Here is a 115,343-nt window from a genome sequence, read left to right on the forward strand (position 1 = left end):
GATTAACTACCTCGAAAACAGAAATATTAACAACCTAAAAATCAAAATTGCCTAAATGCACCACGGGTAGTAATGTCTCGCTCAATCCGTTTTTATGATAATTTAATTCCGGCTATTTTAAGTGGTGATAAAACCATCACCATTCGCAGTGCATCCGGGTACCGATATAAGCCCGGGTCGCGGCTGGATGTGTTACGTGATTCGAATGGTGAGCGTGTTGCTGAGATTGAAATTACTGCTGTTGAGGCCATTTGTTTCCAGGATTTGAATGAGTCCCATGCCGAGCGAGAGGCGATGTCGTTGACTGCCCTGAAAAAATTGATTGCGGAAATTTATCCCGGGATTGACCATTTAACGGTGATTTCCTTTAAACTAATCCAATGATTATTCCCACAGGTCAAACAATATGGGTTGGTTAAGTATTTTACCGCCGTTGGTGGCGATTATTTATGCCATTTGGCGTCGTGAAGTCACGATTGCATTGCTTCTGGCGATTATTACCGCGTCGCTCATTTTAGTTGGTGGCAATCCGGTGTTTGCCTTTACCGATACCGTGGAACGAATTGTCGATGTCTTTGGCAGCGCCTATAACACCCGTATTCTTTTATTCAGTTTATTGATTGGCGGCTTGATCCAGCTGATCAAAATTTCAGGTGGTGTAACGGCTTTTGTGGATTGGCTGACCCGTAAGCGTTGGGTCAATAATCAACGCAAAGCCGGATTGTTGCCGGCCTTATTAGGCAGCAGTATTTTTATCGACACCAATATGAGCGTATTGACTGCCGGTATTTCTTCTCAGGCCTTATTTGATCGTTATCATATGAGTCGATTGCGTTTGGCCTATATTATCGATGCCACCTGTGCGCCCATCAGTGTCTTGATTCTACTTAATGGCTGGGGTGCGGCGATATTAGGTTATGTTCAGGAGACTCAGGTTGCCGATCCGGTGGCGGTGATGGTCAGCAGCATCGGTTTTAATTTTTATGCCATTATTACTTTGATTCTGGTTTTTTATACCGTCATCAGTGCCCGCGTGCACGGTCCACTAAAAACCATGGAAGCAAACTGTAGGGTGACCACAACCAGTGAGTCTTTACCCGAAGCCACTAAAAAGCGTTATATGCTGTGGCCATTGATTTTAATGGTGTCGAGTATCTTAGTGTTTATGTACCTCACCGGTGACGGTGATTTACGGCAAGGCTCGGGTTCTGAGTCGGTGCTGTGGTCAGTGATACTGGCGACCATGCTGGCTTTTGCCTTGTTGCGGTTTGATGCCAAAAAACCAACCAAAGAACTGATGCATGAAGCGTTTACAGGAATGGGTCATTTACTGCCTTTGGTGGCATTGGTGTTGCTTGCTTTTGCGTTATCCAGTGCCATGGGTGATTTAAAAACAGGTGAATTTGTGGCCGGAGCTATTGGTGATTTTATTCCGGTGTGGGCGATTCCGGCGCTGGTGTTTGTATTATCGGGTTTTATTTCTTTTACCACCGGCACCTCCTGGGGGACATTCGGTATTCTGATTCCGATTGCCATTCCATTGGCGGTGACTTTGGGGATTTCACCGGGTTTGGTGCTGGGTGCGGTGTTGGGTGGTTCGGTGTTTGGCGATCATGCCTCGCCGATTTCCGACACCACGGTGATTGCCTCCTTAGCGGCCGGCTGTGATTTGTTGGATCATGTCAGAACGCAATTACCTTATGCGTTGGTGGGTGGTGGCTTGAGTGTTATTTTGTATGTGCTTTTTGGGTTGTTTTATTCGTCTTGATTAAAAAAAGCGCGGTGCTGAAGACCGCGCTTGAAAAATCTAAGCTAACAACAAATCAGCATGGTAGTCGATGTGATCTTCCATAAAAGTACTGATAAAGTAATAGCTGTGGTCGTAGCCATTATGTTTGCGCAAAGTGAGCGGGTGGTTTTGTTCCTGGCACACCGCTTCTAAACGCTCGGGCTGCAAGTAATCGGTAAGAAACTCATCTTTCATGCCCTGATCCACAAACAAAGGAATGTTGCTGTTGGTTTCTTTGACCAGTTCGCAGGTGTCGTATTGCTTCCAGGTTTCTTTGTTATCACCTAAATAACCACTGAAAGCTTTTGTTCCCCAGTCGTTATGCATGGGCGCCACAATCGGTGAAAAGGCACTGACTGAGCGATATTTACCTGGATTTCGCAAGGCAATTACCAGCGCGCCGTGACCACCCATAGAATGACCAAAGATGCTGACACGGTCTTTATCAATCCGAAAATGTTCAAAAATCAGGGCCGGAAGTTCATCCACCACATAATCGTACATTTGATAGTATCTCGCCCAGGGTTGTTCGGTGGCGTTGACATAAAAACCGGCACCTGCGCCAAAATCATAACTGTCTTCTTCGCCCGGCAAGCCCAAATCACGGGGGCTGGTGTCCATACTGACCAGGGCAATGCCGTGTTTAGCGGCATATTGCTGGGCGCCGGCTTTGGCCATAAAGTTCTCTTCGGTACAGGTGAGACCGGATAAATAAAACAACACCGGCACCCGTTTCTTTTTTGCCTGTGGCGGCATATAAACCGCAAAAGTCATCGGTGCATTATTGACTTCAGAGTCGTGTTTGTAAAAACCTAATTGACCGTCGAAACAACGGTGCTTTTTGAGTGTTTCCATGTGTATACCTTAATCAAACGTAATGACAGAACGAATGCCGTCGCCTTTGTGCATGAAATCAAAGGCTTTATTAATGTCTTCAAGCGGCATGGTGTGAGAGACAAATTCATCGACTTTAATATCGCCTGCTAAGTATTGATCAACCATACCGGGCAGCTGACTGCGGCCTTTCACACCGCCAAAAGCAGAACCGCGCCAGACCCGACCTGTGACCAGCTGAAACGGTCGGGTTGAAATTTCCTGACCGGCACCGGCGACACCGATAATGACTGATTCGCCCCAGCCCTTATGGCAACATTCCAGGGCCGATCGCATTAAGTTCACATTGCCGACACATTCGAAGGAATAATCGACTCCGCCATCGGTGGCATCAATGATGACTTCTTGAATCGGGACATCATGTTCTTTCGGGTTAATAAAATCGGTGGCGCCCATTTGTCGGGCGAATTCAAATTTATCCGGATTAATATCCACACCAATAATGCGTTTGGCACCGGATAAAACGGCGCCCTGAATCACACCCAGACCGATACCGCCTAAACCAAAGACAGCGACGGTTGAACCGGGTTCCACCTTAGCGGTATTGGTTACGGCACCAATACCTGTTGTGATGCCACAGCCAAGTAGGCAGACTTTATCCAAAGGCGCTTGTTTATTAATTTTAGCCAGGGCAATTTCCGGCACCACAGCATATTCGGCAAAGGTCGATGTGCCCATATAATGATGAATCATCTCGCCATTCTTTGACAGGCGGCTGGTGCCGTCAGGCATCAGACCTTTGCCTTGGGTTTCGCGGATGGCCTGGCACAGGTTGGTTTTGCCGGATGTACAGAAATTACATTTGCCACATTCAGGCGTGTAGAGGGGAATGACATGATCGTCTTTCTGCACAGAGGTCACACCGGCACCGGTTTCAACCACAATGGCACCGCCTTCATGGCCGAGTACCACCGGAAACAGACCTTCAGGATCGTCACCGGATAAGGTGTAAGCATCGGTATGACAAACCCCGGTAGCAACCATTTTAATCAGGACTTCGCCGTTTTTGGGGCCGGCTAAATCAATCTCTTCAATTTGCAAAGGTTGGTCCGCTTCCCAGGCCACAGCGGCTTTTATTTTCATGGTATGTGGTCTCTAAATCAAAACAAACCATTGTAACATGCAAGCTGTTAAGAGTTAAGATAAGTAGCCGGTTAAAGCCTATCAACAGCTGTCATCAGGACAATCAAGATGTTCGATCTGAATGGTGGTGTGGAAAATTGGGAAATTGTGTTGAATGAGCTCTTTGGTTTCCCACAGCACATCATAGTCATCCACATGTTCATTCACTTTGATGTGTAGTGACATCAGGTGCTTGTCATTGGTTAATGACCAGGTGTGGACATGGTGGACATCGGTGACGGTTTTAATGTCTGCGATAATCTTGTTTTTGACTGCTTCAATATCGATGACATCCGGCGAGCCTTCTAACAGAATATGGGTGGCTTTCTTCACCACAAACCAGCCTGAACGCATAATCAGCAGCGCCACTAACAATGACAATAAAGGATCGGCCCAATTCCAGGCAAACAGATAAATCAAAACCGCTGCCAAAATAGCCGCCACAGAACCAAGCAAATCACCCATCACATGAATCATCGCGCTTTTCAGGTTCAGGTTGTCATGGTCACCGCCTTGCAGGATTTTAAAAACAATCACATTCACCAGTAAACCCAAAACGGCAATAATAAACATGGGTTTGGCCATGACTTCGACCGGCTGATAGAAGCGCCAGCCGGCTTCCCAGATAATCCAGACCGCAATCGCCAATAAAGTCAGTCCATTAACGAATGCCGCCAGGGTCTGAAACCGATGCCAGCCAAAGGTGCGTTTAAAATCAGCCTGCTTATCGCTGTAAATAAACGCCACCCAGGATAGTAATAACGACACACCATCACTCAACATATGTCCGGCATCGGCTAATAAGGCCAAGGAACCGGAAATAATTCCGCCAATAACTTCCGCTAGCATAAAGCCAAAGGTCATGAGCATGGCAATAAAAACACGTTTCTTATTGTCTTGGTTGACGCTTATATTGTGATCGTGATGGTGGCTGTCTGACACGCGTTAACTTCCTTTAAATAAGATTCTATTGTAACCAATATAGATATCGGTAACAGTATTCACTTATTGATTTCTATGTTCTGTTGGGTTGTGTCCGTAAAAACGACGAAAGCTTCGGGTAAAGGTTGACACTTGTTTAAATCCGGTCATCTGTGACACTTTAGCGACACTTAGCGTGGTGTCTTGTAGTAATTGTCCGGCCCGTTCCATCCGACAACGACTTATGTATTCAGCCGGTGAAAAATTAACTTCTTGTTTAAATTTGCGGTACAAAGCGCTGCGACTCATGGCCAGTTCAGAGGCCAGTTCTTCAACACCAAAATTAGCATCACTGAGGGCGTCTAAAATGATTGTTTCAGAGCGATTAAGCAAGCTTTTGGGTTGGTCTTTCGATGATTTTGAATGTTCTAAGTTGGTCTTGGTTGTTAAGAAACGTTTAACATAGGCTAGCAATTGCTCAGCTGTAAACGGTTTTGTCATAAAAGCATCTCCACCTGTTTCAATGGCTTTAACATGGTCATTTGGGTGTGCTCGGGCAGTGGCAAATATGACCGGTATGTTCTTTGATTCTATGTTTTGTCTTACGGCGGCCACCAATTCGAAGCCGTTCATATCCGGCATGCCAATATCAACAATCAGTATATCAGGACGAGTTCGAGGTATTGTGTTTAAACATTCCTTGGCTGATTGTATGGTAATGACTTGATATTTGTCTGATAGGATGGATTTAATGTAGTGCAATATATCTGCATTATCATCCACCACCATAACTGTCTGTTTAGATGATTTGTTATGGGTTTGTTCAGTTTGTTTTGTTTTAGTCAGCGGCAAAGTAACTTGGAATTGAGCACCGCCTAGCGCGCTTTTATTAACCGTTATACTGCCATGATGACGCGTGACAATTCGTTTGACAATAGACAGTCCCAGACCGCTTCCGGAAATATCCTCTTGATTCAAACGCACAAAACGGTTAAATATTTGATTACGTTTTGCGGTTGGAATACCGGGTCCGCTGTCTTCAATCGTTAATGTGCATAATTTGGCATCCTGAGACGTTGTGCTGAGACGAATGAGACCGCCTGGTGGGGTGAATTTAACGGCGTTTGATATTAGATTGATAATTAAGGTGTCAATTTCTTCCGTGTTACCTTGAATAAAAAGTTCATTATCTGAATTATCTAATTCAAAACGAAGTTTTTGTTTGGTCATTTTATGTTTAAATTGATCAGCCCCCAATTGACAACGTGTTGTTAATGACACGGTTGTGAGATTGGTTTTACTGTCAAACAAGTCGAGTTGTTCCAGTTTTAGCATTTGATTGATCAGGTGAAGTAAACGTTTACTGTTGTTGACCATCATTTTTCGGGTGTCTGGTTTGATGGGGGATTCACCTTGAAGAGGCCCCATAACGAGGGTTAACGGTGTTCTTAATTCATGACTTAAATCCAGAAAATGCTGTTGTTTTCGATCCGCTTCCTTTTTTATTTTGTTGTTTTGTTTTGATATGGTCTCTAGCGCTTTGCTTAATTGCGTTGTTCTTTTATGGACTTCGATTTCAAGGGTGTCTTTTCTTTTGCGAAGAGTGTGTATCCACCAAAATAACAGTAATGCAATAAATATAATAATGCTAATTCGAAACCAGAAGGTTTCATAAAGTGTTGGTTTGACTTGGATGGCAAGTTGCGTTGTCGGGCCAATCCAGTGGCCATATCGTGCTGCTTGAAATGATAGGTTATGTTGGCCCACCGGTAAGGCATCAAAACTGACTTCTTGTGAACGTTCTATTTCATTCCATGGGTGGTTTGATTTCAGTCGATAGCGAAATCGTATACCATCAGACAAGCCCAGGGCAATGGTTGAGACGGACACAGTTAGATGCCTATGCTCCGGGTCTTTTATAATAATTGGCTGATCCGGCGATTGTTTTATACCACCCACAATAACCTCTTTAAAATAAGGTGTTAGCGGTGTTTCAGTGAATTCCAGGTCGTTGGCTGGTATCCGGACAATCCCTTTTTGTGTGGGAAACCACAAATCACCTTCATGGCCTATGGTTCCAGAAGTTTGGACACCGCCATTGGCCTCAGAATCTGCCATACCGTCACTTTTACCAAATCTGTGGCTGGGTAAAAAATTGCTTTTAAAGTTAAAATAATCTAATATGTCATTTCGTTCAAGGGCATATATGCCTTTATTTGAACTTATCCACAGACGATTCTTTCTGTCCGATAAAATACGGTGAATGCCATAATGTGGTAAACCTTCTGCCTCATTTGCACAACGAACAAGTTCACCTTTAAATTGCCATAAACACAGGCCTTTATCTTCGGTACCCACCAGGATTCCGTCAGTAAAGATATCAGGGTTAAAATAGAAGGTTCTGATTTTATTGGTCGGTAAACCATCATGTATATCGATCTGATCAATTTTTTGTTTGTTTTTAAACAGGCTGATACCTTGTTGTCGACTGGCCAAAAAGACACCGATATTAGGAACCTCAGTGGCAAACACATACTGGTTATTGTGATCTTCTAATTGTTGCCAGTTATTGTTATGCTGAACAAACAGTCCTTCTTCACTGCCAACCCATATTTTGCCTTCAGAATCTTCAAATAATAATTGGACATCGCTATAGGCTGAAACAGGGTAGGGTTGTTTAATACATTGATCTTGGCGATTTAATCGGCATAAACCGTTGTTAGCAACCCAAATATTGCCTTTTGAATTGTTCAAAAAAATCCTTGCCATGGAAAAGGACTCGTATTTATGCCAGTTGGGTTTTTGAGGATTGAATCGATATAAACCAGTGGTATCGATGGCTAAATAATTTCCATCAGAGGTTTTGTCAACAGATGTGACAAAGCCTGATTGTAATTGGTTTTTATCCAACCCAAACGTTTGCATCACCGGCTTACGGAGATAAATTAATCCGTCCCCTTTTGTGGCCACCCAGAGTCCCCCTTGTTTATCGACCACATGTTTAAAAATGGATGAATTGGCGTTATATGCAATGTCGTTGTTTACCCACAGCGTTGAAAAACCGTTAATCCACATATCTCCGTTATCATCGAGGCGTGCCGGTGAATCGAGGTATACGATAGATTCATTAGGTTGGCTTAAACCAACAACTGTTCCATCAGTATCAATTATGTGCAGTGACCCACTCAGCGTGTACAGCTGATTGTTTATCCAAGAAAGCTTAAGGATTTGCTGTTCAGGTAAATATTGTTTTACTTTTTTTCCCAGGATAAACACACCATTATTGGTGCCAATTGCCCATTCATTGTTGTTTGAGATTTTCATCTCGTTAACCTTTTCACATGTTAGTTTTGCTTTAGCTGTACTTTTATTTGTTTGAAAAGAATAAAAGTACAACTGGCATTGTGTATCGGCGAAATAGACACCCATATCATTTAAGGTCAGTGAAGAGACCTGAATGCCATTTTCAATTTCTCGGGTTTGGTGGTTGCTTAAATCACGCACATAGAGACCGTGTTTGGTACCAAACCATAACTGGTTTTGAGTGAGCGCAAAACTGTCAAGTGTAACTTCACCGACCGGCAAAAATGTATCATCAAAAAATAAATACAGCTGACTCACCCCAAATAACACCAAGAGACCACCAGAATCGAGCGGCTTAATCATTCTCACTTGATTGCTCGGCATGTCAGTGTGACTGTTGGTGTTGAGCAATTTAAAACCCAATCCGTCAAACCTCAGCAATCCGTCATGAGTGGCAACCCACAAAAACCCCTCGCGATCGATGGCTAAATCAGTGACTGCATTAACGGGCAGTCCGTTGTCTTTGGTGTATTGTTTAACGACATTATAAAGACTGTATTTATCGTCGAATGCGATGAGTTGAGTCGTGAATAAAAGACACATGAAAAAAACTGCGAACCGGAAGGGTGTTGTGAATTTGTAAACCATTTTAAATGATCTGTTTTTGGTGGCTAGACGGTGAATTTTTGGACTAAACATGTCTGGTTTTCATTATCTTTAAATATGATGCCAATTTTTAATGCGACTAAAGACAAACATTATGCCATTATTCCATTTGACGAAATGTCTCATTGTGTTTGCAATCTTTCTCAAACATTTAGAATTCGCAAAATTTTGCATTTTTAAATATATAATCGCGACATTGCTAATATTGTCATAAGTTTTGATGCCTTTGCCATGAATAGCTTTTCGAATATGTGATGTTTATCACATTAAAGTGGCACAAATTTTTGTCAGTTTTGGGTAAAACAGCAAGTTTTTAATAAAAAAATGATTTAAGTAGCATCTGTTTGATGAAATATTAGTTGTATTCATTTCTATTCATGTAGAATGCAATACGTTTTTATAGGCGTTATTTTTTTTACGCTATTTTAGTATTGGTTGGCAATTTTTGTTGGCTGAAATAATATTTAAGTAAGCAAATTGTTGTTTATAGAGGAGTCCCCCAACTTATGAATAAGTTAAGTTTTATTTTTATTGGTCTGCTGATAAGTGGCCTGTCTCTTGCTCAAGTGCCCAGCACCATACCCGCTGCAGATGGCCAGGATTTTCCGGGTACACAAATTTGTACTGACGTTGAATTCCAGAATACAGGTTCACCGGGTTATGGACCTTATCTTCAGTTAACAGTTCCGGTGGGGTTGAACTATTCAACGACGGAGCTCTTTGGATTAACGGTTCCAACCACGTTTGTGGGGACTTTTCCGCTTACGCCACCACATGAACTGATTGATCCGGTGACCGGTCAAACCGTTACGGGTAATCCTGGCGATTCTTTTTAAATTATTCAGCCTCAAATTGGTTCTGTGGTTGCCGGAGGCCCGCCTTTAACGTTTAATGTTTGCTTAGACATAGACCCGACTGCGACTGTCAATGTACCGTTACCGGTTTCAGTAACTCCTGCCTATGAATTTGGAGATACGCCGACTGGAAATAACGGGCCGATAGTTGGCACGACGGATGATTTCAATATCACCCCAATACTGGTGACGTTTGAAAAAAGTAATAATGCCCCTGAAGGCGAGCGGCCACCAGGGCCAAGTTGGCCGGTAAGCTATACGTTAAATGTTGATGTTGCCAACAATAACACCATTGATAACATCGTGATTAATGATGTTTTACCGCCACAATTTGTATTGGATACAGGTTCTATTAATATCTCGGGTGGTGTTAACTGTGTTTCAGGATTGCCGAACATTAGTATAACGTGCGATAGCGTTAACGGTACGGCTGCTTCAAATGATGTGGTTGTCAGTTACAGTGGCTATTTTGATGATGTGCTGGATGAAACCACCTGTCAAAAAGATCAGGCGATTAATACAGCCACACTCGATGCTGATTTCAATGCCACAGCCATTCCACAATTATCCGACAGCAACACCATTCAGCTTGAGCACATGAGTGTGCAAAAATCGGCTTCACCGGGCGTGGTTAATCCGGGTGATACGGTGACCTATACATTGAACGCACAACTCAGTGACTACGGTAATGCCAATCGGGTGATTTTGACCGATGTGTTGCCCGATGGAGTTACATTTAATTCAGTGCTGTCAGGCGGCGTGACACCAACGGTGCAAAACAACACACCGGCGGCAGGTCAAACCACTTTGATTTTTGATGTAACCGCAGCCAACGGCACCGTCACTGCCGGCTCGGGTTTCACCCTCAGCTACGATGCCACAGTGAACCAATCTTATAACTCCGGTAATGCGGTGTTAGCCAGTGACCCCTTAAGCAATACGGTTGATTTGGATTATGATTTAGTTGAAGGCGCGTCGGCTTGTGGTGATGACTCTGCGGCGACCATTCTGGTTGCACCGGTTGCCATTAGTAAAGATGTTGTGAGCACCGGACCCTATATGCCTGGTGATACTGTCACATATCGGTTGAGTTTGGCCGTTCCTTCCGGGGACACCAATGGGGTTGTTTTTGAAGACTTTTTTCCATTACCGGTATTTGATGCCACCACCATTGATACGAGTTTACCTTTACCCAACAGCAGCATTAGCCTGGATCTATCAGATACCTTGGGATTAACGCCAACCAGTATAACGACAGATGCGGGCACCAATAGCCTGACGATTAACTGGCCGAATATTACCACCACAACACCGCAAACCTTATCGGTACTGGTGGATGTGGTTGTCACGGATGATCCGTTTGCAGATAATCTGAGTTTAGCTAATTTATTGCGTGTCAGCACCTCGAATACTGAAGCAGAGGTGTCGACAGGTATCACCCCGGTTTTGATCCAAGTTCGCGCACCAGAATTGCACATGACCAAAGGCGTTGTATCTGCTGACCAAGGTAACATCAACCCATCAACGGGTGTGTTACCGGTGGATGGTGATGTTACAAACGTTGATGCCGGAGACAGCATTAGCTATCAATTAACACTTGAAAATGTTGGTGGAGCACCGGCTTATGATGTGGTGATTACTGACCCGGCTGTGGCGGGATTAACGGCTTGTTCAGTCAGTACAGTGACCGATGGCAATGGCGATGTTTTGGCTTATAGCGGAAGTATTGGAACCGGTATAACGCTCACGAACCCTTTGGCAGCTAACGATGGTACGATTGGGGCGCCCTATGGCACAGACACGGTTTTGGTGACAGTTAATTGTACAGTGGCTTCTGCGGTTGAAATTGGTAGCACCTTGACCAATACCGCCACGGCTGATTATGCATCTCAATCCGGCGCGGTTAATTTCCCGACTGTTTCAGATGATGCCACAGCCACAATCGGTCAGCCGACCATGGATAAAACCATTGTTTCGATTGCGCCTAATGTGGATGGTAATAATGGCACCATCACGATTGGTGAAGTGATTCAATATCAGGTTGAAATCACGTTGCCGGAAGGTGTGGCAACCAATGCCGTTGTAACCGATCAACTGGATAATGGTTTAACCTTTTTATCGTTTGATTCCATCGTGCCATCAAGTGGAGATATTACAACAGACGTGGCCGGTGGCTTTGCTGCCGTGCTGGCGGGTGCAAGCGGCAGCATCGGAACCCGAAATGCCAGTTTTGATTTTGGCAACCTGACAAATGGCAACACCAATAACGGTGTTGCTGAAACCATCACCATTACTTACAGTGTTTTGGTTAATGATGTTGGAGCCAATCAAAATGGAAATAACAGAAATAATGCCGCAAGTTTTACCTCTGACAGCAGTTCAGCGAGTGACAGTGCGCCTAATTTGCGCATTCGAGAACCGGCTTTAACCATTAATAAAACTGTGTCACCCAGCAATGCTGATGCCGGTGATACCGTGACTTATACGGTGGTGATGAACAACACAGGCACCAGTCCGGCTTTTGATGTGGTCATCAGTGATGCCTTAACAGATCCGGACTTAAACTTAGTGGTCGGTTCGGTTAACACAACATCAGGTGTCATCACCACAGGTAATACCCCGGGTGATACCACCGTACGTGTGGATGTGGCTTCAGTCGCCGTGAGTGGTTCAGTGACAGTCACCTTTCAGGTACAAATCGATCCAACTGCCGAGTCCGGTGATGTGTTAAATAATATCGCCTCGACCAGTGGCAGTTCTCTGCCGGGAGCAAGTCTGGACGAGCGCACTTATGGGCCGGTAACAGACGATGCGGATGTCAATATTGCGCCGGCCCAAGTGGTCAAATCTGTGCTGCCGGCTACCAGTACCGAACAATCAGAAGGTGTGTCAGGGCAGGGTAATCCCGGTTTGGTGGATTTGACCATCGGTGAAGAAGTGACTTTTAACATTGTCGCGACCTTAGCCGAAGGTGTATCGCCATCGGTGATTATTACCGACACCTTACCGGATAATGCCACCGGTCAAATGCAAGTGACCGGTTCTCAAGTAATTTCAGTGGGTGCTAACTTGACCCCAACCAATACCTGGAATCCGGGTGATCCGGGTATTATCAGCGGTGCCAACGATAATGTGGTCACTTTCGATTTCGGCGCTGTAACCAATACCCCAGACGGGGTTGTCAATGCCGATGATCAGATTGTGGTACAAGTCACCGGTGTGGTGACCAGTGCCGCGGTGAATTCAGGTATAGAAGTGTTAACCAACAATGTCCTGATTCAGTATAACACCGGTCTCAATGTTTCGGGATCGGCGGATGTTGAAGTGGTTGAGCCTATTCTGAATGTCAATAAATCCGGATCGGTGAACAGTGCCGATGCCGGTGACACCATCACCTACACCATCACCATTGATAATACCGTACCACCTTCGTCTGCGCGGGCTTTTGAAGCGACTTTAAGTGACACCATTCCGGCCGATTTAACGTTTGCCGGTAATTTACAAGTGGTCAGTGGCTGGGCGCCTGATGTGGGTAGCTTACAAGAAAGTGGCGGCGTCATAACTGCGACCTGGGCTGAATTCCCGATTGGCCAAACGGTGACCATCAGTTTCGATGTGACTGTTGATACCTCAGTTTCACCGGAACAGGTGATTACCAATACCGCCACCATTAACTGGACGTCTATGCCGGGTGCGGCACCCAATGAGCGGGTCGGCACCGATGCCGAAAGTCATGCGGTAACCATTACCGCTTCAGGCTTAAGCAAAACGGTATTCGATACCTCCGAACCCAGCACCGGGACGGCCCAAAACGGGTCTGAGCCTGATTTAACCATCGGTGAGCTGGTGACTTATCGCATGACGGTGACTTTACCCGAAGGCACCACCAATAATACCGTCATGACGGATCAACTCCCGAATACCACGGCTAAGTTTGATGTGGTGAGTTCGCAGATTGTGTCGATTGGTGGTAATTTAACGGTGCCCGGTGGTTCTGTCGGTGATCCGGGTGTTGCAACAGACACCAATGCGGATACTTATTTAGATCGCATCAGCTGGACTTTAGGCAACATTATCAATGCACCGGATGGCATTAATAACAGTGATGATGAGATAACCTTTGAAGTGGTGGCTGTGGTTGTTGATGACCCGGTTAACCAGACCAATCTGAATGATATTGTTAATACGGCCACTTTCAGTGCCGATGGCAGTTCTGTCACGGATACTGCGCTGGTGGATATTGTGGAGCCGCTTGTAACAGTGACGAAAACAACGCTACCGGCGTCGATCACAGCCGATGCCGGAGATACACTCACCTATCAATTAACCATTGCTCACCAGGCCAATTCCAGTGCCGATGCTTTTAACCTGATTGTAAAGGATAATTTACCGGTGCCCGGTACGGAGTGGATTAATGATGGGACTGCTTCGTCAACCTGTCCCGGTTTTACCGTGGATTCAAACGCAGAACCAGTGATTGAATTTAGTTTCAATTCCTTGGCATTGTTACCTGCTCCCAGCAGCTGTACGATCACTTATGATGTGAGTGTTAATAATTTAGTCAACCCGACTCAGACGTATGCTAATACAGCTAATTTATCGTATACCTCGACGCCGGTGATTGTGGCCGGTCAAACCCGAACATCGACCGATTCCGATCAGACCTCCTTTATCACGCCGGATCCGGCGGTGGTTAAAGTCACAGCCGGTTCATCGTTGGGTGATACCGGCGATAACCAGGGCAATCCTTTGGTACCGGATTTGGCCATTGGTGAAACCATTGATTTCACTTTGACCATCATTGTACCTGAGGGTGTCACCACCAATGCCGTGGTCACCGATCAATTACCGATCGGTCCGGGTTATCTGGAATTGATTTCTGCGACGGTCGACAGCACAGGTACAAGCATCACCAACACCACTTTACCCGGCACGCCGGTTATTTCAGACAGTAATGCTGATACCCTGAATGATCGCGTGGTGTTTGATTTTGGTGACATTACTAATCAGCCGGATGGGGTGGTGGATGCCGGTGATCAAATCACCATGACGGTGACTGCCCGATTGGTCGACAATCCGGGTAATATGGCGATTGATACCTTAACCAATAATGTGACCTTTACTTACGGCACCGGCGGACCGTTGACGGACAGTGCGGATGTGGAAGTGGTTGAGCCCAATTTAGGCCTGGCTAAATCCTTTGGCACGGTCAATGATTATGTGGTGCCGATTACCCTAACCATGAATAACACCGGTGGTTCAGCCAGTGCTTATGATTTGGTGGTTGAAGATGTCTTTGACACCAATATCTGGGATGCCGGTGGTTTTAGTGCGGTGACCATTCCTGTGGGTTTTGTCTTGACCACGGTGGCCGGACCCGGCCCGAATCAAACCACGGTTCGCATCAGTTCCGATGGTAATTTTTCACCGCCTGACAGCTCTTTGGAGCCGAATGAAGTGGTGAGTTTTACATTTAATGCCACTTTACGCAGCGATGTGTCCATTCCGACCAATATACCGAATACGGCGACCATCACCGAAGCCAGCAGTTTACCCGGTACTGATCCAAATGAGCGGGATTACGGTCCGGTCAATGCCAGCGACACGTTGTTGTTACCTGCTTTGGATTCGGATAAGTCGGTGGTTTTAGATGCCGACACCAACGGTTCCGGTGGTGCCAGCCCCGGCGAGACCTTAAATTACACCATTACGGTGGTGAACTCAGGGCAAGCACCGGCCACTTCGGTTGTGGTGACGGATATTCCTGATCCCAATGGTACTTTGGTGGTGGGTTCTGTGACCACCAATGTCGGTTCAGTGACCACCGGTAATACGCCCGGAGATACCACAGTGGCGGTTAATGTCGGTACCTTAAATATCGGTGCAACGGTGACCATTACGTATCAGGTTGTGATTAATAATCCATTACCGGCCGGTGTCGATGAGTTGGTAAATCAGGCTTTGATTGCTTCCCAGGAAGTTCCCGATTTTGATTCCAATGATCCAAGCACGCCGGACCCTGATGACCCCACCATTATTCCAGTGGATGGTGCGCCTGATTTGGTGATTGTTAAAGATGATGGCGGGACCACGACTGTCCCGGGTGGTACGGTAATTTATACCCTGGGTTACTCTAATGTGGGTACACAAGATGCCACCAGTGTTGTCATTACAGAAACGGTCCCGGCTAACAGTACCTTCGATGCCGGCAATTCCAACGGTGGGTGGGTTTGTGTACCTGATGGCAATGCGGGCAGTACATGTACCATAAATATTGGAGCAGTTGCTGTGAGTGATCCTGTGACAACCGTTAACTTTGCTGTAACCGTTGATGACCCATTACCCGCAGGTGTTAATGAATTAAATAACACCGCCTCCATTGCCGATGATGGCGCCAACGGCAACGACTTAACACCCGGTGATAACACCGACAGTGATAATACCCCGATCAATGCAGCACCTGATTTACAGGTCAGCAAAGATGATGGCGGCGTTACGGTGCAACCGGGTGATGTGATTGGATACACCATAAATTATGGCAATGTGGGTAATCAGGATGCCACCGGTGTGGTCATTACTGAAACTGTACCGGTCAACAGCACATTCGTACCCGGAAGCAGCAGTGGCAGTTGGGTTTGCGTGCCGGATAATAATGCCGGAAGCACCTGTACAGTGAGTCTGGCCAGTTTAGCTGCCGGTGATAATGGCAGTCTGATTTTTGCGGTGCAAGTGGATAATCCATTGGCCGCCGGTGTTACGGCCATCAACAATGCCGTCGTTATTAATGATGATGGTAATAATGGGCCAGATCCAACCCCGGGTGACAATAATGATACCGACGATACGCCGGTGAACGCGGTGCCGGATTTAACCTTGGTTAAGGATGATGGTGTGGCGTTAGCCAGTCCGGGGGATACCCTAATCTATACACTGAGCTATGCCAATGTGGGTAATCAGAATGCCACCGGTGTATCCATTACGGATACGGTACCGACACACACCACATTCGATGCCGGTAACAGCAGCGCGGGCTGGAGTTGTGCCAATGGTGCACCGGCCGGTAGCGTCTGTACTTTTGCCATCGGTGCTGTCGCAGGTGGTGGTTCCGGTGCAGTCAGTTTTGCGGTTATTGTCGATAATCCATTGGCGCCTGGTGCCACTTCAGTGGTCAATGCCGCCAGTGTGGCCGATGACGGCACCAATGGTGCCGACCCGACACCGGGTAATAATACCGACAGTGACACCGACAGCTTAACCGGAACGGCGCTTGATTTAGCTGTGAGCAAAGATGATGGTGGTGTTACGGTGACACCGGGTGATGTGGTGACTTATGTCATCAGTTATGAGAACCTGGGTAACATCGGTGCCACCGGTGTGGAACTTAACGAAACCGTGCCGATGCACAGTACGTTCAATGCCGGCAGCAGTACACCGGGCTGGGCTTGTGTGCCCAATGGTAATGCGGGTAGCAGCTGTACTTATTCAGTTGGCACCTTAAATGGCGGTGATTCCGGTTCGGTTAACTTTGCCGTGACGGTGGATAATCCATTACCCGGTGGAGTGACTGAATTAAACAACACGGTGACTATTTCTGACGACGGTAACAACGGTCCTGATATTGATACAAGCAATAACAGCGGCAGTGACAATACGCCGGTTACGGCAGCGCCTGATTTGGTGGTGACTAAAGTTGATCAACAGAGCAGTGTGAATGCCGGTGATGTGTTGGTTTATGACATCAGTTATGAAAATATCGGTGACCAGGATGCCACCGGCGTGGTGATCACGGATACGGTGCCATTACACACCAGTTTTGATGCCGGCAGCAGTACCCCGGGTTGGAGCTGTTCGCCCAATGGCAATGCCGGCAGTGCTTGTACCTTTAATGTCGGTTCTGTGAATGCCGGTGATCCACCGGTCACCATCCAGTTTGCGGTATTGGTCGATGCGGCCTTACCTGATGGTGTAGATACGCTGAATAATACCGTCAGTATCATTGATGATGGCAATAACGGACCTGATTCGGATCCAACCAATAATGACGATACCGAACCCACTGATGTGGTGGCGGCCCCTGATTTGGTCATCACCAAAACAGATGGCGGTCTGAATTCAGGGCCGGGTCAAACCATTGTTTATACCTTAAACTATGAAAATATCGGCTCACAAGATTCAGTGGGTGTTGTGATCACGGAAACGATTCCGGCCAACACCACATTTAATGCCGGTGCCAGTGATCCTGCTTGGAGTTGTAGCGGTACCACGCCGGGTAATTCCTGTACCTACTTTGTGGGTAATCTGAATGTCGGTGACACAGGTATGGTTATATTCGCTGTCGATGTGGATGATCCCTTGCCGCAGAATGTTCAGCAAATAGTCAACAGTGTTAATATTGGCGATGATGGCAGTAATGGTCCGGATGAAGATCTCACGAATAATGATGATGATGAAACCACCGGTTTATTCTTAAATCCGCCGGTGGGCGTTAAAACCGTCGAAGTGGATGCGTCCGATCCGCGTTTGTTGCACTGGACCTTTTATTGGTATAACCCCAATAACAATACGGATTTGCCGGTCTTTATCTTTGACGAAATTCCCGTCGGCACAACCTATACGGGTACCAGCAGTTGTACCCCGGACGGTACCAGTACCTGTACCCAACCGGTCTATAACGCCGGTTTAAACCGCATCGAGCTAACGGCTGTGATCAGTCCGGACTTTGGCGCAGCGCCGAATACACCGGCATCGGCTCTGAACCATGAAGTGTTGATACAATTTGATACCCGCATCAATTCAAATGGTGCTGTGGTGATTGAAAACCAGGCCAATGCTAACTGGGATGAAAACAACAACGGAGATCCCAATGATGATGCTCAAAGCGGTCAGGAGCCGGTGGTGACGGATGATCCAACGACCACTGAAGTCAACGACCCGACTCAGGTCCGCACGGCCTTCCCGATACCGACCTTAAGCACATGGGCGCTGCTGTTATTGGCACTCATGAGTGTTGGAATTGCGGTACCGGCGATACGTCGTCGCAGGTCTATGTGAAGGCATTAAACAAATGCGTTTAAAAAAAAGCCGAAAAGCATTCACTTGCTTTTCGGCTTTTTTATACCCACAATATGATTTTAATTGAGAACAGACAATGTCAGATTTTTATCAATTTGAAGCTGAAACCCTGAATGGTGACAAACGACAATTAAGTGATTATAAGGGCCAGGTGGTGTTGGTGGTGAATACCGCCAGCAAATGTGGTTTTACGCCGCAATACAAAGGCTTACAGGAATTGTACGAAACCTATAAAAACCGTGGTTTTACCATTTTGGGCTTTCCCTGTAATCAATTTGGTGGTCAGGAGCCGGGTGATGCGGAGGCAATTAATTCATTTTGTGAGCTGAATTATGGTGTTGAATTCCCGATGTTTGACAAAATTGATGTGAATGGAGATCATGCCCATCCTTTATTTAATTATCTTAAAGACGAACTGTCCGGTACTTTGGGCAATAAAATTAAGTGGAATTTCACCAAATTCTTAATAGGACGCGATGGTAAACCCTTAAAACGTTATGCACCGACCACAAAGCCGGAAAAACTGACCCGGGATATTGAGCAAGCACTCAACACTTAAAATAGTTCGTACAGCACACCGATAAAAACAGACAGCCGTTGGTCATCATTGACCAACGGGCTGTTGGTGATTTCATCATCAAACCATTGGCTTTGCAGACTGCTGACCCAATACCATTTAGGCGTGATGTTCTTTAAAATGGTCAGAGACAATTCAGATACATCACTTTGCTGACCACGAAAGGCCGGCAACTCGGTTGTGGCAAATTCGGTATCAACACCGTAAAAATAATCCACATATTCAGCACTGTATCGGCGTTGGCTCAATTTAGGATAAAAGCGCCAGTCTTTGAGTTTAAAGTACGCTGTATAAGAGGCCGATAATATATGACCATTATGCTTATTATTGATTTCACGGTCATACCGAACTTCAAACAAACCATAATCTGTCATGGCGCCGAAGGTGGTAAAAGCGTTTAAGGGGTAATGTAACGTCGGCAAGGCATCAAATAACGGTGAATCACCGCGATCAACATCGCCGGATAAATCGACATTGAGTCCGGCATCCCATTGCCAAAAATCACCATCTAAAATTTTGTAACCGACATCACCTGCCTGAAAATAGAATTGTTCATATTCATAATCAAACGCCGGAAATGCCTTATTCTGTCGGTCGCCCTGTCGATAAATACTGTCACTGCTAACGGCAGCCAAGCCAACACGCAGTCTGTGGTTATCCTCATTGTTGTCTTGTGCAGAGACATAAGCTGACGTGAGAAGCAGTGATGCGAAGCAGAGAGTATTTTTAAATGTCATAAGGAAAACCATGTAATTTTCTTTATTTTAACCTTTAAAACTGTGAAATAAAGGTCAAAGGTTTATTCTTTGTTTTGATAAAATTTGGAACTAATGATTAATGGATATGACAATGAAAAGATATTTAATCCCCATATTACTGCTGACCGCCTATAACGTTTATGCCGTTCGGGTTAATCCCCAAGGAATCGGTGAGGTCTTATTGGTGCCTTATTACACGGTGAACAATGGTTTAAACACCACTGCTTCGGTGACCAACACCACGGAAGAAGTGAAAGCCGTCAAAATTAATATCCGGGAGGGCTTAAACGGTTATTCGGTGTTAAGTTATAACGTTTATCTCGGTCCCAATGATACCTGGAGTTTTGTGACAGGTGCTTACACTTCTACGATTGATAATCATGAGGGTGAAGATTCAGGGGCGCATGCTTCTGCAGACAATTCTTGCGCGCCACGGTTAAATAAATCTCTTCAGCAGTTTCTGCCTTCTGATATTGCCGATGGCCCCGAAACGATGAGTCGTGCACGTGAAGGTTTTATTGAAATTATTGAGATGGGAGTGTTAGAGGGTGAATTGGCGACTGCTGCAGTGGATCAATGGACTGGCATGACAGGAGGATGTGCCCTCTTAACAGATACCTGGAATGATGGGGAATGGACAACGGATACAAACTATAGCTTAACACCTATTACAGGTGGTTTAATGGCAGAAGCGGATATTATAGATGTCGCTCAGGGCATTAATTATTCCTTACCGGTGGTGGCACTGGAAGAATTTTTTGCTGAAGGTAGTATCCATCATACAGAACCCGGTGATGACAGTGTTTCACTCGATTTAGCGGCACCCATGGCCACTGTTTATGCCAATAAAAAGAGTTATCAACTGTCATTTGAGCGGGGTATTGATGCCGTGAGTGCTGTATTGATGGCCGATGAAGTGTTGTCGACCTATAATTATGAAGCTGTCGTGAATGGTATAAATGAAACAGTCTATACTCAGCCCACCCGGCGGTATTATCAATCCAGTCCAGGTTATATTTCCCATGCTCCATTTCCGACATCGAGTGTACACGGCTGTTCAAAAGATCAGGACTATGGTGGTGTTGAATTAACGCAAACCATCTTTGACAGAGAAGGACAGTATTATGTTCAACAAGGTGGGATAACACCCCCTCCACCACCGCCCAATAATTCATTTTGTGGCAGTGTTTTTATTCAATCCATTGTCAGTCCCGGTTCAGGTCAGTCGGAATCGCCGCTGACCCAATCAAACAATTTTCAAATAATATCCGGCGTATCAGGCGGCACAGAACATGGCATTACACAGATTGGATTTGTTACCCGGCCGCTCGTGGGAACAGACATGAACACCAACAAAACCGTCCATTTAATGGGCCTGCCAGTCATCGGCGTTACCTTAAATCGGTTTACTAACCATAATGCGGCGCCAGGTGTGATGGCCCAATATGGCTTTTCTCAACCTATTAAAAAGAAAATACGATTGATTGAGATTGATTACTAACAAAGGACTATTTTAATAATGAATATGATGTTACGAATTTTTATCCTTTTACTGCTGTCTTTTCAGGCTTCTGCGGTGTTTGTTAATCCGCAGGGAAGTGGTGAGGTGTTGTTAATTCCGTATTATTCGGTGAATAACAGCCTTAATTTTAACGCTACAGTTACCAACACCACCGAAGATGTTAAAGCCATTAAGATAACAATCCGTGAAGGCTTAAATGGCTATGCGATGTTAAGTTATAACGTGTATTTGGGTCCCAATGATACCTGGAGTTTTGTTATGGGTCCTTGGCCATCTTCTGTTGACGGTTATGTGGGACAGGATTTTGGCGCGCTTGCATCCAAAGATAATTCCTGTGCACCGATGATAAATAAAACCCTTCAAGAGTTTAATCCTAACGTGCTTGTGGATGGTTCTGAAAACATCGAACGGGGGCGAGAAGGTTTTATCGAGATTATTGAAATGGGTGTGGTGGAAGGTTATTTAGCTAATGCAGCCGTGGTAAGTCATGATGGGGAGCCCGAAAATTGTGCATTGTTACAAGAAGCCTGGGAACCGGGTGGTGTCTGGCATGCCAATCCCAATCATTATATGGAACCTGCCTCAGGTGGTTTAACGGCTGAGGCCGATATCACGCACGTTGAAGATGGCATTAATTATTCGATACCGGTGGTGGCTTTGGCGGACTTTTTCGTAGAGGGTGACCATCCTCATGTGTCACCGGGGGACAGTGGTTTGTCATTGGATGCGGCTGCGCCCAAAGCAACCCTGTTAACTGATGAAAAGCCCTATCAATTAAGTTTTGAGCGTGGTATTGATGCGGTCAGTGCCGTGTTAATGGCGGATGAGCTGACCAGTACTTATGCGCTGGACACACCCGTAAACGGATTGTCTGTAACCGTTTATTCCCAACCCACCCGTCGGTTTTACACTGATTATGCAACCCAAACAGCTGAGCCGCCTTATTCATCTGAAATGAATGTCATGATGTGTCCACCTGATCATTATGGTGGCACGGAAATGAATCAAGCGGTGTTTGACCGGGAAAGTGACTATGACTCGGTGCAAGGTACCGTCGGTGGCATGATTCAAATTAAAGACAGCTTATGTGGCAGCGTTTCTGTTCAGAAGATGGTTTTTCCCGATACCCTTCCAAGTGCAGATGACATCACAGGATCTGATAACCTCCAATTTCAGGAAATTGTAACCGGTGGTACGGAAAATGGTTTTGTTCTTTCCAGGTTTCTCAATACCCGACCATTGGTGGCAACAGACATAAATTCAGGTAAAACAGTGCATATTCTGGGCCTGCCTGTGATTGGCGTTAGTCTGGGCCGGTTTACCAATTTTAATGCACAGCCCAATATTCTGGCGCAATACGGTTTTTCGCATGGCATTAAGTCCAAAGTGACGGTGGTGGCGTTATGAACAATTTTAAGCTTAAAACAATTACTTTGAGCGTACTGATACTATTCATGACGCTGTCTTTCCAGGCTGCCGCTGTCTTTGTCAACCCCAAAGGTCAGGGAGAAGTGATACTGGTGCCTTATTACACTGTGAACAACAACTTAAATACATCCGTCAATATCACCAACACCAAACCCACACCCAAAGCCATCAAAATAACCCTGCGCGAAGGTCTTAACGGCTTACCGGTGCTGTCCTATAACGTTTATTTAGGTGGCTATGACACCTGGACTTTTGTTATGGGTGCCATCCCATCCAGTATTCCCGGTTATGAAGGGGAGCCTTCAGGCGGTCTGTTAAGTGGTGATCAATCTTGTGCGCCGTTATTTAATAAAGCCAAAACGGAATTCAACTTTGAAGGCTTAGTCGATGGTCCGCAAACCACGCAACGCACCCGGGAAGGCTTTATTGAAATCATCGAAATGGGTGAGTTACAAGGGGATGCGGCTGAATCGGCTCAAGCTGTTAACGGCATGCCTGGCAATTGCCAATTCTTTGAAACCGCCTGGCAGGAAGGCGGTTTATGGCATGAAGCCTCGGGTGGAAACAGTCAACAGGATCTCGCTCCGGCCAGTGGTGGTCTAATGGCTGAAGTGGACATCATCCAAGTTGGTGAGGGCGCTAACTATTCGATTCCGGTGGTGGCTTTAGCGGACTTTTTTGCGGATGATGCCATCATCCATGCTGCACCGACTGATACCAGTTTATCCCTGGATGCCGCCGCGCCCAAAGCAACCGTGCTCAGTGATACCAAAGCCTATCAGCTAAGCTTTGAACGCGGCATTGATGCGGTGAGTGCGGTGTTGATGGCGGATGAGGTAACAAGCACTTATTCATTTGAATGGACTGTGAATACTATTTCAGAAACGGTCTATACACAACCCACTCGGCGGTTTTATTTGGGTGAAAACAATCAAACTATTGATCCACCTTATGCTGAGTTCACTTATTGCGATAGTAAGGTTGACTACCGTATGTCTCGAGTGAAAGTACTGGGCTTTGATCGAGATGGTGGTGCTAGTTTTTATATAGGAAGTCCTGGCTATACCCCGCCTCGTTGTTATGGTGTGATGGGATATTATGGCAGTGTTTGGGTTCAGTCACATTTGCGAGGATCTTACAGTGGTATGTCGATTGTTTCAGGTTCGCAAAATTCTGGTGGTCTTCAAATAAATGATAATGGTGAATTGAGAAGTGGTTATATTAGAACAAGATTTGATGGCGTACGTCCAATTTCAGCAACAGATACTGAAACAGGTCAGACAGTACATGTCATGGGTTTGCCTGTAATTGGTGTTACTTTAATGCGCTTTACCAATACGAATGCTCAGCCCGGAATACTGGCGCAGTATGGGTTTGCTTATCCCTTAAAAAGTCGCTCACGCATAGAGGTATTGGATTAATTGATTTGAAATGGTTTGGTAGACCACTAATCATCGATGGTGCACAATTAAAACGCGTTAAAATTACTCGGATTTTTTTGCTCTTTTAAATAAACGCTTTATGTAGTTCCAGGCTTGTTGCATTAATACATCGCGCCGATCTTCGGGGTTCATGTCCGGGTGGGTGAGTTGAAAATTGACACCTAAACGCATTTTTTCGCCATTGGCATACTCAGGGCCGGTGATGCCGGGAATCATAAACACATTGGTCAAATCCTGATCATGAAAAACATAGGTGGCTTCACCGGGGAACTGTTTTTTGTCGTGATGTTTTTTCCCGCCATTGATAAACAAGACATTAAAATCCAATTGCATGGGGTCTAAATTGTCATAGTCAAGCAGGTCAACGGGGTAGAATTTGGTTGTAAAGCTGACTTTATAACCGCCTTTTTCTGTGCCGGCATAATTACATTGGCTATATAAATGTGGGATGTGTTCTTTGATGCCGGGTTTTACCGGTTGGCCCACGAGTTCTACCGCCAGTTGTTCGGTTAACAATTCGCATGCATTATCAACGTTATCCTGATGGCCGATGATTTTTGTGTGGCCGGACGTGGCAATGATTGAGACAAGTACACATGTTAATAAGCGAACAAAAGCCATGGTTTATCCATTCTAAAAAGTGACATTATTTTAACAAAAATTCCAGAATAAAAACTGTGACCGAGTGTTGAATTTATCAAATTGGATCGCTCCAAGCAATCTGTGCCGTCTTAAACTTAGTATCGGTTTAATCAATGGTTTTATGTGGGTTCTTCTATTATGATGTTATGCTTTAAACAGTTTTAAATGACATAAATATGCGGCTTATTTTGATATTAATACTGGCATTTATTGTGTCAGCGTGTGACAACGATGGCTCGGTGTCTGATCAATCCAAAGATACTGTGAATCACCAGAATAGTAAACAAACTGAAATTGTCGGTAATCAATCAATGCTGACAAAGCTATACAGACAAAGTGCTCAAAACCTACTAGAAGCCAGGCCCACTTATGCCACGGTTTTGGGGGTGGGTGAAGACCTGGCTGGTGATGAATTTCAATCGAAATTAGGTGATTATAGCCCGGCGGCCGAGCAGCAATTGCGTCAGCGGTTCCTTGCTTTGAATAAAGACATTGAAGGCCAGAAAGCGGACGCAGGGCACGCGGCTGAGAATAAAGCGGTGATGATGCATCTTAATCATTATTATGCCGGTGCGGATGATTTTTCGATTGGTTATATTGATCCCTGGATGGGTTTATCGCCGTTTATTGTGAATCAGATTAACGGGCCGTTGATTGATGTGCCGAATCGGATTGTCACGAATCAGCCTTTGAATTCAGAAGCTGATGTGTTGGCCTATATTGCCCGATTGCAAGCCTTTGACGGTATGGTGCAGTCGGTGGTGGCGAAACTCGATGCAGATGTCAGTCAGGACTGGATACCGCCGAAAGTGATTGTGGAACAGACCATTAAAGGGCTGGAGAGCTTTGTGGCACCAGCGGTCAAGGAACATCCGCTGTATCAGCGATTAAGCAAAGAATTACCGCAAATAAGTGAATTATCGGCTGAACGTCGTGATGATCTCTTGGTGCAGGCCGAGCAGGCCATTGAGCAAAATGTCTATGGTTCCTATGGTCTGATGATTCATTTACAGCAGCAATTAGTCATGAAAGCCCGAGCGGAGGCCGGAATCTGGGCGCAACCCAATGGTGCCGCTTATTATCGGCAAGCGGTGAAAACCCTGGGAGATACGGATTTAACACCGGATGCCATTCACCAATTGGGTTTGGACGAGGTTGACCGTATTAATACCGAATTGGACGCCTTATTGAAATCACAGGGTTATCAGGATGGCACGGTGGCAGAACGTCTTATGGTGGTCAATCAGGATCCTGCTTACCTGTATGAAGACAGTGATGCCGGTCGCTTGAATGTGATTGCTGATTTGAATCGTTATATTGATGAATTTACCCCAAAACTGGCGCAGGTATTTAATTCGACACCACCTTATGGCATTGAAGTTCGGCCGTTCCCCAAAGCCCGTGAAGCCTCTGCGCCCGGTGGTATGTATTCATCGCCCAGTATCGACGGCAGTCAGCCGGGGATTTACTGGATCAATCTGCGGGATATTAAAGCGGTGCCGACCTTTGAGATGAAAACCCTGACCTATCACGAAGCCAATCCGGGTCACCATTGGCAGATTGCCGGAAATCTGGCGCAGGTTGACTTGCCCTTGTTACGGCGTATCGCTTCGTTTAATGCGTTCAGTGAAGGCTGGGCCTTGTATGCAGAATTACTGGCCAAAGAAATGGGTCAATATGAGGACGATCCGATGAGCGATGTGGGGCGTTTAAAAGCCGAGTTATTCCGTGCTGTGCGTCTGGTGGTGGACACCGGCTTGCACCACAAAAAATGGACGCGGCAAGAGGCCATTGATTACATGAAAAATGTCGGTGCGGTGGTTGAATCCGATGCGGTGGCAGAGGTGGAGCGCTATATGGTCTGGCCGGGTCAGGCGCTGGGCTATAAACTTGGAATGATCGAAATTTTACAGCTTCGAGCAAAGGCCCAAAAACAATTAGGTGAACAATTCTCGATCAAAGATTTTCATGATTGGGTGTTAATGGGTGGTGCGGTACCGATGTCTATACTGGCACAACGGGTCAATCAAGCCATCAATAAATAACCGAACAAAAGTTAAATTTTTTAATCCCTGTTGGGGTTATTTTTGAGTTGTTCAGGCACCGGATCGACGCCGCCCTCAGATAAGGGGTGGCAGCGTCCGAGGCGTTTAAAACCCAGCCACATACCCCGAAAAACACCAAATCGGCGCACCGCAATAATCATGTATTCGGAACAACTGGGGTAAAAACGGCAGCGGTTACCCAAAAAAGGGCTGATCAGTAATTGATAGCCTTTTAAAAGTTGGATGAATAGTGATCTTATCATGAAAAACAGTTGTTCTTTGGGGTGGTTTCAGGTATAAAGTTCGGCTTAATTATTTCATGTCCTGAGCCGTGATGTGCCTTGGATATTGAAAATAAAATATAAAACCATATTTTAGCACGCCTGTTACAGACCGTGTCTTTTGAAGGAGAAAATTATGGCTGAAAGAAGTATCAATGATTTGCCTGAAGGTTATACCCCCAAATTAAATCTGCCGGATGGTTATGTGCCCAGCGAAAAAGAAGACTATATGTGTGATAAGCACATTGAATACTTTCGGCGTCGCATTGAGCAGTGGAAAGAAGATTTACTGAAAGAATCCAGCGAAACCATTGCCAATTTACGTTCTGAAGCGAGAGACATCAGTGACGAAGCAGAACGGGCTTCAAGGGAAACTGAAAACACCTTTGAACTGAGAACCCGCGATCGTTACCGTAAATTGTTAAAGAAAGTCAATAAGGCGCTGGATCGTATTCAGTCCGGTGACTATGGTTATTGTGAAGAAACCGATGAAGAGATTGGTTTACCCCGTTTAATTGCCAGACCCATCGCCACATTGTGCATAGATGCCCAGGAGCGTTGGGAACTGAAACAAAAAATAACCCGCGAAGGCTGATTATGGAAACCGCCCCCCAAGAAGCCCAGATTGAAGATTACAAGCAACGTGTTGATGCGTTGAGGAGGTACCTTTGACTATGACGGTAAGCAAGAACGTCTGGAAGAGGTCGATTTAGAACTGGAAAATCCTCATGTCTGGAATGACCAGGAAAAAGCTGAAAGCCTGTCCAAGGAGCGTGCCCGCTTAGATGATGTGGTGTCTACGCTGAATGATTTGGATACCGCACTGATGGATACTGAAGCTTTTTTGGAACTGGTGGATGAGGAAGAAGACACCGACAGTTTCTCCGAAGTGGTTGCCATGCTGGCCGATATTCGTCAAAAAATTGAGCGCATGGAATTTCAGAAAATGTTCTCAGGCGAGATGGATCCGAATAACGCTTTTGTGGACATTCAAGCCGGTTCCGGTGGCACTGAAGCCCAGGATTGGGCCAATATGGTTCTGCGTATGTATTTACGCTGGATCGAGTCCCGTGGCTGGAAAGCTGAACTGATGGAAGTGTCTGCCGGCGATGTGGCGGGTATTAAATCGGCCACCATTCGGGTGGAAGGTGACTATGCCTACGGCTGGTTGCGCAGTGAAACCGGTGTCCATCGGTTGGTAAGAAAATCCCCCTTTGATTCGAATAATAAACGCCACACCAGTTTTGCAGCGGTGTTTGTGTCGCCTGAAATTGATGATAATTTTGAGATTGACATTAATCCTGCGGATTTGCGCATTGATGTGTACCGTTCATCCGGTGCCGGTGGTCAGCATGTGAACAAAACCGAATCGGCGGTACGCATAACCCATTTGCCAACCAACACTGTGGTACAGTGTCAAAACGGGCGATCCCAGCATCAGAATAAGGCCGCGGCCATGCAACAATTAAAATCACGGCTGTATGAGCTGGAAATGCAAAAGCGCAGTGAAGAATCTCAATCGGTGGAAGATGATAAGTCGGATATCGGCTGGGGCAGCCAGATTCGGTCTTATGTTCTGGATCAGTCACGCATCAAAGATTTACGCACCGGGGTGGAAAACACCAACACCCAAGCCGTCCTGGATGGTGATTTAGATAAGTTTATTGAAGCCAGTTTAAAACAAGGTGTATAACGAGACTTAATATGAGTGAAGAAAATAAATTAATTGCAGAACGTCGCCAGAAGTTACAAAAAATTCGTGATAATCAGTCTGTGGCTTTTCCAAACCAATTTCGCCGCAGTCATCACGCGGCCAAGTTACACACTTTGTATGACCAATACGACAAGGACACATTGGCTGAAAAAAATATTCCGGTCAAAGTGATCGGACGTATGATGAGTCAGCGCTTGTTTGGCAAAGGTGGCTTTGCGGTGCTGCGGGATGTGTCCGGTGATATACAGCTGTTTGTGCAAATAAACGGGGTGGGTGAAGAGACTTTCGAAGCCTTTAAAAGTTGGGACATTGGTGACATTATTGCCGGCGAAGGTGTTCTGTTCAAAACCAAGACCGGTGAACTCAGTGTAAACGTCAGTAATCTGCAGTTAATCACCAAATCACTGCGACCCTTACCGGAAAAATTTCACGGCCTGTCCGATCAGGAAACCCGTTACCGCCAACGCTATGTGGATCTCATCGTTAATGCCGATTCGGCGGCGGTGTTCAGAATCCGCTCAAAACTGATTTCTGAAATGCGGCGTTTTATGGAATCGCGGGATTTTTTAGAGGTGGAAACCCCGATGATGCATGTGATTCCCGGCGGTGCGGCTGCCAAGCCATTCACCACTCACCACAATGCCCTGGATTTAAAATTATATTTGCGGGTGGCACCTGAATTGTTTCTTAAGCGTCTGGTGGTCGGCGGTTTTGAAAAAGTATTCGAGATTAACCGTAATTTCAGAAATGAAGGGGTGTCCACCAAGCACAACCCTGAATTCACCATGATGGAGTTTTACTGGGCCTACCGTGATTACAATGATCTCATGGATATCACCGAAGAAATGTTTATACACCTGGCTGAGCAGGTTTTGGGAACGTCAAAAATCAACTACCAGGGACAGGCGATCGATTTTTCGCGGCCCTTTGCCCGTGAAACGATGACGGATCTGGTGGTCAGGTACAGCCCGGATTTATGTGTGGAAAAGTGTAATAATTTGTCACTTTTGCAGGAATACTGTGAACAACAAGGCATCGGATACGATAAAAAGGCCTCAAAAGGCCACCTCATTGCGGAATTGTTCGATATTTATGTGGAAGATAAGCTGATTCAGCCCACATTTGTGACACAATATCCCACAGAGATATCGCCATTATCGCGTCGATCCGATGATAACCCTGAGTTCACCGACCGTTTTGAGCTGTTTATCAGTGGTCATGAAATCGCCAATGGTTTTTCTGAGTTGAATGACCCTGAAGACCAGGCCGAACGGTTCAAACAACAAGTGGCTGAATTAGAAGCCGGAGACGATGAAGCCATGCATTTTGATCAGGATTACGTCAGGGCGCTGGAATATGGTATGCCGCCCACAGCCGGTGAGGGCATTGGCATTGACCGATTGGTGATGTTGTTCACAGATTCGGCTTCCATACGTGATGTATTGTTGTTCCCGTATATGAAGCCAGAGTAGTATTAATGAATAGTCATAACCGATGTCGTTATGGCCAATAAGAGGTACTTATGGACAATCGACAAGATGTGAGATACGCCAGAAAAAAAATGGACGCTTCCTGTCTGTTGCTTTTTAACGGCCATGCCTATGTGACCCGCGTGATTAACATTTCGGCCACCGGGATTCTGGTTCAACTGGTCGAGGATGATGCGGTTAAAAACCTTAATTTGGAATCCATTTGCATTCTTGAAATTGTGGTGAATGAATCACTCAACATTCATGTCTCCTCTAAAGTGACCCGCATAGAAGACAATCAAATCGGCTTGCATTTTATTGCCATCCCCGAAGACAAACAAGCTGAGTTGTGGAAGTTGCTGGGCGAATATGTACATGAAGTTGAACCCATCGACTATTAATCCCCGAATATCGTTTTAACGCTTGTCTTTGTACCTCGGTTTTGCCTTTGCCTCACTGATTCTGGCTTTAACGCCGGGACCGGATATGCTCATGGTGATGGCACTGGCTGCCAGAGAAGGCCTTAAACCTGCTTTACTTTTTATTTGCGGTCTGGTCACCGGCGTCTGGTTTCATACCTTTTTGTTGCTGTTGGGTGTTTCTGCCCTGATTATGGCATTGCCCGGCGCATTAGGTTTTATGGCGACCTTTGGTGCGCTGTATTTGCTCTATTTAGCGTTTGCCACCTTTCGAGAACGCCATCAGTCTTTGCCGCATTCTGATTCAGCGTTAAACACCTCAAAACCCAATCGCTCCAGGTATTGGCGTGGGGTTATTATGAACATCAGCAACCCAAAAGTGCTGCTGTTTTTTCTGGCTTTTTTTCCGCAATTTGCACAACTGGATGAAGCCGGCTATCAAGTTCGTATGTTGATTCTGGCCCTTATTTTTATACTCACAAGTTTTGCGGCTTTTGCACTGGTGGCCTGGCTCACAGCCCGTATAGGACAAAAGCAGTTAACCAAGCCCCGCTATAAATTCTTGATGGATTGGTTTAGCATCGCTGTGTTTGTTTTTCTGGCCATGTGGATATTCATCACTCTGGTGATTTAATCTGTCCTGTCTGAATGGCCCACAGTGATTGATAGCGACCCTTTTTTTCAAGTAATTCAGTGTGACTGCCCGATTCGATGATATGACCTTGATCCATCACATATATACAATCTGCATTCACCACCGTAGACAATCGATGGGCAATCACAATCACGGTGCGATCGCGTCCGATGGTCAGTAACGATTTTTGAATCGCGGCTTCAGTTTCATTGTCCACTGCAGAAGTGGCCTCATCTAAAACGAGGATAGGCGGGTTTTTAAGCAAAGCCCGTGCCAGTGCAATGCGCTGAACTTGTCCGCCGGACAGCTTGGTGCCTTGCTCACCCACCGGGGTGTTATAGCCATCTTTCAGTTGATTGATAAAGCCGTGGGCTTCAGCTTGTTGAGCGGCACGGTAAACGGCTTGTTCATCGGCGTCAGGATTGCCGTAATGAATGTTGGCAAAAATGCTGTCGTTAAATAGAAAAGTGGTTTGAGACACCAGACCGATTTGGCTGCGTAAAGCGTTGAGGTGAATGGTGTTAATTTCATGGCCATCGAGACAAAGATTGCCCTGGTCAGCGCGGTAGTAACGCATCAGCAGTTTAATCAAAGTACTTTTGCCGGAGCCGGTTTGTCCCACCAGGGCAACGGTTTGTCCCGCTTGAATGTGTATATTGATGGCATCCACAGCCGGTTTTGCCTGATTTGGGTAGGTGAATTGAACCTGATTAAATTGAATCTCACCACTTAATTGAATGCGTTTATCATGGTCTGATGATCGAATGGTAATCGGCTGATTGAGCAAATTAAGGATACGCCGAGCCGAAGCCATTCCCCTTTCGTATAGATCCATGGTTACCGCCAGGTTTTTAAACGGCCACAATAAGCGCTGGGTTAAAAAGACCAGAACACCGTACGCGCCCACTGCTAAATTACCGTTCAAAGTATCCAGGCCACCGATAACAAAAGTCGCCAGAAAACCCATTAAGATGGCCATCCTTATCACCGGCGTAAAGGCGGCGCTGACTTTAATCGCGGCCTGGTTGGCCTGCACGTACTGATCGCTGATGGCATGGATGCGTTGCCGTTCGTGTTGTTCTTTGGTGTAGCTTTTAATGGTGGCAATACCGGTTATGTTGGTGTTGATGGCTGCCGCCAGCTTACCGGCCATGGAGCGCACTTTTGTATACAGGGGTTCGGCTTTACGTTGAAAGAAAAATGCACCAAAGATAATCAGCGGAATGGGTGTGAAGGCCAGTAAGGCCAGTTTGGGCGATAAGATAAAAAATACCGAGCCCACCGCCACCACCGAGGTCAGAACCTGTAAAATATCATTGGCGCCAACATCCAAAAAGCGTTCTAACTGGTTCACATCGTCATTCAGGATGGCGGTTAAACGGCCGCTGGACTGGTCTTCAAAAAAAGCCATATCCATGTTTTGTATATGGGAATAACTGTCCACTCGAAACCGATGCTGTATTTTTTGCGCCAACTCACGCCAGTTTTTCAGGTATAAAAACTGAAAAACCGATTCACCGAGCCAAATAAGGAAAGTCAATAAGCCCAGTAAAAATAATTGGTTTTTGGGTTCCACGATTCCCAATTGAGCCACAAAGGAATCCTCTTGCTGTATCACCACGTCAATGGCAATACCTATCAGAATTTCCGGGGCAATATCAAATAATTTATTTACCACCGAGCAGGTTGAGGCCCACATAGCCTGACGTTTAAAACCTTTGGCATAGGCTAAGACTTTAAAAAGTGTCATGATCAGAACCTTTTTAATCGCAGTGTTTCAATATCACTGCCGTGGTTAAACTGAATTTCAATCACCACACCGCCGTGGTGTTTAATATGACCGCTGTGGCGGTTGGCGTCGGTGTCTGAAAATTCAAAATCAAACACCCGATAAACAGCCATGCGCCCCAGACGGGATTTGAGTTTACAGGTTTTTTGTACCACCGAATCATCCAAAAAAGCCCAGCCGCGCTCGCGGGTTAACTGTTTCCCCAGGCGACGCACTTGTTCAATGGCTTTGGTTTGGTTGTACCAATAGGCTGCAATAAAGCCCAATATAATTAACAATGTTAATTCAAACATTCTTTTTGGTGGTCATTGAAATATCTTGAACACAGGATTGTAAGAGGTCTTGGCAACAAATGAAACTGATTGTTTTGTTCTGCCGTGAATCCCGGCGCGATGAACCCATGGATTTTGTTAATCATGGTTTTTGGCAAGATAAAGCGTTATAATGCCCTATGGAACATTCCATATCCCTTTAAAAAGCCGGCCATTCGAGCCGGCTTTTTAGTCAAAAAATCAATTTTTGACCCACTATATAACCGCTGATCTTTTCACCGGTTAGCGACAGTTATTATAAAAACGACAATAAGGAAAACAATTATGAATTATAACGATATCAAAACAATCGATAAATGTACCATTGCCGCCCGCGGTGGTATGACTTTATTATCTCAAGAGGAAATTAACCGCATGATGGAGGTGGGCCAGGGCGGTGTCCATGAACTGTTCCGCAAATGCTGCCTTGCGGTCTTAAACCATGATGCCAGTGATGATGATGCGATGGCGGTACTGAACCGTTATCCGGACTTTAATGTGAAGCTGATTCCACGTGAGCGCGGTATTCATTTGCAGTTCACCAATGCGCCGGCACAAGCTTTTGTGGACGGTAAAATGATTTCAGGTATCCGCGATTCGATCTTTGCGGTGTTGCGCGATATTGTGTTCCAAAGTGCCCAAAAAGAAGTCAGCAGTTTTGATTTAGAACAGCCTTTTGATATCACCAATTACGTGTTTGAAATTCTGCGCCGTGCCGAGGTGCATCAATATGGACTGGAACCCAATCTGGTGGTGTGTTGGGGAGGGCATGCCATTAACCGTGTGGAATACCAATACACCAAAGATGTGGGTTATCAGATTGGCTTACGTGGTGGTCATATCTGTACCGGTTGCGGTACCGGTGCCATGAAAGGGCCGATGAAAGGTGCCAGTGTCGGTCATGCCAAACAACGGATAGACAATGGCCGTTATGTGGGTTTAACCGAACCCAGTATCATTGCTGCCGAAGCCCCCAACCCGATTGTGAATAATCTGGTTATTATGCCGGACATTGAAAAACGCCTTGAAGCTTTCGTGCGTTTGGGTCACGGTATTATTGTATTTCCGGGTGGTGTGGGTACCGCCGAGGAGATTTTATATTTAATCGGTATTTTGTCGGATAAACGCAATCAGGGCATTCCGTTTCCTTTTATCATGACCGGGCCTAAAGAATCGGCAGAATATTTTTATCAGATTGATGAATTTATCCGTTTTGCATTGGGCGATGAAGTGGCGGATTTATATGAAATCATTATTGATGACGCCGAACAGGTGGCGGTGAAAATGATGGCCGGTCTGTCGGCAGTGAAGTTACACCGCAGTCGTCACAAAATCAGTTACTATTTTAACTGGGCGCTGCATATCGATGAAAAACTGCAATTTCCCTTCATCCCCACCCATGAAAACATGGCATCATTAAAACTTTACCGTGACCGGCCTCTGGGTGAACTGGCGGCATCCTTGCGCGCGGCTTTTTCCGGGATTGTGGCCGGGAATGTGAAAGAATTTGGGCGTCAGCAGGTTCTCAAACATGGGGTCTATCAGATTCACGGTGAAAAGGATCTGATGGATAAATTAGATAATTTATTAAAAGCTTTTATCGAACAAAAGCGCATGAAATTACCGGGCAGTGAATACGTACCGGTGTTTGAAGTGGTTAAAGAGGCTTAATTTCGCAGCCCCGATTTAAAACATCGCCAATCACCACGCGCCACAGGTTTTCAGTGACCGGCGGTGCGTGGTTAATATCTTGTATTATCGGATTATTTAAATCTGGCGTCGTGAGAAACACATCAAGGGTTTCACTGTGCATGTTATTTAACGTCAGGATTTTTTCATCAAATTGAAGACCGATTGATTGCAGGCTTGTTTGGGTTGTTTCAATCCGTTGATCCGCACTGAATGCGCTCACCCGGGGCAATGACCATTTACCTTGGGTGTAAAATCCTTCATTGTAAAGACAAAACCGGCTGTCCACTGTTAAGCGGCCGTGTTCAAACTGCCAGGTATCAAGCGCTTTTAACCAGGGGTTTAAACGTTCCAGTGCCAATTCATCGGCTTGGATGGTACCCTGTAATAGCACAGGGTTGATTGGGCCATGGAGGTTCATTTTTACGGCATGATTAAACGGTTCTGTGACTTCAAATGCGGCGTTGATATTTTGTTGTTGATTTTCAGTCTCGAGGATAAAATGTTCCACATGACTTTTTATGGTTGGATGTTTGTCCTGAAGTGTTATTTGCCAGTCAAGCAAAGCCAGGGCATTCAACCGTAACTGCCAAAGATTGTCTGAAGCTTGAGGCGGGTTAATCAGATTACTGAAATCCAGCGGGTCAGCCTGCACGGTTAATTCTCCGCCGTTCGCACTGATGTTTTCGATATCCAGTTGTTGCGTGTTGATATCTATTTGTATGTTATTTGCCTTGATGTTCGCTTGTTGGACACCAAAAGGCGGTCGTCTTAATTGCACGATATTCAAAGTGCTGTCCTCAACCTTAATCACCGGCAACTGACCGGATGACCATGTGAGCGAACCGGATGCCGTGAATTTGCCATTAAGTTCAATACCAACATTAAACCAAGGTGCAAGCTGTGCCAGCGGCCAGTTATATATTTGCCAGTGAAAACCCTTGTTTTGGGCATTTTGCTCAAGTAAAAACTCACCGCCGGGGTCGGTTTCAAAGCGCAGTAAGGGCTGATTGGATGTTTGGGTTGAGTCCAATAAATTCGCCATATTGAGTTTAAGATTGATGTGGTGAATCTGCAGCGTCTGTTGGTCACGCTGCAGATAAAGTGAACTGTCGATGACTTCAATACGGCCCGGAGAAAATTGCCATTGACTGTCGCCCGATGGTGGGTTTAAAGCAGGTCGGATCAATTGATTGTCGGCGTTCAAGTGCAGGTTTAATGTGGCTTCTTTTAACAACAGATGATTGATGTTGATGTGACGGTTAAGCAATGGCCATAATTGCCAGTCAATAGTCATCTTTTGGGCATCAAGAATGCTGTGGCCGGACAGATCTTCAAGCGTGGTCTCTCGCAGGTGGATATCGAGGGTTAGTGGATTGATCCATAGGTGTTGGTAATTGATTTTTAAGTGGTTTTGTTTAAGCTGGGCATTGATGGGGGATTTTAACAAACCAGGCAGCAACCACAGCAAAGCCACGCAATAAAGAATCAAACCTACGACAAAAGCCGAGAGCACAATTTTACGGCGTTTTGTTGAGCGACGTGTCATGGCGGGCTGTCATACTGTTGTAGATTGAGTTGCAATGCCTGTTTGATTTCCAGGCGTAATTGTTCAGGTGCAATGATTTCTGCAGCCGGCCCCAGCTGCAGCACATCAGAAATCAGTTCAGCGCTGTGGTGGTAGGGAATTTCTATTTCCACGAACTGTTGATTGCGGCGGATGGTTTTTTGTTGTGAATGCCAAATCTGATTTTCTACCCAGGGTGCCCGCGTTAAATCAATGCGAATTGTGGCATGGTTTTTGGCATCACCGGCAAATAATCCGTAACTGTTGGCATAATGTTCACGCAATTGTTGTTTGTCAAGCACATAGGCCTTTTCAGGGTCAACAGCGGCGTGTTCGATTAATTCCATGGCAAACAGGCGCAGGGCATCCACGCGATGACACCAGGCATCCAGATACCAGTTGTTTTTGTAATAGCTTAAATGTTGCGCAGAGACCAGACGTTCAGAGTGTTGACCTTGACGGCTGCGGTAACTGAGTTGTAATTTTTTATTTTTTTGTAAAGCGGTCAAAACGGTCAGAAAAACGGCCGGTTGGGGTTTTCTTACCAATGTCGGGATAAACTGAACCAGTTTTTGATTGGTGATGCCTTGTTCTGCCAAGAGTCTGCTGATTGAATCGATGATGCGGGCAATGGGTGCAGAGAGCTTATCGCCCTGTAATTTATTGAGGATATCAGCCGCCATCAGTAAACCCTGGGCTTCTTCTGCGGTAAAACGAATACCGGGCAGGGCGAAGTTGGCTTGTTTGTCATAATAGTAACGGTTTTCATCATCCTGTAGAACCGGTGCCTGGTAATGGTTTTTAAGCTCATTGATGCGCCGATAAACCGTGGCTTTGGAACAGTTCATTTGTTCCATCAGTTGCTCAACGCTGACCGGTGAGCGTCTGTCTCTCAGGATTTGATCCAGACGTTCCAGGCGTTTCATGTTCAGCTTTGTAACTCAGGGAGGTTTTTGTACAAATCCAAGGCTTCGGGATTGGCCAGGGCATCGGTATTGGCCACCTGTCTGCCGTGCACCACATCGCGCACCGCCAGTTCCACCATTTTTCCACTGATGGTTTTGGGGATGTCACTGACGGCAATGATTTTCGCCGGTACATGGCGCGGTGTGGTATTTTGACGGATTGTGGTTTTAATTTGTTTAATCAAATCATCATCCAGCTGGTAACCGTCCTGCATCACCACAAATAAAATCACCCGGGTGTCGTCACCCCATGTTTGGCCAATGACAATACTTTCTAAGACTTCGGGGTGTTTATCTACCTGGCGATAAATTTCCGCGGTGCCAATACGCACACCGCCGGGGTTTAAAGTGGTGTCCGAACGGCCATAAATAATCATGCCACCTTGTGGGGTGATTTCTGCGCGGTCTGAATGGCACCAGATATCCGGGTATTTGTCGAAATAGGCGGATTTATAGCGGCTGTTATCCGGATCGTTCCAGAAATAAACCGGCATCGCAGGGAAGGCTTGATCACAGGCCAGCTCCCCGGGATCGCCAATCAGGCTGTTTTTGTTTTCATCCAGCACTTTGACCGATAAGCCCAAGCCAAGACATTGTAATTGGCCGCGATAGACCGGTAAGTCACTGCAACCTAAAGCAAAACAGGAACAAATATCGGTGCCACCGGAAATAGAGGACAGGCAAACATCCTGTTTTATATCACGATAAACAAAATCAAAATTTTCAGGCAACAAAGGTGAACCGGTGGAGAAGATGGTTTCTAAAGACCCTAAGTCATGGCTCTCACGGGGTTTTAAACCGGCTTTTTCCACTGCCGAAATCCATTTGGCGGAGGTGCCGAAATGGGTGATTTTTTCTTGATCAATTAAATCAAATAAGCGATTGCCATCAGGATAAAATGGTGAGCCGTCATACAACACCACAGTGGCACCGGTGGCCAGGCCGGAAACCAGCCAGTTCCACATCATCCAGCCGCAGGTGGTGAAATAAAATAAAGATTTGCCGCTGGTGATGTTGCTGTGGATTTGCAGTTCTTTGAGGTGCTGTAACAAAACACCACCGGTACGGTGAACTATGCATTTGGGTTTGCCGGTGGTGCCCGATGAATAAAGAATATACAGCGGATGATCAAAAGGCACCGGTGTAAATTCGACCGCGACTGAATCATCAGTATCTGCTAACCAATCGCTTAAATACACACCATTATCCGGTAGTGTCTCATCGCTTTGCTCGGCAAAATCAACCACCACGATGTGCTCAATACTGTCGATTTGTTGACTGATGTGTTTGACTTTCTCCAGACAGTCATGGGTTTTGCCATTGTAGTAATAGGCATTGGCACAAAACATCACTTTGGGTTCTATTTGGCCAAAGCGATCGACCACACCGTTGATACCGAAATCCGGTGATGTTGAAGACCACACGGCACCCAGCGAAGTGGCGGCCAGCATAGCAATCACGGTTTGAGGTATATTGGGCATAAAACCCACCACCCGATCACCTTTTTGTACGCCGCATTGTTTGAGTTTTTGTTGGAAGCGACTGACCTGACAGTGTAGTTGGCGGTATTTGTATTGGTTGTTTTGATTGTTTTCGTCGGTAAAACTGATGGCGATATCGTCATTCTTTTTACGCAATAGGTTTTCGGCAAAGTTTAAAGTCATGCCGGTAAACCACTGAGCCTCAATCATATGTCCCTTATCCATCAGATCCTGACTGGCGTCCTGATGATAAATGACCTCACAAAATTCAAGCACATCACGCCAGAACGAAGCGCGGTTTTCTGTCGAATAGTGATGCAGTTGCTGGTAAGTTTGCAGAGAAAGCCCCCGATGTTTATTGATGTAATGAGTGAATTGGCTTAACTGGCTGTTTTTACATTGTTGTGGATCGGGATACCACAGAACTTGTTCGGTCATTGTTTAATCGATTTGAATGAGAAAAACTAATTTTAACAAGAATTGAAATGGAATTAAGTATTATATGCCCATAAAAAACGGCGAAACAGAAACTGCTTCGCCGTTGTGGACATCCCCCTGATGGTTTACTGTAAATTAAAGAGTTGCTCTAACTGTTGTCCGGTGCTGCCGATGGTACCCGGTGCCGCACATTCAAAACCATTTTTGAACAGGAACTGGTATAGCAGATCATGATCTTCGGCCGAGTTGTTCAGCGGGTTAACATCCACGGTGCCGCTCGGCATGTCAATCTGACTTGTGGCATCCAGAAAATCATGTAAATTGCCATTCACATCGGCCACAAAGGTAAACAACATGGTTTCCTGGCTGTCGAGGTCAATCAGTTCATCCAGATCGCCCTGGCCGGTGGCACGGCCACAGGCCTGACCATTTTGGTCAACGCAATCCCAATCGGCCAGCGACATATTGGCGGGTAGCACAGTGGTGAGGCGCGCCCCTTGAATGTCGGTGTTGCCTTCATTGCTCACCGTCAGATAATAACTGATGGGCTGTTGAGGCAAACTGCCGTCAATACAGTTGGTGAGAAAGACCGAGAGATCCGGTTGAGCATCATCATCTTCATTCACCACATCAACGGGAGCCACCTCTACACCGTTGTAGTTGTTGTCGGCAGAACTTAAGTCGCTGAAATTGATGGTGTAGTTCTGATCCTGGTCATAAATCTGATCATCCACACCGGTGACGGTTACCGTCACTGCCTGGTTCCAGTTGGTGGGGGTAAAGGTGATAGAAGCAGGTGAAACGGTGCCTTCGGTGGTGTCACTGCTGCTCAAATTAACGGTCACATCAGACGATGGCGTCAGTGGTAAGACCACCGTAAAGCTGTCGCTGCCACCGGCTTCAGTGGTGGTTAAATTATGTGCACCATTTATACTTAATGTATAGCCGACGCCGCTGTTAACAGTGAAGCTGGCGGTGCCAGGTTGTGATTCGTTACCCGCGGCATCTTTGGCCACAGCTTCTATATTATGCAGACCATCTGATAACGCTGAACCGGGTACACATGACCATTCGCCGTAGTCATTGGCTTGCGCCACACACAACACGCCATTCTGGTTAGAAACGGTTACGGTGCTATTGGCTTCAGCCGTACCGCCAATGTTCGGCGAGGCATTGTTGATGGTGCTGCCATTAATCGGTGTATCAATGGTTGGCATAGCCGGCGCTTCGGTATCCAGTCCACCTGAAACGGTGGTTGGTGCAGACTCATTACCCGCTTCATCGGTCTGGGTGGCGGTGATGTCATCACCGTTGACCAGATTCCCGGTGAGGGTACAAGACCACGAGCCATCACCCTGAACAATGGCAGTACAAGAAGCACCGCCCGGGGTGGTGACATGAACAGTTGCGCCGGGTTCACCGTTAGTACCGGTGACATCCTGGCCATTGGTTGGGGTGTTTATCAGTGGTGCATCCGGTGCTGTGGTATCGACATCAATGCTCACCGATTCAGGATTGGATGAATTGCCTGCGGCATCGGAGGCAGTGACATCAATTTGCACGGTGCCGTCGTTGACTGCCGGGCTGACCTCGCAAGACCAGTTACCCGAGCCATCAGCAATAGTTGAACAGACCTCAACACCACCGATAGTAACGCTGATTTCGGCACCGGCTTCAGAGGTGCCTGAAACAGTCGGTGTATTATCATTGGTTAAGTCGCCGTTAGCCGGAGCTGTAATGGTAACACCCGGGGCTTCGGTATCCAGTCCACCTGAAACGGTGGTTGGTGCAGACTCATTACCCGCTTCATCGGTCTGGGTGGCGGTGATGTCATCACCGTTGACCAGATTCCCGGTGAGGGTACAAGACCACGAGCCATCACCCTGAACAATGGCAGTACAAGAAGCACCGCCCGGGGTGGTGACATGAACAGTTGCGCCGGGTTCACCGTTAGTACCGGTGACATCCTGGCCATTGGTTGGGGTGTTTATCAGTGGTGCATCCGGTGCTGTGGTATCGACATCAATGCTCACCGATTCAGGATTGGATGAATTGCCTGCGGCATCGGAGGCAGTGACATCAATTTGCACGGTGCCGTCGTTGACTGCCGGGCTGACATCACAAGACCAGTCACCGTTGTTATCGGCCACAGCCGTACAAACTTCCACACCACCAATGGTGACGCTGATTTCGGCACCGGCTTCAGAGGTGCCAGAAACGGTGGGTGTATTGTCATTAATTAAACTACCATCAACTGGTGCTGTGATGCTGATCACAGGTGCCTGGGTGTCGATCCCATTGGAAACCACCGTGGGTGGTGATACATTACCGGCATCGTCTTCTTGCGTAACAGTGATATCATCACCATCAGCGAAAGGTCCAGTCAAAGTACAAGACCATGTTCCATTGGGCTGCACCACAGCGGTACAGCCGCCACCACTTTCAGTGATCACGGTAACTGTGGCACCGGGCTCGCCGGTTCCAGTAATGGGTTGACCATTGGTTGGTGCATCAACACCCGGCGCGCCCGGTGCTGTGGCATCTAAATTAACATTAACAGAATCAGTCGCAGATTGGTTACTGCCACCATCACTGGCAAAGGCTGAAATAATAATAGTACCATCCGTCAGCGCAGGTGAAATATCACAGGTCCAATGACCGGATCCATCAACGATTGCCTGACAACCACTGCCTTGATCAGTTAATACAACAATCTGAGCGCCGACCGGGCCGGTGCCACTTATAGTTGGGGTGCTGTTATTAATTAAATCGCCTTCTGAGGGTGCTGTAATTACAGGCTCAGCTAAAGTCAAAACTGTTTGGGTGCTGTCAGAATCCTGATGGTTTCCGGCAGCGGCATCAACGGCAGTTAATTGAACTGTATTATCTATAGTGCCACCATTGGATATATCAACTTGAGTGACGGTGTAGGCGTAACTGTCACAGTTCATAGAACTAAAAGGTGCCAGATCATTGTATGGGCAGGTGACTGCACCAAGAGGTGCCATGGCATCCGTAAGATTGATGTTGTTCATGGCTAAGTTGCCGGTATTTTCAACAACAATACTAAAAGTGATTTCATCGCCGGCATCGGCTGTTCCAGGGTTGCCGTTATCAACAGATAATTGGGCGGTTTTGGTGACCGTTATACCTGCTGTGGCAACCACATCAATAACCGCATCATCTTCTGCCATTAAGGTCTCGCCAGGGGTGGTTTGAGCATTAAAGTCAATGGTGGCTGAATTGGTGACACTGCCTGAATTTTGGTTATCAACAGTGGCAAGAAACTTGACCACAGCTGATTCAGCGGGCAAAAAATCACCGCCTTGACCATCACCAGCAGTATTACCTACCCAAAAAGTTATGGTGTTATTGTTAGCATCATATTGTGCGGCATCATCCCCGATGGCGTCACTCATAGCGCCAACCGGGCCTGTTGAAGCGTTGACTATCTCCAATGAATTAGGAACATAGCTGATACCTGTTGGTAATGCATCGGTGACCACTGTATTAATGGCAACGTCCTGGCCGGTATTTTCAAAGGATATACGGTATTCGATGACATCACCAGGTTCGACTTGGCCGCCATTGAGGTCAATGGCGATTTTATCCATGCTGGAATCAAAATCCGGTAAAAATAAATCGGTGATAAATGCCAAAGCATGGGGAAAGTAGTAATCACCATCAGTGACAAAATCAATATCGGCCTGGGTTTCGCCGTTGGGTAATAAGCCCGATACATCAGTCATCACTAAATCCATGCCAAGCTGGTTAACATAATCCGGACTTTTTGCCGTGACACGGGTGCCAAAATTTGAAATGCTGCTGTTCCAGAAGTTATTACTTGGGTTACTTGCATCACTTAAGGTATTGCCTTCAAACACAAAAGCGTCGCCATCGAGAGATTGGTCACCTTCCCAGACCAGTGCACCTAAGTACGTATTGAAATTACCTGAATAGGGCGTTACCAGATTATCTGTAGTAATTGAAACGGTGTTGTTTCCAATAACCTTGGCGGCACCATCAAACAGCATTAGACGTCTAAATGGCTCTGAATTATCCTGATAAACAACAGCGATGGCCCAGCCACCATAAAAGCCCAGACTGTCAGCACCGGTTTTGGCTTTTAAATCACCAACAGTGTAACTTCCAGTTCCACCATTAACTACAATTTGTGTTATATCGGCAGAGGCTTGGTAAGGGCGTGAGCCGAATTCACCTTCTGAAGAAAAGGTGTCGATGGTATGGGCAGTGACCTGGGTATAAGAACCACTACCGGGTGCTTTTATTCTGATTTTATCTCGGTTGGGTTGGTTGGTATTATGTCGACCACTCCAGTAGAGTTCTGCATGTAATACTGTGGCGCCATTGGGAATGGATAATGTGGCACTTGATGAGTTGTTGTACCCGGCGGCGGCATCCACATTTACAAACACCATTTCAGTGTTATTTGAGCCTGACCAAGTATTTGACTGGTATAATGAGCACCACCAATCGCTGGTGTCACATGTGAGAAGTGTATTGCCAACCATGGTAATATTACCATTAACGTTAAAGCTGACGCGGTCTTCGAAATTACGCGTTACTTGTGCGTGACTGCTTTGTACATAAAATGCGCTTAAAAGCAGGAAAGCTGAAATGAGTCTTGAGGTCATTTTTTTACCCTTATTTTTAGATTTGTGACTTATATCGCAAAAACAAATTCAAAACAACCTTTAATTTGGCGAAAACCAGAAAATAACTACAATTAAAACGTGATGGCCGTCACAAAAATGAAATTAACCGGCAAAATGACATTTATTGTCATGTTTTATTCAATAACTCAAAAATTAAATGCTTTGAAACAGTCAAGCTAAACTATTTGGGTTAACACGAAGTCTAAGTTTTACGGCATTTTTGCTGATTAACTGGTGGTTCATGTATAAACAATATAAAAAACTCAGAGAAAACAAGTACAACGCCTTATTAATTGATGCCTTTATGATTGTTTTGGTGCTCATGGCTTTTTCATGGTGGCAGAACAAAGGTAGTCTGGAAGCCGCCGGTCAACCGGCACCGGATTTCACATTGACATCTTTGAATGGTGAAACCCACCGCCTTTCAGATTATCGTGGGCGTCAGGTGCTGGTGTATTTTTTTGCACCCTGGTGCCACATCTGCCGGGCTTCTGCACCTAATCTCAATGATCTGCGCGCCGCCCGCAGCGAAGAAGAACTGATGATTTTTATGATTGCCCAATCTTATGAGTCAATTGCAGCGGTGGAAGACTTTGTGGCTGACCTGAATTTAAAGGTGCCGGTTTTAATCGGCCATCGACAACAGATGGATGATTATCAGATTAAAGGCTTTCCTTCTTATTATGTGGTCAATGAAGACGGCGAACTGGCGGCCCGCTCCATTGGTTACAGCACTGAGTTAGGGATGCGATTAAGGACCCGATAGCTGACACCTATGTGAAATCATAAAACGCTATAAATGTGCGCGTAGTCACAAGGAAAGCTGCAATGCAGCTTGACCCGCTGAGACGGTTGGTGAGCGAAGCGAATCAGAGTCGAATAGCGCGAGGTAAAATGATATGTTCGCCGTGTCCGCTTTCACTTTTCACGACTTAAATCACTAATGTTAAAAGTGAATGAAGTACCAAGAACATTCCTTTATAATAAGCCATTTAAAATTGATTTAATCTGTAAACCAGCTCAGTGGGGCTGGTTTTCGTTTTATAAAAACTAATGAAACTCTATAACCCCCAAGACGTTGAACAGCATGCCCAAAAGTTGTGGCAGGACAGGGACACTTTTACTGTCAAACAGGACAGCGACAAAGAAAAATATTACTGCCTGAGCATGTTTCCTTATCCCAGTGGTCAATTGCATATGGGGCATGTCAGAAATTACACCTTAAGTGAGGTGATTGCACGCTTCCAAAAAATGCAGGGCAAAAATGTCTTACACCCCATCGGTTACGACGCTTTTGGTCTACCTGCAGAAAATGCCGCAATCAAACACAAAACCGCACCGGCCAAGTGGACCTATGCCAATATGGCAGATATGAGTGAACAGTTCAAACGATTGGGGTTTGCTTTTGACTGGTCCAGACAACTGGCCACTTGTGATCCGGATTATTACCGCTGGGAGCAGTGGTTATTTGTGCGTTTGTTTAAGCAGGGACTGGTTTACCGAAAAGATGCCACTGTGAATTGGGACCCGGTGGACCAAACAGTGCTGGCCAATGAGCAAGTGATTGACGGCAAGGGCTGGCGCTCGGGCGCTGAAGTGATTCGTAAGACCATTCCGCAATGGTTTTTAAAAATTACCGATTATGCCGATGAATTGCTGGCCGCATTGGATGACATGCCGGGTTGGCCGGATTCGGTGAAAACCATGCAAAAAAACTGGATTGGAAAATCCAAAGGTCTGGAAATCGATTTTGAAGTACCGGAATTCGGTTCAATCAGTATTTTCACCACCCGGCCGGATACTTTATTCGGTGTGTCTTATATGGCGGTGGCCCCGGAGCACCCGTTGGCATTACAGGCGGCCGCAAATAACGCAGACCTGGCCGAGTTTCTCACACAATGCAGCAAAGAACAAAGCAACGAAGCGGCGATGGCGACCATGGAGAAAAAAGGCAAGCCAACCGGCTTGATGGCCATTCATCCTTTAACCGGTGATAAAGTTCCAGTTTGGGTGGCGAATTTTGTGCTGATGTCCTATGGCACCGGGGCGGTGATGGCGGTGCCTGGGCACGATGAACGGGATCATGAATTTGCCCTGAAATATGATTTGCCCATTAAAAGGGTGATTGCCGGTGACGGTGATATTCAGGCAACCGCGGAAACTGATTACGGGATATTGGTGAATTCTGCTGACTATGATGGCCTGAATTTTGAACAGGCTTTTGAACGTATGCAACATTACTTTCAACAGCAGGGTATTGGCCGTCTGCAAATAAACTATCGCTTACGTGACTGGGGTGTGTCAAGACAGCGTTACTGGGGCTGTCCGATACCCATTATTTATTGTGATGCCTGTGGCGCACAACCGGTACCGGAAAGTGATTTGCCGGTGGTGCTGCCTGAAGATGTGGTGTTTGATGACACCGGCGGCTCACCCTTGAAAAAAATGCCGGCATTTTATGAAACCACCTGTCCGCAATGTCATAAATCGGCTAAACGTGAAACCGATACCTTTGACACCTTTATGGAGTCGTCCTGGTACTATGCGCGCTATGCCTGTCCTGATTATGATGAGGGCATGCTCAGTGATGAAGCCAATTATTGGGTGCCGGTGGATCAGTATATTGGTGGCGTGGAACATGCAATTTTACATTTGCTGTACGCCCGTTTTTTTCACAAAGTATTGCGTGATCAGGGTCTGGTGAACAGTGATGAACCGTTCACCCGGTTGCTGACGCAGGGCATGGTGCTGAAAGACGGTGCCAAAATGTCCAAGTCCAAAGGCAACACAGTTGCACCACAAGAATTAATTGACCGTTACGGTGCGGATACGGTGCGCTTGTTTTCGATGTTTGCGGCCCCGCCTGAACAGTCGTTGGAATGGTCTGATGAAGGGGTTGAAGGCGCTTCTCGTTATTTGAATCGTCTGTGGCATCAAGTCCAAGAGTTTATCGCAAAAAAACACGCCGTTAAACCACTTAATACCGAGAATCTCAGTTCTGAGCAACAACAGTTGCGTTATAAAATTCACCAAAGTATCGCCAAAGTAACCAGTGATATTGCCGAAAGGCATCATTTTAATACCGCCATTGCGGCCATGATGGAACTCACCAATGCCTTGAGTAAGTATGATGATAACAGTGACAATGGTGTGGCTTTGATGCATGAGGGCTGGCTCAGCCTGGTTAAAATGCTGAGCCCGTTTGTGCCGCATATTTGTCAGGCACTGTGGGAAGACATGCAACAACCCGGTTTAGTCGCGGAAACCGACTGGCCACAGGTTGATGAGACGGCTTTGGTTCAGGATGAGGTTGAGATGGTGGTGCAGGTGAACGGCAAATTACGCGCCCGGATTAGAGTGTCTGCTGAAGCCAATCAATCAGCCGTCGAAAAAATCGCCCTGGCTGAAGACAATGTGCAACGATTTGTGGATGGGAAAACCATCCGCAAAGTCATTGTGGTGCCGAAAAAACTCGTGAATGTGGTGGTGTCCTGATGATACGCATCGTTGTTTTTGCCGGGTTCATATTGATGGCGGCTTGTGGTTATCAGCTCAAACAACCTTACGAATTGCATCCGGCCCTGGGAAAAACCCATCTGGCGCTGTCCCTGACCTCACCCCTTTACCAACCTTTGGCAACAGCCCTGACCAATCAAGGTATTGTGCTGGTAAAACCTGAAGCAGCCGAAGCGGTGCTGGTGATTGGTCAAAATCATCTGGTTAAAGAAATCCAGTCGATTGGTGTGAACAACCGGGTTCAGGAATACCGTTTGGTTTACCAGCTCGATTTTCGGGTGTTGTTGGGTGATGATGTGGTGATGGATTCAAACACATTACAACTCAGTAAAGATTATGCTTTCGATATCGGCCAGATCACCGGCGCTCAGACCGAAGAGCGGTTACTTCGAGAGCAGCTTTATGAAGACATGGCACAGATGATTATTCGTACCCTGGCCAATCAGAAACTTAAACCCGTTGATCTAAAGTCAATGTAATGCGACTCTACGCCAATCAGTTTGAAGCCCATATCAATAAGACACTGGCCAAATGTTACTTGTTGGTTGGAGATGAACCCTTACAAAAACAAGAAGCCTTCGATGCCATTTTAAAAAAAGCCCGGGAAGAGGGTTTTACTGAGCGTGAGCGGCATCTGGTGGATGCCAAATTCCAGTGGTATGACTTGCAGAACAGTTCGGCCAATCTGTCCTTGTTTGCTGAAAAACGGATAATTGATCTACATATGCCCAGCGGTAAACCAGGACAAAAAGGTTCTCATTTTCTCACTGAATTTGTGAAAAGTTTGCCCGATGATGTGTTGCTTATTATTCGCTGTGATGAGTGGAATATGGCCAATGACAAAACCAAGTGGGTCAAAACCATCATGGATGAAGGCGTGTTTATGCGGGTCTATCAACCCGACAACAACGAACTGCCAAAATGGATGGCCAACCGCTGTCGGCAGATACAATTAAATATTGACACAGAGGCCATGGGCTTACTGGCTTATCGTCTGGAAGGCAATTTGTTGGCTGCGGCGCAGGAACTGGATAAACTCAAAATGCGTTTTGGCCAACAGCGCCTGGATATCCATGCGCTGGCGGGACTGGTGGCAGACAACGCACGTTTTGATGTTTTCAGGCTGAGCGATGCGCTGTTGTCCGGAGACAGTGCCCGTGCCATTCGGATACTGCGTTCATTGCAACAAAACGACACCTCACCGGTGGTGATTCATTGGGCCTTGGAAAATCTGACGAGACAACTGGCTGAACTGGCTTTTGTTCGAAAAAAACAGGGCGGTATTCAAAAATCGGATTTTCAGAAAATGCGTATCTGGCCAAAACAACAGGCGACCTACCAGCGGGTTTTAAACCGCTTAACAATGGCTGATTTTGAACAGTTACTGATGTTATTAACTGACATTGACTTGGCCATCAAAGGACGCCATCCGGGCAATCCCTGGCAGTTGATTGAACGCTGGCTGATGCTGTTTAACCAACCGCATCTGATGGTTTCTTAAGCGCCACTTTTAAAGCGCCGTAACCCATGATAGCAGCCACCATTGAGCCGACGATAATACCCAATCGTTCGTCAAATAAATTATTTATTTGTGATTCTTCAAATGCCAGTGAGCCGATAAATAAACTCATTGTAAAGCCAATGCCGCATAAACAGGCCACCGCATAGATGGACAAGATGTTGGTGTTTTTCGGTATCGCTGCCCAATTTAACTTAATCGCCAGCCAACAGAAACCAAACACCCCAATTTGCTTGCCGGCCACCAGCGCCACGGCAATGCCCAAAGGCACCGGATGGAGCAGCTGATTGATGCCCATGCCATTAAAGGTAATGCCGGCATTGGCAAAAGCAAACACCGGTAAAACCAAATAAGCCACCACATTATGTAAATCCTGTTCTAAGTCTTTGAGCGGAGAATAACCCGGCGTTCTTTTGGACTTTATAGGTATGAAGAACGCCAGAATAATGCCGGTTAATGTGGCATGAACTCCGGATTTAAGCATGGCCACCCACATAATCAAGCCGATGGCCATATAGATACTCAATGCGTCAACTCCACGGCGATTAATCAACCACAATATCGGAATACAGCATCCAACAATTAAAAGTGATAACAAAGACAAGTTGCTGGTATAAAAGAAGGCAATAATTAATATGGCGCCCAAATCATCAAATATCGCCAGCGAAGTTAAAAATATTTTTAACGAAGTCGGCACCCGAGGACCCGCGAGTTTCAATACGGCCAAAGCAAAGGCAATATCGGTGGCGGCCGGAATGGCCCATCCTTGTAAGCCGGAGGGATTGTCTTTATTGAACCAAATATAAATCAATGCCGGTACCAACATGCCACCGAAGGCACCCAAACCGGGTAATACGATGTTACGTTTGTCTTTTAACTCACCCTGTAAAAACTCTCTTTTGAGTTCTAAACCCACTAAAAAGAAAAACACCACCATAAGACCATCGTTAATCCAAAGCAACAATGGTTTGTTGATAACCAAAGCACCGACCTGAATCATGACGGTGGTATCAAGCAACAAATCATAATAAAAATCGAGCGGAGAATTGGCCACCAGCAATGCCGCCATTGCCGTAAAAAACAGTAAAATACCGGCTGCGGCTTCTAATTGAAAAAATTTTTTAATGGTCTGCATTTGAGCTGAACAAATGAAAATGATGCGGTATTTTGACAGTCAAACTGTCAATTTTCCATCAAAACCGTATTTTTCGGCGCAACTTTCCACTTGTATTTCACCTTTGTTTTGATTTAATAAACCTTTAAATTTAAAGAAATAAGCTGTATTTTCTTAAATAAATGTATGCATTTAATTTGGTTTAGAAACGATCTCCGTTTAACAGACAACCCGGCCTTTTCGGCAGCGGTTAATCAAGCTAATCAAGACCACTGTCCTTTATTGGCTCTTTTTGTGCGCTGTCCGCAACAGGACAAAAAACACCACCGAGCGCAGTCTCAGTGTGATTTTTGGGATGCCAACATGGTTGATTTAATTAACAGACTGAATCAACTGAACATATCAGCCATGATTAAAACGGTTCCTTGCTATGAAAACCTGGCACAACTCATGCAAGTGTTACTGGAATCGCACAAAATTGAAAAACTGTTTTTCAACAGAGAATACCTGGTGAATGAACAAAAACGTGATCAGGCTGTGATTAAAGTTTGTGAACATAATAATGTACAGTCCTGTATTTATGAGCCCGCTTACTTATTACCGCCGCAGTCCGTGGAAAAGAAAAACGGTGGCATGTACCATGTTTTTACACCGTATAAACGCCAGTTTATTGAGCAGCTTAAAGCGGACTATGCAACACCTTTGGGCATGCCGGAAAAAGTGACCAGGCCTTACACCCATGCGCTTGACAGTGAGGATATTAAATCGGATTGGCAGCATGACTGGTGGCCGGTGGGGGAGCCGGCAGCCCGTAAACTTTTATCTGAATTTGTTGAACACGCCCGATATCAACAACAGCGGGATTACCCGGCTGTTGAGGGGACTTCAAAATTATCGCCTTATTTGGCCTTGGGTATTATCAGTGCGCGACAATGTTTAGCTCAGGCTTTAAAAGAACAGGGTGAATCTGCGTTTCAATCCACCTGGGTCAGTGAGCTTATTTGGCGAGAGTTTTATCATGATTTAATCGCCTTTTATCCGCGGTTGGTGAAACATCAAACCTTTAAAGAAGATGCCATGGATCACTGGCAACATGACGAACGTATTGTTGAAGCCTGGAAAAACGGACAAACCGGCTTTCCGATCATCGATGCCGGCATGCGACAATTAAAACAAGAACACTGGATGCATAATCGGGTGCGGATGCTGGTGGCTTCGTTCTTCACTAAACTCTGTCTGCAGGACTGGCGCATTGGTGAACAGCATTTTATGCAGAACCTGATTGATGGTGATTTTGCTTCTAATAATGGTGGTTGGCAGTGGTCATCGGCCACCGGTTGTGATGCCGCACCGTATTTTCGGATTTTTAATCCCACCACGCAGTCAAAGAAGTTCGATGAAAATGGTGACTATATTCGCCGTTATGTCCCGGAATTAAAGGATTTACCGGCCAAAAATATTCATGAACCCAGTGAACAGCAGCGGCGTGACTGTGGCTATCCTCAGCCCATCATTGATTACAAACAAGCCAGAGGGCAAGCCCTGGATTGGTTTAAGTCCGGATAAAACTGTCATCAGCTGAGTCAAATTGGTTACAATAATGACTCCCAATAGTAATGCATCGTATGCCACTTTTTACCCAAGACAATCAGGACGTTCTCGACTTTTTACAGCAAAAACTGGGTAATAACTGGCAAATAGGCACCCCACTGGGCATTGGCAAGCCCAATCCGCTGATGAATGCTTTATATCACCATGTGGTCAAAAAGCCGGACATAGTGATGTCTTTATTCACCGCTTTGTCGCTGGAAGTGCCCAAGGGTGACTCCTTGCTGGAACAACGTTTTTTATCGGCATTTACGTCACGATATTTTAAAGATTATCCTGAATTAGCCTATATTGAAGACATTAAAAAAGACCGTGTTCCAAAGCACATTCATCTGAAAGAATTTTATTTCCAGTCCGGTCAGTTTTTAGGCACGCCATCGGCACAGCAAAACTACATCAGTTGTAATTACACCCATGTGGCGCGCGATATGGTGAATCAGGGAATCAATGTTATTGTGCAAATGATTGCTGTTGACCGACAAGGTGAAAAGCCTCGCTACAGTCTCAGTTGCAACCCGGATTTAACCCTGGATGTGATTCGCATCGCTGCCCAGAAAAAGTGTCCTCGACCCTTGGTTATTGCCATGGTGAATGAATCGTTGCCCTTCTTAGAAGGTGATGCGGTGGTGGCTGAGGATTTCTTTGATGTGATTGTGGATAATCCGGCCGATTATTTTGAGCCCTATGCACCACCGGCCCGGCCGATTTCTGTGGTCGATCACAGTATAGGTTTACATGTCAGCACCTTAATCCAGGATAATGGCACTTTACAAATTGGTATTGGTTCGCTGGCAGATGCGGTGGTTTACAGCAGTATCTTACGGCATCAACAACAAACCGATTACCAGGCGGCATTAAAAGCATTAAATATTAAACAACGGTACGGTCAACTGATTGACCAGCATGGCGGTGACGCGCCATTTCAGGATGGCTTATTCGCCGCCAGTGAGATGTTTGTGGAGGGCTTTATGCATTTATTTAAAGCCGGTGTTATTAAACGCAAAGTCTATGAGGATGCCGAGATTCAACAGTTGTTAAATGAGGAACAAATCACTGAGGACGTGTCTGCTTTAACCTTAACCACTTTGGTTGATCAAGGCATTATCAATCAACAATTAACCGCTCAGGCTGTTCAGCGCTTACAGCATGTGGGCATCTTTAAAGATTGCTTGAGCTTTTCAAATGGCACTTTGTACGATGCTGAAGGTAATAAGCTGGGGCATGATTTAAATAAACCCAAACATTTAAAACGCATTACCTCACATGCGCTTAATCAGCAGCTTGAAAAAGGTGCGGTATTACATGCGGCCTTCTTTTTAGGTTCAAAACGCTTTTACCAATTTCTGCGGGATTTATCTGACAACGAACGCCAACTGTTTTTGATGACCCCGGTGAGTCAGATTAATCAGCTGTATCGCAGCGAAGCCATCGATCGGGCGCAACGCATCAATGCCCGCTTTATTAACACCTGCATGAAAGTTGATTTAACCGGAGCCGCCATTTCAGATACCTTAAAAAACCATCAGGTGGTCAGCGGTGTCGGCGGGCAATATAACTTTGTGGCCATGGCCCATGCCTTATACCACAGTCGTTCCATTCTGATGCTCAAAAGTACTCACGGATCAGGCAAACAACGAGAATCAAATATTGTCTGGCAATACCCCGAATGCACCATCCCACGGCATTTGCGGGATATTGTGGTGACTGAGTATGGGATCGCTGATTTACGCGGTGAAAGCGATGAAACCTGTATTCAGCGACTGATTTGTATTGCCGACAGTGCTTTTCAGGAAGATTTGCGTACAACGGCGATTAAATACGGTAAGTTAAGGTCTGACTGGTTGATTCCGGCTGCGTATCAGAACAACACACCAGAAGCCATTGGGCAAGCGCTAAAACCGCTGCAAAAGAACAATCTCTTTGGCGCCTTTCCTTTTGGCCAGGATTTTACTGAACAAGAGCAGCAAATTATTCAAGCCCTCACCTGGCTTAAAAAGCAACAATCAAGCCGCTGGTTAACGCTAAAACTCATTGCGTCTGCTCTATTCGTTTCGGCTGAAAAGGACATGCAGCCTTTAATCGACATGATGCAGTTTCAGCAAACCCGTGGCTTTCAGGAAAAACTGATGCGCAGGTTATTCATCCGGGCCTTAAAAAAGACCTGCTAAATACCTTCACTAATCGCGGTTATGTGGCAAACTAAAATCCTGATTCGGCCCTAACGGTACAATGCCATTGGGATTGATGGTCGGATGACTGGTGTAATAATGGGCTTTGATGTGATCCATGTTAACCGTATCAGCAATGCCCGGCATTTGATATAACTCGCGCACATAACCGCTGATATTCGGATAATCAATCAGCTGTTTTAAATTGCATTTAAAGTGGCCGTGATAAACGGCATCAAAGCGTATTAAGGTGGTGAACAAACGCCAGTCAGCTTCAGTCAGTCGATCACCGGTTAAATAGCGGTTATCTGCTAACAGTCCTTCAACCCAATCCAGGGCCTCAAACAGTGTAGCCACATGTTTTTCATAAACCGATTGCTTGGTGGCAAAACCGGCCTTATAAACACCGTTATTAATGTCGCTGTAAACCCGCGCATTGATGTTATCAATGTTTGTGCGTAAATCACTCGGGTAGTAATCACCCGATTTGGCACCGATGTCATCAAAGGCTGAATTCAACATGCGAATAATATCCGCCGATTCATTACTGACGATGGTATCATGCTGTTTATCCCATAACACTGGTACAGTGACACGGCCTGAATAGTTATCATCGGCTTTAATATACAACTCATACATATAATCCAGACCGTATAAATCATCACTGACAATGTCATCATGCGCCTGATCAAAAGTCCAACCCGACTCACCCATAAAATAATCCACCACCGACACATCAATCATGTTCTCTAAGCCTTTCAATGCGCGAAAGATTAAGGTTCGATGTGCCCAGGGACAGGCCAGACAAACATATAAATGATAACGACCGGCCTCAGCCTTAAATCCGCCTTTGCCGGTGGGTCCGGCGGAACCGTCAGCAGTAATAAAATTTCGAAATTGCGATTCGCTGCGTTTAAATTCACCACCAGTGCTGTCGGTGTCATACCATTTGTCATGCCATTGGCCATCCACTAATAGTCCCATTATGTACTCCTCGTTAATTTATTGTCTCTAAAATCTTGTAAAGCTTGATTAATCTCGTCCATATTGTTCATTACAAAAGGACCATAACGCGCCACCGTCTCGCTCAAAGGTTGTCCGGAAACAACCAAAAACCGGGCCGCTTTCACACTGTTGACTTGCAAAGTTTCGGCTGCAGTTAAGACCGCTAATTCACCGGTTTTTAACGGCTTGTCGCCAATTTCTATCATACCATCATAAACATAGATGAAGGCATTGTGGTCAATAGGCAAGTGGTCAGTCAAGGTATTACCTGCCGGCATGTTAACGTCCCAATAATTGGGGTGAACATAATCGTTTTTTATGACACCTTGGGTGCCTTGCTTGGTTTGACCGGCAATGACTTTTATTTGTATACCATGATCACGCTGTTCAACGGGAATGTCGGCGGCTTTATACTCCTGGTACTTCGGTTCTGTCATCTTATCTGATTTGGGCAAGTTTACCCATAATTGAAAACCGCTCATCTCGCCTTCGGTTTGCTCCGGCATTTCAGAGTGAATAATACCCGATCCGGCGGTCATCCATTGAATGTCACCATCGCTGATAACACCCACATTACCGGCTGAATCTTTATGCCGCATCTTGCCTTTGAGCATATACGTCACGGTTTCAAAACCACGATGTGGATGCTCGGGAAAGCCGGCGATATAATCGGCCGATTCCTCAGAGCCAAAGTGATCCAGTAATAAAAACGGATCTAAATCCTGCAGAGGCGCACCACCGATTAAGCGGGTCAGTTTAACGCCCGCACCATCTGAAGTGGGGCGGCCGGTTAAGCGTTTTTGAATGCTGTTATAGTTTGTCATCGTTAATCCTCCAAAACATAATGGCCATTGTACTGTTGTGTTCAGCAGTGATAAACCGCCGGAACATCAAAACACTGTTGTTAAATAAAGAACAATGCCGGCTGTGGCGTGCTGTATTCAAACAGTATTCATTGGCATGCTATACTGCTTTATTTTTCGGCTGTAGTATGGACATCAACCAAACCGTTATCATCATTATCATCACCGGTGTTGTCACCTATATGGGCTGGCAGAACCGGGCATTGCAGGAACGCCTGATTTTCTGGCCGCCGGCCATTAAAGACGGCCAATATGAACGTTTTGTCACCCATGGTTTTATCCACGCCGATGGTATGCATTTGCTGTTTAATATGTTCACCTTTTATTTCTTCGGCCGCATCATCGAAGAATTTTATCGCCAGTATCTCGGTGGTGCCGGTTTTGTGCTGTTCTATTTGTCTGCGATTGTGGTGGCCATGTTACCGTCATACGTTCAGAATAAGGACAACCGCCACTATGCCAGTCTCGGCGCATCCGGTGCCGTCACAGCGGTGTTGTTTGCTTATATTTTATTTGCACCGTGGCAGCTATTGTATATTTTCGGGGTTATTCCGATTCCGTCGATAGTTTTTGCGGTGCTGTATATTGTTTTTAGTATTCAAGCCCATAAACGCGCCAGCGATAACATTAACCACAGCGCGCATCTATATGGGGCTTTGTATGGTGTGATTTTAACGATTGTTCTTGAACCAAAGGTTGTTACTTATTTCTGGCACCAATTACTCAATCCCGGTTGGTTTTAGTTAATTGTGCTAATATACTAAACAATAAATCATTACGGATAATCTCAATGAGCATTTATATCAAATTAATCCTACCAAAAATTATTCAGTTATCTTTTACACTTTTGATATTTGTTTTTGGCACTGCCAACGCACAAGTTTGTTTTGTGGATACTTCAACGAACGGCACAGGTAATAGCTGGGTAGAAGCCATGAATTTGAAAGATGCGTTAAGTAACACCAACTGTGATGAAATTTGGGTCAAACAAGGCGTTTATCATCCCACCAATAATGGTGACAGAGCTGAAAAATTTATCATTGACCGTGCTGTATCCATTTACGGTGGGTTTCAAGGTTTTGAAACCAGTCGCCAGGAGCGTGATTATGTACTCTATGAAACCATTCTGTCCGGCGATATAGGTGTTATGAACGATGTGAGTGACAACAGTTATCGCATATTAGAATTTAAATCAGTCAGTAATAACACGATTTTAGATGGTTTTATTATTGAAAATGCATATGCCAATGGAAATAGTGGACAAGGACAGGGTGTGGCTGCTGGCATGTTATGCGTTGGCACAAATGAATATAGTCCATGTAACCCAATCATAGAGAACAGTATTTTTAGAAATAATTTTGCATCGGAAGGAGGTGCTGTTATTAATATTGGTTACCTGGGTGAAAGCAGCCCTGTATTTAAGAATGTACTATTTGAAAATAACAGCGTATCTGGCTCTGGGGGTGCTGTTTATAATATCGGTGAAGATGGCGTAAGTAGCCCGGTATTTGATCAAGTTAGCTTTATCAATAATTCTGCAGATAGAAATGGAGGAGCGGTATACAATGATGGATATCAAGGCGTGAGTAATCCAACATTTACGAATGTTACTTTTTACGGAAACTCATCTGATCAACGAGGTGGTGCAGTTTATAACCTGGGTGTTTTAGGAGAATCCAGTCCAACGTTTAATCAAGTAACTTTTTTCAATAATTCTGCAGTAGATTCTGGCTCAAGCCTATATAATTTTGGAACCGATGGAAACTGTGACCCCAGCATTACAAACAGTGCTTTTTGGAATAACGGTGCTTCAGTGCCCGAAATATTCAATGAAAATGCACAACCTAATATTGCTGACAGTCTGGTTGCGGGTGGATGTCCATTAAATGCGACATGTACAAATATCCTTAATGTTAATCCTTTGTTAAGTGGAATTGGTTCTCATGGTGGCTTTACCCCAACTCTATTACCGGCTATTAACAGTCCTTTGATTGATGCAGGAAATAATTCAACTTGTACCGGTGTTGATCAGCGTGGTGTGACAAGGCCCCAGGGTATTGCTTGTGATATTGGTGCGGTCGAACGGATATCGGATTTAATTTTTTTGAATGGATTTGAATAAAGTCATCAATGAAAATTGATCACTTTACCGTGTTTTAAGGCCGGCAGATGAAAATGTCGGGCCAGGGTTTGTCCCATATCCATAAAACCATTACGAAGACCGATGTTCTGCCCCGGAATGTTGGGGCCAAAAAATACCACTGGTACATGCTCACGGGTGTGATCAGAACCCGGTTGGCTGGGATCACAACCATGATCAGCAGTCATTAATGCGATGTCATCGGCTTTGAGTTCGGCCATAAGTTCAGGTAAGCGGGCATCGAATTCTTCTAAAGCTTTGGCATAACCGGCCACATCACGGCGATGGCCATATAAACTGTCAAAATCCACAAAATTAACAAAAATCAGCGTGTTGTCCTTGGCTGATTTGAGTTCTGCCATCATGGCATCAAACAAGGCCATGTTACCGCTGGCTTTGACCTTTTTGGTGATGCCGCGGTCGGCAAAAATATCGGCAATTTTACCCACCGAAATCACCTCGCCACCATTGTCTTTCATGACATCTAGTAAGGTCGGTTCAATCGGTTCGGTAGTTAGATCCTTGCGGTTACCGGTGCGTTGATAATTATCGGGGCCATCACCGACAAAAGGCCGGGCAATCACCCGGGTGATATTTAACGGTTCGGTCAGTTCTTTGGCCACTTGGCAGACTTTCAGTAAGCGGTCTAAACCAAAATGGTCTTCATGGGCGGCAATCTGAAACACAGAATCTGCTGAGGTATAAACAATGGGCTTGCCTGTTTTAATATGCTCATCACCCAAACGGGCAATAATTTCAGTGCCCGAAGCATGGCATTCGCCCAGAACACCGGGTAAATCACAGCGTTGAATTAAATCATCAATAAGATCTTTCGGAAAGCAGGGCACTTCTTTGGGAAAGGTCGCCCATTTGAACGGTACCGGCACCCCGGCCATTTCCCAGTGGCCACTGGGCGTGTCCTTGTCGCGGCTGATTTCCTCGGCATAGCCATAAGTCCCGGTGGGTGCTTGAATTCGCTCTAAACCCGGCGGTTCTTGTCCCCAGCTCTCGGCCAAAGCCTCCACCAGGCCTAACTGAGTCATGTGTGGGATATGCAGCGGTCCTGAACGGTCTTCATTATCCGCTTCACCGGCCGCACAAGCTTTGGCAATATGCCCTAAAGTACACGTCCCTGCATCGCCATATTGATCGGCATCGGCACTGGCACCCACGCCCAAAGAATCCAACACTAAAATAACCGCACGTGGCATATTTATCCATTTATTGTCAAAAGAGACAATTTACCACAAACTGTGTTATCGACAAAGTTTGCTGTGTTACATCCAGGTTTTGAAAACACTTATAAGCAACAATAATGATAAAATCATATTTTTGTGGCTATTTTATGAGTAAATATTCAGCCTCCGGTATTCAAGGTCAGTTTGAATCTGGGTCCAATGAATTGGTCTTAAAAAATAAATTGGGTATTATATTGCCTGAAGAAATGGGTGATGCGGAAACACTATTGCTCAAAAAACTTTACGATTACGTATTTCAAAGTCAACTTCCTCAAGAATTAACCATTCAACTAATAAAGACATGGCATCGTAAATGGTTAGGTCCTATCTATGAGTGGGCAGGTCAATTTAGAGCAGTTAACTTGAGTAAAGAAAACTTTGTGTTCGCCAACGCCGAACTTATTCCAAAGCTAATGCTAAATATGGAAGTTAATTATTTTTCTCGGTTTTCTGAACTACAAAACTTGGATTCTCAAGCACTGGTTTCCTATATGGCCGAAACTCATGTTGAATTTATCTTGATTCATCCATTTCGAGAAGGTAATGGCAGATTATCGAGATTGATTCTGGATGTTATAGCTGTTAAAGCCGGATATTACCCAATGGATTATTCCTTATGGGATGAAAATAAAGATTATTACTTTAAATCTATTCAGGCGGGACTTAGTGGTAACATTAATCATATGAAAAGACTGGTCAAAGATATTTTGGTTTAATCAGTCAGCTAATTTTAATTGGCTAAATTTTTCGTGTTTGGATTGTATTTTTTTTTCAATCGCATGAACTGGCAAGTCAATCTCAATAGCACTCGAACTGGCCACAGCGCGGTTAATTCTTTTTTGTAAAGTTTTCTTGTTTTTCTGATGTATTTTCATACGTCTATTTTATCATGTTTTTTTTGTTTTTTTCAGCAAAATACAGTCTCATAAATGAATAAGAAACTATCCGAGGATTGAGATTTTTTAAAATGTGGTTTTAATTTATTTTAACGTTTAACAGGCTCATGTACTTACTGAGACCCTCGGATCTACGTCCGAGGGTGACAGGGGGTTGAAATTTTAATCAGTATTGTTGAACAATCCTTTGAGGAGTTTAATCTATACTATTTAATTTTCCGTCCCCTGTCATTTTACGTTCAAAAAAATCAAAAATGGTTTTATAGACATGGTATTGGGCTTGCTCGCCGCTGATGCCGTGTTTGGCGCCGGGATAGACCATGCTTTCAAACAAGATACCGTGGTCCTGGAATTTGCTCATTACGGTGGTGGCGTTGGTGAATAAAACATTATCATCGGCCATGCCGTGAATCAGCAGTAAACGACCGTCTTTTAAGTTTCCAGTATCGCCATAAATCGCTGTTTTTTCATAGCCATCCGGATTTAACTGTGGCGTGGACATATAGCGTTCGGTGTAGTGGGTGTCATACAAGCGGAAATCCGAAACCGGTGCCACGGACACGCCAATGGCAAATTCTTCCGGAGCCTTGGTCAAAGCACGTAAGGCCATATAGCCGCCATAGGACCAACCGAAAATACCTATGCGCTCTGAGTCCACATAATCCAGGGATTTAAGATAATCCACACCGACCAACTGGTCATCGAGCTCCACTGAACCCATTTGTTTATAAAGCGGTGCTTCAAATTTTTTGCCGCGTCGTGCCATGCCGCGGTTATCAAGGACAAACACCAGATAGCCCTGTTGTGCCATATATTGTTCAAACATCCGACGTGGCCAGGCCTTGGTCACCAGTTGTGCGCCGGGACCTCCGTAGGTATAGAAAAACACCGGGTATTGTTTATCTTTTGAGAAACCCGCCGGCTTAATGATGCGGTAATATAAAGTCTGACCATCTTCAGCTTTGAGCGTGCCAAATTCATTGTCGATATGAGCGTCTAAGTAAGGATAATAGGGATGGTTCTTGTCCAACGCATTTTCATTCAACCAGGTAATACGTTTGCCATCAGCCTGATGCAATGACGTTTGTGGCGGATGCTCACGGTCACTCCAGGTGTCGATATACACCGAAGCATTGTCCGCCATGGAAATTTCATGCATACCTTCACGTTGTGTGATTTTCTTTGGTTTTTCCGGTGTGTCGGTGTCAAGAGATTGCACATATAATTGTTTTTCTAAAGGCGAATCATAGGTGCCGGTAAAATAGATCAGGCCTTCTTCTTCGTCCATCCCAACCATTTCATCCACCATCCAGTCACCGACAGTAATGGCTTTTAAGGGCTTTTGACCCGGAATCATATGATAGAGATGTTTATAGCCTTTAATTTCTGAAGCCCAAATAAAACTGCCGTCCTTTAAAAAGCGCCAGTCATGGTGTAAATTAATCCAGGTGTTGCTTTGCTCCGTAAACAGAGAGGTGCTGTTACCGGCTAAATCGACCTTAATCATTTCCATATGTTGTTGATTACGGGATTGTCGAAGATAAGCCACGGCCTGACTGTCGGGAAGCCATTTCACGCGTGGAATATAAATGTCCTTATTGTTACCGGTATCAATCCAATGAACATCACCGGATTTCAATTCAATTCGACCCAGCCGTAGCGTCACATTCGCTTCGCCGGTATAAGGATAACGCTGTTCAATCACCTCAATGTTATCGGCATTAATTTCATAGCGCTTGGTGATGCTCACCGGCGATTCATCCACTTGAAGAAAAGCAATGTGCTGTTCATCCGGTGACCACCAGTAACCGGTGTCGCGGTCCATTTCTTCCTGTGCCACGAATTCCGCCATGCCGTTTTTTATCACACCTTTGCCATCAAAGGTTAAAGGCCGGGCATGACCACCATCACTTGAAACCACAAAAATATCCTGATCACGAATAAATGAGACATAGTTGCCTTTCGGTGAAAACCGAGCATCGGTATCAAAATCATCAGAATCGGTGATTTGCGTTACGGCTTTATCGGCAGCCACCCCAAGGCGATAGACAAATAAATCACCACCCAAAGGAAACAGTAAAGACCGGCCATCCTGCGACCAATCGTATTCAATAATCCCGCTTAAACCCGCTAAACGCTGACGTTCACGCCGGGCTTTTTCTTCATCTGACAGCTCGGTTTGCTCCGGCTGCAACACGTCAGAATCCACCAACAGACGGGTCTTATTATCTGCTATGTGATATTCCCACAAATCATAGCGATCTTTATTGTCCGCTTTACCACGCAAAAACGTCACCCGCTCTCCATCCGGCGAGACTTTGACCACGCGCATCGACGCACCGGCTAAATCCGGACTCGAAAATAACCGCTCCAAAGTCAGTTCTTCAGCCATCACAGCCCCCGAAAACAACACAAGCAAAACAAAACGCCACATGGGATTCCTTAAATTTAAAAGCCATTATGTTAGATAAAACCCGGCGCCGGGTCAATCAATAAAAAAAGGACTGTTATGAAGCGGGTACAACAGAAAAGGGTGGTTCAATGTGTAGCATAGTAGAACTGCTGTCACCATTTTTGTTAATGGTTACCAGGTAAAGAATATTGTAGTTTTTATGGCTCATAGGAGGGTATTTATTGTCGTTGATTAATCGATTAACCATGTCCGGGATGGTGTTGCTGTGGCCAATAATTAAGACGGTTTTACCCTGGATGTTATTAAGGAATTTAAGCACTTCAAAAGACATCGGATAATACAACTCCGGTTTAACTGAACTGTCGTCAGATATAATGGCAGCGGTTTGCCTGTTGCGCTTAAAGTCAGTGGTATAAACATGATCAATTGCCGTGTGCTGAAGTACTTTTTTCCAATATTGAGCACGTTCTCTGCCGGCTTCAGAAAGCCCTGGGTCTTCTGAATCATCTATTTTTTCGGTGTGCCTTAGAATAAAGATTTTTGTTGTTCCGGAAGCTGATTCAGGTTGGATTTTCATGGCTTCAGTGACCGCGATATCCCGGTTGGGGGGATTATGGGCGGATGGCTTTAAATTAAATCCAACGCTGATGGTTAATGCCACCAATAAAAAGCACAATAAAACATACAACCACAGTGGTTTTTTAGCCACAAATTGTGAAATTTCATGTGGTGGGTTTTCTTCAAGCGGTTCAAAGCGATAGCCTTTTTTAGGGACGGTAATAATCAGTTCATCCTTAATGCCCACTTGTTTGAATACTTTGCGTAAACGCGCCACCGCTGCGGTGACAACTTCCGGTGAACTTGGCTTGTCATGCCAAATGGTGTCCATGAACTGGTCGATATGAACTGTTTCAGGGGAGGCCTCTACCAACATATTCATCACCTCAATCGCTTTATGATCAATGCTGATTGGTACATCGTTTGAGGTAATCACGCACGCTTCGAAATCGATGGTAAGGTGTTTTATACGATAAATTGATTGACTGGACATTATTAAATGTTTTTCCCACTTTTATAAATGCTATAAAAATTATAGCATCTTGTGAGCCAATCAAACCAGTTTGATTGTTAACGATTAATTTTATTGTGATGCTTCAAATGCATCAGCAAAAATCACATCATTACCAAAAAGGATATAGGCCGAACCCGCATCAGTATCGGTGTTATCCGTCATATGTGCACCCAGTAATAAATCATCGATACCATCATGGTTAACATCGCCGGCGGTGCTGATGGCTGAACCCAGCCGATCATTCCAGTTGCCACCCAATATTTTAAAACCTTCCGTATCAGATAATTGATCCGTTAATAGTTCAGTGCTTACAAATGTCTGTGAGCCATAAACCACATATACAGCGCCTGAGTAATTACCCACTTCACTGTTATAAGGGTCACCAATGGCCAAATCAGGTATGTTGTCGCCATTTAAATTACCCACAAATCCGGCATCAAAATTATAAGGTGAACTTGAGGGTATTGATGGGGTTTTTATCAGTAAATCGGCGACGACATCAATGCTCTGGCTTGGCGCCATCGTGTTATCCTTACCAAATATAATATAAGCCTGGTAATAGCTCGTACTATCGGGGTTATTAAACCGAGCTGCGATCAAAACATCGTCTTTGCCGTCATTATTTATATCACTTGAACCAGATAGTGCTAATCCCAATAAATTGAATTCCTCTTCACCCGTCAATTTGTAACCATTATTACCATCTAACATATCAAGTGAAATCGCTGCCGGCCATTGTTGTCTTTTGCCGAATACCATATAGACTGCACCGGATTGTGTCGCGTGACTCGATTCTTTTATGGCGGCAATCATTACGTCCCCGGAACCATCGCCTCCGATATCACCGGCGCCGGAAACCTTGTACCCTGCTATATCACCGCCATTTTCACCCCAAAAAGCCACCCCATTGGTGCCATTAATGTCGCCAAGATCTAAAATAGCCGGAAAGCCCTGATCGGTACCAAAAATCACATAAGCCGCACCGGCATTGGTAACGCCCGGATCATGGGCTTGGGTACCGATGATTAAATCATTAAAATTATCAGCATTAAAATTACCGGCTGAACTGACATCCGAGGCCCGGTCACCGGCAAATTTACCATGTATAGTAAAACCGCCATGGGAACCGTCAAATGTCGATAAAGACACAACGGCCGGATAAGACTGTCTGCCGAACATGACATAGGTGATGCCATTATCCACCAAACCCGGTGTCTCAGCCTCATTGGCCATCATCGCCAGTTCATTGACGCCATCACCATTGATATCGCCGACATTACTGATACTATGTCCGAATTGATCCTCTGTGGCCTCACCCATAATCATAAAGCCATTACTGCCATCCAGTGTTGATAAATCAAGGTTCGTGTTGAAACCTTGTTCAGTTCCAAAAATAACATAAACGGCGCCGGCATCTTCGCCACCACCATCATGATTTAAGGCTGAAACAGCGAAATCATCGATGTTATCATCATTGACATCACCGGCATCACTGACAGCAAAACCCAACCAGTCCGTTCGATTCTCGCCATGGGTCATAAAGCCGATTTCACCATCCAGCTCATTAACACTCATACTGGTTGGTTGCTGTGCGAATGCAAAGCTTGAAAATACTATATTTAGTAACAAAAAGAGTCTGGTTTTATAAAACATACCAATTTCCCATCAGGTGTAAGTTGTAATTACTTTAGTTACAAACAGTGTTTTATGCCTGAAAAAAACCTGAAATAAACCTGAAATTGGGTTGATGCTTTATACACGTAAGACAAAAAAGTGGTCAATAACTGTGGGTTGAGGTATTTTTTAAAGGGGGTTAGCAAACGGTATTTGATTACCAGCGTTTTCGATTTTTAAATGGTTTAGCGGGATTGTTCTGGTGGGTCTGGTTCCAGACCTTAATGCGGTTATTTTTGCTGGTGAGGTTACGGATTTGATACCAGGATTCGCGTAACAGTGCCATACCGCGACTGCCGGTCCAGCTTTTGTTAAAGAGTTTCTTCGCCCCGGCCACCGCATCGGGACTGTGTTTAATTAATTCAGCAACCTGGGATTCGGCAGCGGTTATGAGGTTATCGCTAATATGCGTGATTAAACCGAACTTTTGTGCGTCTTCAGCGTTAATGATTTTTGCGGTCATGGTCAGTTCTTTGGCCACATCCGCCCGGCAATGTTCGCGCAAAGCCAGGCTGCCGCCCATATCCGGAATTAAACCCCAACGACCTTCCATAATCGAAAACGTGGCGTCAGTCGTGGCAATGCGAAAATCAGCGCCGAGGACAATTTGTAAACCACCACCCCAGCAGCGACCGTGAATGGCGGCTATCACCGGAACCGGAACCCGTCGCCATCCGGTACACACCCGTTGCGCTAAATTCGACCGCCAGGGTAACCATTTGAATAATAAACGCAAGGGGTTTTTTGGCGAAGCCATCACCGATTTGACGTCCAAACCCGAACAAAAATCCTCACCCCGGCCGGTTATAATCACCGCCCGGATTGAACGGTCTTTACGCAAGCGTTTAATGGTGACATCAATCTCCCGAAACATCGCCATATCCAGCGCATTACGCTTATCCGGCCGCGCCAGACTGACATAAGCCACTTGGTCCTTAATCACACATTCAATCCGTTTTTTATCACTCATGCTTAACCTCAATTTCCACAATTTATCAGCCAATCATTCTATATCATTTACCTCAAAACTGGAAAAGCACCAAAGTGAGCAAATTCCACCGTCAATTTTCATATATTCCCAAAAAGCACCACTGTCATTCTCGGGCTCGACCCGAGAATCTCCAGAATTCAGGTAAGATGGGCTCCGCCCATCATAATTCAACAAAATTTCCATTGGTATTTGATTGGCAGGGCCCATCCTACGGGATTCCAAATAAATTTTGAGTAAATGCTATATTGGTTAACTACCATAAATTCTCATTAGCCACTTATATTTAATGTAGCAAACGGTTAAATACAAACTAAGAAATATAAGTCCCATGAGCCATAAATTTGCGTTTGTGAGTACAAAGACATAAATCGCAGTCACAGCGATAGTAATTTGGAAGGCAGCGCCCAAAAGAAATTCGAGTACACCGGGTAGTCCCAATTCATAATGTTGTTCTTCTTTGCAGCGGCCGCATTTAATTTGTATAAATAAAAAGACAAAGGGTAGCAAGGTGGACAGTAAAAGCCACTTTTTAGCAATAGTGGGTTGCTGGCAGTTGGTACAGTTAATGTTCATTTATTTTATATTCAATTTTGATAATCCAATGCTAATGTCTTGCGTGAAGCTGTGCGCCCACATGTTAAATGGGGCGCACAGTTTAGTTGGTATTACTTTTCAAAATGCGTTTTGATGTAGTTGTTAAGTAAACGTACGCCAAAGGAGGTTGAACCGGGTGAGGCTTTAACCGGGGTGGTTTTATCGCTCCAGGAGACACCGGCAACATCAAGATGAACCCAGGGTGTTGTATCGCGAATAAATGAGCCGATAAAGGCGGCACCGGCGCTGGCGCCGGGGGCATCGGGGCCTGAATTCATGACATCGGCAACATTGTTTTCAATGGCTTTGAAGTGATTTTTATTCAAGGGCAATTGCCAGACTTCATCGCCGGATTGTTGCCCGGCTTCGATAAATGGCGCGACCAAATCATCATGTCGTGTGAATAAAGCGGCGTAATCTTTGCCCAGAGCGCGGCTGGCAGAGCCGGTAAGGGTGGCGATATCGACCAATAGAGCCGGGTCGTAGGTCATGTCACCATAATAAACACCGTCCGCCAGTACCAATCGGCCTTCGGCATCGGTGGAACGGATTTGGATGGTTTTACCGGACATGGAAGTAACCACATCACCGGGGCGTTGAGCGTTACCGCCGGGCATGTTTTCGGCCAGTGCCGCAATGCCGACGACATTGACTTTGGCTTCACGGCCGGCCAGCGCGTAAACCGTACCAATGGTGGCGGCGGCACCGGACATATCAAATTTCATGTTCCACATGTTGCTGGAACCTTTAATGCTGATACCACCGGTATCAAAGGTGATGCCTTTGCCGACCAGAACCACCGGTGCATCGCCTTTCTCGCCACCCATGTATTCAACAATCATCATTCGTGGTGGGTTTTTACTGCCGCGGCCGACACCATAAATGGCCCCCATGCCTTTTTTCAGCATGTCTTTTTCATCGAGGACTTTAATGTTAATGTGATCAATGCCTTTGAAGTGGTTTCGCCATTGTTCGACAAAGCTTTGTGGATAGATGACATTGGCCGGTTCGTTGGCGATGTTTCGGGTGAACCAGATGCCATCGGCCAAGGCATCAAGTTCTTGATTGTAATACTTACTGGCTTGGTCTTTCTGGTCAGTGATAAAAGTTAATCTGTCTTGGTGTTTATGGCGATTTTCATCGGTGTAGTATTTATCAAAATAATAACTGCCCAACTTCGCACCATAAGCCATATGGGCAATGATTTTATGGCTGTTATCCAATGCTGAAACGTCTGCCTGAAAGGCGGGCACAGTTTTAAAAGCTTTGACGGCTTTTTGAACAGCATGGCCACCGATTTCTTGCCACTGTAAGTCGGTTTTGGCATTATCCCGATGACCTAAACCAACCAGTAAAATCTGATCAAAACCGGAACCCATAGGTGCAGTAATCAGGTGGGTGGTTTTGGTTTTAGCTTCAAAGTCAGCGGCTTGAATGGCATGACTCAAGGCGCCGTCACTGGCTTTATCCATGGCCTGGCCTTGGGGGCCAAGCTGACCGTCTTGAAAAACACCCAAAATCAGATTGCCTTCTTTTGGCAGGGTTTGGGTGAAATTGATTTGGGTGGGTTTATTGGATTTTGCGGCCGTGCCTAATTGCCAATTGCCCAGCAACATGAAGCACAGAATCAGAACAGAGTTTAATTTCATATCAGCTTACCTGAGTTAATAACAGCGCCTTAGAATAGCAAAGCATATCTTATATTGCATGTGAAAAAAATCCTGTTGAAAGTTTTGACTGTGTTATCGCTTAAATTATAATACCCCTCATGAATAATCAAACCACTATTCACTGCCATCACTGCGGCATGACCATTCCACACTCGCAATCAAAACAAGATGAACATATATGTCCGCAATGTGGTCGTGACAAAGAGTCTGTTAAGTATCGACCCAAAGCCGGGCGCATGTCGCAACGACAACTTATTTTGATGATGGTGTTATTGCCTTTATTGGTGGTGGCGATGACCGTTGGGTCCTGGTATTTGATTAAAGCCTATCGATTGCCGTCGGCTGAAGTGGACAACAACCCATCTCAAACTGTCTTGACTGACACTGATTAATGACTGTAGCGATAAGCCATACCTTTCTGAGGTTGATTTTCATAAAAAAATAACAGCGTTTCTGGTATGCTGATGTTTTTAATGAGGGGGAAGACATGTCAAATACCAAAGCCTACGCGGCCTTTAATCAAGCAGATCATTTAAAACCACACAGCATTAATCGCCGAGAACCCGGTGCCTGTGATGTGCATATTGATATCGAATATTGTGGCGTTTGTCACAGTGATATCCATATTGCCCACGATGACTGGGGCATGACGGTGTATCCGGTGGTGCCGGGGCATGAAATTATTGGTCGGGTTAAATCAGTGGGTGACAAAGTCAGCAAATTTAAAGCCGGTGATTTAGTCGGCGTCGGCTGTATGGTCGATTCATGTCGAGAATGTGGGCCGTGTCAGAATCATCTTGAGCAACATTGCGAGCAAGGGATGGTCATGACCTACGGCAGTGAAGATCCACATCAGCCCGGTAATATGACCCATGGTGGATATTCCACACAAATTGTTGTCGATCAGGATTTTGTGCTGCGGGTATCAGAAGATTTAGACACTAAATCGGTGGCGCCTTTATTGTGTGCCGGCATTACGACGTACTCACCATTGCGACAATGGAACGTGAAAGCCGGCGATAAGGTCGGCGTCATCGGTCTCGGTGGACTGGGGCATATGGGTGTTAAGCTGGCTGCCGCGATGGGTGCCGAAGTGGTGATGATTACCACGTCACCGGAAAAAGGCGAAGATGCTAAGCGTTTGGGCGCTGCTTCAGTGTTGGTTTCTAAGGATGAAGCCGCCATGGAAGCCCATGCCGGCAGTTTTGATTTTCTGCTGAACACCATACCGGTGGCCCATAATTTAGATGCTTACATTCCGTTGCTTAAATTGGGTAAAACCATGTCCTTATTGGGTGCAACCCAAATAGATTGCCATAGCATTGGTCTGGCTTTTGGGCGTAAGATGATTGCCGCCTCGTTGATTGGTGGCATTAAGGAAACTCAGGAGATGCTGGATTTTTGTGCTGAGCATAATATTGTGGCCGATGTTGAGATGATTGACATGCAAGACATTAATCAGGCATACCAACGGGTGATGGACAGCGATGTGAAGTACCGCTTTGTGATTGATATGCAGTCCCTGAAGACGGCTCAATAGTCAATAGACACCCGGTTTCAAAACGGGTGTCTGTCAAGTTCCTGTCTGCTTATCGCCTGGGTGTTTCGAAACAAGTCGGATAGTCATCCGTTAAGGGCCCAACCCGTTTAAGAGGGCTGACCATACCTCTTAAGTCATGCTTCAGGCTGGTGGATTGTTTTTGTGCTGTTTCGTTAAATTCAAAACTCAACTGGATAAAAGAGTCTTTGTAGCTGAATTGTTTGTCTGATTGTGACGTCATCCACCAGGGCGCGACATCACCCCATGTGGCACCAATGACCAGTCGGCCATCACAGGATTGAGCCACCCACAGTTGGCGATATGGGTCGGCTTTGTCCGGGTCGCCATAAAGTCCTGTAAAACGGTCTAAATCTGTGCGCGGTGTGTGTTTCTGAGGTTTTGTTTGTGGCTTATTTTTGCTCTTTTCAGATTGTTTTTTCTGTTGTTCAGCCATCATTTTCTTCATGATTTCTTCTTGGCCGGCCATGTGTTCCGCCATCATGTCTTGTGTAATCATTGTCATAACATGACTTAATACCTGCAAGGCTTCCATATCACCGGTTTGCGTGTAGTCACGGGTCAGTTGACCCAACGCCTCGTTATCAATCACATAGTCATCTTTTTTCTCCGGGTATATATCATCAAAAAGTTGTCGGGTGGCCTCCGGCCCATCATTGTTTAAACTTTCTTTTAAAACCTGAGATAAGGGTTGTTTTTGATTTGAATCCGCGCTGCAATTGGCTGTCAGAAGCAGACAGCTCATGAGCATTAAGCCCAATAGAGTTCGGTTAAAATAAACTAATGGCATGATTTTTTCTCCGCTTTGAACACCTTAAGTATAGAGCAAATTCAATGGTTAGCGAAAAACAGTCTGTAAAATGCAAACAGGTTCTCATTTTGTGTTGTGCTGTGTTCAGCAACATTGCATTGGCTTGATACGTTGCCTGCTTTGGCCACCGGTATTGAGTGTTCGAATATACCTTCAAACATATCCGCTCTGAAAACGATAATATTGAATATCGTTTAAATATATGATATATTTTTATATCGTGTTAATAATGGATAATGTATCGTGATTACGGTGATCAAAGGCGATATCGTGGCTTCTCGTCGGATTGATAACCCGGACAGATGGCTTAAGCCGCTTAAAGCTTTATTCAGTCGATGGGGTCAAACACCCGGCCAATGGGAACTGGTGTGGGGTGATTCTTTTCAGCTGGAAATTACAGCGCCGGAGACAGCATTGCACAAAGCCCTGGCGATAAAATCATTGCTTAAACAAATCACCCCGGTCGAATCAAAACGAACCATCAGTCCTTTGGATGTGCGTATGGGACTTGGCATTGGTGAAAAAACGTACACCGGGGAACGGGTATCGGAAAGTAATGGACCGGCTTTTATCAATGCGGGTGAGGCGTTTGAGCAACTTAAAAAGGACAAGACGAATTTAGCCGTTAAAAGTCCCTGGCCAAAACTGGACGCAAACCTGAATTTATATTTAAAACTGGCCGGTACTTTTATGGATGACTGGTCGGTGTTATCGGCTGAGTTGGTGGCCTTTGTTCTAAATAACCCAGAGGCTACTCAAGCAGAAATTGGTGCGCAATTAGGTATTAAACAAAATTCAGTCAGCGGTCGCTGGCACCGGGCACATATCAATGAAATGCTGGCCGTTGAATCAGCTTTTCGCGCATCACTCAAAGAGCAAATGTCATGATTATTCTGATTAAATTAATTTTTGCCCATTTACTCGGGGATTTTCTATTGCAACCGCGCACTTGGGTTAGAGAAAAAGAGCACCATAAGCTGTTATCCTGGCGACTGTATATGCATGTATTGGTGCATGGCATATTGGTGCTGTTGGTTATGGGTTCTTTGCAGTACTGGCTGCTGGCATTAGTTATCATGGCTTTGCATTTTTTGATCGATATGCTGAAACTCTATGCCCAAAATGAATCATCAAGAACCCGCTGGTTTATTATTGACCAGAGTCTTCATATTATCGGCATAGTAGTTTTATGGTTTATCTGGTTTAAGCCAACCATTAATTTTGCGGCCTGGTTTAATAGTCAATCTCTTTGGCTCTATGCCACAGCGTTGTTATTTCTGACCTTTGTCGCCGGTGTGGTGGTGCAAATTCTGATGTCTCGCTGGACTGAGGCATTAAACGACCTGCAAGATGGCTCTTTGGCGCATGCCGGTCGATATATTGGTATGCTGGAACGGTTATTTGTATTCGTCTTTATTGTGGTCGGCCAATGGCAAGCCATCGGATTTTTACTCGGGGCTAAATCGGTTTTTCGCTTTGGTGACTTAAGAGAGTCTAAGAATCGGCAATTAACGGAATATGTTTTGATTGGTACTTTATTGAGCTTTGCCATTGCGGTGGCCACCGCAATGCTGGTGGTTTATCTAAGTTGAGAATCTTATGTTGACGATTAAACACAGCGAACGACTGAGTTACCGATTAATGGATGATACTGATGCAGATTTACTGTTCGAACTGGATCAGGATCCGGCGGTGATGGAACATATCAATGAGGGAAAACCCACCAGCCGAGTCGAAATTGATAACATTTTTATTCCTCGGATGATGCAATACCGAAATCCGGACAAAGGCTGGGGCTTGTGGCAGGTGAATACGCTGGCGGATGATGAATTTATCGGCTGGATTCTGGTTCGACCCATGCATTATTTCAGTGATGATCGTGATGATGAAGACATCGAGCTGGGTTGGCGCTTTATGCAAAAAAGCTGGGGCACAGGCTATGCCACCGAAGCCGCCAAAGCCGTGATGATGGCACTGCACCGTCAAGTCGGTTACCAAACCTTCTCAGCAATCGCCGTAGCCGGCAATACCGGCTCGATACGAATCATGGAAAAATTAGGTATGGCGTATCAAAAAACAGATATTTATAAAGATCCGCTGGGTGATACGGAAGCCGTGTTTTATTCGGCGACATTGGCACCAAATTAATGTTATTCACAAGTCGTACGCAATAACGTACAATAAGCTTTTATCAATTCCACATAACATGTCCAATATAACAGTCACAGAAGCCCGAAGTCAGCTTTATCGGTTAATTGATGAACTGGCTGAATCTCATGAACCCATGGTTATTACCGGAAAACGTAATAATGCAGTTTTGTTGTCACAAGATGATTGGACGGCGATACAAGAAACCCTCTATTTATTGTCTATTCCGGGAATGCGTGAATCAATCCGAGCAGGTATGGATACAGACATTGAAGATTGCGAAACGGAACTTGATTGGTGAGTTGGCAAATAGTCTATACAAAACAAGCACAGAAGGATGCTAAAAAATTAGCATCTGCCGGTTTAAAACCAAAAGCCTTTAAATTACTAGAGATACTGGCTGAAAATCCTTATCAAAAACCACCACCTTTTGAAAAATTAGTGGGTGACTTAAAAGGTAGTTATTCAAGGCGTAATAACATCCAACATCGCATTGTCTATCAAGTTTACACAGAACAAAAAGTGGTTAAAGTCATTCGACTTTGGAGTCATTATGAGTGATGCCATTATCACTAATGACGCCAAACCAGTAATTCGTCTTATCCAAGCCAAAGATAATGCCGCAGTTAAACAACTGGTGCACGATGTCTTGATTGAACATGGAATTTCAGGAGAAGGTTTTGCCGGTGTGGATCCGGAAATGGATGATATGTTTTCGGCGTACCAAGGTCCGTTGACCGCTTACTTCGTTATTGAACAAGCCGGTGAAATAGTCGGGAGCGGTGGTTTTGCACCCTTGGCTGGTTGTGAAGGTGAGGGCATCGCTGAATTGCGCAAGATGTATTTACGGCCTGGATTAAGAGGACAAGGTTGGGGACATCGCTTAATGATTAAATGTATCGAAGGTGCCCGACAGGCAGGTTTTAAGCAGATGTATTTAGAAACCACGCCGGCAATGAAAGCCGCCCAAAAGCTCTATTTAAAACATGGCTTTAACTATCGGGAGACACGTTTAGGCGATACCGGTCATGGTGGCTGTGAAGTTTTGATGTTGCGTCATCTCAGAGGACAGAGGACTGATGACTGAGGACAAATGCTGCGGTAGGATGCGTTACATATCCTCATGTCTGATTATTGTTGGTGGTTATCCATTTTTAAACGGATAATACGTTTTCACCAGTGTTTTGCCCGCTACATAGCCGCCATAAGCGGCCAGAAACCATTGCCAGAAGGGTGCTTGACCGGTATTCATCCAATAGGCCGGCCAGGCGATGGCTGTGATAAAGTTCATCAGTGAATCAATAAAAAAACGAACCAGCATACCGATACCAATACCGCTAAAGACATCACCTTCTCCAGGCATATTCAATAAGTCAAAAATTTCCTGGGCTTCGACAATGATGTAGGTCAGGACCGCCACCAGTCCATAAAAGCCGCCACCAAAAGAAAGCCATTTATTGGCCAGAAAATCTTTGTAGTTTGATGATGGGTGAGATTCGAGGTCGTCCATGTCGAGTTCATCGTCATCGTCGTCTTTATATAACTTCTGAAAATCCGGATTGGCATGGTTGCGAATAAAATAAAACATCAGACCGCTACACAGTACCATGGTGATAAAAACCAGACTTAATTCAAATAGATGCATGAGATGTGTCCTTACTTATTGGCCGGTTTATGGCTTTGCTTTGTGAACAAAGCCACACAGATAAAACAATCAGGCTGGCACCAGTAAGCAAGCGCAGCCACTGAATATCACTGTTCCAAAACAAGAAATTCACCAGAATACCCACCGGTATCAGCATGTTGTTCATGGTTGCAACCTGACCGGTATTAACCTGCTTTATAGCCGCGCTCCAGGCTAAATAGCCAAAGGCCGAAGCCCCGACACCCAACCAGATAAGTACCGACCATTGCGTCAGTGTGATGGCTTCAAATTGCCAGTTTCCAAATAATATAACACCGATACCTGAGACCAGTGAGGCGCCCAGAAAAAAACAGGCAAAAACCTGGGACTGTTGCTTCACATCGCCCAAAGGCAAGCGTTTATAGGCGACCTGACCGATGGCAAAGCACAGATTCGCGCCTTGAATCAGCATAAAGCCCGTCAGCGCACCTTGATTAATGCCATCATAACGAATCACTGCTGCGCCAAGAACCGCGATAACTGCAGCCAGCCACCAGCGCAGGGGCAAACGCCGTCGACCGATAATGAATTCATCAATGACTGTAATCCACAAGGGTGTGAAAATGGTAAATAATAAAACCTCGGGAACGGTTAGATAAGCAAATGCATGGTACAAAAACAAGTAAGTGGCGCCCACCTGAATACCGCCAATGGTCACCAGCGTCAGTAATTTTTTAACCGGAACGTTCTGCGGCCGAAAAAACGGCAAAAACAGTAGTAAAGCAATCAACACCCGAATAAAGACCGCCAGATAGCTGTTCACATGACCGCTTAAATATACGCCGATCAATGAGAAACTAAACGCCCAAACAAAAGTCACCAACCAAAGTATCAGCATGGCCGGGATTCTAATGGATGATTGACTCAATAAATCTGACATGAATCTACGGACGATTTAAACTAAAAGAATGTTACATTATCTTTGTGATAAGCTAAAACAACAAGTAAAAAAAAGAGGCATGGTGCTATGTTTAATTTTAAATTTCGACACAAATTAATAACTTTACTGGCTGCACTCACGCTTTTCGGCTGTGCATCAGTGACACCCAAAAACCAATCCGTTGATGATACATTTGCCCCGATTAAAGCCGGACCTTATGAAGTGGTTGAACAGGCGCCGGCCAACGATTGGCGAAATGTATCAGCAGACAATATGCTGGTGATGACCTTGTCCTTAGCGGGTCAAGAACGGACTGTGGTATTTGAATTGCTGCCGGATTTAGCGCCGGGGCATGTAGCCAATACCAAAGCCCTGGTCAAACAAGGCATTTTCGACAACACCCAATTTTACCGTGTCATTGATGGCTTCGTGGCCCAGGGCGGGCCGATGTTTGGTGATGACAGTGAATTACCTGAATTGTCCGAAGGGCAATTAAGCATTCCTGCGGAGTTAACCTCAGCCATTGATTTAGGTAGGCATTATCTGGCTTTTGATGGCAACGACGGCTTTGCCGATGAAACCGGGTTTTATAAAGGTTTTGCGGTGGGCCGTGATTTATCAGAGCAGAGCAGCTGGTTGTTGCATTGTTATGGCGTGCTGGCAGCGGGACGCGCCAATGATCCGGATACCGGTGGTACGGAATTGTATATCGTCAATGGCCCGGCGCAACGATATTTGGACCGCAATACCACCGTATTTGGTCGGGTATTGATAGGTATGGATACCATTCAAGCGCTGAAAAGAACGCAGGATTTATCAGGTGTGGTGGAACTAAAAGCAGATGAGAATGTGATTAAGCAAGTTGTTGTTGGGTCACAACTACCACCGGCTCAAAGACCACAACTTCAAGTCATGCGCAGCGATTCAGTGAGTTTTAAACAATTATTAGCCGCCAGAAAAAACCGCAATGAAGACTGGTTTTTATATCAGCATAATTACATCGATGCCTGCGGTGTGCCCATCCCGGTTCGATTGGCGGAATAATCCGGTTTATGCGGCTAAAGTCGTTTTGTGATGGCGTTCAAAGTGACGCCAGACCTTTTCATGAAAATAAAACACCAAGGTGTTAATTGTGGGCTCAATTAATGCCACGGCACCACCAATGAGAAAGCTTCCGGTGAGGGCATAAACCACTAAAAAGGCCACGCTAAAGTGGAGAATGGCGAAAGTAAATGTTTTAAGCATAATAATATTCTTAAATGAGAATGGTTATCATTATAATTAATACAATCGAAATGTCCAGCATTTTTCATAAAAAAATAACCATAGATAAGGAGCTGATGCGAAACATCACACCGCAATACTCGGTGAAGGCCTGTGACCAGTTTCATTGATGACAAGCATGGTTTCACAGAATAAGGTTTAACCACAGAGATCACAAAGAATTCACAAAGTACACGGAGTGTAAAATAATTAAAAAACTTCGTGTTCTTTGCGAAAACCTTTGCGTGCTTTGTGGTTATCTTTTTTGATTCAACGTCGAACGCTCACAATCTATCTAAGGTAAGATGATTGGTTTTTTCATGGGCTGTTTGGCCTTCAATGGCTGTTCGGGATGCAGGGATGGAAAAAATAAGGTGTGTTCTTGGGACTTACGCTTCCGCTCCCAGCTCACGCAGCACACCTCCATCCATGGAGGCGTCATTCACTTTTGTTCCCGACAAAAGTGAAAGCGGCCTCTGCGAACACTTCGTATAACTTCGCGCTCTTCGCCTCTGATTCGCTACGCTCACGGCTTTAACGGACATTCCGTCACGCTTCTTCGCCTGCGGCGAAACCGCATGACTTCATTTACCTAGCCTAACCGGCTCGGTGGGTCGTGCTGCTCAGCAGCACTCCAAATATTAACCACAGAGTACACAAAGAATACACAAAGTACACGGAGTGTAAAATAATTAAAAAACTTCGTGTTCTTTGCGAAAACCTTTGCGTGCTTTGTGGTTATCTTTTTTGATTCAACGTCGAACACTCACAATCTATCTAAGGTAAGATGATTGGTTTTTTCATGGGCTGTTTGGCCTTCAATGGCTGTTCGGGATGCAGGGATGGAAAAAATAAGGTGTGTTCTTGGGACTTACGCTTCCGCTCCCAGCTCACGCAGCACACCTCCATCCATGGAGGCGTCATTCACTTTTGTTCCCGACAAAAGTGAAAGCGGCCTCTGCGAACACTTCGTATAACTTCGCGCTCTTCGCCTCTGATTCGCTACGCTCACGGCTTTAACGGACATTCCGTCACGCTTCTTCGCCTGCGGCGAAACCGCATGACTTCATTTACCTAGCCTAACCGGCTCGGCGGGTCGCGCTGCTCAGCAGCACTCCGATGGCTGATGAAGCGATGCAAAACATGGAGACCAGTATGCCATTTGATGGGAAGCGACTGATTTATGGTGGCTTTCAGATGGTGGTGGATCAATAAATTTTATTGAGTGAAATCACTGTGCCTTATGGTAGCCGGGATCCGGGTTATTGATTCTGTCGATTATAAATTCTGCAATGGTTTCAGGATCGGCCAGTTCGTCATTTTCATACAGCTTCTGCCAGTGATCGCGTAACGGAAAGTCTTTTTTCTTCTGTGCGCGGATGGTGGTTTGCATGTCGGTGTCCATCACACCCGGATTAAAAATCATGGTCTGGATGGGCTGGCTTTGTTCTTTTTGCTCTTCTCTAAAAGTGTCGATTAACCGTTCACCGTAGGCTTTGGTGGCGGAATACATGCCCATGCCCGGAATGGCTCGGTTGGCGGCGCCGGAAGAGACATAGCTTAAGGTCTTATTCGCCGGATGATCCTGATAAGCGCGGGTAAATAAACGCACTAAATGGGTCACTGATTCGACATTGATGGCGATGTGTTCTTTGATACTTTTAGCGGCGGCGCGCTGAATGGGACCAAAGGGCTCTAAGGTGGCGGTGTTGATTATGAGATTAATATGTCCGGCCTTATCGTACTTTTCATTAAAAGCAGTCTTAAAGACATTAATGGCTTTTTCAGGTTTTGCGAAATCACAATCCAAATGACCCAAATGATCACCGCTGCGGGAAAATTCCACCAAAGTATGACCAGCTTCACGCAGTTGTTGGTAAATGGCCAGCCCCAAACCCTTGGAACCACCGGCGATAAATGTAATGTGTTGTTCTGAGTTATTATTCATGGTTTGATTTTAACAAATACAGTGCGAGTGTGTCTCCGTTGTGAATTGTTTATTAACCACAAAGTTCACAGCGGTTTTCACAGAGGGCGCAGAGTATTTTGATTAATATTTTTTACGCCGTGTAATTTGTGCGTTCTTTGTGCTCTTTGTGGTGAGCTATTTTATTAACCACTGAGGTCGCAAAGGTTTTCACAGAGGGTACATAGTTTTATTTTTTTACTCCGTGTACTCTGTGTGTTCTTTGTGCTCTCTTTAGTTAAGTTTTTTAAACGTAAGAAACTTTTCATTGCACAAAAAACGCCGGCCTTAAAGCCGACGTTTTAGGTAACCGTTTTCGCTTACAACACTTCAAATAAACCCGCAGCGCCCATGCCGGTACCGATGCACATGGTGACTAAGCCATATTTACCGCCGGTTCGGCGTAGGCCGTGGATGGCGGTGGCGGAGCGGATGGCGCCGGTGGCGCCTAAGGGGTGACCCAGTGCAATGGCACCGCCATTGGGGTTCACCACGTCCGGGTTTAAGCCGACTTCGCGAATCACAGCGAGGCTCTGTGCGGCAAAGGCTTCGTTGAGCTCAATCCATTCGATGTCATCGAGTTTAACGCCAGTTTGTTTCAGCACTTTGGGGATGGCTCTGATGGGACCGATGCCCATAATTTCAGGCGGTACACCGGCCACGGAAAAGCCGTGGAACATGGCTATCGGTGTCATGTTGTATTTTTTCAAAGTGTCTTCATCAACCAGTAATAAGGCACCGGCACCATCGGACATTTGAGACGAGTTACCGGCAGTCACGGAGCCATCTGTGCGAAACACGGTGCGTAATTTATTGAGCACTGCTTCACTGGTATCCGCGCGTGGGCCTTCGTCGGTGTCTGCCACATGGGTTTTAACTATGGGCTCTGTGGGATTATCCGGATTAGGGTATTGGTGTGTGATTTCATAATCGATGATTTCATCATCAAACCAGCCGTTTTCGATGGCTTTAATGGCTTTTTGATGACTTTGATAGGCAAATTTATCCTGGTCTTCACGACTGACTTCCCATTGCTCAGCGACTTTTTCAGCGGTAATGCCCATGCCATAGGCAATCCCGACATGATCGTCTTCGAATACTTTCGGGTTCATGGTCACTTTATGGCCCATCATGGGCACCATGCTCATGCTTTCGGTACCCCCTGCGATGGCGGCTTTCATCTGACCGGTGGCAATTTGTTGGGCGGCAATGGCCACCGCTTGTACACCAGAGGAGCAAAATCGGTTAATGGTCATGGCCGGTACACTTTCGGGTAAACCGGCGAGTAGGGTGGCGATGCGGGCCACGTTCATGCCCTGTTCGGCTTCCGGCATGGCGCAACCAATCACCACATCACCAATGTCCTGGGGATCAAAATCAGGATTGCGGCCGATAATTTCATTTAAACAGCGTGCCAGTAAATCATCCGGACGGGTTTTAGAAAACATCCCCCGCGGGGCTTTACCCACCGCAGTTCTGACAGCTTCTACAATATATACAGGTTTCATGTTTGTCTCCTTTAACTCGAATATGTTTCAAATTCGGGTTGTTTTTATTTAGTTACGCAACGGTTTACCGGTTTTCAGGGTATGCTCAATGCGTTGTAATGTTTTGGGCATTTGAATCAGTTCGATAAAGTAATGTCGCTCTAAATCCAACAGGTATTGTTCGCTCACCCGGCTTCCAGCTTCCACATAACCGCCGGCTAAGACGATGGCGATGCGTTTGGCAATGGCGTAATCATGTTCTGAAATCATATGACCTTCGAGCATATTGGCCAGCAGCATTTCCAAGTTGGCAATGGCCGGGGCACCGGCGACTTTGATGGACTGCTCTTCAACCGGCGGGCGGTAACCTTTATCAGCCAGATAGTTGGCTTTGGCTTTGGCCACGTAGAGTATTTCGTGGGGATTAAAGACCACTTCACTGTGGCTGTCCAAAAAGCCGATGTCCTGCGCTTCAGCGGCACTGCCGGCGACTGTCGCCATGGCAACCGCTTTGAAATAATGCTCTAACATTGGGTAGAGATCATTGCCAAAGGTGTCTTTGGCGGTGCGACGGGCGATTTCTTTTAAACCACCGCCGGCCGGTAATAAACCAACACCGGCTTCAACCAGTCCGATATAGCTTTCAAAAGCCGCCACCACGGCATCGGCATGCATTGAGAATTCACATCCTCCGCCCAGCACCATACCGCGGGTAGCAATCACCACCGGTACACCGCAGAATCGCAAGGCTTGTGAGGTTTGCTGGAATTCATTCACCAAAGCTTCTACCTGAGTCACTTGCCCCGAAGCCACGGCTTGGGCCGCCGGTGCCAGATTAGCGCCTAAGGTGAAGGGCTCTTCGGTTTGCCAAATAACCAAACCTTTATAGTCTTGTTCGGCCAGTTGTGTGGCTTTTCGCAGGCCCTTAAGCACCCCGTCTGAAATAATGTGTTTTTTGGTTTTAAAACTGACAATGGCGATGCCGTCACCCTGATGCCACATGCGAATGTCATCGTCTTCAAATATCGTGTCACCGTAGTTTACAGTTTCACCCAATAAGCTGTCGGGGAATAATTGGCGTTGGTAAACCGCTGCTTCAGAACGGGGTTTAAATATACCATCGGCGGCGGAATAAGAGCCGCGCGGTTGATGGGCCCCTTTTATTTCGCTGACCCAATTAGGTAAAGTCACGTTTGCCATGGTATGACCGGACTGAATATCTTGTTCGATTAAAGCCGTGACCTGTTCCCAACCACCGGATTGCCAGGTTTCAAAAGGACCGTGGCTGTAGCCAAAGCCCCAGCGAATGGCCAAATCAATATCACGCGCGGTGTCGGCAATGTCGGCCAACTGGTAGGCACAGTAATGGAATAAATCGCGGAAAATAGACCACAAGAATTGGGCTTGTTTGTTGTTTTTTAAGGCTTGTAATTTATGTAAGCGCTCCTGAGGGTTGGCTTTTTTCATAATGGCCAGAACGTCTTCATCCACCTGTGCGTTTTGTTCACGGTAATCACCGGTCTCAGGATCGAGGACTAAAATATCACGGCCTTTTTTCCAGTAAACGCCCCGGCCGGATTTTTGGCCTAATTGGCCTTTTTCGATTAATGTTGCCATCCAATCAGGTTGTTGATAGTAATTCTGCCAGGGATCGTCAGGCAGACCGTTGTCCATGGTGGTGATGGTGTGCGCCAGGGTATCTAAACCGACCACATCAGCGGTGCGAAAGGTGGCCGATTTTGGCCGACCTATCAGAACCCCAGTAAGGGCATCAATGGTTTCAAAAGGAATGCCGAGGCGCTGGCCATGATACATGGTGGAGATAATAGAAAATACCCCAATGCGGTTGGCAATAAAGTTCGGCGTGTCTTTGGCGACGACCACACCTTTACCTAAGGTGGTGGTCAGAAACGCTTCCAGACGATCCAGTACCGCTTGTTCGGTGTCTTTGGTGGGAATTAATTCCACCAAATGCATATACCGTGGTGGATTGAAAAAATGCACACCGCAGAATTTATGTTGCAAAGAATCCGGTAACACCGTGGCCAGTTCAGTGATACTTAAGCCCGAGGTATTGGTGGTGAACAGGGCATCTTTGGCCACATGATCTTCGACGTTATCATAAACGGCTTTTTTAATGTCCATGCGTTCAGCCACAGCTTCAATCACCAGATCAGCTTCAGATAACCGCTCTAAATGGTGGTCATAATTAACCGGTTCAATTAATTGAATGGCTTGTGGCGAACCCAAAGGAGCGGGTTTTAATTTTTTCAAACCCGCCAAAGCCTTGTTAACAATGGCATTGGGATCACCTTCTTTGGCGGCCAAATCGTAGAGTAACACCGGTATGCCGGCATTGGCGCAATGGGCAGCAATTTGTGCGCCCATCACGCCGGCACCTAAAATGGCGACTTTGTGAATGTTTTTATGGGTCATAATGGTTTCCAAAATGGTTAATGATTTCTAAATCGTGAATGGCATCATAGGCCGCACGCAGCTGTTCGGCCTGCTCCACGCTGATGATGCCGGCGGCGAGAGAACGGTCAATCAGAACCTGATAGTTCTTACTGGTCACCGTTAATCCGGTGGCATTGGTGACCGCTGTTTCAATTTTTTTGGATGCCAGTAACTGGTGACTGGCATCGGCCACCCGGGTGATACTGCGGGTGGCCTGAATGGGGTGCTGTAAACCGCGTTCGGGTAAGGGTTCCAGCGCTTCATCGGTGGCAAAACCGGCCGGATGAAAGGGTTTTCCAAAAGGAAAAATGATAATTTTTAACAGTAAAGAAGCATAATGATCAAAAGCACTGTTAATACTCTGGTTAAGGGCTTTTTGACAGAGGTAATAACTGTCTCGTAAAGATTGTTTAAGCACGAAGCGTCGCCGGTCATGGTTTTTGTGTTGGCGGTATTCGCTGAGTACCGCCATTTGAGTGACCAAATGCTGGTTACATTCAGCCAGAAAAGCGGTGAACTCGGTGTTATTATCTTTTCTCAAAGACCATTTGATTAAAGCCAAATCAGCAATCAAAGCATAACTGCTGCTTAATCGCCGAATGCGGTTTTTGTGTTTTGATTTGCGCCAAAAAAAACGACCGAGCCATGAAGTTCTGACCGCATAAACCCAGACTTTCACAATATTATGTAGGATATATGCCAGGTGTTTAAATAAAAATTTATCCAATTTTTTGGAATCAACCCGGGGTTTGCTGAGTTCTGCAATCTCTAGTTTATACCAGGGGTGTGCTGATAAGGCCACTTTTTTCATCAGTGGTAACTGGTTGATTTCGTGGCTGTGGCCGTCCAACTCCATACTTAAATGTTTGACCCGAAAATATTGATTCAGTTTATGCTCACTTTTAATTTGGTGGGCGTGCGAACCCAAGATGGTTCTGAGCCAGTTAAGCTGTTGTAAACTGGCGTCAAACAGACTGTTTTTAAACAAAATATTGGTGTAACTCATCAACGGTTTATCACCATTAATCAAAGCGGTTTGTTGCACATTAATCAGTCTTTGCCGGTAGCTGAACTGTCGATTGAGTTGTTTTCTCACCAGTCGATAATCCATTAAGGGTCGAGAATTTTGTTTTTTAATGTGGGCAAAATACCAGGAAAAATAACTGGCACTGTCTTGAATATATCGCGATACCGCAGCCGGCCAGACGCCGGCGCCTTGAGCCTGGTTTAGAAAAAGTTGACGAATACCCTGATTAATGGCTGTCTCGCCGCCGATAATTTGACTCATCGGTATAAAAATATCTTTGGCCGAACAGCGGTAATAATTAAAAAGTCCTTTGTAAACTTCATTACCGGGAATCACTTCAATGTTGTCGTGGGCACTGTCCAGCAAACACAAAACTGTGCCCAGCCGGGTGTGGCCACTGAGTAAGTTGGTGAAATCACTGAGATTAACTGCCACATAAAACACCGATGACCGTGCCGTACCCAACATAATGATGTCGGTAAAGCTCAAACGAATGCCCACGGTGTCTTGTTGATCATACAAATCTGTTTCAAGGCGACCTTCAATGGAAGAGCGGCCATTTTCCAATAATTCGTATAAAAAGGTGGTATTTAAAAAAGGTTGTTTTTCGCCTTTGGCAAAGGCCGGTAAATAATCTTCACGTTGTGTCGGGGTGCCGTGACGGTTAATCAGGCTGATTACTGATTCGGTGTTAATGATGCCAATCAGGGCGGCCAACAGGGGATTGTACTGACTGATACCATTGATGATGTGTGCCACATCGCGGCGATTAAAACCATGGCCTGCATGGTTTTTGTCAATGGCCAGAGCCGCAATTCCGTGGTCGCTGAGGAACCGGCGATAACGTTCCGGTCCCAAATCAGATTTACCGCCAATTTCATTTAAAAAGTCCTGGGCTGACTGCGATGGCGGTGAATCGGGAATTTGGACATTGAAATCCGGTTGACCGTTATACAGTGCTTTTTCAAAATCTGTAACCAGCCAGCCGTCATCGATGTTTTTAAAACGCTGCCAGTTAATCCGGTCTTTGCTGTTAAAAATACGCAGTAAAGGTAGCGTGAAAAATAATCGCCTCAGGTGGTTGAAGTTACCAATAATAATGATATTGAGAATTAAAAACAGGGTGATGATACCTTGGGTGTTGGTGATGAGTTTTAATTTATAACAAATAAAAGGGGTCAGAAACCAAAATATCGATAACAACCAAAAAGGCAGGCGATAATACAGATGAACGATTAAAATCAGTAATAAGGCCAGCAGGTACAGAATCATGCCGTTACGCGTTGCTCAGAGCTGCTTTGGCAAATTGAATCAGTTCTGCCACGGATTTTTCAAAGTATTCCGCTTCAGGCATTTGGCGAGCAACACTGGTGGCGCCGAAATGACCCATGGTATAGGTCAGCGCACCGATGATGAAATGAAACCGCCAGAAAATGGTCTCTCTGGGTAATTTCGGACAAGCCAGACCAATGGCTTCGGCAAATTCCTTGATGATCGGGGTATAGCGTTCTTTCATTAATTCGTGCAAGGCCTCGCTTTGCTCGGCATAAGCCCGCGCCAACACCTGCATAAAAATACGCCCGCCTTGATGTTCGTCGTTAATCATAAATAAAGCCGGTGCAATAAAAGCATGTAAAATTTGTTCTAAGTTACAGGCTTTTTCAGGATTGCCCTGATTAAGTTTATCCAGCATATTTTTGCGAATATCGAATAGGTTGTTTAAGCGACGTTCCAGCACTTGATCGATGAGTTGTTGCTTGTTCCCAAAATGGTAATTAATGGCGGCCAAATTGGTGTGTGCTTGCTGACTGATTTTTCGGATAGATAACTCCGCAAAGCCGTGTTTTGCAATCAATTTTTCGGTGCTGTTGAGAATCCGTTCCTTCGTTGATAATGTGCTCATGCCTGATTGAATTAGATGAGGATTAGGCATTTTATAAGATTGGCCGTTAAGACGCAATTCAAACGCTTGTTTAAGTGTCATTTTGTGTTGTCTGGCCAGCAAATTCGTACTTTTATTGCGACCCAAAAATTGCTACAATGCGCAACGTTTTGTTCTCAGATCAGCCGGTGCCGTTTTACGACCCAAGACGGTGTCTTTCGATCAATTTAATAACAAGTCTTTAAATGAAGACGTAAATATCGGAAATTAAATGAAATTGTCTTGATATTTTTCGTCAAATGGAGTAAATAATGTCTTTACAAAGAACTTTATCTATCATTAAGCCGGATGCGGTTAAGAAAAACGTAATCGGCCAAATTTATCAACGTTTTGAAGAAGGTGGCTTAAAAATTGTGGCAGCTAAAATGAAACAGCTGAGCCAAAGTGAAGCCGAGGGTTTTTATGCTGTTCACAAAGACCGGCCTTTTTTTTCTGATTTGGTTAAATTCATGACCTCCGGTCCGGTGATGATTCAAGTGTTGGAGGGCGACAATGCCATTGCCAAAAACCGAGAAATTATGGGCGCCACCAATCCCAAGGAAGCAGAAGCCGGTACCATTCGTGCAGATTTTGCCGAAAGTATTGATGCCAATGCGGTTCATGGATCTGATGCGCCTGAGACTGCGGCTGTTGAGATTGCTTATTTTTTCTCCACAGTTGAATTAACGTAATGTGAATAATTTTGACTAAATCACCGCAAAATCTGCTCGATTTCGATCGATCTCAACTGGAAGCGCTGTTTACGGCTATGGGTGAGCAGCGTTTTCGCGCCACACAGGCCATGAAATGGATGTATGGTGACTATCAGTTAGATTTTCATCAATTCACGAATTTTTCCAAAGCCCTCCGTCAGAAAATGGCGGCACATTTCAGCACAGCGGTTCCAGAGCTTATCAGTGAGCATGTTTCCCAGGACGGAACCATTAAATGGCTGTTAAAAATGGACAGTGATAATGCCATTGAAACAGTCTATATTCCGGAAAAGAACCGGGGCACTTTATGTGTTTCCTCACAGGTGGGTTGTTCACTGAACTGCACTTTTTGTGCCACCGGCGCGCAGGGGTTTAATCGCCATTTAAGTACCGCTGAAATTATTGCTCAGGTGTGGGTGGCGGCCAAACAGTTAAATCACCACAATAAAAACCGGCGTATCACCAATGTGGTGATGATGGGTATGGGTGAACCCCTGGCCAATTATGAGCGGGTTTTACCGGCTTTGAATATTATGCGAGATGATTGTGGTTTTGGGCTTGCCAATAAGCGGGTCACGGTCAGCACTTCCGGACTGGTGCCGCAAATTAATCAGCTCAATCAAGATGCCGATGTGTCTCTTGCGGTGTCTTTACACGCACCGAATGATGGCTTACGGGAACAATTGGTGCCGTTAAATAAAAAATACAACATAGAACAATTGTTAAACGCTTGCCGTGAATTTGTCCGCAACAAAAAGAAAGCCCGCATCACCTTTGAATACACGGTGATTGGCGGGGTGAATGATGCCCCTGAACAGGCGCATGAATTGACCCGTTTACTACACGACATCCCCTGCAAAATTAATTTAATTCCGTTTAACCCTTTTCCGGGTACGGTTTTTCAGTCACCAAGTTCTAAAAAAGTCGATCAGTTCAAGGAAATCTGTATGGCAGCGGGCTACATTTGTACCGTTCGTAAAACCCGGGGTGATGATATCGCCGCGGCATGTGGTCAGTTGGCCGGAGAATTTATGGACCGCACAAGACGATCAGCCGTTTATGGCTCGAGATTAATGAAAAGACCTTTGGAGGTTCGATGAAAGCCGTTGTTACATGCATGATGTTGTCTTTTTTGGTGGCCTGTGCCCAGACCAATCAACGCGCTGAATATGATGAACCCAACAACCGGTCCGATCCCAACAGTCCGGCCATGCTGAATGTCAGAATGGGTGTGGCTTATTTTGAACGCCAGGATTATGATTTGGCCATTGAGAAACTGAAAAGAGCCATTAGCATCGATCCGAAGTTAGCGATTGCTCATTCTGCACTGGCTTTGGTGTACAGTACCATGGGTGCCGGTCATGAGGCGGCCCAACATTATAAAGCATCGGTAAAATACGCCCCCAACGACCCCATTATATTAAATAATTACGGAACCTTTTTGTGCCAGCAGGGTGATTACAAAAAAGCCCTGGAATACTACCGCAGAACATTGGCCAATCCGTTTTACAAAACCCCCGAAACAGTGCATGAAAATGCCGGTGTCTGCTTGATGAAAGACAATCTGTTTGATGAGGCAGAAAAGCATTTCAGAGCCGCATTGGCCATAAATGCTGAAATGAATGTGGCACTCTATAACATGGCCATCATTAGCGCCGGAAAAGACGAACCGCTGAAAGCCCGCGCTTTCATCCAGCGATTATCACGGCTTCAGTCTCTGGATGAACGTCTATTGACCGTGGCCTATCAGGTTGAAACAAAACTGGGTAACCGGGATGAAGCCCATAAATATTTATCGCAATTGAGAAAGTTGCAGTAAACCAAACACGAAAATTATGACAGACAATACGCACAATGATTTGACCCTTGAAGAATTAAGTGCCCGCAGAGAGAAGCTGGGTCTTTCGGTGGCCGATATGGCCAACCGCATTAAGGTCAGTCGCGAAATTATTCATTTCATAGAACAAGGCGAATTTAATCGCATTGGATCAGCCACCTTTATTCGCGGTCATGTGGGTAACTATGCCAGAGAGCTGAAGCTTGATCCGCAAATTATCATCGCTATGGTGCCGGAACAACACTTAAAACCCTACGAACCCAAGTTGTCAACCCATCGGGCCACCAACCCGCTTTCCCGGGTTAAAACGCAGTCCAGTGGTTTTGGTCGCTATGTGCTGGGTACCTTTTTGGTGGCGGCTTTGGGCGTCAGTGTTTATTTTGTCTATGACAAATGGGACAACAACCAGGCCGATGCCGTGAATCAAACCGCACTCAATGATGATTCGATGAATACCGGGACTGAATCAAAACAAAAGAAAGTCATCTATTCTTCTTTATTACCGCAGGCGGAGTTAATACAAGATAATAATTCCGATGTGAATCAATCGGTCATTCCGGACAATCAGGATGAGGGCACGAATTTGGATTTTGAGGACCCGTCTGAGCCGCAACCTCAGGACAATACGGATGAACCGGTTTCTGTTAGTGATGAAAGCGCTGTTCTTGAATCATCAACCGATGAAACGCTGAATCAGCACCTTTACAATATTCGTTTTGATCTTACCGAACAAGCATGGGTTTCGATTAAAACAGAAAGTGGTGAAACAGTTGTCAGTGATTTGATTGGTCCGGGTGAGCGCAGTTACGGTGCGGATGAACCCGTGAACTTTCGCATTGGCAATGCCAACCAACTGCGCCTTACTATTAACGGCCAGGCCGTTGATTTAACAGCCAGCACCCGTAAAAATGTGGCTAACTTCAGTTGGCCCTTGCCTGACAGCTAATGTTTCGTTTATATATGAAAAAATGACCAATCAGCCGATGACGTCAGGTTGAGGGTCATATAAAATGGCAACCATTCTTTCAATATAAGGTAGACACTTGAGCAAAAATGTGAAACGTCTTCGTGGCATGTATGATGTCACGCCTGATCTTGTTTGGGTCTGGCAAAAATTAGAAGCCGCTGTCACCGGCCTGTTACACCAATATGGTTATCAGGAAATTCGTTTTCCGCTTCTTGAAAAAACCGCCTTGTTTCATTCTGCCATCGGAGAAGTCACCGATGTGGTGGAAAAAGAAATGTTTACCTTTTCAGATCGCAAAGGCGTGTCCATCAGTTTACGTCCCGAAGGTACCGCATCCACTGTGCGTGCGGTTTTGGAAAATGGTCTGGTTTATAACGAACCACAAAAATTGTGGTATTCAGGCCCGATGTTCCGTTATGAGAAGCCGCAAAAAGGTCGCAACCGTCAATTTTCACAGATTGGTGTTGAGGTTTTTGGTTACCCAGGTCCCGAGGCCGATGCTGAATTGTTGTTGATGACCCACCGCCTTTGGCAGCAACTTGGTATAGACAATGTACGTCTGGAGCTGAACACCTTAGGAAGTGCTGATTGCCGCGCGGCCTATCGTTCGGTGCTGATTAAATATTTTGAACAACATTTGGATGTGTTGGATGAAGAGGCCAAAAACCGCTTGCACAGTAATCCGTTGCGTTTACTGGACGCCAAAAACCCTGCGATGCAAACCGTGATCAAAGCAGCGCCCAGCATCACCGACTATTTAAGTGACGCGTCTAAAGAGCACTTTGCGCGATTGTGTGCCATTCTGGATGCCTGTGATGTTCCTTATGACATCAATCAGCAGTTGGTGCGGGGGCTCGATTATTACAGTCACAATGTTTTTGAATGGATCACCGATGAACTGGGCGCGCAAGGCACCTTGTGTGCCGGTGGACGGTATGATGCACTGGTGGAAATGCAGGGCGGTAAACCCACAGCGGCCACCGGTTTTGCTATGGGCGTGGATCGACTGGTGGAATTGATTGTTGAAAAAAATATCTGGCAGCCGCCGGCACAGACCGATGTTTATGTGGTTTGGGACAAACAGGTCGGGGTGGATCAGGTCATGGCCATCAGTGAACAACTGCGCAGTGATATACCCGGTGTGTCCGTGATGATGCATTTAACGGCGGCTTCATTTAAATCGCAGTTTAAAAAAGCCGATAAGGCCGGCGCGCGTTTTACACTGATATTAGGTCCGGATGAAATGGCTCAACAACAGATTTCCGTGAAAACCATGCAAGACCGGAATGTTCCGCAACAACAACTGTCTTATTCAGATATGGTATCATTTCTCAAGCAACAATTAAGCGAGTAAATTATGGATCAGGAACTTAAACAACGTTTAATCGGTGCCTCAGTTATCATCGCTCTGGCCATTATTTTTATCCCTATGTTGTTTGATAATGAGGTCAAAAAATCAGATGATAAAAACATCGACATTGTCATTCCTGAATCGGGCAGTCATCCTCTGACTGTCAAAAAGTTTTCTTTAGAAGACGGTCCCGAGCAAACGGATTTAAATTCAGTCACAATCCCCAAATCGGATTTTAGTTTGGCCGATGATCGGGTGGTGGAACAAGAAACCGTGCAAGGCAACGGCTTGATTGAAAAATCCACTGTAACCGACGGGTTAAGCAACCGGGATATGTCTCAACAAATCCGTGAAACCGATCCGGTTAATCATGAAGCGGCGCCGGATAACACGGCAAAAAATAGCGCTGAAGACAATAAACCTGTGGCACAGACAGAAAAAAATCAGACCCAAAATTCTGATAATGCCGACAAAAACCCCTCAGAAATGAAAGTTACTGACGCTCAAAAAAATATCTACCGCGTTAAGCTGGGCAGTTTTTCTAAAGCCGAAAATGCCCAAAAGGTTAAAAATCAATTGGCACAACAGAACATCGGTTCTTTGGTGGAACCGGCAACTGACAGGGCCTTGTATCGGGTCTGGTCTGATGTGCTTTATCGGGATAAAGCCAAAGCAGAAAGTTATGTGGCGGCAGTTAAAAAATTAAAACTCAACATTGGCACGCCAAAAATAATTTCCGTTACGGAAGATGAAATAAAAGCTGTTGCCGACAGCGGTCAATTGGGCTGGGTGGTGCAGCTGGGTAGTTTTGCAGCCAAGAACAATGCCCTTGATTTACGTCAAAAATTAAGACTGGCGGGCTTTACCGCGTTTGTTGATGAGACCAGCAACAGCCAGGGCGAAGCCCGTTACCGTTTACGCGTCGGCCCTGTCAACAGCCGCGATCAGGCAGAGGAGCTGAAACAACAAATATCTGATAAGCTACCATTAAAAGGCCTGGTTAAGACCCATGAACTGGCTCGTCTCGTGGATTAAAATGTGCCATGTTAAGTTGAATAAAGTTGAAGGTCGTCATGAACTGGTTTGATTTCACTATATTGGCGATTTTATTGTTGTCTGTGGTGGTGAGTTTATTTCGCGGCCTCATTCGTGAGGTGATGTCACTGGTTATTTGGGTGGCGGCCTTATGGCTGGCCTGGCATTATGTGGATGTCGGGGCCGAATGGTTGCAAGCCTATATTGAACTGCCTTCAGCACGCCATTTAATTGCCTTTGTGGCGTTATTTTTAGCTGCTTTAATTGTCGGTGGGCTGATTAATTTTTTACTGGGAAAAATAATAGCCGGCACCGGTCTCACCGGTACCGATCGGTTTTTGGGCATGTTTTTTGGCTTGTTGCGCGGAGCGGTTGCGGTAACCTTTATGGTGTTATTTTTACAGGCCACACCCTTATCCAAAGATCCCTGGTGGCAACAATCCACTTTGCAACCGCACTTTTCTAAAATGGCCGACTGGGTCAAACAACGCATGCCAGAAGATATCGGGGATTATTTTTCTTTTATGCAGGATGAGACTTTGAAGCAATCTTTACAACCGGGTTTACCCTCAGCATCATCAAATGAGCAGACAGATGCACCGGAAAATCCAACAACCCAACCTGACAAACAGTAACCGGAGTTTATCGAAGTATGTGTGGAATTGTGGGGATTATGGCCAATCATGAAGTGGCCTCAACCATTTATGAGTGTTTAACCATTTTGCAGCACCGTGGTCAGGATGCCGCCGGTATAGCCACCTGTCACGGACGTAAATTGGAACTGGTTAAAAATAACGGTCTGGTCAGTGATGTGTTTAAAACCGCCAACACCCAAAAACTCAAAGGCAATGCCGGTATCGGCCATGTGCGTTACCCGACGGCAGGTTCAAGTGATTATGAGGAAGCCCAGCCTTTTTACGTGAATTCACCCTTTGGCATTGCTTTTGCGCACAATGGTAACTTGCACAACACCGAACAATTAACCCGTGAATTGTTCGCTGAAGACCGACGTCACATAAACACCCGTTCAGACTCGGAAGTATTGCTGAACATTTTTGCCCATGAGCTGGCCAATGCCTCGGGTTTGCAGATCACCCCTGAAGCCATTTTTCATGCGGTTAAAAGGGTTCATCAGCGCTGTCAGGGTGCTTATGCCGGGGTGTTGATTATTCCGGGTTATGGGATTGTGGCTTTTCGAGACCCCAATGGTATTCGCCCTCTGGTTTATGGGGTTCGCCATTCAGCCGAAGGCGATGAATATATGGTGGCTTCGGAAAGTGTGGCGCTGGATTTGCACCATTTTGAACTGGTTTCGGATGTGGCACCGGGTGAGGCCATTATCATCACCAATGAGCGTCAGGTGCACCGGCAAGTGTGCAGCGACAAAACCCAACTGTCACCCTGTGTTTTTGAATTTGTTTATTTTGCCCGACCGGATTCGATGATTGATGATGTGTCGGTGTATAAAGCCCGTTTGCGGATGGGTGAAAAACTGGCCGAAAGGATTAAACAACGGTGGGCAAACGAAGACATTGAGGTGGTGATACCCATTCCTGAATCATCTCGCACCGCAGCCATCCCGCTGGCTCATGCGTTAAATTTAAAATTTCGCGAAGGCTTTATAAAAAACCGCTACATCGGCCGCACTTTTATCATGCCCGGCCAGGAACAGCGTATTCAGTCGGTGCGGCGCAAATTAAACGCGGTTGAACTGGAATTTCGCGGCAAAAACGTGTTATTGATTGATGATTCCATAGTGCGGGGCACCACGTCACAACAGATCATTCAAATGGCGCGCGATGCCGGTGCCAAAAAAGTCTTTTTCGCTTCTGCTGCACCTCCGGTGCGTTACCCGAATATCTATGGCATTGACATGCCGGTGGCTGATGAGTTGGTGGCCCATGAGCGTACCGAAGCGGAAATTTGCCGGGTTTTGGGTGCCGACGGTTTAATTTATCAGACATTGGAAGATTTGGAAGCCGCATGTTGGGAAGGTAACCCAAACATTGATCGCTTCGATTCATCCTGCTTTTCTAACGATTATGTCACCGATGTCGATGCGGATTATTTTGCTCGCATTGGTTTGCATCGCAGTGATCTGGCCAAGCAGAACAATGGCACCGCATAAAGATATCGATTATGACATCACCATCGTCGGCGGCGGACTGGTGGGTCTGGCCGCCGCATTATCGTTGGCCGGTGAAAACTGTTTGGTGCATTTGTTGGAAGCCGGTGAGCCGGAAAAAATTATGGCCAACCGGCACCCGAGTTTTGATGATCGTACCTTGGTGATTAATCCGGCTTCGCGGTTGTTCTGGCAACAATTGGATCTATGGAAAGACTTACTACCACATTGTACCGCCGTGAACCGCGTGCATGTCAGTCAAAAAGGTCGGTTTGGTTCCGTTCGTTTTGACCGTGAGCGCTTGCAGGTTGATTATCTGGCGCATGTGATTGAAGCCAAGGTATTAGGTCGGTGCCTGTGGCTACAGGTCATGCGCCACCCGCACATCACCTTATCTGCACCGGCTGAGCTGACAGAATTCTCAAGCGGCGATCAAGATGTATTGATTCAGTACAAGAGCCCGTCAAAACCAAACAGTCACCGTTCAAAGTTATTACTGGCCGCTGATGGCGCCCGTTCAGCAGTTCGGCAAAAGCTGGGTTTAAAAACCATCACCAAAAATTATCACCGCACCGCCATCGTAGCCAATGTGATGACCGAACTTCCTCACCGGCATTGCGCCTATGAACGCTTAACCAACACAGGTCCGATGGCGTTGTTGCCTTTCCATGACCGGCTGGGTCTTATATGGTCATTGCCCGAAGCACAGGCGCAACAACTGTTAAAGCTTGGTGATTCTGAATTTACACAGGGTTTACAAGAAGCCATCGGATACCGTTTAGGTCGCATATCACGTATTGGAAAACGCAGTGCATATCCGCTGTATCGTATTTGTGTGCCGCAGCAATTTAAACAGCGGGTGTTGCTTTTGGGCAATGCTGCACACACAGTTTCACCGGTGTCAGCACAGGGTCTGAATTTAGGGGTGCGTGGTATTCAACGTTTAACGGCGGTTATTAAAAAAGCCCTGAAAACACAGCAAGACATCGGCAATGATGGGGTGTTGTCTGAATATCAGCGCCAATCCCAACCGGATCAACAAGCGATATTACAATACACGGACGATTTAATGACCTGGTTTAAAATTGATCAGCCATTGGTTAATGGGTTGCGCGCTCTTGGGCTGTTGGCGGTGGACAGTTCAGTGGGTCTTCAGCGTCAATTCTATCGGTTGGCCGGTGGTCTTGCAGAGATGACATCGTGAATACATATGATGTTATCATCAGCGGCGGTGGTATGGTGGGTGCAATTTGTGCCAATGCCCTGGCAGCGGCTGATTTATCAGTGGCGCTGGTGGAAGTCGCTCCCCGGTTGAATTGTCAGCCACAAGACAAACGTACATTGCGGGTGGTTGCAGTGGCCGAAAAGCACCTCAAATACCTCAATGATTTGGGGTTGCTTCAAGAGGTTGGTTTAAACCGCATCGGACCTTATCACGCGATGCAGGTTTGGGATAACAACAGCAGCGGTGAACTGCAGTTCAACAGCCCGAAAAACACGCACCTCGGTGCCATCATTGAAAATAAATGGCTGGCGTATGCCGCTCAGAAAAAACTTCAAGATTGTCCCTCAGTGAAGACATTTTATGAGCACAGCATTGATTCTTTTGCGCAATCACCACGTCAGGTTTCAGTGACCCTGGACAACCGTGAGAAATTACAGGGACGATTATTATTGGCTTGTGAGGGTGCCGGCTCACCCTTGCGTGAAATGGCCGGGATTGGGGTTCGTAACAGTTTCTATAAACAACATGCCATTGTGTGCTATCTGGGTGTCAATAACGCCCCTGAAAAAACCGCCTTACAGGCCTTTAATCACAGTGGTCCGGTGGCTTTATTGCCGATGGGTGGTGATATATTTTCATTGGTGTGGAGTTGTGATGAAGACCAATACCAGCGGTGGTTGGATGCCGATGAAGCCCATTTTATCAATGGCTTACAGGCTCACTTACGGCGAGATTTTGGCGACATTAAAATCATCAGCGAACGTGTCAGCTTTCCGCTGCGACAGATGTATGCCGATCAGACTGTGCTGAATCGACTGGTCCTGATGGGTGACAGTGCTCATGTGGTACACCCTTTGGCCGGGCAGGGTGTGAATTTGGGTTTAAGCGATGTGGCTGAACTGGTGCGGCAAATTCAGAACATTAATCTGCGCGACGAGCAAGCGGTTACACGTTCCTTAAAACGCTATCAGCGTCGCCGCCACAGTGATGTGCTGATAACCTCTGAATTGATGAGTTTTCTTCAGCGTTTTTATGCCCTTGAACAACCGGGGGCCACCTGGTTGCGCAGCAAAGGCATAAACTTAGTGAACAGATTTAAACCGTTAAAACACTGGTTGGTGCATCAAGCAGGGAGTTAGTTGTTTTAATTAAGTCTGTGTCTTAACCTGTCCGCTGCTGTCAGCAATCAGGGTAATATCGGCACCACGTCGGGCAAATAAACCATGGCTGATGACACCGGGAATGGCATTGATTTCCTGTTCCAAAGTGACCGGGTCGGTGATTTTCAGGTGATGGACATCCAGAATTTCACCGCCGTTATCGGTGACAAATCCCTGTCTGAATACCGGTTGACCGCCAAGTTTAACCAGCTTTCTGGCCACCAGGCTACGGGCCATGGGTATCACTTCAACCGCCAAGGGGAAGCCGCCCAATAAATCAACCCGCTTGGTTTCATCAATCATACATATAAACTTTTCAGCGGCTTCGGCCACCACTTTTTCACGGGTTAAGGCGCCGCCCCCACCTTTGATTAAGCGGTTGTGCTGATCGCATTCATCGGCGCCGTCAAAGTAGAGCAGGATATCACCGGTCTGGTTAAGTTCTTTAACATGGAAACCAAGGGCTTTGAGTTTGGCTGTGGTTGCATCTGAACTGGAAACCACCGCATCCACCCGACTTTTGACCGAACTCAGTAAATCAATAAAATAATTCACGGTTGAGCCGGTGCCCATGCCGATCACCATGTCATATTCATTCAAATAGTCCAGGGCAGCCCGTGCCACGGCTTTTTTCATGTCATCTTGGTTCATATTAAAATCCAGTCCTGCTCAGTAATAATGCCATGAAGTTTAACATCCCAGGGGTCATCGGGCAATGCTTCGTGGCGTTGTGTGGCGTGTGCAACACCCCACAAACAGGTCTCTGTATTGTCTGCAAAATAACGGTCATAAAACCCGCCACCCATGCCCAAACGGCGGCCCTTATCATCGAAACCCACCAAAGGCAAAAAGCAGAGGTCCATGGCCGCCTGCGGAAGTCGGTCGTTATATGCCGGCTGGCGTAAACCATAGTCAGTGGTTTGTAATTCCAGCTGTTTATGGTGTTGGTGAAATTGCATGTTATGGCCCTGGATGCTGGGCAGATAACAGGTTTTGTCGGTGTTTAATAAATCCGTTAAATCCACCTCATGATGGATGGGCAGATATAAGCCAATGTGCTGTGCTTTTTGCCACAGCGTACTGAGCAGTATTTTGTGGACTATCGCCTGTGAATTTTTCTGAACCTGAGCAGCACTCATTGCGTTGCGTTGACGACGCAAATATTTTCTGAGGTGGGTTTTTGATGTGCTTGAGGACATGGCAAAGCGTAGAAAGATGTTGACCGTTGGTGCCGTTGACTATTGGCGTCCTTGGTACCAAAGGTACAAGGCGGAAACCTCACAACATCTAAGGCTTCTCACTGCAAGGGTGAGCCGGCACACGGATGATTGTTTCCGGTTTCCTGTGGTTTTTAATTAGGGCCAAGGCATATGCAAACAGCTCTCGAACACCACAGTCAACATCATTAAGGTTCATTCTAATCGTTCGCGAAAGCCTGTTCAAGTTTACCATTGAGTTTTTTTATGGCGCCCATCACTTCGGTGTCGTAATGGCGGTTGGTTGATTGCGCCTTAATAAGATCATGGGCAATGTTCATGGCCGACATCAGAGCGATTTTTTCATAGGACAGGGCGCTGTTGTTTTGTTTAATCTCACGCATGATGCCGTCCAGATGATCAGCGGCCATTAACAGTGACTGGCGTTCATCCGGCTCGCAACTGAACGGGTATTCCCGGTTGAGTAGTTTGACTGTTATGCGTTCTTTGCTCATACCGCTTGCTCCAGATTGCGCAACCGGGAAATCATAGATTCCAGCCGGGTTTTCGCCTGGTCATTTTTTTGCATGAGCCGGGCTTTTTCCTGGGTGAGTTCTTCCATGCGGGTTCGCAATGCATTATTTTCAGCGGCAAATTGTTCAATTTTTTCGAGACATTTTTCAATATTTTTTTCTAATTCTTTAATATCATTCATAATTTCATAAGCCGTCAATTAAGTCACAAATCCTTAACAAGCCTCTTGATGCACATGGGTTATGACCCCATAATGGTCAGCAGCCGATTGAGCCATTGGAATACCAATGGATTTAATATAAATTGTAAATGAGAAAAGGTCAATAAACTTCTTAGCTTATTGCCCCAAGTTTCTGAAAAATCTATAAAATATATGCAAATTCCTTACCAAGCCTTTGCTGAGCACCTTAAATCTCTGGAAGTTCTGGCATCTCCGGCTGAACTGCATGCTCAGGCCAGTGCCATGCTGTGCTTTAATGCCGAGACCCAATACCAACAGTGGTTACAATTAACCATGGCAGATTTTTGCTTGTCAGAAACAACACCACAGGCGGTGTCAGAGGTGTTTTCAGCCGTCTTCGAACTGGCCCAAAAAGAGCTCAAAGATAATGACTATGGCTATCATTTAATTTTACCCGATGATCATGATGATTTAAGCGTACGATTGAAAGCAGTCTCTGACTGGGTTCAGGCTTTTATATCAGGATTGGGCCAGGCCGGTTTTAGCCAGGTTGGATTAAGCGCTGAAAGTCGCGAGTTTATGGCTGATTTAAACGCCATTGGACAAATGGATAACCAGGTTGAGGGTTTGGAAAGTGATGAAATGGATTATCAACAGGTGGTGGAATATATTCGCTGTGGTGTGATGCTCTTATACACCGAATTAAACCACATCCAGCCCGGTGCCCAGCGCCTAAATTAATCACCTTAAGCGGTGAAAATTAAACCCCTTCAAGAAAGTCCAAACTTCTGCACAAATAACTTGCATCTTGGGACATAATTCAGTAACATTCCCGCACTTTGTGAATGGCCGAGCCTTGGATGGCACTTTCAAGTTTGGCCCCGGTTCAAATAACGTAGATAAATATGAAAACTTACAGCGCAAAAGCAGACGAAATTAACCGTGAATGGTTTTTGGTGGATGCCGAAGGAAAAACACTGGGTCGAATGGCCACTGAGATTGCCACCCGACTTCGCGGCAAGCACAAGCCTGAATACACCCCGCATGTGGACACCGGTGATTATATTGTGGTCATCAATGCCGAAAAAGTAGCGGTCACCGGCAATAAAATGAATGCCAAAGTGTACCAGCACCACACCGGTTATGTGGGTAATTTAAAAACCATCGGCCTTAAAGAAATGTTAGACAAACATCCCGAGCGGGTGATTGAGAAGGCCGTCAAAGGTATGTTGCCCAAAAATTCACTGGGCCGACAAATGTATCGTAAACTTAAAGTCTATGCCGGCAATGAGCATCCCCATGCCGCACAAGAGCCCAAAGCATTAGAGGTATAACCATGGCAACAGAACAATATTATGGAACAGGACGCAGAAAATCTTCATCAGCACGGGTTTTTTTAACGCCGGGATCCGGGAAGATTGTGATCAACGACAAAGACATTAAAGATTACTTTGGCCGGGAAACAGCCCGCATGCTGGCACGTCAACCTTTGGAGCGACTGGGTCTTGATGATCAGTTTGATGTGCGGTGTACAGTGACAGGCGGTGGTATCACCGGTCAGGCCGGTGCCATTCGTTTGGGTTTATCTCGGGCTTTACTGGAATCAGATGACTCATTAAAGAGTGCGTTAAAAGAACATAACTTTTTAACCCGCGATGCACGAAAAGTTGAACGTAAAAAAGTGGGTCTGCGCAAAGCACGGCGTTCGGTTCAATTCTCTAAACGTTAAACACTTTATCAGTGGATACATTAAAACCGGCTTTTTGGGCCGGTTTTTTTGTGCGCCGAGATAACCCAAAAAGATTTGATATTTCAAAAAAAATGTAACAAAAGCGTAAATCGGGCCAAATTTGCTTGCTTTAAGTCCAATAATGCGAAACAAGCGCTCAATTCTTGTGCGCAGTTCTGGTAAAATCATCACCGTTTCTTCCCCGAGTATATTGCCCTTGATACATGGTGCCGAAAAGAATAAAGGATTCAGTACGCTGGATACAGTGGCCTATGCACTGGTCTTTTTGTGTTTTAATGGTTTTTTGGGCTGGCTTTTTCTGCAGACATTACCTATAAAACAAGAATTTGATTTCTGGCTGGTGGGTCTTTATTGTATTCTGTCATTGGTTTCATACTATTATTTTGTACTCAATGATTTATTGGCTTCACAGTTAAAAGGCCGGTCTATGGCGCTGGGTTTTTTGTTTGCCCATGGGGCTTTTACTTTTATTGGCTATGCCCAAGTTTTTCAGATGCCTGAAAATATGGTGTGGTACATCAGTGGCGGTTTGTTGGTGTCTGCCTATGTATTTGGCGCTTATGGTGCCACCCGTTTCTCCCATTACAACAGTCAAACCCGCGAGATGATGCGCTTAAGCAGTGAAACTGATGAACTTACCGGTTTGTTTAATCGCCGTCACTATGCCCGCTATAGCCAACAACTGATCACTTCCTTGCAGAACAAATCCAAGCCTTTGTCGGTGATTATGTTTGATTTGGATGATTTTAAGCAAATCAATGATAACTTAGGTCATGCCGCCGGTGATGTGGTTTTAATCGAGATCGGCCGCATTATGCTTAATAACTTAAGGAAATCTGATTATGCTTACCGTTGGGGCGGCGAGGAGTTTTTGGTATTGTTGCCTCAAGCCGATTTAATCGCGGGGGAACAAGTGGCCAATAAAATAATTGCACAGGTGGCTGCGGCCACATTTCATTATCACAAGCACGACATTCGGTTGACCATCAGTGCCGGTTTGGCTGAATACAGCCATCAGGACGATTACTTACAGCAAACCATAAAACGCGCCGACAAAGCCTTATATCAGGCCAAACAGCAAGGCAAAAATCAAGCGGTGCTGGCCTCTGATGAATCGCCGGATATGGCATTGTCCAGCGAAATAAATAAGCCGACTCAAGCACAAACCGAATAAAGAAGTGTCCTTGGGCATTGGCCTTGGGTTCACGCTTTTGCTTTTAATTCACACATTTCGCTGTTTTACGGGGAAGCGACATTTTGAATTAAGCCTGCTGCTGAGTGAAATCTCTGCATAAGTTAAGAATTCAGTTTAAAAAACCAATGCAGAGATTTTTGATTTTTATGAATAAAAAAGTTCTTCTGCGGCAGCCTTTTCAGTCAATAATTGTGCGGGGTCGAATCGGTTGCCGTGCTGTTTTGCCAGCCGGTTGAGGGTTTCGCAGATCTCCTGAGCGCCCCGGGTGTCGATATATCTGAACGGACCGCCGGTAAACGGCGGAAAGCCCAGACCCAAAATGGCCGCTAAATCACCATCGGCTGCACTATCTAAAATGCCTTCCTGAAAACAATGTACACATTCATTCACAAAAATCAGACCAATACGGTCTTGAATAGTGGCTTTATCCATAGGTTTTCTGTCTTCGCCGCCAAAATATTCATAGATATCAGTGTTGACTGTTTTGCGGCCTTTTTTGGGGTAGCGGTAAAATCCTTTACCCGATTTGCGGCCATAGAGTTTGGCTTCAGCCAGTTTTTGCACCGTGTCATCCTGTTCGATACCCCGTTCGCTGAATAAATCGCCCAACGCGCCGCGGGCGATGTGCGCACCCACATCAATGCCGACTTCATCCATTAATGCCAGTGGCCCCACCGGAAACCCCCAGTCTTTCATGGCATTATCCACATCTTCGATTTTGGCGCCGTCATGGAGTACCTTAATGGCTTCATGGGTCATGGCTGATAATACCCGTGTGGTGTAAAAACCCGGACCGTCTTTCACCACGACAACGGTTTTGCCTTGTTTGACACCTACATTTATGGCCATCTGGCGGGCTTTTTTAGCTGTTTTATCGGTGACAATGACTTCTAAAAGTGGCATTTTAGGTACCGGTGAAAAATAGTGCATACCCACCACATTATTAGGGTTGCTTGAGTTTTTGGTGATATCGGCTAATGGCAGTGATGAGGTATTGGTGGCAAAAATTGTACTTTTTTTGCAGCGTTTTTCGGTATCAGCCAGTATTTTTTGTTTCAGGCCTAAATCTTCAAAAACGGCTTCAATAATTAAATCCGCTTCACAAATGGCGTCGTCATCCAGCGTGGTTTCGATGTTTGCCATCAAACGATCTCGATCCACTGCCGTCATGGCTTTTTTGCGCACCAGTTTGGTGAAATCATCCCAGATTGTTTTCAGGGCCGACGCGATGCCTTCGGCACTGATGTCCTTCAGTATCACATGGTAACCATTTTTAATGGAGACTTCCGTAATCCCTGCGCCCATAAAGCCGGCACCAATCATGGTGATGGCATCTGTGTTTTCGGTTTTGTTGTTATTTTTGAGTTTTTTATTGTCTTGAATGGCCAGAAACAAGCGGATGAGGTTTTGGCTTTCAGGGCTGCTGTGCAGTTCGCCAAAAGCGATGGCTTCGGCTTCTAAACCGGCTTGCAAGCCGTCTTCCAGACCAATTTCCACACAATCCAGTATTTTTAGAGGTGCCGGATAATTACCACGTGTTTTTTTCATCACCGTTTCACGGGCTTTTTTCAGCACATAATTACGCCCCACAGAGGTGTTAAGGGCTTTATCCAACAGTGATTGTTTTTTGGGGCGGCGTTTTATGGGGCTGTGCGCCTGTTGTAAAGCGGCCTGGTACAGACCTTCTTTGTGAATCAGTTCATCCACCAGGCCGTTTTTCTTGGCGCTGTAGGGATATATATTCTTGCCGGTCAACAGCGCATCCAGGCCATAGCGCAGGGACGTGAGTTTAATCAGCCGCTGTGTGCCGCCGCCACCCGGTAACAGGCCCAGTTTCATTTCCGGTAAACCAAATACGGTTTTATCGTCGGTGGTGGCAATGCGGTAATGACAGGCCATGGCCACTTCCAGGCCGCCGCCGAGACAAGCGCCATTGATGGCCGCAATCACCGGTTTTTTGAGTCTGCTCAGGCGTGTCAGAATCTGGTTGCCCTCGCGGGACAGTTTGGTGGCTTCTTCAGACGTTTCCATACGCTGAAAATCTTTAATATCAGCACCGGCGATAAAGCAGTTGGGTTTTTTGGAGATCAACACCGCAGCTTTAATCTCATCATTTTCTTCGATGGTGTCTAACAAAGTCCTGAAATCATCCAGCATAGCCACAGATAAGGTGTTGACCTCCGAACCCGGTTGATCCATCCAGATGGTGGCAATATTGTTATTAATGTCTAATTCAAAATTGGCCATGATGTTATCCTATTTTTTTCAGTAAAATTGAAGAACCCAATCCACCGGCAGCGCAGGCACTGATCAATGCGTATTGACCGTCTGATTGCAGTAAGCGGCGTTTGGCTGCGGTTAACAGGCGACTGCCGGTGGCACCAAACGGATGTCCCAGAGACAGTGAACCACCCTGGGTGTTAATTTTTTCCAAAGGTATTTCACCCACCGGTTGATCCAGTCCAAGTTGATTCTTACAAAATGTAGGGTCTTGTAAAGCCGCTAGATTGGCCAGTACCTGACCGGCAAATGCTTCATGTATTTCAAACACATCAATGTCATCCAGCGTTAGATCAGCTTCCTTAAGCAAACGGCTGATGGTATAGGCCGGTCCCAATAATAATTCACCTTTGGGTGTTTGACCTGAATAGACGTAGCCTTCAATCACCACGCTTGGGTTAAGTTTTCTTTTTCTGGCTTCTTCAAGGCTCATCAGCAAACTCACTGATGCGCCGTCTGTTATGGGTGAGGCATTACCGGCTGTGACCGTTCCATGCGGCTTAACAAACACCGGCTTTAAAGAGGCCAGTTTTTCCATGGAACTGTCAGCATAAAAAGTATTATCCTGTTTGATAACTTCAAAGTCAGGGTGAATGGTGATAAATTCTACTTCTTGCTCAAACTGGCCGTCTTCCCAGGCCTTGGCGGCTAACTGGTGTGAGCGCAAAGCATAGGCATCTTGCTGTTCACGGCTGATATTAAATTTCGCGGCCAATTGATCGGCATCCTGACCCATGGTTAAACCGGTGGAGAATTCAGCAATCGCCGGGGTCTCAGGAACCAAGGACTTAAATTTAAATTGTTTAAACACCTGCCAGTAATCCTTAAAGCCTTTGGCTTTCTGGGCTTGCATCAGGGTTTTCTTTAAATCATGACTGATTCTAACCGGGGCATCAGACATCGACTCCACACCGCCGGCCAGACCGATATTGATGGCACCGGACTGAATGTCCTGAGCGGTGTTTGTGATCGCTCGGTTGCCCGAAATACAGGCCATGGTGACCGTGTATGCAGGCGTTTTAACGTCAATGCCGGCACCAATCATGGCTTCTCTGGCCACGTTCGACGTGGCGGCATTTTGAATCACATTGCCCATGATAAGCTGATCACAGTCCGATTGTAAAAAATCATAACGGTGTTTAATCTGATTGAGTGTCATGCGCGCTAAATCATAGGCCTTGAGGTCCTGGGCTTTACCACCCGGTGCCTTCATAAACGGGGTGCGAACGCCATCGATGACAGCCACTTGCGAGTCTTTGAAAATCATTTTTATCCGTTGATAGGTAGAATACTTAACATTGTCACCATACGCCTGCGTATTGTCAAGTTTTAGCGTTTCTTATCTAACCCCACCGGCGGCATAAGACCGGGAAATTCCCAGGAATTGAAAAAATCATTAAATAAGACAGGAAATCCTTAACCTGAAGGCGGTTTTGGTGTAGAATGCGCGCACTTTGGGGCAGGTAAAAATTTATTAAGCGGCTTTTGCTCAATTGGCATCCAGGCAACGGGCTGTGCAAATTAAGCAAAGGCTACTTATTGATGGCTGTTCCCGAATTACTTTTTAACAAGACATACGAAGGCAATCATGACAACAGATTTAAGCAAATACAGAAACATTGGTATTTTCGCGCACGTTGATGCAGGTAAAACCACCACCACCGAGCGTATTTTAGGTTTAACCGGAAAAATTCATAAAATGGGTGACACCCATGACGGTGATGCCACCACTGATTTTATGGATCAGGAACGCGAACGTGGTATCACAATTCAATCAGCGGCCACCAGTTGCATGTGGAATGACCACCGTTTAAACATTATTGACACACCGGGTCACGTTGACTTCACCGTTGAAGTGTACCGTTCATTAAAAGTATTGGACGGCGGTGTGGGTGTATTCTGTGGATCCGGTGGTGTTGAGCCGCAATCGGAAACCAACTGGCGTTATGCGAATGATTCAAAAGTTGCCCGTATCATATTTGTGAATAAACTTGACCGCATTGGTGCTGATTTCCTGAATGTGGTTAAACAGGTTAAAGAAGTATTGGGTGCCACACCCCTGGTGATGACTTTGCCGATTGGCCGTGAAGACGCATTCAAAGGCGTGGTTGATGTGCTTGAGCGCAAAGCCTATGTCTGGGACGCCAGCGGTGATCCTTTGGCCTACACGGTCGAAGAGGTGCCGGCTGATATGGTTGATCAGGTGGAAGAGTTCCGTGAAGCGATGATTGAAACGGCTTTGGAACAGGACGATGAAGCCTTAGAAAAATACTTAGAAGGCGAAGAACCCTCCATTGAAACCATCAAAAAATGTATCCGTCAGGGTACCAATAAACTGGCTTTTTTCCCCACCTACTGTGGTTCAGCTTTTAAAAATAAAGGCGTGCAATTGGTGTTAAACGCGGTGGTTGATTACTTACCCGCTCCCACTGAAGTGCCACCACAACCTGAAGTGGATCTGGAAGGTAATGAAACCGGAAAATTCGCCATAGTTGACCCCAAAAAACCTTTGCGTGCCTTGGCGTTCAAAATCATGGATGACCGTTACGGTGCTTTAACCTTTATTCGAATCTATTCAGGTGTGCTGGAAAAAGGCACAACCGTACTGAATACCTTTACTGGTAAAACTGAACGTATTGGTCGTATTGTTGAAATGCATGCCGATGCCCGTGAAGAACTTGAATCAGCTCAAGCTGGTGATATTGTCGCTGTGTTGGGTATGAAAAATGTACAAACCGGTCATACCCTGTGTGACCCTGACAATCCGGCCACTTTAGAGCCGATGGTGTTCCCCGATCCGGTTATTTCGATGGCTGTGGCGCCAAAAGATAAAGCGGCTGCTGAAAAACTGGGTGTTATCTTAGGTAAAATGATTAAAGAAGACCCGTCTTTCCAGGTTGAAACCGATGAAGATTCCGGTGAAACCATCTTAAAAGGAATGGGTGAGCTTCACTTGGACATTAAAGTGGATATTTTGAAGCGTACCCATGGTGTTGAAGTGGAAGTGGGTCAGCCGCAAGTGGCTTACCGTGAAGCCATCACCGCGCCGGTGACTGACTCTTACACCCATAAGAAACAATCCGGTGGTTCAGGTCAGTTCGGTAAAATTGATTACACCATTGAGCCCGGTGAAACCGGTTCAGGTTACGTTTTTGAATCCACGGTAACCGGTGGTAATGTACCCAAAGAATACTGGCAGGCGATTGAAAAAGGCTTTCAGTCAATGATGCAAGAAGGGACTTTGGCCGGCTATCCGTTGCAGGATTTAAAATTCACCCTACAAGATGGTCAATACCATGCGGTTGACTCCTCAACCATGGCCTTTGAGGCTGCGGCCAAAGGCGCTTACCGACAATCGATTCCAAAAGCCAAACCACAACTGATGGAACCCATCATGAAAGTGGACGTGTTTACCCCTGAAGACCATGTGGGTGATGTGATTGGTGACTTAAACCGTCGTCGCGGTATGATTAAATCGCAGGATCCAACCGCCACCGGTGTGCGCATTAAAGCCGATGTGCCATTATCTGAGATGTTTGGTTACATTGGTTCGCTGCGTACCATGACCTCAGGTCGCGGACAATTCTCCATGGAGTTTTCGCACTACATGCCTTGTCCTTCAAACATCGCTGATGAAGTGATTGAAGCAGCCAGAGAGCGACGCAAAGCCAGCTAAATTAAGCGGAAAAGCGTATGATAAAAAGGGCGGCTATTAAGCGGCCCTTTTTTGTGCCTTGGGTTAAAATAACACCATGACTGACATTAACTTCAAACAAAAACTGAATATTAACCGACCCTATGGTGCGCAGCTTGATGAACCAGACTGGTCAGCCATTGAATATGCCTTAGAAAGCGATCGCGGGCGGATTATTAACGCACCGTCTTTACGGCGCTTACAACAAAAAACTCAGGTCTTTCCTTTGGAGCGAAATGCCGAAGTGCGTTCACGGCTAACCCATTCTCTTGAGGTTCAGCAAAATGGCCGCTATCTGGTACAGACAGTGTATAAAAAACTGGCTGAGAAAGCCGCAGATTATGGATTAGACGGTGGTCTGCAAGCGGTGACTTCTTTGGTGGAGATGGCCTGCCTGATGCATGACATCGGCAACCCGCCATTTGGTCATTTTGGTGAACAGGTTATTTCCCAGTGGTTTGCAGATTATTTATCTGATGACCACCATTGGCCGGTGAACAACGCATCCGCACAACTCATGAGCAGTATGCAGCGTGATTTAAGTCGATTTGAGGGCAATGCTCAGGCGATTCGTTTAACCGCGCGCTTAGAGCGCATGAACCTCAGCTATGCACAAACTGCGGCCATTTTAAAATACAGTCGCAGTAACGCTGAAACGCCTGACAAGCCATTAAGTTATCTGCATAAAAAAGCCGGCTACTATTTATCCGAGCACAGCTTTGTGACCGATATGTGGCAGGCTGTCTCTGTACAACCGGGGCACCGTTATCCATTGACCTATCTGATGGAAGCCGCCGATGACATTGCGTATTGTCTGGCTGATATTGAAGATGCGGTGGAAAAGGGTATTTTGCCGTTACATTATTTGATTGAATTAATACTGATTGCTTTTAAACAGCTGGGCGGTGATTTGGACAAGGCCTTTTTAGGCCCGCATAACGATCAGTTACACAGCTTACAGTCTGTGTTGGACAAGGCTTATCGAGACAGTCAACAAGTGGCTATTAACAGCAACCAATCGTTTTTTATCAAAATTCGGGTTCCCATTATCCATTATCTGGTCAATCACGCCGCCAATCAGTTTGTGACCAATATAAAAGCCATATATCATGGCCATTTCAACCAAGCCCTGTTAGAAGACGGCAGCCAGGCCCATCGCTTACTCAAAACCTTCAAGCAAGTGGGCTATGATCATGTCTATTGTCACAACGAAGTCCAAAAACTTGAACTGCAAGGCCAGCAAATTATCTCAGGCATTTTAAACCACAACGCATCCCTGCTGAATTTAGCATTCGATGATTTTCAACGCTTACTCAAGCCCGGTAAATTATCCGCACACCGCTTACTGATAAACCGCATGGACCCCAACCATTTAAAAGCCTACCAGCTGGCCATGCAAGACGTTGATGATAACCATGAGCTATGGGATTTCTACCATCGATGCCGCCTGCTCCAGGACCACATCAGCGCCATGACCGATCACAGCGCATATGATGAGTATCGGCTACTGAAGGTGAGTGATTGAGGAATCTTTTGTGATGATTTGTTCAACTTTAGACAATTTTGAACCACAGACTGGTGACCTGTGTGGAAATAGTTATAATGGTGAATATGACCGTGACTGATTATTTGTTATCTTAAGAAAAAATCAGCGGGTTTATAAATTAAAATCTTAAGAAGCAAATCGTCTATGAAATATCAATTAATCTGTGTTCTGCTCGTCACTTCTCTTTCCATTGCACCAGTTCAATCTAAAAATAATTCAAACCCCAGATCAAACAAAACTTTTTCCAAACAATCCTTGTCTGTTGAAAATAAATTAAATGCCTTTGATCACTTCGGTGTGGGTGGTGATTTAAGCCGTTTTGGTTACAGCGTTGATGTGGAACTTAACAAGATTAAAGGGTACTGAGGTTCCCCTTTAATTTCTGTTCTGGATTATTTTTATTAAAATGCGCTTTTATTTAAGAAACACATCTCGCGACCGGCGGGTGAAATATAAACAATCTGGTAACCGGATTGACGCAATAAATGAACGGTGTCAATTGTATCTTGTTTGTCAAAGTCTTTAAATCGATGGTGAAATTCAACCAGAATTAGTCTTGGCCTTAGTTGTGACTGAATGACGCTTTTTAAGAAATCATATTCAGCCCCCTCGACATCCATTTTTAGCACATCAATATTATCATGCCCCAGTCGTTTCATGGTTGATTGTAGAGAGAGGGCTTGAACCAGCACACCATCATTGCGTGATTCTTGATGTGGACTAAAACTATACATGACGGCTGATTTTTTGCCTTTTTTATTGACCAGTGGATAAAGATAAAATTCACCATCTTCAGCCGCCGCGGCAAAGGGGTGGAAATGAAATTCAGCGGGCAGAGATTGTTGCGCAATCCAGTCAACAGAATAAGGGGTTGGATCAAAGGCATGAACAGAAACTTTTTTTAAGTTAATCAATGCCAGTTCAAAATCAATATCGTCACAAACGCCAAAACTATATACAATGTCATTTTCATTCAGCGCATCAAGCGGTAACCCCCAGTCGCCAAATACCGTGATGTCACAGTTTTCATCAAGCCTAAATTTAGGCTCCCGTCCATAAGACTGTCTGAATTTCAATTTTGCGGATTGCGCAAAATCACTTTTTTCAAATTTTTTCCAAAATGTCAAAGCCATAGAAAACCCAGTGAATTAGTAAGGCTATTTTAACAGCTTCTACTATTGAGTGGTGGAGAGATATGTATTTTGAAGTGCTTGCAAAAAAAATCGGACACTAAAAAGCCGGTGTTAATACCGGCTTTTGACATTCCGTTAAACGAAAAACTTATTTTAAGTTATTGGCAACAAAGTCCCAATTAACAATGTTCCAGAAGTTTTTGAGGTAAGCGCCGCGATCATTGCGGGTATCAACGTAATAAGCGTGCTCCCAGACATCACAGGTTAATAACGGGTGATAACCGTCGGTCATGGGATTGCCGGCGTTCGATGTATTAATGAGTTCTAAATCTCCGGATTTATTTTGCACCAGCCAAACCCAGCCGGAGCCGAAAGTGGCAGCACCTAAATCATTAAATTTCTTGACGAACTCATCAAAGCTGCCAAATTTTGCATTAATTTTATCGGCCAGTTCGCCGCCGGGTTCACCGCCGCCATCGGGTGAGAAACCGTTGAAGTAAAAAGTGTGGTTCCAGATTTGGGCGGCGTTGTTAAATATACCCCCATCAGATTTCAAAATAATGTCTTCTAAAGACATGTTTTCAAACTCAGTGCCTTTAATCAAATCATTTAATTTATTGACGTATGCATTGTGGTGTTTGCCATGATGATAGTTAAGGGTTTCTTCAGAAATATGTGGTGCCAAAGCATCTTTGGCATAGGGTAAATCAGGTAATTCAAATGACATAATATTCCTCCATAATAAAAAATATAAATTGAGACCTCTGCATAAGTCTGGGTTATTGAAAAAATGATTGAAATTCTGAAGTTCAAGGAAGGAAACGCAAGTAATAGCAATAGCTATTGCTAAGTTTTATGACGCAGAAATTCAGGATTTCAGACATTTTTACTTAATTCACGACTTATGCAGAGGTCTCTTATTATAAGCCATCTACAAATATAAGGACTTTTGGTCATTTTAAAAGGTGTCTTGTCAATTTTATGTCGCTGCATAATTCAAATTAACGCGGTTTTAATAAATAAAGCATTTTTTATCGGTTTATGGTCATTCAGGACGTGGTTATCCTCTAAGACCATCGATTTATAACGGCTTTTTGCTTATAATCGGCGCTTTCTTAAAAAACGAGCAAGTCATGAGCGATTTTCGTATCGAAAAAGACAGCATGGGTGAATTGAAAGTCCCGGCTGATGCTTTATACGGTGCCCAAACCCAGCGTGCCGTGAACAATTTCCCCATCAGTGGATTAACCATGCCGCCGGCCTTTATTAAAGCTTTGGGATTGGTTAAAAAAGCCGCGGCCCAGGCCAATGAGCAGTTGGGTCATTTAGCCAAAGACAAGAGTCAGGCGATTCAAGCGGCGGCGGATCAGGTTATCCGTGGTGATATGAACAGGCATTTTCCCATTGATGTGTTTCAGACCGGTTCAGGCACCAGTTCAAACATGAACTGCAATGAAGTGATAGCCCACTTGGCATCCACGAAGGAACTCATGATACACCCCAACGATCACGTCAATATGGGACAAAGTTCAAACGATGTGGTCCCAACGGCGATTGCGGTAAGTAATGCCTTGGATGTGGCACAAAACTTAATTCCGGCCATGCATACTTTTATTGCTGCCTGTCAGGCGAAGGCACAGCAGTTAAACGCAGTGGTTAAAACCGGTCGTACCCATTTAATGGATGCCATGCCGGTGACTTTTGGTCAGGAACTGAATACCTGGGCGAGCACCATGCAAAGTAATGTGGACCGTTTAAGTGATGCCTTAAAACGGGTTTGTCAATTGCCGCAGGGGGGCACCGCTGTCGGTACCGGTGTCAATGCGGACAGTCGTTTTGGTGCACTTTTTGCCGAGAAAATATCAAAATTAAGCGGCTTACATTTTACCAGTATGGCCAACAAATTTGATGGCATCAGTACCCAGGATAACATTGTGGAGCTGTCCGGTCAGCTGCGGGTTTCGGCGGTGACATTAATGAAAATAGCCAATGATTTACGTTGGATGAATTCAGGACCCCTGGCAGGTATTGGTGAAATTGAGTTGCCCAGCTTGCAGCCCGGCAGCAGCATTATGCCGGGTAAGGTCAATCCGGTGATTCCTGAAGCGGTGACCATGGTGTGTGCACAGGTTATCGGTAATGACACCACTGTAACCGTGGCCGGTCAGTCGGGCAACTTTCAACTCAATGTGATGTTGCCGGTGATTGTTTATAACTGTTTGCAGAGTATCGATATTTTAAGTAGCGGTATAAAACAATTGGCGAAGCAATGTATTGAAGGTTTTCATGTCAATCACGAGAAGGTCTCTGAAAGTGTGGGCAAAAACCCGATTTTAGTGACCGCATTGAACCCGGTGATTGGCTATGAACTGGGGGCAAAAATTGCCAAAAAAGCGTATCAGGAAAAACGTTCCGTGATTGAAGTAACCAAAGAAATGACTGATCTCAGTGAACAGGAGATTAAAGTTATTTTAGACCCGATTAAATTAACCCTCGGTGGGCTGGAGAAAGAATAATGAAATATATGATAAAAACTTTGATGGTAATACTGTTGACCGGAGTGGTTGTGGCCAAGGAGCTGCCCTCATGGGGCATGACAGAAAGTCAGTACAAAATGCCCAATTTCACCAACAAAATGCAAAAAATCGGTGATCAGGCGGTGAAAAACGACTGGTTATTGAAAATTACGGCACCCAAGGATTGGCACGGTAAAATTCGTGCCGCTTTAAGTCAACAAGGGGCGAAAAATGTACAGATTAACTTTAAAGACTCCCTGTATAAAAGCATCACCATATCCGCAACACCGGGCATGGAGCTGAAGTCAACCACCGTCGAAACCACGCTACCGGCGGTGGCCAAAAAACAAGTGGTCATTGATAAGCCTGAAATGGACACGGAGATTGAAGCACCTGAATTTGATAACAATTTTAAGGCAGGTGATATTTTGGCCGATATGGACGAACTTGAACTGACCCTGCCGGATAATGGTAAAACGGAGAAAAAACCGCGACAGATAACTCATGCATCGAATCAGCAAGTTGTCAAAGCCGACAGCCGCGAAACCAGCAATCAACCTGAAACATCGCAATCAGACGCTCAAAACCAAGATAAAGCACTCATAAAAGAAAATTTGAGAAAACGTTATGCCAGAAGCAAAACCGTGGATCGAACCATCAGCTACGAAAATATTACAGACGAAGATGAGTTAATTGTGTCTGACGATGTGGTGCTGGTAAAACGTTATGTCAACCGGGGTGTGGCCATTTATTACTGGATGCAGGAAGCCTATAACCCCGAGACGCATCATTTGATTGATAAAGGCAGTGGCAAGTTCGCTAAGATTGGAGATGCTTCTTCGGATTCAGAGAAACCGATTGCAGATAACCATTCAAATGATGAGGATTCCGGTAAAATAGACAATCCGGCCGCCAAATTCTTTGATTTTGTGGCCGTAACAGACGATCTGGACAGGCAAGATCAGCTGCGCCGAGATTATATTCGTAATAAATCGGTTAACAACACCATTAAAGCGTCTCAGTTAAATCCGAAAGATATTTTATATGTATCCAATCATACCGTATTGGTTGAAAGACCATTGGGTAACAGCCGCAGTGCCTATTTTTGGCTGGTGGGAGACACCCGTATTGAACAGCCCATAGAACACACAGGCCCGAATAAATTTGTGATTCAATAAATTGATACTGCGTTATAGCCATATACAATTGATTCGACTGGCGGGGCTGATTATTTGGCTCAGCCTGTCGATTCCTCTGGTTTTGCATTATGATTCAGTCATAACCCGGCCATTTTTGGTGTATGGTTTGGCCCACATCAGTTTTGGCGTGGTATTTTGGCTGGCCACTTTAAATTTTAAAAACAGTCTGTACAACACCAGCGGCTGGTTGGCGGTGATTATGATGGTGGTTTTTGTGCTGGTGATTAATCACATTACTGACAGTGCCACCGGTATTTTCTACGCCTTAATTATCTCAGTATTATTACCCTGGCTGTTTCCGGTGGGCTTGAGTTTATTTGTGTTGGCAGCTTATAACTTATTGATTGGTCTTCAATTTGGTTACATCGGTGCGGAATTGAATAACCCGACCTTTCAATATGTGCTGTTTTTTGTTTACCTCGGGGTGTCGGTGTTTTCTTTTATCATCTCTTTGACGGCTTTTAAACAGCAGCATGATAAAGAACAACTGCGGTTATTAAACACCGAACTTAAAGCCACGCAAGTGCTATTGGCGGACAGTTCCCGTATCAATGAACGCTTGCGGATATCACGGGAATTACATGATCTGGTGGGCCATCATTTAACCGCTTTAACCCTTAATTTAGAAGCTGCCAGTCATTTGACCGAAGGCAAGCCGCAAAGCTATGTCAAAAAATCTCAGTCCATCGCACGCCTGTTGCTGGCTGACGTGCGTGAAGTGGTGGGGCAGTTCAGACAAAGCGGTACGTTAAACTTGGGTCAGGCCATTGATGAACTGTTGAATGACCTACCGGGGTTAAAAGTGAATAAAGACATACCGGATGAGTTGATGGTGGAAGATCCGCGGCTGGCGCAAACCTTATTGCGCTGCACCCAGGAATTAATTACCAATACCTTAAAACATGCCAAAGCCCACCGATTATGGGTTAAGCTGTGCACTCAAGACCAACAATTGATTCTGAGTGTGCGTGATGACGGTTTGGGATTGGGTGACAAGTCATTTGGCAATGGATTAAAAGGCATTCAGGAACGGGTGGCGATTATGAACGGAACCTTTGAAATCAATGATAAAAACGGTGCCTGTGTGCGCTTAACCTTTCCAATATAAACGGGAGAGAGAAAATGATAAAAGTACTACTGGTCGATGACCAAAATCTTGTGCGACAAGGTGTTCAGGCTTTGTTGGAACTGGCCGATGACATCGAAGTAATTGGTGAAGCCCGCTCCGGACAGGAAGCGGTTAAAATGATTCCCGAAATTAAACCGGATGTGGTGCTGTTGGATATGCGCATGCCGGGCATGTCAGGTTTGGATGTTTTGCATGAATTAGCAAAAACCCAACAACTTCCACCGACCATTATTCTCACCACTTTTGACGACGAAGAATTAATCCTGGCCGGGGTCAAAGCCGGTGCCAAAGGGTATTTACTCAAAGATGTGCCGCTTGAAGAATTGGTGGAAGGCATTAAACAGGTGGCCGCCGGTAAAACCATTGTTCGTCCGCAGATTACTGAAAAAATACTGGACAGTGTGGAAGGCCTGAAAAATGAATTCA

Annotated in this window: 94 protein-coding genes and 1 other RNA gene (1 of these 95 running past the window's edge); 54 read left to right on the forward strand and 41 right to left on the reverse strand. The window is 45.5% G+C overall.

Annotated features, from left to right (window positions below; all coding sequences use genetic code 11):
* Positions 1 to 72: 72 nt before the first annotated feature.
* Entirely contained in the window at positions 73 to 384 is a 312-nt protein-coding gene (yqfB, locus tag IEV16_RS04065) for a N(4)-acetylcytidine aminohydrolase (protein WP_188364411.1), read from the forward strand.
* Between the two features lie 22 nt (positions 385 to 406).
* A complete protein-coding gene (locus tag IEV16_RS04070; protein WP_188364412.1) occupies positions 407 to 1,768 on the forward strand; it encodes a Na+/H+ antiporter NhaC family protein in 1,362 nt (453 codons plus the stop codon).
* Positions 1,769 to 1,807: 39 nt separating this feature from the next.
* Here IEV16_RS04070 and fghA read toward each other — a convergent pair whose 3' ends face one another.
* From fghA to IEV16_RS04090, 4 genes are all read right to left on the reverse strand, one after another.
* Positions 1,808 to 2,644: an S-formylglutathione hydrolase gene (gene fghA, locus IEV16_RS04075; RefSeq protein WP_188364413.1), complete on the reverse strand. Its 837-nt coding sequence runs from the start codon at positions 2,642 to 2,644 to the stop codon at positions 1,808 to 1,810.
* 9 nt (positions 2,645 to 2,653) lie between these two features.
* A complete protein-coding gene (locus IEV16_RS04080) occupies positions 2,654 to 3,766 on the reverse strand; it encodes an S-(hydroxymethyl)glutathione dehydrogenase/class III alcohol dehydrogenase (protein ID WP_188364414.1) in 1,113 nt (370 codons plus the stop codon).
* 81 nt (positions 3,767 to 3,847) lie between these two features.
* Positions 3,848 to 4,747, reverse strand: coding sequence for a cation diffusion facilitator family transporter (locus IEV16_RS04085; RefSeq protein ID WP_229728246.1), 900 nt, complete (start codon positions 4,745 to 4,747; stop codon positions 3,848 to 3,850).
* Between the two features lie 63 nt (positions 4,748 to 4,810).
* On the reverse strand, positions 4,811 to 8,632 hold the full coding sequence (locus IEV16_RS04090; protein WP_188364415.1) for a hybrid sensor histidine kinase/response regulator transcription factor: 3,822 nt from the start codon (positions 8,630 to 8,632) through the stop codon (positions 4,811 to 4,813).
* A 569-nt stretch (positions 8,633 to 9,201) separates the two neighbouring features.
* Between IEV16_RS04090 and IEV16_RS04095 the strand changes: the two genes are divergently transcribed.
* The 3 genes from IEV16_RS04095 to IEV16_RS04105 all read left to right on the forward strand — a co-directional run bounded on the left by IEV16_RS04095 (position 9,202) and on the right by IEV16_RS04105 (position 19,180).
* Positions 9,202 to 9,531 (forward strand): hypothetical protein, encoded by a 330-nt coding sequence (locus IEV16_RS04095; RefSeq protein ID WP_188364416.1) that lies wholly within the window; start codon positions 9,202 to 9,204, stop codon positions 9,529 to 9,531.
* 24 nt (positions 9,532 to 9,555) lie between these two features.
* A complete protein-coding gene (locus IEV16_RS04100) occupies positions 9,556 to 18,600 on the forward strand; it encodes an isopeptide-forming domain-containing fimbrial protein (protein ID WP_188364417.1) in 9,045 nt (3,014 codons plus the stop codon).
* A gap of 97 nt (positions 18,601 to 18,697) precedes the next feature.
* A complete protein-coding gene (locus IEV16_RS04105) occupies positions 18,698 to 19,180 on the forward strand; it encodes a glutathione peroxidase (protein ID WP_188364418.1) in 483 nt (160 codons plus the stop codon).
* Here the strand turns inward: IEV16_RS04105 and IEV16_RS04110 are convergent.
* On the reverse strand, positions 19,177 to 19,935 hold the full coding sequence (locus tag IEV16_RS04110; RefSeq protein ID WP_188364419.1) for a MipA/OmpV family protein: 759 nt from the start codon (positions 19,933 to 19,935) through the stop codon (positions 19,177 to 19,179). The genes IEV16_RS04105 and IEV16_RS04110 overlap by 4 nt on opposite strands.
* A 112-nt stretch (positions 19,936 to 20,047) precedes the next feature.
* On the opposite strand from IEV16_RS04110, the gene IEV16_RS04115 reads away from it, so the two are divergent.
* Genes IEV16_RS04115 through IEV16_RS04125 form a run of 3 tightly spaced genes read left to right on the forward strand, consistent with a single transcriptional unit; the run spans position 20,048 to position 24,327 of the window.
* Positions 20,048 to 21,457, forward strand: coding sequence for a hypothetical protein (locus IEV16_RS04115; protein WP_188364420.1), 1,410 nt, complete (start codon positions 20,048 to 20,050; stop codon positions 21,455 to 21,457).
* A gap of 24 nt (positions 21,458 to 21,481) precedes the next feature.
* Positions 21,482 to 22,885 (forward strand): hypothetical protein, encoded by a 1,404-nt coding sequence (locus IEV16_RS04120; RefSeq protein WP_188364421.1) that lies wholly within the window; start codon positions 21,482 to 21,484, stop codon positions 22,883 to 22,885.
* Positions 22,882 to 24,327 (forward strand): hypothetical protein, encoded by a 1,446-nt coding sequence (locus tag IEV16_RS04125; protein ID WP_188364422.1) that lies wholly within the window; start codon positions 22,882 to 22,884, stop codon positions 24,325 to 24,327. The genes IEV16_RS04120 and IEV16_RS04125 overlap by 4 nt, the downstream gene beginning before the upstream one ends.
* Before the next feature lie 63 nt (positions 24,328 to 24,390).
* Here the strand turns inward: IEV16_RS04125 and IEV16_RS04130 are convergent, their stop codons facing one another.
* Positions 24,391 to 24,969 carry a hypothetical protein gene (locus IEV16_RS04130; RefSeq protein ID WP_188364423.1) on the reverse strand — a complete coding sequence of 193 codons (579 nt, stop codon included), beginning with the start codon at positions 24,967 to 24,969 and terminating at the stop codon, positions 24,391 to 24,393.
* Positions 24,970 to 25,166: 197 nt separating this feature from the next.
* Here IEV16_RS04130 and IEV16_RS04135 point away from each other — a divergent pair, with 197 nt between their 5' ends.
* Positions 25,167 to 27,035, forward strand: coding sequence for a DUF885 domain-containing protein (locus tag IEV16_RS04135; RefSeq protein ID WP_188364424.1), 1,869 nt, complete (start codon positions 25,167 to 25,169; stop codon positions 27,033 to 27,035).
* A gap of 20 nt (positions 27,036 to 27,055) precedes the next feature.
* Here the strand turns inward: IEV16_RS04135 and yidD are convergent, their stop codons facing one another.
* Entirely contained in the window at positions 27,056 to 27,298 is a 243-nt protein-coding gene (gene yidD, locus IEV16_RS04140; RefSeq protein ID WP_188364425.1) for a membrane protein insertion efficiency factor YidD, read from the reverse strand.
* A gap of 154 nt (positions 27,299 to 27,452) precedes the next feature.
* Here yidD and dksA point away from each other — a divergent pair, with 154 nt between their 5' ends.
* The 5 genes from dksA to IEV16_RS04165 all read left to right on the forward strand — a co-directional run bounded on the left by dksA (position 27,453) and on the right by IEV16_RS04165 (position 31,552).
* Positions 27,453 to 27,911: an RNA polymerase-binding protein DksA gene (dksA, locus tag IEV16_RS04145; RefSeq protein ID WP_229728247.1), complete on the forward strand. Its 459-nt coding sequence runs from the start codon at positions 27,453 to 27,455 to the stop codon at positions 27,909 to 27,911.
* A 2-nt stretch (positions 27,912 to 27,913) separates the two neighbouring features.
* A protein-coding gene (gene prfB, locus IEV16_RS04150) for a peptide chain release factor 2 (RefSeq protein ID WP_188364426.1) occupies positions 27,914 to 29,009 on the forward strand; the annotation gives its coding sequence in 2 pieces (ribosomal slippage) (positions 27,914 to 27,985 and positions 27,987 to 29,009; 1,095 coding nt in all).
* Between the two features lie 11 nt (positions 29,010 to 29,020).
* Entirely contained in the window at positions 29,021 to 30,502 is a 1,482-nt protein-coding gene (lysS, locus tag IEV16_RS04155; protein ID WP_188364427.1) for a lysine--tRNA ligase, read from the forward strand.
* 50 nt (positions 30,503 to 30,552) lie between these two features.
* The gene (locus tag IEV16_RS04160) at positions 30,553 to 30,900 is read left to right on the forward strand and encodes a PilZ domain-containing protein (protein WP_188364428.1); all 348 of its coding nucleotides are present in this window, start codon (positions 30,553 to 30,555) and stop codon (positions 30,898 to 30,900) included.
* Between the two features lie 22 nt (positions 30,901 to 30,922).
* A complete protein-coding gene (locus IEV16_RS04165) occupies positions 30,923 to 31,552 on the forward strand; it encodes a LysE family translocator (RefSeq protein WP_188364429.1) in 630 nt (209 codons plus the stop codon).
* Here IEV16_RS04165 and IEV16_RS04170 read toward each other — a convergent pair.
* Positions 31,536 to 33,302: an ABC transporter ATP-binding protein gene (locus IEV16_RS04170; protein ID WP_188364430.1), complete on the reverse strand. Its 1,767-nt coding sequence runs from the start codon at positions 33,300 to 33,302 to the stop codon at positions 31,536 to 31,538. The two genes, IEV16_RS04165 and IEV16_RS04170, sit on opposite strands and share 17 nt — an antisense overlap.
* 2 nt (positions 33,303 to 33,304) lie before the next feature.
* Positions 33,305 to 33,634 (reverse strand): DUF3301 domain-containing protein, encoded by a 330-nt coding sequence (locus IEV16_RS04175; protein ID WP_188364431.1) that lies wholly within the window; start codon positions 33,632 to 33,634, stop codon positions 33,305 to 33,307.
* Positions 33,635 to 33,937: 303 nt separating this feature from the next.
* Here IEV16_RS04175 and ppnN point away from each other — a divergent pair, with 303 nt between their 5' ends.
* Positions 33,938 to 35,323 (forward strand): nucleotide 5'-monophosphate nucleosidase PpnN, encoded by a 1,386-nt coding sequence (gene ppnN, locus IEV16_RS04180; protein ID WP_188364432.1) that lies wholly within the window; start codon positions 33,938 to 33,940, stop codon positions 35,321 to 35,323.
* On the opposite strand, the gene IEV16_RS04185 is transcribed toward ppnN, so the two are convergent.
* The 4 genes from IEV16_RS04185 to IEV16_RS04200 form a co-directional block, all read right to left on the reverse strand.
* Positions 35,310 to 36,890 (reverse strand): DUF748 domain-containing protein, encoded by a 1,581-nt coding sequence (locus IEV16_RS04185; RefSeq protein WP_188364433.1) that lies wholly within the window; start codon positions 36,888 to 36,890, stop codon positions 35,310 to 35,312. The two genes, ppnN and IEV16_RS04185, sit on opposite strands and share 14 nt — an antisense overlap.
* Complete coding sequence (locus tag IEV16_RS04190; protein ID WP_188364434.1) at positions 36,887 to 37,834, reverse strand: helix-turn-helix transcriptional regulator; 948 nt, start codon at positions 37,832 to 37,834, stop codon at positions 36,887 to 36,889. The genes IEV16_RS04185 and IEV16_RS04190 overlap by 4 nt, the downstream gene beginning before the upstream one ends.
* Positions 37,835 to 37,836: 2 nt before the next feature.
* Positions 37,837 to 39,792, reverse strand: coding sequence for an acetoacetate--CoA ligase (locus IEV16_RS04195; protein WP_188364435.1), 1,956 nt, complete (start codon positions 39,790 to 39,792; stop codon positions 37,837 to 37,839).
* A gap of 125 nt (positions 39,793 to 39,917) precedes the next feature.
* Positions 39,918 to 44,231, reverse strand: coding sequence for an Ig-like domain-containing protein (locus tag IEV16_RS04200; RefSeq protein WP_188364436.1), 4,314 nt, complete (start codon positions 44,229 to 44,231; stop codon positions 39,918 to 39,920).
* Positions 44,232 to 44,709: 478 nt separating this feature from the next.
* On the opposite strand from IEV16_RS04200, the gene IEV16_RS04205 reads away from it, so the two are divergent.
* From IEV16_RS04205 to holA, 4 genes are all read left to right on the forward strand, one after another.
* The gene (locus IEV16_RS04205; RefSeq protein WP_229728248.1) at positions 44,710 to 45,234 is read left to right on the forward strand and encodes a peroxiredoxin family protein; all 525 of its coding nucleotides are present in this window, start codon (positions 44,710 to 44,712) and stop codon (positions 45,232 to 45,234) included.
* 287 nt (positions 45,235 to 45,521) lie between these two features.
* Positions 45,522 to 47,963 carry a leucine--tRNA ligase gene (gene leuS, locus IEV16_RS04210; protein ID WP_188364437.1) on the forward strand — a complete coding sequence of 814 codons (2,442 nt, stop codon included), beginning with the start codon at positions 45,522 to 45,524 and terminating at the stop codon, positions 47,961 to 47,963.
* Positions 47,963 to 48,463 (forward strand): LPS-assembly lipoprotein LptE, encoded by a 501-nt coding sequence (locus tag IEV16_RS04215; protein WP_188364438.1) that lies wholly within the window; start codon positions 47,963 to 47,965, stop codon positions 48,461 to 48,463. Before leuS ends, IEV16_RS04215 begins: the two co-directional genes overlap by 1 nt.
* Complete coding sequence (gene holA / locus IEV16_RS04220) at positions 48,463 to 49,485, forward strand: DNA polymerase III subunit delta (RefSeq protein WP_188364439.1); 1,023 nt, start codon at positions 48,463 to 48,465, stop codon at positions 49,483 to 49,485. The genes IEV16_RS04215 and holA overlap by 1 nt, the downstream gene beginning before the upstream one ends.
* Here holA and nhaA read toward each other — a convergent pair.
* A complete protein-coding gene (gene nhaA, locus IEV16_RS04225) occupies positions 49,457 to 50,638 on the reverse strand; it encodes a Na+/H+ antiporter NhaA (RefSeq protein WP_188364440.1) in 1,182 nt (393 codons plus the stop codon). The genes holA and nhaA overlap by 29 nt on opposite strands.
* 165 nt (positions 50,639 to 50,803) lie before the next feature.
* Between nhaA and IEV16_RS04230 the strand changes: the two genes are divergently transcribed.
* Together IEV16_RS04230 and IEV16_RS04235 are read left to right on the forward strand one after the other, a co-directional pair.
* Positions 50,804 to 52,183, forward strand: coding sequence for a cryptochrome/photolyase family protein (locus tag IEV16_RS04230; RefSeq protein WP_188364441.1), 1,380 nt, complete (start codon positions 50,804 to 50,806; stop codon positions 52,181 to 52,183).
* Between the two features lie 59 nt (positions 52,184 to 52,242).
* Positions 52,243 to 54,393: an acetyl-CoA hydrolase/transferase C-terminal domain-containing protein gene (locus tag IEV16_RS04235; protein ID WP_188364442.1), complete on the forward strand. Its 2,151-nt coding sequence runs from the start codon at positions 52,243 to 52,245 to the stop codon at positions 54,391 to 54,393.
* Between the two features lie 9 nt (positions 54,394 to 54,402).
* Here IEV16_RS04235 and IEV16_RS04240 read toward each other — a convergent pair whose 3' ends face one another.
* Together IEV16_RS04240 and IEV16_RS04245 are read right to left on the reverse strand one after the other, a co-directional pair.
* Positions 54,403 to 55,377 carry a glutathione S-transferase family protein gene (locus IEV16_RS04240; protein WP_188364443.1) on the reverse strand — a complete coding sequence of 325 codons (975 nt, stop codon included), beginning with the start codon at positions 55,375 to 55,377 and terminating at the stop codon, positions 54,403 to 54,405.
* Entirely contained in the window at positions 55,377 to 56,222 is an 846-nt protein-coding gene (locus tag IEV16_RS04245; protein ID WP_188364444.1) for a pirin family protein, read from the reverse strand. The genes IEV16_RS04240 and IEV16_RS04245 overlap by 1 nt, the downstream gene beginning before the upstream one ends.
* 167 nt (positions 56,223 to 56,389) lie before the next feature.
* Here IEV16_RS04245 and IEV16_RS04250 point away from each other — a divergent pair, with 167 nt between their 5' ends.
* Together IEV16_RS04250 and IEV16_RS04255 are read left to right on the forward strand one after the other, a co-directional pair.
* Positions 56,390 to 57,004 (forward strand): rhomboid family intramembrane serine protease, encoded by a 615-nt coding sequence (locus IEV16_RS04250; protein WP_188364715.1) that lies wholly within the window; start codon positions 56,390 to 56,392, stop codon positions 57,002 to 57,004.
* A 47-nt stretch (positions 57,005 to 57,051) separates the two neighbouring features.
* Positions 57,052 to 58,383: a choice-of-anchor Q domain-containing protein gene (locus IEV16_RS04255; RefSeq protein ID WP_188364445.1), complete on the forward strand. Its 1,332-nt coding sequence runs from the start codon at positions 57,052 to 57,054 to the stop codon at positions 58,381 to 58,383.
* A 5-nt stretch (positions 58,384 to 58,388) separates the two neighbouring features.
* Here the strand turns inward: IEV16_RS04255 and IEV16_RS04260 are convergent, their stop codons facing one another.
* Positions 58,389 to 59,612: a phosphopentomutase gene (locus tag IEV16_RS04260; RefSeq protein ID WP_188364446.1), complete on the reverse strand. Its 1,224-nt coding sequence runs from the start codon at positions 59,610 to 59,612 to the stop codon at positions 58,389 to 58,391.
* A 134-nt stretch (positions 59,613 to 59,746) separates the two neighbouring features.
* On the opposite strand from IEV16_RS04260, the gene IEV16_RS04265 reads away from it, so the two are divergent.
* Complete coding sequence (locus IEV16_RS04265; protein WP_188364447.1) at positions 59,747 to 60,355, forward strand: Fic/DOC family protein; 609 nt, start codon at positions 59,747 to 59,749, stop codon at positions 60,353 to 60,355.
* Here IEV16_RS04265 and IEV16_RS04270 read toward each other — a convergent pair whose 3' ends face one another.
* The 6 genes from IEV16_RS04270 to IEV16_RS04295 form a co-directional block, all read right to left on the reverse strand.
* Entirely contained in the window at positions 60,356 to 60,514 is a 159-nt protein-coding gene (locus IEV16_RS04270; protein ID WP_188364448.1) for a hypothetical protein, read from the reverse strand. It abuts the gene before it with no gap.
* A gap of 217 nt (positions 60,515 to 60,731) precedes the next feature.
* Positions 60,732 to 62,969 carry a S9 family peptidase gene (locus IEV16_RS04275; RefSeq protein WP_188364449.1) on the reverse strand — a complete coding sequence of 746 codons (2,238 nt, stop codon included), beginning with the start codon at positions 62,967 to 62,969 and terminating at the stop codon, positions 60,732 to 60,734.
* A 73-nt stretch (positions 62,970 to 63,042) separates the two neighbouring features.
* On the reverse strand, positions 63,043 to 63,999 hold the full coding sequence (locus tag IEV16_RS04280) for a winged helix-turn-helix domain-containing protein (protein WP_188364450.1): 957 nt from the start codon (positions 63,997 to 63,999) through the stop codon (positions 63,043 to 63,045).
* 90 nt (positions 64,000 to 64,089) lie between these two features.
* A complete protein-coding gene (locus tag IEV16_RS04285) occupies positions 64,090 to 65,595 on the reverse strand; it encodes an integrin alpha (protein ID WP_188364451.1) in 1,506 nt (501 codons plus the stop codon).
* A gap of 256 nt (positions 65,596 to 65,851) precedes the next feature.
* On the reverse strand, positions 65,852 to 66,664 hold the full coding sequence (locus IEV16_RS04290) for a crotonase/enoyl-CoA hydratase family protein (RefSeq protein ID WP_188364452.1): 813 nt from the start codon (positions 66,662 to 66,664) through the stop codon (positions 65,852 to 65,854).
* A 686-nt stretch (positions 66,665 to 67,350) separates the two neighbouring features.
* Positions 67,351 to 68,928 carry a leucyl aminopeptidase gene (locus tag IEV16_RS04295; RefSeq protein ID WP_188364453.1) on the reverse strand — a complete coding sequence of 526 codons (1,578 nt, stop codon included), beginning with the start codon at positions 68,926 to 68,928 and terminating at the stop codon, positions 67,351 to 67,353.
* 119 nt (positions 68,929 to 69,047) lie between these two features.
* On the opposite strand from IEV16_RS04295, the gene IEV16_RS04300 reads away from it, so the two are divergent.
* On the forward strand, positions 69,048 to 69,341 hold the full coding sequence (locus IEV16_RS04300) for a hypothetical protein (RefSeq protein ID WP_188364454.1): 294 nt from the start codon (positions 69,048 to 69,050) through the stop codon (positions 69,339 to 69,341).
* 95 nt (positions 69,342 to 69,436) lie between these two features.
* Positions 69,437 to 70,489, forward strand: a complete 1,053-nt coding sequence (locus IEV16_RS04305) for an NAD(P)-dependent alcohol dehydrogenase (protein WP_188364455.1) — start codon at positions 69,437 to 69,439, stop codon at positions 70,487 to 70,489.
* 49 nt (positions 70,490 to 70,538) lie between these two features.
* Here the strand turns inward: IEV16_RS04305 and IEV16_RS04310 are convergent, their stop codons facing one another.
* A complete protein-coding gene (locus IEV16_RS04310; RefSeq protein WP_188364456.1) occupies positions 70,539 to 71,297 on the reverse strand; it encodes a hypothetical protein in 759 nt (252 codons plus the stop codon).
* Positions 71,298 to 71,561: 264 nt separating this feature from the next.
* Here IEV16_RS04310 and IEV16_RS04315 point away from each other — a divergent pair, with 264 nt between their 5' ends.
* Genes IEV16_RS04315 through IEV16_RS04340 form a run of 6 tightly spaced genes read left to right on the forward strand, consistent with a single transcriptional unit; the run spans position 71,562 to position 74,553 of the window.
* The gene (locus tag IEV16_RS04315) at positions 71,562 to 72,206 is read left to right on the forward strand and encodes a hypothetical protein (protein WP_188364457.1); all 645 of its coding nucleotides are present in this window, start codon (positions 71,562 to 71,564) and stop codon (positions 72,204 to 72,206) included.
* Positions 72,203 to 72,910, forward strand: coding sequence for a DUF3307 domain-containing protein (locus IEV16_RS04320; protein WP_188364458.1), 708 nt, complete (start codon positions 72,203 to 72,205; stop codon positions 72,908 to 72,910). The genes IEV16_RS04315 and IEV16_RS04320 overlap by 4 nt, the downstream gene beginning before the upstream one ends.
* 7 nt (positions 72,911 to 72,917) lie before the next feature.
* A complete protein-coding gene (locus tag IEV16_RS04325) occupies positions 72,918 to 73,466 on the forward strand; it encodes a GNAT family N-acetyltransferase (protein WP_229728250.1) in 549 nt (182 codons plus the stop codon).
* Positions 73,467 to 73,524: 58 nt separating this feature from the next.
* Positions 73,525 to 73,767 carry a type II toxin-antitoxin system Phd/YefM family antitoxin gene (locus IEV16_RS04330; RefSeq protein ID WP_188364459.1) on the forward strand — a complete coding sequence of 81 codons (243 nt, stop codon included), beginning with the start codon at positions 73,525 to 73,527 and terminating at the stop codon, positions 73,765 to 73,767.
* Positions 73,764 to 74,027, forward strand: a complete 264-nt coding sequence (locus IEV16_RS04335) for a Txe/YoeB family addiction module toxin (RefSeq protein WP_188364460.1) — start codon at positions 73,764 to 73,766, stop codon at positions 74,025 to 74,027. The genes IEV16_RS04330 and IEV16_RS04335 overlap by 4 nt, the downstream gene beginning before the upstream one ends.
* A complete protein-coding gene (locus IEV16_RS04340) occupies positions 74,020 to 74,553 on the forward strand; it encodes a GNAT family N-acetyltransferase (RefSeq protein WP_188364461.1) in 534 nt (177 codons plus the stop codon). Before IEV16_RS04335 ends, IEV16_RS04340 begins: the two co-directional genes overlap by 8 nt.
* A 57-nt stretch (positions 74,554 to 74,610) precedes the next feature.
* On the opposite strand, the gene IEV16_RS04345 is transcribed toward IEV16_RS04340, so the two are convergent.
* Positions 74,611 to 75,111, reverse strand: a complete 501-nt coding sequence (locus IEV16_RS04345) for a hypothetical protein (protein ID WP_188364462.1) — start codon at positions 75,109 to 75,111, stop codon at positions 74,611 to 74,613.
* Positions 75,098 to 76,030, reverse strand: coding sequence for an EamA family transporter (locus IEV16_RS04350; protein WP_229728251.1), 933 nt, complete (start codon positions 76,028 to 76,030; stop codon positions 75,098 to 75,100). Before IEV16_RS04350 ends, IEV16_RS04345 begins: the two co-directional genes overlap by 14 nt.
* Positions 76,031 to 76,117: 87 nt before the next feature.
* Between IEV16_RS04350 and IEV16_RS04355 the strand changes: the two genes are divergently transcribed.
* Entirely contained in the window at positions 76,118 to 77,074 is a 957-nt protein-coding gene (locus tag IEV16_RS04355) for a peptidylprolyl isomerase (RefSeq protein ID WP_188364463.1), read from the forward strand.
* Between the two features lie 6 nt (positions 77,075 to 77,080).
* On the opposite strand, the gene IEV16_RS04360 is transcribed toward IEV16_RS04355, so the two are convergent.
* From IEV16_RS04360 to IEV16_RS04385, 6 genes are all read right to left on the reverse strand, one after another.
* Positions 77,081 to 77,275, reverse strand: coding sequence for a DUF2061 domain-containing protein (locus IEV16_RS04360; RefSeq protein ID WP_188364464.1), 195 nt, complete (start codon positions 77,273 to 77,275; stop codon positions 77,081 to 77,083).
* A gap of 1,249 nt (positions 77,276 to 78,524) precedes the next feature.
* Entirely contained in the window at positions 78,525 to 79,241 is a 717-nt protein-coding gene (locus IEV16_RS04365) for an SDR family NAD(P)-dependent oxidoreductase (protein ID WP_188364465.1), read from the reverse strand.
* 338 nt (positions 79,242 to 79,579) lie between these two features.
* The gene (locus IEV16_RS04370) at positions 79,580 to 80,767 is read right to left on the reverse strand and encodes an acetyl-CoA C-acyltransferase (RefSeq protein WP_188364466.1); all 1,188 of its coding nucleotides are present in this window, start codon (positions 80,765 to 80,767) and stop codon (positions 79,580 to 79,582) included.
* A 48-nt stretch (positions 80,768 to 80,815) separates the two neighbouring features.
* Positions 80,816 to 83,182 (reverse strand): 3-hydroxyacyl-CoA dehydrogenase/enoyl-CoA hydratase family protein, encoded by a 2,367-nt coding sequence (locus tag IEV16_RS04375; RefSeq protein ID WP_188364467.1) that lies wholly within the window; start codon positions 83,180 to 83,182, stop codon positions 80,816 to 80,818.
* Entirely contained in the window at positions 83,172 to 85,502 is a 2,331-nt protein-coding gene (locus tag IEV16_RS04380; RefSeq protein WP_188364468.1) for an acyl-CoA dehydrogenase domain-containing protein, read from the reverse strand. The genes IEV16_RS04375 and IEV16_RS04380 overlap by 11 nt, the downstream gene beginning before the upstream one ends.
* A gap of 4 nt (positions 85,503 to 85,506) precedes the next feature.
* Complete coding sequence (locus IEV16_RS04385; protein WP_188364469.1) at positions 85,507 to 86,214, reverse strand: TetR/AcrR family transcriptional regulator; 708 nt, start codon at positions 86,212 to 86,214, stop codon at positions 85,507 to 85,509.
* 209 nt (positions 86,215 to 86,423) lie between these two features.
* Between IEV16_RS04385 and ndk the strand changes: the two genes are divergently transcribed.
* From ndk to IEV16_RS04435, 10 genes are all read left to right on the forward strand, one after another.
* Positions 86,424 to 86,843, forward strand: a complete 420-nt coding sequence (gene ndk, locus IEV16_RS04390; RefSeq protein WP_188364470.1) for a nucleoside-diphosphate kinase — start codon at positions 86,424 to 86,426, stop codon at positions 86,841 to 86,843.
* A 5-nt stretch (positions 86,844 to 86,848) separates the two neighbouring features.
* The gene (gene rlmN, locus IEV16_RS04395) at positions 86,849 to 87,964 is read left to right on the forward strand and encodes a dual-specificity RNA methyltransferase RlmN (protein ID WP_188364718.1); all 1,116 of its coding nucleotides are present in this window, start codon (positions 86,849 to 86,851) and stop codon (positions 87,962 to 87,964) included.
* A complete protein-coding gene (pilW, locus tag IEV16_RS04400; RefSeq protein ID WP_188364471.1) occupies positions 87,961 to 88,683 on the forward strand; it encodes a type IV pilus biogenesis/stability protein PilW in 723 nt (240 codons plus the stop codon). The genes rlmN and pilW overlap by 4 nt, the downstream gene beginning before the upstream one ends.
* Positions 88,684 to 88,699: 16 nt before the next feature.
* Positions 88,700 to 89,647: a RodZ domain-containing protein gene (locus IEV16_RS04405; protein WP_188364472.1), complete on the forward strand. Its 948-nt coding sequence runs from the start codon at positions 88,700 to 88,702 to the stop codon at positions 89,645 to 89,647.
* A 109-nt stretch (positions 89,648 to 89,756) separates the two neighbouring features.
* Positions 89,757 to 91,022, forward strand: a complete 1,266-nt coding sequence (gene hisS / locus IEV16_RS04410) for a histidine--tRNA ligase (protein WP_308611005.1) — start codon at positions 89,757 to 89,759, stop codon at positions 91,020 to 91,022.
* Positions 91,023 to 91,025: 3 nt separating this feature from the next.
* Positions 91,026 to 92,054 (forward strand): SPOR domain-containing protein, encoded by a 1,029-nt coding sequence (locus IEV16_RS04415; RefSeq protein ID WP_188364474.1) that lies wholly within the window; start codon positions 91,026 to 91,028, stop codon positions 92,052 to 92,054.
* Positions 92,055 to 92,092: 38 nt separating this feature from the next.
* Positions 92,093 to 92,689 carry a CvpA family protein gene (locus tag IEV16_RS04420; protein WP_188364475.1) on the forward strand — a complete coding sequence of 199 codons (597 nt, stop codon included), beginning with the start codon at positions 92,093 to 92,095 and terminating at the stop codon, positions 92,687 to 92,689.
* 17 nt (positions 92,690 to 92,706) lie between these two features.
* The gene (gene purF / locus IEV16_RS04425; protein WP_188364476.1) at positions 92,707 to 94,182 is read left to right on the forward strand and encodes an amidophosphoribosyltransferase; all 1,476 of its coding nucleotides are present in this window, start codon (positions 92,707 to 92,709) and stop codon (positions 94,180 to 94,182) included.
* Positions 94,169 to 95,383 carry an FAD-dependent monooxygenase gene (locus IEV16_RS04430; RefSeq protein ID WP_188364477.1) on the forward strand — a complete coding sequence of 405 codons (1,215 nt, stop codon included), beginning with the start codon at positions 94,169 to 94,171 and terminating at the stop codon, positions 95,381 to 95,383. Before purF ends, IEV16_RS04430 begins: the two co-directional genes overlap by 14 nt.
* Complete coding sequence (locus tag IEV16_RS04435) at positions 95,380 to 96,543, forward strand: FAD-dependent monooxygenase (RefSeq protein ID WP_188364478.1); 1,164 nt, start codon at positions 95,380 to 95,382, stop codon at positions 96,541 to 96,543. The genes IEV16_RS04430 and IEV16_RS04435 overlap by 4 nt, the downstream gene beginning before the upstream one ends.
* 9 nt (positions 96,544 to 96,552) lie before the next feature.
* On the opposite strand, the gene rpiA is transcribed toward IEV16_RS04435, so the two are convergent.
* The 5 genes from rpiA to IEV16_RS04460 form a co-directional block, all read right to left on the reverse strand.
* Complete coding sequence (gene rpiA, locus IEV16_RS04440) at positions 96,553 to 97,215, reverse strand: ribose-5-phosphate isomerase RpiA (protein WP_188364479.1); 663 nt, start codon at positions 97,213 to 97,215, stop codon at positions 96,553 to 96,555.
* The gene (locus tag IEV16_RS04445) at positions 97,212 to 97,763 is read right to left on the reverse strand and encodes a 5-formyltetrahydrofolate cyclo-ligase (RefSeq protein WP_188364480.1); all 552 of its coding nucleotides are present in this window, start codon (positions 97,761 to 97,763) and stop codon (positions 97,212 to 97,214) included. Before IEV16_RS04445 ends, rpiA begins: the two co-directional genes overlap by 4 nt.
* 16 nt (positions 97,764 to 97,779) lie before the next feature.
* Positions 97,780 to 97,966, reverse strand: a non-coding RNA gene (ssrS, locus tag IEV16_RS04450) — 6S RNA.
* Positions 97,967 to 97,981: 15 nt separating this feature from the next.
* Positions 97,982 to 98,275 (reverse strand): cell division protein ZapA, encoded by a 294-nt coding sequence (locus tag IEV16_RS04455; protein WP_188364481.1) that lies wholly within the window; start codon positions 98,273 to 98,275, stop codon positions 97,982 to 97,984.
* Complete coding sequence (locus tag IEV16_RS04460; protein ID WP_188364482.1) at positions 98,272 to 98,475, reverse strand: TIGR02449 family protein; 204 nt, start codon at positions 98,473 to 98,475, stop codon at positions 98,272 to 98,274. The genes IEV16_RS04455 and IEV16_RS04460 overlap by 4 nt, the downstream gene beginning before the upstream one ends.
* A 192-nt stretch (positions 98,476 to 98,667) precedes the next feature.
* Here IEV16_RS04460 and IEV16_RS04465 point away from each other — a divergent pair, with 192 nt between their 5' ends.
* The 4 genes from IEV16_RS04465 to IEV16_RS04480 all read left to right on the forward strand — a co-directional run bounded on the left by IEV16_RS04465 (position 98,668) and on the right by IEV16_RS04480 (position 101,399).
* On the forward strand, positions 98,668 to 99,216 hold the full coding sequence (locus tag IEV16_RS04465) for a UPF0149 family protein (RefSeq protein ID WP_188364483.1): 549 nt from the start codon (positions 98,668 to 98,670) through the stop codon (positions 99,214 to 99,216).
* A 164-nt stretch (positions 99,217 to 99,380) separates the two neighbouring features.
* On the forward strand, positions 99,381 to 99,809 hold the full coding sequence (rplM, locus tag IEV16_RS04470) for a 50S ribosomal protein L13 (protein WP_188364484.1): 429 nt from the start codon (positions 99,381 to 99,383) through the stop codon (positions 99,807 to 99,809).
* A 2-nt stretch (positions 99,810 to 99,811) separates the two neighbouring features.
* A complete protein-coding gene (rpsI, locus tag IEV16_RS04475) occupies positions 99,812 to 100,204 on the forward strand; it encodes a 30S ribosomal protein S9 (RefSeq protein WP_188364485.1) in 393 nt (130 codons plus the stop codon).
* A 142-nt stretch (positions 100,205 to 100,346) separates the two neighbouring features.
* Entirely contained in the window at positions 100,347 to 101,399 is a 1,053-nt protein-coding gene (locus tag IEV16_RS04480) for a GGDEF domain-containing protein (RefSeq protein WP_188364486.1), read from the forward strand.
* 165 nt (positions 101,400 to 101,564) lie between these two features.
* Here the strand turns inward: IEV16_RS04480 and IEV16_RS04485 are convergent, their stop codons facing one another.
* Together IEV16_RS04485 and IEV16_RS04490 are read right to left on the reverse strand one after the other, a co-directional pair.
* Positions 101,565 to 103,667 (reverse strand): 3-hydroxyacyl-CoA dehydrogenase NAD-binding domain-containing protein, encoded by a 2,103-nt coding sequence (locus tag IEV16_RS04485; RefSeq protein ID WP_188364487.1) that lies wholly within the window; start codon positions 103,665 to 103,667, stop codon positions 101,565 to 101,567.
* A gap of 4 nt (positions 103,668 to 103,671) precedes the next feature.
* On the reverse strand, positions 103,672 to 104,967 hold the full coding sequence (locus IEV16_RS04490; RefSeq protein WP_188364488.1) for an acetyl-CoA C-acyltransferase: 1,296 nt from the start codon (positions 104,965 to 104,967) through the stop codon (positions 103,672 to 103,674).
* A 321-nt stretch (positions 104,968 to 105,288) separates the two neighbouring features.
* Here IEV16_RS04490 and fusA point away from each other — a divergent pair, with 321 nt between their 5' ends.
* The 3 genes from fusA (at position 105,289) to IEV16_RS04505 (ending at position 109,306) form a co-directional block, all read left to right on the forward strand.
* Positions 105,289 to 107,376, forward strand: coding sequence for an elongation factor G (gene fusA, locus IEV16_RS04495; protein WP_188364489.1), 2,088 nt, complete (start codon positions 105,289 to 105,291; stop codon positions 107,374 to 107,376).
* A gap of 76 nt (positions 107,377 to 107,452) precedes the next feature.
* Entirely contained in the window at positions 107,453 to 108,919 is a 1,467-nt protein-coding gene (dgt, locus tag IEV16_RS04500; RefSeq protein WP_188364490.1) for a dGTPase, read from the forward strand.
* Between the two features lie 165 nt (positions 108,920 to 109,084).
* Positions 109,085 to 109,306 carry a hypothetical protein gene (locus IEV16_RS04505; protein ID WP_188364491.1) on the forward strand — a complete coding sequence of 74 codons (222 nt, stop codon included), beginning with the start codon at positions 109,085 to 109,087 and terminating at the stop codon, positions 109,304 to 109,306.
* A gap of 35 nt (positions 109,307 to 109,341) precedes the next feature.
* Here the strand turns inward: IEV16_RS04505 and IEV16_RS04510 are convergent, their stop codons facing one another.
* Together IEV16_RS04510 and IEV16_RS04515 are read right to left on the reverse strand one after the other, a co-directional pair.
* Entirely contained in the window at positions 109,342 to 110,073 is a 732-nt protein-coding gene (locus IEV16_RS04510; RefSeq protein ID WP_188364492.1) for an FkbM family methyltransferase, read from the reverse strand.
* A gap of 148 nt (positions 110,074 to 110,221) precedes the next feature.
* On the reverse strand, positions 110,222 to 110,800 hold the full coding sequence (locus tag IEV16_RS04515) for a superoxide dismutase (RefSeq protein ID WP_188364493.1): 579 nt from the start codon (positions 110,798 to 110,800) through the stop codon (positions 110,222 to 110,224).
* Positions 110,801 to 111,206: 406 nt separating this feature from the next.
* Between IEV16_RS04515 and IEV16_RS04520 the strand changes: the two genes are divergently transcribed.
* The 4 genes in view from IEV16_RS04520 to IEV16_RS04535 are tightly spaced (at most 14 nt apart) and all read left to right on the forward strand, a layout consistent with a single transcriptional unit that may run on beyond the window.
* The gene (locus tag IEV16_RS04520; protein WP_188364494.1) at positions 111,207 to 112,589 is read left to right on the forward strand and encodes a class II fumarate hydratase; all 1,383 of its coding nucleotides are present in this window, start codon (positions 111,207 to 111,209) and stop codon (positions 112,587 to 112,589) included.
* Positions 112,589 to 113,767 carry a hypothetical protein gene (locus IEV16_RS04525; protein WP_188364495.1) on the forward strand — a complete coding sequence of 393 codons (1,179 nt, stop codon included), beginning with the start codon at positions 112,589 to 112,591 and terminating at the stop codon, positions 113,765 to 113,767. Before IEV16_RS04520 ends, IEV16_RS04525 begins: the two co-directional genes overlap by 1 nt.
* Before the next feature lies 1 nt (position 113,768).
* Positions 113,769 to 114,896, forward strand: a complete 1,128-nt coding sequence (locus tag IEV16_RS04530; RefSeq protein ID WP_188364496.1) for a sensor histidine kinase — start codon at positions 113,769 to 113,771, stop codon at positions 114,894 to 114,896.
* Positions 114,897 to 114,910: 14 nt separating this feature from the next.
* Positions 114,911 to 115,343, forward strand: partial view of a response regulator gene (locus IEV16_RS04535; protein ID WP_188364497.1) — the 5' portion only. It continues 209 nt past the right edge of the window; the window shows 433 of its 642 coding nt (coding positions 1-433); it begins with the start codon at positions 114,911 to 114,913; its stop codon lies off the right edge, out of view.

It is taken from the genome of Marinicella pacifica, from assembly GCF_014636635.1.
Classification (GTDB): domain Bacteria; phylum Pseudomonadota; class Gammaproteobacteria; order Xanthomonadales; family Marinicellaceae; genus Marinicella; species Marinicella pacifica.

Coding starts and splice junctions, on each gene's coding strand:
- yqfB (WP_188364411.1), top strand. CDS start 73: ATGTCTCGCTCAATCCGTTTTTATGATAATTTAATTCCGGCTATTTTA.
- IEV16_RS04070 (WP_188364412.1), top strand. CDS start 407: ATGGGTTGGTTAAGTATTTTACCGCCGTTGGTGGCGATTATTTATGCC.
- fghA (WP_188364413.1), bottom strand. CDS start 2,644: ATGGAAACACTCAAAAAGCACCGTTGTTTCGACGGTCAATTAGGTTTT.
- IEV16_RS04080 (WP_188364414.1), bottom strand. CDS start 3,766: ATGAAAATAAAAGCCGCTGTGGCCTGGGAAGCGGACCAACCTTTGCAA.
- IEV16_RS04090 (WP_188364415.1), bottom strand. CDS start 8,632: ATGTGTCTTTTATTCACGACTCAACTCATCGCATTCGACGATAAATAC.
- IEV16_RS04095 (WP_188364416.1), top strand. CDS start 9,202: ATGAATAAGTTAAGTTTTATTTTTATTGGTCTGCTGATAAGTGGCCTG.
- IEV16_RS04105 (WP_188364418.1), top strand. CDS start 18,698: ATGTCAGATTTTTATCAATTTGAAGCTGAAACCCTGAATGGTGACAAA.
- IEV16_RS04110 (WP_188364419.1), bottom strand. CDS start 19,935: ATGACATTTAAAAATACTCTCTGCTTCGCATCACTGCTTCTCACGTCA.
- IEV16_RS04115 (WP_188364420.1), top strand. CDS start 20,048: ATGAAAAGATATTTAATCCCCATATTACTGCTGACCGCCTATAACGTT.
- IEV16_RS04120 (WP_188364421.1), top strand. CDS start 21,482: ATGATGTTACGAATTTTTATCCTTTTACTGCTGTCTTTTCAGGCTTCT.
- IEV16_RS04125 (WP_188364422.1), top strand. CDS start 22,882: ATGAACAATTTTAAGCTTAAAACAATTACTTTGAGCGTACTGATACTA.
- IEV16_RS04130 (WP_188364423.1), bottom strand. CDS start 24,969: ATGGCTTTTGTTCGCTTATTAACATGTGTACTTGTCTCAATCATTGCC.
- IEV16_RS04135 (WP_188364424.1), top strand. CDS start 25,167: ATGCGGCTTATTTTGATATTAATACTGGCATTTATTGTGTCAGCGTGT.
- yidD (WP_188364425.1), bottom strand. CDS start 27,298: ATGATAAGATCACTATTCATCCAACTTTTAAAAGGCTATCAATTACTG.
- dksA (WP_229728247.1), top strand. CDS start 27,453: ATGGCTGAAAGAAGTATCAATGATTTGCCTGAAGGTTATACCCCCAAA.
- lysS (WP_188364427.1), top strand. CDS start 29,021: ATGAGTGAAGAAAATAAATTAATTGCAGAACGTCGCCAGAAGTTACAA.
- IEV16_RS04160 (WP_188364428.1), top strand. CDS start 30,553: ATGGACAATCGACAAGATGTGAGATACGCCAGAAAAAAAATGGACGCT.
- IEV16_RS04170 (WP_188364430.1), bottom strand. CDS start 33,302: ATGACACTTTTTAAAGTCTTAGCCTATGCCAAAGGTTTTAAACGTCAG.
- IEV16_RS04175 (WP_188364431.1), bottom strand. CDS start 33,634: ATGTTTGAATTAACATTGTTAATTATATTGGGCTTTATTGCAGCCTAT.
- ppnN (WP_188364432.1), top strand. CDS start 33,938: ATGAATTATAACGATATCAAAACAATCGATAAATGTACCATTGCCGCC.
- IEV16_RS04185 (WP_188364433.1), bottom strand. CDS start 36,890: ATGACACGTCGCTCAACAAAACGCCGTAAAATTGTGCTCTCGGCTTTT.
- IEV16_RS04190 (WP_188364434.1), bottom strand. CDS start 37,834: ATGAAACGCCTGGAACGTCTGGATCAAATCCTGAGAGACAGACGCTCA.
- IEV16_RS04195 (WP_188364435.1), bottom strand. CDS start 39,792: ATGACCGAACAAGTTCTGTGGTATCCCGATCCACAACAATGTAAAAAC.
- IEV16_RS04200 (WP_188364436.1), bottom strand. CDS start 44,231: ATGGTGTTTGTAAATGTGGATGCCGCCGCCGGGTACAACAACTCATCA.
- IEV16_RS04205 (WP_229728248.1), top strand. CDS start 44,710: ATGTATAAACAATATAAAAAACTCAGAGAAAACAAGTACAACGCCTTA.
- leuS (WP_188364437.1), top strand. CDS start 45,522: ATGAAACTCTATAACCCCCAAGACGTTGAACAGCATGCCCAAAAGTTG.
- IEV16_RS04215 (WP_188364438.1), top strand. CDS start 47,963: ATGATACGCATCGTTGTTTTTGCCGGGTTCATATTGATGGCGGCTTGT.
- holA (WP_188364439.1), top strand. CDS start 48,463: ATGCGACTCTACGCCAATCAGTTTGAAGCCCATATCAATAAGACACTG.
- nhaA (WP_188364440.1), bottom strand. CDS start 50,638: ATGCAGACCATTAAAAAATTTTTTCAATTAGAAGCCGCAGCCGGTATT.
- IEV16_RS04230 (WP_188364441.1), top strand. CDS start 50,804: ATGCATTTAATTTGGTTTAGAAACGATCTCCGTTTAACAGACAACCCG.
- IEV16_RS04235 (WP_188364442.1), top strand. CDS start 52,243: ATGCCACTTTTTACCCAAGACAATCAGGACGTTCTCGACTTTTTACAG.
- IEV16_RS04240 (WP_188364443.1), bottom strand. CDS start 55,377: ATGGGACTATTAGTGGATGGCCAATGGCATGACAAATGGTATGACACC.
- IEV16_RS04245 (WP_188364444.1), bottom strand. CDS start 56,222: ATGACAAACTATAACAGCATTCAAAAACGCTTAACCGGCCGCCCCACT.
- IEV16_RS04250 (WP_188364715.1), top strand. CDS start 56,390: ATGGACATCAACCAAACCGTTATCATCATTATCATCACCGGTGTTGTC.
- IEV16_RS04255 (WP_188364445.1), top strand. CDS start 57,052: ATGAGCATTTATATCAAATTAATCCTACCAAAAATTATTCAGTTATCT.
- IEV16_RS04260 (WP_188364446.1), bottom strand. CDS start 59,612: ATGCCACGTGCGGTTATTTTAGTGTTGGATTCTTTGGGCGTGGGTGCC.
- IEV16_RS04265 (WP_188364447.1), top strand. CDS start 59,747: ATGAGTAAATATTCAGCCTCCGGTATTCAAGGTCAGTTTGAATCTGGG.
- IEV16_RS04270 (WP_188364448.1), bottom strand. CDS start 60,514: ATGAAAATACATCAGAAAAACAAGAAAACTTTACAAAAAAGAATTAAC.
- IEV16_RS04275 (WP_188364449.1), bottom strand. CDS start 62,969: ATGTGGCGTTTTGTTTTGCTTGTGTTGTTTTCGGGGGCTGTGATGGCT.
- IEV16_RS04280 (WP_188364450.1), bottom strand. CDS start 63,999: ATGTCCAGTCAATCAATTTATCGTATAAAACACCTTACCATCGATTTC.
- IEV16_RS04285 (WP_188364451.1), bottom strand. CDS start 65,595: ATGAGTGTTAATGAGCTGGATGGTGAAATCGGCTTTATGACCCATGGC.
- IEV16_RS04290 (WP_188364452.1), bottom strand. CDS start 66,664: ATGAGTGATAAAAAACGGATTGAATGTGTGATTAAGGACCAAGTGGCT.
- IEV16_RS04295 (WP_188364453.1), bottom strand. CDS start 68,928: ATGAAATTAAACTCTGTTCTGATTCTGTGCTTCATGTTGCTGGGCAAT.
- IEV16_RS04300 (WP_188364454.1), top strand. CDS start 69,048: ATGAATAATCAAACCACTATTCACTGCCATCACTGCGGCATGACCATT.
- IEV16_RS04305 (WP_188364455.1), top strand. CDS start 69,437: ATGTCAAATACCAAAGCCTACGCGGCCTTTAATCAAGCAGATCATTTA.
- IEV16_RS04310 (WP_188364456.1), bottom strand. CDS start 71,297: ATGCCATTAGTTTATTTTAACCGAACTCTATTGGGCTTAATGCTCATG.
- IEV16_RS04320 (WP_188364458.1), top strand. CDS start 72,203: ATGATTATTCTGATTAAATTAATTTTTGCCCATTTACTCGGGGATTTT.
- IEV16_RS04325 (WP_229728250.1), top strand. CDS start 72,918: ATGTTGACGATTAAACACAGCGAACGACTGAGTTACCGATTAATGGAT.
- IEV16_RS04330 (WP_188364459.1), top strand. CDS start 73,525: ATGTCCAATATAACAGTCACAGAAGCCCGAAGTCAGCTTTATCGGTTA.
- IEV16_RS04340 (WP_188364461.1), top strand. CDS start 74,020: ATGAGTGATGCCATTATCACTAATGACGCCAAACCAGTAATTCGTCTT.
- IEV16_RS04345 (WP_188364462.1), bottom strand. CDS start 75,111: ATGCATCTATTTGAATTAAGTCTGGTTTTTATCACCATGGTACTGTGT.
- IEV16_RS04350 (WP_229728251.1), bottom strand. CDS start 76,030: ATGTCAGATTTATTGAGTCAATCATCCATTAGAATCCCGGCCATGCTG.
- IEV16_RS04355 (WP_188364463.1), top strand. CDS start 76,118: ATGTTTAATTTTAAATTTCGACACAAATTAATAACTTTACTGGCTGCA.
- IEV16_RS04360 (WP_188364464.1), bottom strand. CDS start 77,275: ATGCTTAAAACATTTACTTTCGCCATTCTCCACTTTAGCGTGGCCTTT.
- IEV16_RS04365 (WP_188364465.1), bottom strand. CDS start 79,241: ATGAATAATAACTCAGAACAACACATTACATTTATCGCCGGTGGTTCC.
- IEV16_RS04370 (WP_188364466.1), bottom strand. CDS start 80,767: ATGAAACCTGTATATATTGTAGAAGCTGTCAGAACTGCGGTGGGTAAA.
- IEV16_RS04375 (WP_188364467.1), bottom strand. CDS start 83,182: ATGACCCATAAAAACATTCACAAAGTCGCCATTTTAGGTGCCGGCGTG.
- IEV16_RS04380 (WP_188364468.1), bottom strand. CDS start 85,502: ATGATTCTGTACCTGCTGGCCTTATTACTGATTTTAATCGTTCATCTG.
- IEV16_RS04385 (WP_188364469.1), bottom strand. CDS start 86,214: ATGACACTTAAACAAGCGTTTGAATTGCGTCTTAACGGCCAATCTTAT.
- ndk (WP_188364470.1), top strand. CDS start 86,424: ATGTCTTTACAAAGAACTTTATCTATCATTAAGCCGGATGCGGTTAAG.
- pilW (WP_188364471.1), top strand. CDS start 87,961: ATGAAAGCCGTTGTTACATGCATGATGTTGTCTTTTTTGGTGGCCTGT.
- IEV16_RS04405 (WP_188364472.1), top strand. CDS start 88,700: ATGACAGACAATACGCACAATGATTTGACCCTTGAAGAATTAAGTGCC.
- IEV16_RS04415 (WP_188364474.1), top strand. CDS start 91,026: ATGGATCAGGAACTTAAACAACGTTTAATCGGTGCCTCAGTTATCATC.
- IEV16_RS04420 (WP_188364475.1), top strand. CDS start 92,093: ATGAACTGGTTTGATTTCACTATATTGGCGATTTTATTGTTGTCTGTG.
- purF (WP_188364476.1), top strand. CDS start 92,707: ATGTGTGGAATTGTGGGGATTATGGCCAATCATGAAGTGGCCTCAACC.
- IEV16_RS04430 (WP_188364477.1), top strand. CDS start 94,169: ATGGCACCGCATAAAGATATCGATTATGACATCACCATCGTCGGCGGC.
- rpiA (WP_188364479.1), bottom strand. CDS start 97,215: ATGAACCAAGATGACATGAAAAAAGCCGTGGCACGGGCTGCCCTGGAC.
- IEV16_RS04445 (WP_188364480.1), bottom strand. CDS start 97,763: ATGTCCTCAAGCACATCAAAAACCCACCTCAGAAAATATTTGCGTCGT.
- IEV16_RS04455 (WP_188364481.1), bottom strand. CDS start 98,275: ATGAGCAAAGAACGCATAACAGTCAAACTACTCAACCGGGAATACCCG.
- IEV16_RS04460 (WP_188364482.1), bottom strand. CDS start 98,475: ATGAATGATATTAAAGAATTAGAAAAAAATATTGAAAAATGTCTCGAA.
- IEV16_RS04465 (WP_188364483.1), top strand. CDS start 98,668: ATGCAAATTCCTTACCAAGCCTTTGCTGAGCACCTTAAATCTCTGGAA.
- rplM (WP_188364484.1), top strand. CDS start 99,381: ATGAAAACTTACAGCGCAAAAGCAGACGAAATTAACCGTGAATGGTTT.
- rpsI (WP_188364485.1), top strand. CDS start 99,812: ATGGCAACAGAACAATATTATGGAACAGGACGCAGAAAATCTTCATCA.
- IEV16_RS04480 (WP_188364486.1), top strand. CDS start 100,347: ATGCGAAACAAGCGCTCAATTCTTGTGCGCAGTTCTGGTAAAATCATC.
- IEV16_RS04485 (WP_188364487.1), bottom strand. CDS start 103,667: ATGGCCAATTTTGAATTAGACATTAATAACAATATTGCCACCATCTGG.
- IEV16_RS04490 (WP_188364488.1), bottom strand. CDS start 104,967: ATGATTTTCAAAGACTCGCAAGTGGCTGTCATCGATGGCGTTCGCACC.
- fusA (WP_188364489.1), top strand. CDS start 105,289: ATGACAACAGATTTAAGCAAATACAGAAACATTGGTATTTTCGCGCAC.
- dgt (WP_188364490.1), top strand. CDS start 107,453: ATGACTGACATTAACTTCAAACAAAAACTGAATATTAACCGACCCTAT.
- IEV16_RS04505 (WP_188364491.1), top strand. CDS start 109,085: ATGAAATATCAATTAATCTGTGTTCTGCTCGTCACTTCTCTTTCCATT.
- IEV16_RS04510 (WP_188364492.1), bottom strand. CDS start 110,073: ATGGCTTTGACATTTTGGAAAAAATTTGAAAAAAGTGATTTTGCGCAA.
- IEV16_RS04515 (WP_188364493.1), bottom strand. CDS start 110,800: ATGTCATTTGAATTACCTGATTTACCCTATGCCAAAGATGCTTTGGCA.
- IEV16_RS04520 (WP_188364494.1), top strand. CDS start 111,207: ATGAGCGATTTTCGTATCGAAAAAGACAGCATGGGTGAATTGAAAGTC.
- IEV16_RS04525 (WP_188364495.1), top strand. CDS start 112,589: ATGAAATATATGATAAAAACTTTGATGGTAATACTGTTGACCGGAGTG.